This window comes from Pseudoalteromonas holothuriae (genome assembly GCF_945859825.1).
In the GTDB taxonomy this organism is placed as follows: domain Bacteria; phylum Pseudomonadota; class Gammaproteobacteria; order Enterobacterales; family Alteromonadaceae; genus Pseudoalteromonas; species Pseudoalteromonas holothuriae.
Window position 1 is genome coordinate 1 of the sequence record NZ_CAMAPC010000007.1, and the last position, 115343, is coordinate 115343.

Below are 115343 nucleotides of genomic sequence, written 5' to 3' on the forward strand. Positions count from 1 at the left end.
ACATCATATAATTTACTTATTTCAGATACGAGAGGCCGAACAAACTCAGCTTTATCTTCCGAAGCATGACTTATAAAAATTTTAATCATTGTGAAAGTTCAACTCCTTATGAATGCTAACGCCGTTTTAAGCGGCGAGTAATAGCTTGCTAAAATGTGGAACGAAGTGGAACCTAGCAAGCTATTACGAGTCCGACTTGAAAACCCTTGTTAGCTAGCCTTACGCATAGCTATTATTTTTTTCGTTTGTACTATACAACTTTCCATAAACTCATTACGGAATGATTCTACATCAGTTTGCAATAGCTCTAACTCCGAATTTTTGATGATAGCTTTATTAAGGGTGCTTTTGTAAGCAAGCCTTATCTCATCTTCTGTACTTTGATCGATTAACTGTTTATTAAACTTTGCTTTAGTTTTAATTTTGTATATTACATCATTAATTATTTCTTCTTCATTTTTCTTAAAAAGATGCAAATCTATCAAGGCAGTCCACGTCACCATACAACCAAACTCTGCCTCAATTGTAGTGCTACTTTTGGCTTCACTATCACTCTGAACATTGGCGATAGTACTATTATTTATTATCTTGCCTTGCTTATTAAGTAAAGTTGATTGATTTAAACGACATGTTTTATTCCAAGATATGCACGAATTACCACATGGCTGTCCCTTCTTACAAACTTTTGCAATAGCGCTTGTCGAAAGCAGAAGAAAAATAAAAGATACAATAACAATCTTCATAGAACCTACTGGGCTAGCTAACGCTTCACTAAGAGGCAAAAAATTGTTGGCTAAAATTAGCGACGAAGGAGCAAAAAGCCAACTGTTTTTTGTCCTTTTGAGTGACTTGTTAGGCTGATTTTGGCAGCTGATATATGTCCCTTAATAAACCGTCTGGAAACACTTTCCTATCTACTTTTTTACCACCCAGCTTTTCTACCAGAGAGCGTGCAGCAATATTATCGTCATTCATATAAGTTTCAACAGTTCTCCATTTAAACTTAATATAAGCATGCTCTATAGCGGCCTTTGACGCTTCAGTAGCCACACCTTTTCCTCGACCTTCTGGCATAACCCACCAAGTAAGCTCTTTTGACCAATCTTTACCTTTCCAAAAGCCGCAAGTGCCAATAAGACTATCATCAGATTTTTGCTGTATAACCCACACTCCATAACCTAATAAGTACCATGAACCTATATCGGCTTTTAACCTAGTCCAAACTTGTTCAAGACCTATAGGCCCACCATACATTTCTGACGCAATTACATCAGTATAAAATGATTTGTATAGTTCAAAACAATCAAGACTTGGTGGTATTAGTCGAAGTTGCTGTGTCTCAATGCTGGGAATCATATTGTTTCAGCCTAACGCCTTGCTAAGAGGCAAAAAATTGTTGGCTAAAATTAGCGACGAAGGAGCAAAAGCCAACTGTTTTTTGTCCTTTTAAGCAACTTGTTATACGTTTTTACTCAATACTCAGAATCACTTCTTCTCTGGAATTCTCATGAGTTAATACAACGCTACTTTTAATTGATTTATTTAACCATGATAAGAAGTTAAATAAAACAACAAAGTCAGTTTTAGAATTTATATCTTTGGGATCTATATCAAATTCGATTTCATAACTTTTGAAAAAGTGGCAATTAACTAGTAGTTCACCGACCTGAACAGAAAGTAGAGTTGGGGCATCATTTTGTAATTTCCAGATTGAATCAATAGAGTCAGGCAAAGTAGCAATGTTGCCGCCGTGCGTAAAAGCATGAGAATACTCTGCCGATTGTAAGGCAGCAAAGAATAGCTCCCATGAATCTCGTGATTCTGAAGTGACGATGATGTCTCTAAGTGAGTCATCTTGTTCGAAGTGTGATTTTAGATTATTCCATCTATCCATGAGAAACGTATAACGCTAAGCTAACGGGCACAAATGCAGCGGTACTATTGCGAAGCACCGCTGCATTTGTGTCCCAGTGACCGAAGGGAACGTGTTAAGCGCCTTGTTAGAGTTCATAGCTTAATAAGGGCGATCATGTCTTCGCCACCCTCGTCCATGCCGACTTCTTTGAAACCAAAACTAGCATAAAAATCTTTTGCCACTGGGTTTTTGGGGTTGTAACAGATTTCGATTTCTTTGATTGCGGGATACGCCGCAATTTCTTCTAATGCCATCTTTAACGCTTCCCTTCCAATACCCTTTTTCTGGTGGTTTTGGTCCACCATGAAACGCCAGATTGAAATTTTTGATTCAGTTTCTAAAACCCACATCAGAAAGCCAATAGGCTGACCGTTTTCATAAATGGCTTTGCATGTATGCCCTGAGTTGTAATGCGCCTCTACAAGAGACCACATATTGCAGGCGACATATTCTTCTTGCTCTTTTGTGACATCCAAATCACAAACAGCTTCATAATTTGATTTATCAATTTCTTCCAATGAAATTTTCATGTTTCTCCTGAACTCTAACGCCGCACTAAGCGGACTAAAATTGTGGGTTAAAATGTGTAGCGAAGCGAAACGTAACCCACTGTTTTAGTTCCGTTTAAGTGCCTTGTTAGCTTTAATTTTTCGGGTTACTTAAAGGCCCATTTTATTTTTATAAAAACTTTTTCAAAGAAAAGACCCATTAATGAAGCAGGTATTGTAACCAACAGACCGAAAACCAATACCATCCAAAAACCCTCTAAGTACGACTGATAGTCGAGCAATAAAACGACAAAAAAGTAATTCAAAACACCACACAATGCAGAAAGGATGGTTACAAATATTCTTCTGCCACTCGTAGTGACCTGCCAGCCAGACAAACTGATACCTTTTAAGTCGTTGAAAAATGCTTTAGCTGATAGACCTGAAGAGAAGAAAGCTACCATCAAAGTACCTAAAACCAAGTATGTTTCACTTACTTGATTGAGTGAAAATACTAAAGAGATGAATACGACAAAAGCTACTGTAATAAAGAGAAATCTCATACACCTATCTCAAGTTGTGACAAATGAAAGCTAACGCCGTTTTAAGCGGCAAAAAATTGTTGGCTAAAATAAGCGAGGTACGAGCAAAAAGCCAACTGTTTTTTGTCCGACTTGAAAACCCTTGTTAGGCATACATTAACCGTGGTGTCGGCGGATATGCTTTACTAAACCTGATTCGTTAAACTCTAATGAAACAATATTAGTTTTACTATATTCAATGGTTTTATCTAAATGTGCAGGCTTAACTTTACCCATTTCAGTCATTTTTATAAAAACAACATTAGCACCTACCATAATTTCGTTTATCTCAATATTGCTGTTTATAACTTCATCTTTTAGTTTACCAACCATATCTGAACGGAGTTTCGATTTATCAGTATACGTAAACTTGAATTTGACATGTTCATCGATGAAGTTATCAGATAATAGCGATATATAATGATCTATTTCTTTAGTGGTTGTATTTGGTTGTTGGCGAGCATTTTTGGCTGATACAAATGCCTTTGCTTTCTCGATTAATTGATCTGCCGTGAACTTTTCATTTGCAGAACTTGAAAAAGATAAAATAAGGGATATGAATACTAAAGTTAATTTTTTCACTGAACTCTCCTTGTATGCCTAACGCTTTGCTAAGGGGCAATTGACTGTTGGCTATACTTGCGCGAAGCGCCAAGCCAACTGTTAATTGTCCCAGTGAGTTTACGAACGAACTTGAGCAACTTGTTATAAGCCATCTTTAGCACCATGCGTAAACAGTAAAAATTTTGGGGCATACCCCGTAAATACAACATGCCCTGAGATATATGACATACCAAACGTCACGATACCTAAAAGCCAAATAATATGATCATATGGTTCTGTGAACGCAAAAGTAACCGTAGCTAAAAGAGCAAAAAATGAAAGGACAAAGATGAACCCAGCAAGCACTCTAAACGGTGTTCTAACTTTAGCTAATTGCTCCCTCGATATACTCATATCTTCCTTTGGCTTATAACGCTTTGCTAAGCGGCAATAAAATTGTTGGCTAAAATTAGCGAGGAACGAGCAAAAGCCAACTGTTTTTTGTCCGTTTAAGCAACTTGTTATATGCAATTTTTGTAAGCAACTATTTGATATCTAGTAAACTTACCATTTTTATAAACACGACTAAAACAATATTTATTGTTTACTGCCATTTCAGTGTTTACTTGAATCTCTGTAAACTCACCAGATGGCAATTTAAATTTAGCAAGATCATAATGCGGATACTTACCTGCTTTACGAATATTTATGGGTTCGATTGCAAGAGGCGTTTTAAACTCAAATATATCTGTTGAATTATAAAAATCCGATTTAATAAATAACCATAAAAGAAAAAACAGCGCAGAGATAATAACTAGAGTTAACACAGCCAACTTTAGTTTTATCTTAGGTTTAATTCTGACTCGATAGTTTTGATTTCGCATTGCATATAACAGTATATTAGCGTGAAATCGCGTTAATGTTCTACACACTAAGCTGTTCTTTCGCCAATATCATAATTTAATTGGTATAAATATTAGCATGTTAGCGTTGGTTTTGTCCTCAAAAAATTAACAACCCACTCGGATAAAAACGAGAATCTACTTAAACGAGAATAAGCAAATTTACCTAATAAAATTAAACTTCAATATAATCAAGTAAATAGATAAGTTTCTGGGGCTTTAGGCGAACAACAGGAACAAACATTAACGGGGCCGCTAGTTGCAAAATTTGGTGCCTTAAATTATACCTGTACAAAACCACAGTAAATGCATTTACTATGAACAAGTCACCTTTTTTGGAGTCTGTGCGTGTTGAGCTTAGAACTCGTCGCTATAGTTTTAAAACTGTAGGGCAGTCGCTTATAAAAAGGTGCAATGCTCTCCTGCAACGTGTCAGTTGAGCTTTTAAGTCACCTTGTTAATCAACAAAATAGGGGGCAAGCTACACAAGCGCATGTATTATTAAATACGCTTTATTAAACGCGATTGAGTTTGAATTTAAACTTTAATAAAGAGTCACAAGGCTAAAAAAGCCACCTGTATTATCAATTAGGTGGCTTTTCCATAACCAGCTTATTTTGGCTGGCTTACGTCTTCAAGCTTTACATGTGCGCTTGCCGTTGGACTTCGGTACAGGGCTTCTTTAGACGTTGCTTTAACACTAGTTTTTATCTCATTATTTGAATGTGATACTTCTGATGAAATAGCGGGTGCTGCAGTCGGCCCCAAACTATTTTCCGTATTAAGAATGAGTGGTAGGCCATCTTTTCCACCACCAATCACGACAATTTTACTATTGTTTGATTTTGCAAGTTCTATGGTGGCCTCTATGCCTCGCCACCTTAAGTAAGTCTCAGAGATACCGCCACTAACCGTTTTTTGAAATGCAGCGATACCTTTTGCTTCAGTTTCTTTACGCATAGCTTCTTTTTCGGCAACTTCTAAGCGCATATCATACTCTTGCTGTAAGTAATGCTGGTTTACCTTTGAAATAATCGCATTGTGAACTTTCTCTGGCACATCCACTTTACGAATCAAAACATCGTCTAAGTTAACCAATGCATGACCATCCATAATACCACCAGCCTCTTTCAATATGGTTTGCTCTTGGAGCTTTAACTCTGCAAGTACTTTTTCAAGCAATTGCGCTTGCACATCCATACGTTGAGAGCCATAGACTTCTTCGGCTGTGTAATTAGAAATTATCACGCGCACAGCAGAGCTCACCTCGGGGATCACCATTTCATTGACATAATCTTTGCCAACCAGTTGGTGTAAAAATGGTACATGCTTGACAACCGGCCGGTATCGTACGGTAATATCTAATGAGACTCTAAGCCCTTGATTAGTAATAGCATGCACTTCTCTGTGTGCAGTTTGAAAACGACTAGAATAAATAGTCAGTTTATCCCATGGCATCACTAACACAGTCCCTTCGGTAAAAGGCTTATCTAAGTAGGTACCGCCCCCAAGCCGCTTCCATAATACCCCTACTTCACCGGAGTCTATCTTAATAAATACCATGGGCACTAACGCGATAATTAAAAATAGCAAGATCAGTAAGGTTAAACCGGCCCTAAAGCGCCAAGATAAAATACGATTGCGCAACTTAGGGTAATAGCGCTTTAAAACCCGCATTATCAAATTAGAAATGACTATCAATACACATAATGCGGCTAAAATGTATAAGCCTATACCTGGTGGGATTACAATGTTCATGAAGGCATCCCCTCATTTTCAACACTATGATGTTCCATTAACTGTCCCTCTACCATTTTCAAATGTACATCTGCCAAATGGAAGTATGCATCATCGTGAGTTATTGCTATCACCGTATTACCTCGAGCTTTAAGCTTAGGTAATACCTGCTCATAGAATTTTCGCCTAAAAATTGGATCTTGATCTGCTGCCCACTCATCAAATATGTAAACAGGACGATTTTCTAAAATTGTACTAAGTAATGCCAGCCGCTTTCTCTGGCCTGAAGATAAATCGATGGTGCTAAATTGTGCATCCTTAACACTCACTTTGGTGTTCATTTCTAGAAACAATAACCAGTCATCTATTTCTTGTTGTGAACTGGTGCGAATACCGTAGAGTTGTTTAAATAAATGAAAATCAGAAAACACAGCTGTGAATAAGCTTCGATAAGTATCAAGGTCGTTATTGGTTATCGCATTTGAGTTCAGAGATATTTGCCCGCCTTGTAACTCATATAATCCAGTTAGCATACGGATAAATGTGGTCTTGCCGCTGCCATTACCACCGGTAATAAAAGTGATTTGTCCAGGCTTAATACTTAAATCAACAGGCCCGACAAAAAACGGACGATCACCTTTATCTCTATTGTGTTGATAGTATGCGCCTTCTAAGCGTATTTCTTCAAACGCACGGATCTGTGTTTCGCTATGCTTAGTATCTTGGTGTTGTGCCTTCTGGGACGCTAATTTTAGTTCATTTTCCAGTGCCAACACATTATTCGCCGCTTCTGTGGCTGTGGTATAAATAGGGATACCACCAACAATACTGGTAATAGGGCCAATTAAAAATAAAGAGGCGGTTGTTACTTTAATCACCACATCGGTATAAACGTTTGAGAGCATTGGCACAACGAATACCATCGCACCAGTTGCAGCAAAGAATGTGATTTGCGACAACACAAAATCTGTAGCGAATAGGGTTTGTGTTGTGGTTTTAGCCTTTTTAGCACGGTTAGAGTCGCTAATAAATTCATGCTCTAAATCATCCGCACGAGGCACACTCAACTTTACTTCTTTAAAGCCATCTAGCAAATCAGATAACCTTTGAATAAGCATATTTTCACTCTCAAAGGATAACTGCATATTTTTTTGAATTTCATCTGCTCTTAATCGGTGTATGCTTGCTCCAAGCATAATCAATACCGAAATCACTAAAAACGCGACAAACGAATGATAAGCAATATAGAGGGAAGTAAAAAATACTAAGGTAATCGATTGTCCAATAATAACAAACAATTGCGCAGATTGAGAAATGGTTTGTAGCTCTTTACTTAACGTATTAAAGATCCGCTCTTTACCAATTTTTTCTAAGGTAGATAACTCCGTATGACGAACACACTCAAACAACTCTACGCGCAACCCTGCAATGGCTTTTTCAACCGTACGCGCCGCTTTGGTCATCAAGCGTTGCTGTGTTAAACCATAAATCGCAATCGTTAAGCTAAATAAAGCTAAGTAGTAAAGAATATGGTTTTCTTTGCTAATATCAGAAATGTTCTCTGCTACGTTATTGATTAGCGCAAGCACCAGTGCGTTAGCAAGGCCTGAAATACAACCAAGCGCTACAAAGGTCCTTTTTTTTATTTTTATGTTTCGACTTATTAAATCGTATAATACCATTTCATTATCTTTTATTGTTTTAGTACTCACAAACATATGTATATTTGCGAGTTTGACTAAGTTCCATGTAAATGAATGCCGCAGTCAAACAGACGTCCGTGCGATCTTCTACTCTTCTTCCTCTTCAATCGGCTCTCTGCGTTTGGCTAAAAATAAAATAAGTAAACCAGCTAATGGCGTGAACACTAATGAAATCAAAAAGAACCCAACTGGGCCTGCAAACGTGTTTCGGCCCCAATAACCCGATAGCATGCACAAAGCTAAATACAGTATTACCAGCATTTTCTATTCCTTAAGTTAACAACGGTATGATAAATAAACCAGCAGAAATCTGCTGGTTTATCAAGTTACTACTAATTAGCAGCATTCACTTGAGTGTCTGCGTTACTTGTGTCTTTACGATACTTTGCTGCAATGTCAGAAATGTCATCCTTCATACTCGAAAGATCAAGATCTAACAAAGTTCCGTCATGTTCAAAGTGTCGAATAAACGTCGTGCCTACTGCATGACAAGATGCCGCAGATACAACCGGCATAAATGCCAACGAGCTTAAAGTGCCAATAATTGGCACGGCCTTTAGGAAGCTACTCAAGCCAGCGCCGCCTAAAGTTTGTGGAAATGAACCGCCGATAACCGCACTAAGCGTGCCACGTATTTTATTGTCGCTATACGATTGACCATACACCTTAGCGAGTTCACTGATCATTTTTATTTGAATACCTGTCAACGCAACTAAGTCGACCGCAGGAATAGGTATTAACCCACTACCAAACGACCACTTTGTATACTTATCGACAATAAGTTGCGCAACGGCTTCACGATTTTCAACCTCAACAGGGCTAGTGCCTTGCTCAGACTTTGTATCGTTTACCTTCTCTTCCTTCGCTGTTTTTGTCGCAGTCATAATAAGTCCTCTATGATTTAGAATTAAACAGTTGTTAAACATATCAAACTACGTCAAAGCTAATTAAAGCCTAATCTTTAGTTTGCCCTTTTTTCACCTAACACCCACATGTGGTGACAGGTAATTCTGTTACTGTGAAAAGTTGTTCTCACGGTAAAAAACGAAATACAACTGCTCTATTTCCTTTTCTTATTCACTTTTATTGCACTCAAGCGTCGTTTAAAACACTTTGACAACTATCACTTCGATGCGAATCGCTGTAAAAAATAATGTTTCTAATTTCACTTGAAATACAATCTGACTCCGTACCTGTTTTAACGTAATTACTAAAGACCATGACCGATTGGTCTCGCTCAATAAGACGATTGAAGCTGGTCACCCACGAATATGGATAACTTCCAGAGTACTGTAAAAATTTTTCATATTTTCTTAAGTTTGTATCGCTGGGGTTTTGTGGGCAATCAGCAACTTTTCCATATTGATTTGGATCGATATAGGTTACAAACCAGCCATAGCCGTAATATTCACAAGATTGTGAACTATTGGTATTTGAATACGGTGCAAATGCTGCTAGTTTTTGCACTTCATTTAAAATTTGATCAGTATATAAACCTTGATCCCACTTATGCATATCTTCAACAGTGGCATACATATCGCCAGCTGAGTATAAAACTAATGGATTGCTATATGGATTTACTAAAATATCTTCATATGGCGCAGGCCCCCCAACTGCGGGGGGACGCCCATTGGCAAGAGGTAAATATTGGTTCTGATTATAAATATAGCCTGTGGTCATATTTGGATAAATACCAAGCTCGCTAAACGAGCCACTATCGCTCATCCCCAAGGTATTCAAAATTTGATCTTTTAAAATATTTTCAAACCAGAACTCTTCACCAATGTTACCTTGTGTGCCAGCTGCCAGCTGCTCAATAATGTTACCTATTAGGTAATAATTACAATTACTGTACTGATATTTAGAGCCCGGTGTAAAAGATGGCATATCACTTTGTCCCGTACAGGTGCAAAAACGATTACTAAAGTCTTCTGGACCGTTTAGGTTTAAAGCTTGGTCGTACAAAAATGGACGCCAACCATAATTATCGTATACCTGTTCATTGTCACTATAATTATCAATACCAGATGACATAGTCAGTAAATTATGCAAAGACACATCTGCACACTGATTTTCAGGAAACCAAGGTAAGTGATCACCAATCGTTTCTTGCCTTAAATCTTTTCCCTCTAACATTCGCATCAAAATAGCCGCAGCAAATGCTTTGGTATTTGAGCCTATACGGTATTTAGACTCAACCGTATTCTCCACCCCATATTGCATACTTTGTGGACCACAATTAGCCTGATAAACCACACTATCTGATGATGTTATATATATGGTGCCAAAAAAAACTAATTTGTCGCAGTAATCGTTTACTGTGGTTTGGATCATTTCGATTTGACTAGACGTAATTGTGGTGTTTTTAGCGACACTCTTTTTTTGTAAACATGAAGCTAAAATTAAACTAATCAAACACAATACGGTCATTTTAAAACGCGAATGTAAAAGCCATTTCATTGTTGTTTTTCCTTCAATAAATGTCTGTTATTTGCTAACTACACAACGACTAACAAAACTCATTATGCTTGAGCGTATCAAGCGACTATTTACTACTTCATGATGATATTTTTGCCATGCCAACGAGTACTTTTCTAACTCCCGTGTATGCTTGTCGACCATGGGTATAGAGCATATTGTCTAACAGCAAAATATCATTTCTTTGCCAAGTAAAAGAAAATGTTACATCTTGATATACTCTATTTATCACTTGAATATATTCGTCTGGAATAACACTACCATCACCAAAGTAGGCGTTACGGGGCAGTTTATCTTCGCCAATACTTGTACGCATTAAATCAGACATGTTTGCGTCGATACTTGAGGCATGAAAAAGATGCGCTTGGTTAAACCAAATCTTTTCACCTGTTTGTGGATGCTTTGCCACTGCAGGTCGGTATTGACGTGTTTGTAACCGCTCATCGAACCATTCAAACTCTATGTCATTTGCTACACAGTAAGCCTCAACCTCAACTTTGCTGTCAGTCTGAAATACTTCTTGCCAAGGTAAGTCTATATTGCCGTAATTGCGAACGTACATAACACCTTGCTGCTCGAACTTATCTCGAATTTCGACTGGCATGTTTTTGTAAACTAAACGGCTGTCAGCAAGTGGCGTATCTCCCCCAGTTTTTGCTGGCAGCACGCAAAAGAACCCCATTCGCATTGGCCACTTATTTGAATATGCATTTTCATTATGCTGCAATATAACTTGGTCCGAATGATATTCAGTTGTCGTATAGATATTGTTTTTCATCGCCGTGCGAGGCGATGAACGATACATATATTGGCTAAGTGGTTCACCGAATATGGTTTCAAGTATAGTGCTAAACTGATTACTACTGACTATATTTAAACCACGCAGCAAAGCAAAACCGTCATGATTAACCCACCGGTTAATCTCTTCAATGTGGTTTTTAACCCAGGCTAAACCACTTTGTTTTTGTAATGACAGGTCATGGATCCGATGATCGACAACCGCTGCGTTTGTATCCATCTTTACTGTTAATAATTGATCCATTTTATTCCTATCCTTTCACTTGGTAAGGTCTACACTGTAGAACAAAAATTTTACAACCGTTAATTAAGAACGTAATTCTTTTCTAGTAAATTAATAATTTCACCCACATGCTCTTTTTGTAATATGCTCAGATGATTACCAGCGATTTCATACACCGATAACTTGGTACTTAAACTTGCCCATCCCATATCTGAACTAAGTAACTTGTCTTTAAAGTGTGTTGTTTGCTGTGCTTTTATCACTGCAGTAGGGACATTATCTAACCGCATATTAAGGTTGATATGAGCGTTAAGCTGCGCACTAAAAGCAGTTGCAAAGCAACTCAATTGCTTACTTGAAAAACGATACCCTGAGTTACATAAAAATTGGCTCAGCCAACTGTATTGCTGCTCTAAAGAAAGCGCTTTGTAATTGCATATTTGTTCAATGGACAACTGAAGTGCAAAAAACTCCGTTATGTTCTCTAACATAAACTGCGCACACTGCTGCGCGTCAAATATTTCATTTTCATCATGAGGGACTGGCGTATCTAATAAGGTGAGTGTTGATTTTAGCGTCTTATTGACAGTTGCTTGCTTAGCTATTTCATAGGCAATAAAGCTGCCGAATGAGTGGCCAACTAAGTGCACCTGAGCAAGCTCTAGCGTTGTTAACTCGCTCAAATAATGCTGTGCTGTTAGTGTTAAAGAACTAACTACTTCACAACGATTAGCTATTTCATCTGGTTGTAATCCAAAAACTGGAATACGTTCGTCCAATTTTTGTACCAAGCTCTGGAATGCCATTAATAAGCCACCAGCCCCACCAATTAACACGATAGGGGTATAGCCTTGTTGGCCAGATTGCAAACAAACTAGCGTCTTTGTATCTTGAACATGGTGGTCCATAGCATGTATGCGCCTTTGCAATACATCACTTAGTGTGGCAATTGAACGATGTTGAAAAACCAACTCAATGGGTACTTCATAGTTAAGCGCATTACTTAATTCACCGACTAACCGCATCGCTAACAATGAGTGCAGGCCAAGTGTGAAAAAATCATCATGTAAATTAATTGAATTAATATTGAGCAACTGTTTAACTCTGTTTGATAGCTCAACCTGCAGCGGCGTTTTAATCTCTTCATGGTTGATTACTTTATCGCAGCGGTTAATATTACTCGCGATTTCGACGAGTTGTTTTCTATCAACTTTACCATTACCAGTTAGCGGTAACTCAGCCATAAGTTCAATATGACGTGGCACCATGTAATCAGGTAGCTTTTGTGCCAAAACCCGACTTAGTTGAGCTGCGTCTGTATTTGCTGACTTTGCAACAACAAAGGCATGCAATTGCTTGGTGCCGTTAACATCGTCACAAACTACCACAGCACAAGTCACAACATTATCATCAAGCAGTAAGCTGCGTTCTATTTCTCCAAGCTCTATGCGATACCCACGAACCTTTACCTGTTCATCTAAACGGCAAATATATTCCAACTCATTATTGGCGTTTATTCTTACCTTATCTCCTGTTTTATACAGTCTCGCACCGCTATACTCATCTGTAATAAAGGCTTTATTGGTCTTCTCTGTATCCCCTAAATATCCACGTGCTAAACAAGCGCCACTAATATAAAGCTCACCTGATATATAATAAGGCACAGCACGGCGGTATTTGTCTAATATTGACAGCGTAGCCCCCATAACAGGCTTACCAATTGCTAATCGCTCACTTTGGTGATGAGTAACATCACGCAGTGTTGTAGAGATAGTTGCTTCAGTGGGCCCATAGGCGTTAACTAAACGTATTGTAGCACTCTGATTCTTTTGCCAACGACGCAGCGCAGAGGTTTGCATTTGCTCTCCACCAATAGTGATCACTCTAAGCCCAGTGCCAAAGTCCACTTTTTCCATTGCAAGTGTATGCCAATAAGCCGTTGGTAGGCTCATCAAAGTGAGTGTACTTTGAACAGCAACTTTACCAAGCCCCTTGGCCGTTAATAGTTGGTTAGAGTCGGCCAAAACCAAAGTTGCACCATTTAATAATGTGCAAAATAACTCCTCGGCAAATACATCAAAGCTACAGCTGGCAAACTGTAGATAATTATCAGCATAAGAAATGCCATAGCATTTGCTTAAAAATGACACATAATTGAGTACACTCTGCTGCTCTACCATCACTCCTTTAGGTGTGCCTGTCGTACCCGATGTATAGATGACATAGCATAACTTTGATTTTGCATAATCAACGTCAGAGGTATTTATAAATGTACTTGGTAAATCAGCGGGTAGATGCATAACGTCAAATATGGTGCACTTTGGTAAGTCATCCCTCCAGTCACTTTGGCTACTTATAAGTCCAGATATATCCGCGTTTTGAGCCATGAAATTGCGACGAGCAATAGGAAGTTGAGGTGATATTGGTAAATAAGCAGCCCCCATTTTTAAACACGCTAAAATAGCTATTATCAATTCAAAGCCTGCTTTTAAACAAATACCAATGAGTGGCTGATTTGTCTGTTTGGGCAAGTGTTGCTGAATATAATTGGCGTATTGATTTACGTGCTTATCGAGTTGCAGGTAACTCATATTAATTCTTTCACTTGCATGATAGTACTCAAGCGCCCGCTTTTGTGGATGTAATTTTACTATTAGCTCAAAACGTTGAATCAAAGTAGTGTTGGCATCAAATTCAACAAACCCGGTGTCAGGTAAAGACAGCGAAAATGTGTCCAACGGTAACTTGAAGTCTGTACGTGCAACCAACGGCAATTTATACAATTGCTCATTTGGGTGATTAACAAACATATTTAACAAATGCATTAATGTCTCTAAGCTTTGCTCGGCGACATTATGATTAATACATCCTGTGTCGTAACATAAATTAAGTGATACTTGTTCCGCCGCGCCCACAACCAGTGTAAGTGGGTAATGGGTATGGTCTACATAATTTTGGCTAATAACCTCAAATGGCACATCATCCGCATTATCAAGGGGTGCTGTAGGATAGTTTTCAAATACATATAATGCGTCAAATAGCTGTGAACCGTTTTCAATATCGCTCCAGTTGTGTACTTGAGTCAGCGCACTATGACTGTATTTTGAAAGTGCCAAATAATTTTGTTTAACCGTATTAATATAAGCTAGTACGGTACTGTGCGCCGTAATATCTAACTTCACTGCTTGTGTGTTGATATACAAACCCACTTTTTGCTCAACATTGATTAAATCTGTTGGTCTGCCTGAGATCGTTTGACCAAACAAAGCATACTCTTTGTCGCAGCAGATACTAAGCCAATAACCCCAAACTGCCTGAATGACATGATTGAGTGTGAACCCGTTGGTCTTTGCAAAGTACTCAATTTCTGTCTTTAGTTGTACATCTATATTTAACTCTAGTTGCTGCATCTGGCCATTTTCTGGCACACCATCACAGATAATATGGTCACTAATTAATGTTGGTTCGCTAATTCCTGCCAAATAGCTTTGCCAAAATGCTTTCTCCCCTTTTGCGTCTTGTTCTTGTATATATGCAATGTAGTCTTTGTACTTGTCTTCACAGATATTAGGCACTTTGGCATTTAAACGCGCATTGTAATATGACAATAAGTTGGCGAATAAAACAGGCAAAGACCAGCCATCTAAAATGAGGTGATGATAGGTCCAAATAAATCCATATCGATTATTAGAAATAGGTAATAAGCGTAACCGCATACAAGGTGCATGCGACAGGTCAATACCTGTGTGATACTCTTGCTGCGCACAATTATTAATATAATCCTCTTCACACATACCACTGACTGCAAAGCTCTGTAGGGGATCAATAGTAAGTGGTACATCACACTGTTCAAATACAATTTGTAGCGGCTCATTGCTTGCTTTTACAAAAGCTGTACGAAGTATGCTGTGCGTGCGAATTACATGCTGCCATGCATAATCAAAAGCCTCAACATCAAACTCCCCTTCAAACACCATCATGGCTTGCTCCAGATATGGTGTGTATGAGTTTGTTGTCTGTTGGCGCTGGCTTTGCAGCCACATACCTTGTTGTAACATGCTCATTGGATAAATATCAGCAATTGCGCGTTGTGCATAACTGGCAGTTAAGTTTTGCAGCTGTAACCTAGATACATGCTTGAGTAAACTAAAGTCACTAGGAGTATAGTGGCGAGTGTTGTTTTGCACACAATGGCTAACAATAATCTGTAAGCTTTGCTCAAAGTTTTTAGCAAAGTTACTGACATCTTTATCGCTAATACGGTTACTATCATAATCAAATGAGAGTACTAATTGGCCGTTACTTATCGCAGAAGTTACCTGTAAGCCGTAATAAAGATGATTAGATTTGCTATGCAGCTGGCCTGCTGGCTCTTGCGCGTCCATAATTAAGCCATCATTATTTATCGCGCTGTCTAACTGCCCAAGATAATTAAAAAATAATTTATCTTTTGTCTCTATCATTAGCGATTGGCGAATACTCTCTGACGTGTGATTGTAGCGTAAAGCACCATAACTACTAGCAAGTGGCGTGCTTTGCGCTAATTGCTCTTTGACGCTACAGATCACTTCTGATGGTGTTGCTGCATTACTAAATAAATGAAATGGAAACATAGCAGTTAACCAACTAACACAGCGTTCAGCTTTAAGTGCTTGATTTAATGTCTCTCTACCATGCCCTTCAAGCATAATAATTTGCGAATGAGTTTGATAGTAATGCATCGCACACCATTGCAAAGCACTAAGTAATAATGTTTGTACCGATGTGTTATATGGCAAATTAGCGTCTTTTATAAGCGTATTGGTCAATGACTTAGAACACGTATATTGATAAGACGCAGGCAATGACGACTTTGCTGTATCAACTGCCTTTAATTGCAACATACTACTAGTGGTTGCAAGCTTGGCGAGTGATTGCCATCGACTTAAGTGATTTTGTTGCTGTGCTTGTTCAATATAAAACTGACTAACTTCATTAAGCGATACTGTGCGCTTGGGCAATACAATGTGCTGGCCTTTAATGGCACTTTCACACGCCAACTGTAAATCTTCTAAAAGAATACGCCAAGAAACCCCATCAATAATCAAATGATGGGCAACAATTAATAAACGGTGGTGCTGCTCAAATTCTGGTGTTGTAAAATGGCATATTCTTAATAAAGGGGTGCCTGAAAAATGAAAGCTCTCTTGAGCAAGGTTTGCATGCTTATTTAGTTCAGACTGCCAATTGAGGTGATTTGCTAAGTCAATATTCTCTAGTACATGATTGGCTGCTATCTCTTCAACTATTTCAAGCTGTTTTTCATTTACAACGCTGCGCAGCCCTTCATGCAAATTAAGTAAACTGTTTACAACCAATTCCATGTGCTTGGTGCTTAGCGACTTATCAATAGATAACATAAGCGCTTGGTTCCAGTGCGAGGGTACTTTGAAGTTTTGCTCAAAAAACCAATGCTGTATCGGTAGTGCTTGTATAACCCCTGTATATTCTTTAACAGCGGTGTCTGTGTTAGCGATGTTTATCTGATCTTTGACATGCTCAGCAAGCAGATGAACCGTGTTATAGTTAAACACATCAGCAACTGCTATATGTATTCCCAATGTCCGTACACGGCTTGCAATTTGAATACTTAATATAGAGTCTCCCCCTTGAGCAAAAAAATCATCTTCAGCTTTAAACATATTGTTATTTAAAACACTTTGATAAATATGAAGTAGTTTTTCTATTACTGTTTGGGATTCTTGCTGCGTTGCTTTTTTAAGTGAAACGTCGTTAGCAACGTTTTGTAAATTATTGATATGCAGCGTCAGAGCACGGCGGTCAACTTTGCCATGCGCCGTAAGAGGCAGCGCGCTCAATATAATGTAACGATGAGGATGCATATAAGCAGGTAATTTTTTAACTACTTGGCTTTTAATGGCCTCTAATCTACCGTGCTCAGAGTCGATATCTGTATCATACACTATAAATGCAGCAAGCTGTTTTGCGCCACCTGCTAATTCAAAAACCTGTACTGCGCACTCCTCTAATCCATGGCAAGTTAAAATTACCTGCTCAATCTCACCTAATTCAATGCGATACCCTCTTAGCTTTATTTGATCATCGGTACGCGCAATATATGCCAATCTGTCGTTACCCAATTGACGAACTAAGTCACCGGTTTGATAAGCGCGAACGCGCTTTGTATGCACACTGTTAAGTGTCACAAAGCGGGATTGAGTTAAATCATCTCGATTTAAATAACCGCGCGCTAACCCTTGCCCTGCAATGTATAATTCACCAATCATGCCCTTAGGGACTGGCTGCTGATACTTATCAAGAATATAAAGATAGGTATTGTCGATTGGCATACCAACATCAGGGGCTTTCTCACTTGATTGAACTACACCAGAAGTCGCTACGACTGATGCTTCAGTTGGTCCATAATTATTGATAAGTGTAAATGGCATGGAAGACACATCGATGCTATTTAGTTTGTCACCACCTACAAGTAAATAACGCAAATATTGCGGAGTAAATTTGGCATCATTGAGTACCACTTCAGCAATAGGTGTGGCTAAGAAACTGTGTGTTACTTTATTTTGAGTAAGTAATTGAGACAGCTGTTCAGGCGCGTTAAGGACGCTTTTAGAAACGCTCACAACAGTTGCTCCAGCGCACAAGTACGGCCAAAGCTCCCAAGCGGCTGCATCAAATGCAATATTGGCTGTTTGACTTGCTACGCTTTGCTCACTCACTTTAAACGCGTGGTTATGCCATGCACATAAGTTCATTAACCCTTTGTGTGGCACCATCACACCTTTAGGGTTACCTGTTGTGCCTGAGGTATAAATAACATACGCAAGTTGATTGGCATCTAATAACGGCAAGCAACGCTCTTGATGTGCATTATTAATTATGTCTTGCTCTAAATGGTAGTCATCAATACACAACATTTGATGTTGATGCATACCACTGCTGAACTTATCAATGTGCTCACTATGTGTGATAACCCACACCGCGCCACAGTCTTCATTAATAAAGGTAATTCTTTGTTGCGGGTAATCTGGGTCTACAGGAACATAGCAGCCACCCGCTTTCAATATGCCAAGCATAGCAATAACAAGATCTACGCCAAAGCTCATACTCACAACTACGCGCTGCTCTTTTTGCAACCCTTTATGTAATAAGTAATGTGCAAATTCGTTACTTCGGTTGTGTAAAAAGTGATAACTGAAACCTTGCGTGTTGTCTGACTCTATCAGCGCTATATGATGGCTATGGGATTCACAAGCGATTTCCACAAACTCATCTATTACAGTACGCCCATTGACAGCTTCGTTATATCTTCCTCTGATCACTAGCTGCTGCGATTGCTGTTTGGATAGCAAAGGAATTTCAAACACACATCGATGAGGAAACTCTATTAGGTGCCCAACTAAGACTTCAAAAGCACTCGCCATAGAACTGATGGTTTGTTCTGAGAATAGCGCTTGATTGTATATCCAGTTGAAACGCATTTGATTATCATCTTCACAACAGCTCAGCTCAATATCAAATTTAACTGTATGTATCGCTTCATCTATCGCATTGGCATTAATACCACAGAGCTTAAGCTGACTATCCATTTGTGGATTCAAGGAGAATGTTAATTGGAAGACACTTTGGTGACTCAAATCTCTGCGCAATTTAAGTTGCTCAATGATCTGCTCAAAAGGCATGTCTTGATGTGAATGAATATCCTGTAGAATTTGCTTTTGTTGCAACAACAAAGCTTCAAACCCAATTTTTTCACTTACTTTAGTGCGAATGGGTAATGTATTAACAAAAAAGCCAATCAAATGCTCAAGCTGACTATGGTGACGCCCTGAAAACGGAGCTCCAATAACTACATCTTGGCTGTTACTAAAGCGAGCTACCAATAACGAATATGCAGTATGTAACCAAGTAAATGTGGTTACATCTAAACGCTGGCAGTGTGCCCTTATGGCAGCAGATAAATGCGCGCCAAAAGTCTGGCTTAATTGTGCCCCCACTTTAGTAAGCTGTTTGGTCCTTGGCTTATCTAGAGGCAACTGATGAAGTGGCGGTGCTCCCGCTAAATGACTTAACCAAAACTGTGCGTGCTTTTGCAGTTTATCTGCCGTTAGAGTACGTCGCTGCCAGTGAGCATAATCCGCGTATTGAATGAGTAAAGGTGTTCTTAATGACTCTGGCAGTGCATGTGTATGAGCAAAGTTGTGGTAAAACTGAGTAAACTCTTTAACCAGTATGTTAAGCGATTGCCCATCGCTGGCTATATGATGCATATTCACCAAAAACAGATGCTTTTCAGCGCTTTGTTTTAACAAAACCACACGTAACATAAGATCACTATCTAACTGAAACGCAGTTTGTTTATCGTCTCTTAACACCTTTAGCCATAGTCTACTTTGCTGCTCTTCATTCAATGCACTTGCGTCAACATAATGCACAATATCATCGTAATGCTGCATTACCTGTTGGTTAGGTTCACCGCTTTGAGAACTCACAATGTAGGTTCTTAGTATTTCATGACGCGTTACAATCGCACGCCAAGCTTGCGTAAAAGCGTCAATATTAAGCTCACCCACCAGCTCAAATGCAGCGCTCATATGGTATTCAAGGCTGCCTTGTTGAATTTTATCAATACTCCATAAGCGCTGTTGTGCAAATGACAGCGCTATGTGCTCACTACTTTGCGGTGAAATTGGTAAAATATCGAGTTCTTGTTCATCATTTTCGCTGAAGTTTTGCTGTGCCAATTGCGCCAGTGACTTTACCTCTGGACGTTGGAATAAATCTTTTAGCGTAATGTTTAACTTTGTTTTTTCGCGTAATCGAGCGACTACTTGCGTTGCCAACAACGAATGCCCACCTAACCTAAAAAAATGAGCCTCACGGCCTACCTCATTAAGCTCTAATATTTCGGCAAAACAATCCGCTATTTGCTGTTCAAACTGAGTATTTGGCGCACTATATTGCTGTGTATCTTGCTCAAATATATCTATTTCAAGTAGCGTTTTTTTATCTACTTTGCCATTACTGGTAAGCGGCATATTGATCACTGAAACTACGCTACTTGGCAGCATAAACTCAGGCAATGTTTGTCTAAGATATTGCTGTACTTGTGACGTTAAAGAATCAAACTGCGCCGCTTGCTCAAGCACCACAAATGCACATATAACGCTACCGAGCGTATCACTTTGCTTAAGAAGCACACTGACATTTTTGAGCCAAGGGTGGCTGCGTAACTGGTTTTCTATTTCACCTAATTCTATACGATAGCCACGTACTTTAACTTGGTCGTCTATACGGCGGATATATGCGAGCTCCCCATTATTTAGATAGCGAACTAAATCTCCCGTTTTATACAGTTTTTGACCATTATTGTTAAATGGATTGTCGATAAAGCGCTCTATATTGAGTTGCTCTCTTTGCCAATATCCTCGACATACCCCTTCTCCCCCGACATAAAGCTCACCGACTGCGCCCTGAGGAAGTGGTTGCAAATATTTGTCTAATACATAACAGGATGTTGTTGGTATAGGCGAACCTATATTACTGGTGCCTTGTGCAATTTCTACCGTGGTTATATGTTTGTAAGTAACGTGTACTGTGGTTTCTGTAATACCGTACATATTGATTAACTTACAGTGGCTAAACCTTTGTGCCCAAGGTGCTAGTTTGGCGGGCTGTAATGCCTCACCACCAAAAATAACGTAACGAATATGGCTTTGCGCTAAGTCAGTATCATCCAAACGAAATACAGTATCTTGCAACACATAAAATGCGCTGGGTGTTTGGTTTAATACCGTTACTTTTTGCGCTATTAAAAGCTTTGCAAATGCTTGACTATCTTTGCTTTGTGCCTCAGTCACAACAATCAAACGTGCACCAAAGAGTAACGCGCCATACATTTCCCAAACTGAAAAATCAAAACAAAATGAATGGAATAGCGTCCATACGTCTTGTTCGTTAAAATCAAATAATCTGGGTTCAGTAAACAGTAACCTTACAACTTGGCGATGTTCAATTTGAACCCCTTTAGGATGGCCTGTGGTACCTGAGGTATAAATCATATATGCCAAATGTTCAGGTTCAATCGGTATATTGAGATTATCATCGGCGGTAATATTGGCTGTTAGCTCAGGATCACTAATATTAACGACTTGTTTAGCCAGTGTTTTAAAGCGAGCATAATTTACTTGGTCACAAATTAATATATCACTGCCTACATCTTTAATAATGTAGTCTATACGCTCTTGCGGATAGTCAGGGTCTATTGGCACATAAGCGCACCCTGCTTTTAAAGTGGCCAATAATGTAACGACCAATTGCGCATTACGACTGACGCTCACTGGGATCAGCTGCTGTGAATTAACACCCATCGCAATTAACGCTCGCGATAATCGGTTAGCTTTTATGTTAAGTTGCTCATAACTCAGTTCACCATGCTCATCGGTTATGGCTATTCGCTTTGCAAATTTTACGGCCTGTTGCTCAAACAACGCTACTAAATGACTGCTTTTAGGCCAATCCACATGTTCGTTCAAATCGTGCGTTAACAGCTGCTTTTGCTTCTCACTCAATAAAGGAATATGCGCACAAGGGGTGTTTGGAGATGCACCAACATGCTCTAAGAGTAAAGCAAAACTATTAGCCCAATTTGTAATCGTATTTAAATCATATAACGCCCGGTCGAACTTCCAATTTATAGTCGTCCCTTGCTCACTCATTTGTATATTTAGCTCAAGGTCGCACTTAATTGTACAGTGACTATTTTGTGGTGCTCGCTCTTCTTCAATCGTTAAGTTAGGTAAACTGAAAGTGCCTTGTTCATTATGCTCTAGGGTAAATAAAATTTGTACCAATGGATGATGGCTCAAGTCACGTTTACAATTAAGCGCATCTACCAGCTTATCAAAGGGCAAGGTTTGATATTCAAGGGCTTGTAAAATTGCATCTTTTTGATTGTGTAGCCAAGCACTAAACGGTCGCTCGTCTTCAATATCAGCTGGGATCACGATGGTGTTAACAAATAAACCAATGAGGGCATCTAATTTTGGATCATGACGGCCTAATACCGGGGTTCCCACTATCACTTGGTTAGTTTGATTAATACGCCCGATAAATAACATAAAACAGCTAAGCATCCACATAAACGGAGTGACATGATGATGCATGACCTGACTTTGCAGTTTGGTGCATAGTTGAGCATTTAGGTGCTGACGATATACTTGTCCATTGAGTGCTTGTATTGCAGGCCGGGGCCGGTCAGTTGGTAACGACTGAATTGACTCAAAGCCAGATAACTTTTTTTGCCAATGCGCCATTGCATGTCGTAATTTATTGTCACTTAATGCACCTTTTTGCCAAATTGCATAGTCTGCGTACTGTATTGGTAAGGGCGTGGTTAAATCAGGCTTGTTGGCAATTATACCGCGATATAAGCGCTCAATTTCTTTGACTAAACAATGTAAAGATGCGCCATCAGAAATAATATGATGCATATTAAAAGCAAGCCAATGCTCAGCTTCATTAGATATCAGCAATACACGCAGAAGCGGGCCATGGGCAAGGTTGAATGGTTGGTGTTGATGTTCATGCAATCGTTGTTCTATTTCTTTTTCTCGTCGCGTTTTTTCAATACAGCTAGCATCAAAGTACTCAAATGGTGTATCGATGTTTGACGCTATATGCTGATATGGCACGCCTTTACTATCAACAACAAATGTAGTGCGTAATATTTCATGGCGGGCAATGACTTGTTTTATGCTTTGTTTGAATGCAGTAATATTAAGCTCGCCATGTAGCTTAAATTCTACGGGCATATAGTATTGTGCACTGCCTTGTAATTGCTCTACAAACCATAATCCTTCTTGTGCAAAGCTCAAAGGTATAGGCTTATTTCTTGGTGCGGCGCTAAGTTCATTGAAAAGGTTGGCGTTTGCATTGTGCTGACTTTGTTTTTGCTGCAAAAAGTAATCAATTATCTGTGTTTTATGCGCAATAACTCGCGACTTTAATTCATCGGGAAAATCATTATTTTGCTTAAAAGCCAAGCCACCATTTTTCTCATATAATGTTACACCTGCTGCAAGTGCTTCTCCGATTAAGTTCTCTATTAATAATGTTTGTTCGTTCATTATAAAAACATCTCTTCTGAAGTATCACAGGTGTTATCGCTTGGGGTAGCGTCGAGTGCAGCTTGATTAATTGCATACCATTGGGATAGAGCTGCTATGGTTGGTCGCTCGAACAATACTTTAACCGGTATATCAATACCTAGCTGCTCTTTGATGATTGCAACACATTGCGTAGCTAGCAGTGAATGCCCTCCTAAGGCAAAAAAGCCATCGGTTACACCTATTGATGCCACTCCTAATAGAGATGAGAATATATCTACTAAATTACGCTCTAACTCATTGCGTGGAGCTACATTTTTTGTCTTTGTCTGTATTTGATGAGAGATGTTTTGTAGTTTTACCGTATCGACTTTACCATTACTGGTCAGCGGCAACTCTTTCAACGCAATCACCTTATGCGGCAGCATATAATGTGGTAAGTGCGGCGCCAACTGCTGCCGTAAGGTTTCAAGTTGTTCTTGGCTCAAAGAATACGGTTCGTTATCGATTAACTCTGGTGCTTCATTTGATGGCACGATAAAAGCAGCTAAGTTCTCTTGTTCATGATTGAGTAATACATAAGCTTGTTGTACTTGCTCAAGCTTGCTTAAACAATGCTCAATATCACCGAGCTCTATGCGGTAACCCCTGAGCTTAACTTGTAGATCGTATCGCCCATAAAATTGTAACTGATCGGCTATTCCCTGCTCATCAGTGAGCCAACGGACTTTATCGCCTGTTCTATAAAATCGTTCGGCTTTATTGGTGCCTGGCAGTGTTATTAGCACAAATTTCTCAGCACTCATTACAGGCAACCCCAAATAGCCATTTGCCAAGTTATGCCCACCTACATATAGCTCTCCAACAACGCCTGCGGGTACACATTGCTGATGTTCGTCTAGTACTACGAGTTGGGTGTTCTCGATTGGCCTACCGATTGGCACATATTGTTCTGAGGATTTAAATAACTTAGCAATACCGACTTTATCGGTACTGTACATACTAGTACCAACAGTGGCCTCTGTCGGGCCATATTCATTCACCCAGTAACAATTAGGCAAATAATGACTTAGCTGCTCAAGTAATTTAACGCTGAGAGCTTCTCCACCTACCACCAACTTATGAGCATTATCTATTGGTTGCACTGGTAACCTAGTTAACAACCCTTGTAAATGAGCTGGTGTTAACTTAAATAGCACAGAGGCATTGTTATCAAATACTTGCTCAGCTAATTCGTCTAACATAGTGTCGTCATCAGCAATAATATTTATAGCCATGCCCGCAAGTAAGGGGGCCCAAATTGTTGTAACTGAAGCATCAAACGCAAGCGGCGTACTTAAAACCGCAGATTCAATCTCACTAAGATAACTCGATTGCGCGTGCGCGAGATAAAGAGCAACATTACCCTGTGTTATCTCAACGCCCTTTGGTTGCCCTGTTGTACCAGATGTATAAATCACATAGGCCAGCGCCTCAGACGAAGTATCAGGCCAATCAATTAATACCTCCGTGTTTTGCCAAGATTCTTTATTATCAAACCAAACTAATGGCACACCCAGTTCTTCTAAGTTCGCTATGAAAGCCTGCTGTTGAATAGCCTCGCTTGTTACTAAACAACTTGCTTGAGCGTCTTGTAAAATAAACTTAAAACGCTCTGCGGGTAATTTAGGGTCAATCGGTACATATGCACACCCTACATGCCATGCAGCCAACATTGCCACTACCATGTCACTTGAGGCAGGCAAGCAAATGGCAACAAGCCCATTTTCGGCTAGGTTATTTTTGCGCAAATAACTGGCGAGTTGTAACGCTTGTTGCTGTAAGTCAATAAAGCTCATCTGCGTCTTATTCGGTGCAACGACCGCAGTGCGGTTTGGGTCATTGTTAACTACTTGATTAAAACGCTGCAACAAAGAGAGATTAGGTGATGAGTCACTAAAATGTGTATGAGCATTTACCGTCTGTATTTGCTGCTCTTTTGTATTCAATGGTACATGGCTTGTAAGCTGCAAGGGCTGCTTTAGTAATGCATCAATCATGGTAGCAAAAGCACAAGCCATTGCTTTAATAGAGTTGCGTTTAAATAGTGAGGTGGCAAAATTCCATTGCAGCTCAATGCCATGCTCACGCTCTATCGCATTCACTTCGAGGTCAAACTTCATTTGATGTGAATTCTGCGGTAATTGCTCAATTTGTAAATGAGGTAACTTAAACTCTGTCACTTCATTATTTTGCAACGCAAATAAAATTTGAAATAACGGCTGATGCCCTAAATCTCGCTCTGGCTGCAATGTCTCGACTAACTGCTCAAACGGCACCGCTTGATGTTTAAATGCATCTAAGATCACTTGCTTTTGTTGTTGTAAAAAATGCTCGAAACTTTGCTCGCTCTTTCTTTGCGCTCTGATCACCAAGGTATTGACAAAAAAACCAATTAAATTTGAAACTTCTGGTTGCTCTCTACCGGCAATTGGTGAGCCAATTAGCACATCTGAAGTTTGACTAAAACGCATGACGAATAAAGAGAACACACTATGCAACCACATAAACAAGGTGAGGCCATGCTGCTTACAATATTGATGAATTGCTTGTACCGTATTGATTGATAAGTACTGCACCCATGTATCACCCTCTAACTGCTGTAATGTGGGCCTTGGTTTATCAATGGGTAATTGATGCAGTACAGGGTAGTTTTTTAATTGTGTTTGCCAATAGTCTAGCGATTGAGCAAATGATGCTTGGTTTGCTACTTGTCGTTGCCAATAGGCAAAATCAGCGTATTGCACTGTAAACGGTTGCTCAAATTCACTGGCTAATGTGTAACTGGGCTCATTGCTATAATGACGATAAAAAGCAATAAATTCGTTCACTAAAATTGCCATTGACCAGCCATCACTTGCAATATGATGCATATTAAAATGCACTCTATAATGCTGCCCAGAGAACTTAACGACTAATACTCTAATTAATACGTCAGTCGATAGATTGAATGGTGCTTGCTGTGCTTTTTGTTCTAAATCCAGCCATTGCTCAAGCGCATCTTGGGTGTTTAAAGCGGATAAGTCTTCAATTTTCAGTGGCACCGCAAATTGCTCATTAATGAGTTGCTCTGGAGACTCACCCGCACCGCCTGATAAAATAGTACTTCTGAGCACTTCGTGCCGCTCGATAATAGATTTTAGCGCCTCATTAAATGCCCCAAGATGCAATGTGCCTTTAAGCTCAAAACTGGCTGGCATATGGTATTGCAGCGTGCCACTTTGCACTTGCTCAATCAGCCACAATCGTTGCTGGGCATAAGATAATGGCAGGCGTTCTGTGCGAGCGATTGGAGCAATGGCATTGTCACTTTCAATCAATGGACATTGCGCTAACGCCTGCGATAATGACAAAACACTAGGAGTCTTAAATAGCTGCTCTAACGTGATGTCATAATGCTTATCACAGCGGATCTCGCTGATCAAACGGATTGCCAATAATGAGTGACCACCTAACTCAAAAAAGCTCTCATCCAAAGTAATATATTGATTATTCAAAACATCACTAAATAACTGTAATAGATAAGCTTGTAAGGTGTTTAAAGACTTCAGTTCAATTCGCTGTTGTGGCTCATTTATTTGGCTTTGAGTACTAGCCTGCAGTGCTTTTGCATCAATTTTGCCATTACGCGTTAATGGCATCCTTTCTAATTGATTAAATTTGCTTGGCACCATATATGGCAAAAGCTGATTGGATAAATAATCCTTAAGCTGATTCTCATCAATTGAAGCTTTTGGGTTGGTTATATAATGGGCGCATAATAATGCCTGTTCTTTATCCAAAGTAATCGAACATTCACTAATACCTGAAAAACGCAGCATATGATGGCAAATTGCGTTAGTATCCACTCGGTAACCTCGCAGCTTTACCACATCATCACACCGACCAATGTATCGAAGGTAACTCGGAATATTCTCACCATCGGCATGCCAACGAACCACATCACCGGTGCGATAAAAACGCTGTTTAATACGTAAACCTTTGCCATAAGGTACGCGTATATCGATAAACTTTTGCTTATTAAGTTGGACTTGATTTAGATAACCTGGGCTTACCACAGGCCCTGCTATCAACAACTCACCAGGCATATTGACCGCTGCGACCTGATTGAACTTATCAACAACCAGCATGCCAACTTGACTAATTGGCAAGCCTATCGGCACATCAGAATAAGGAAGTTCTTGGTTTTGAGCATCCGGTTCAATAGTAAATGTACTCGACCCTACCGTTGTTTCGGTTGGGCCGTATTCATTTATCCAACGAACCTTAGGCAAACGCGCTTGCAACGCTAAAACCAATTCAGAGGTCAATGCTTCTCCGCCCACAATAATAGTGTGAGCACTTTGTGTAGGTGAAACTTGTTGAGATAGCCCAAGCACCGCTCGTAAATGCGCTGGCGTTAGCTTAAGTAGCAAATTCGTATTTGATTTAAATAGCTTATCAACAAGCAAAGGCAGCTGATTTACACCATCCGTCAAGATATTAACGGTGCCACCGACTAATAACATGGGTATGAGTGAAGTTACAGTCGCATCAAAGGCCAAAGGTGTGCTTACCACCGATTCATTCAGTTGAGGGTCACCAGCAAGGTAGCTTTCGCAAGCATGTTGCAAATACGCATTAACATTTGCATGGCTGATTGTCACCCCTTTTGGCTTACCTGTAGAGCCTGATGTATATATAATGTAACAAAGTTGTTCAATACTCTTTGAACCAATAATATTAGGGTGGGAGGTGGAATATCCGCTAAAGTTTGATTCAAGCTCAAAAATATCATCTAGCAGTAAAAAGTCCGTACCACTTTCTATCAGTTTTTCAGTATTGTCACTTAGCGCCAAAATCATCATCATTTGTGCATCATCAACAATATTGATTATTCCATTACTTGGAGTTTCGATATGAAGCGGCACATAAACGTGGTTTGCTTTTGAAATAGCCAGTATGCTAAGCACCATATGGACGCAGCTTGGTAACAACACTCCAATTGGGCTTTGCGGTGCAAATTCCATTTCCAATAAACTATGAGCAAGCTGATTTGATAAATATTCAAGCTGAGTATAAGTGATTGAATTTTGCCCATCTCGCAACGCTATGTGCTCACCATGAGATTTAACCATTACACTAAAGCGTTGATCCCAACGTTGTTGCTGTTGACTGTGAACTTCCACCAGCTGTGCATAGTTTAATAGCGCAGACTGCTCTGCTTTAGAACAAATAGCCAACTCGCTTAACTTAATATCAGTATCCATTAAGCATTGTTCAAGCAGGTGGCAGTACTGTGCAAAAAAGCGCTCAATACTTGATTGCTGCCATAATGCCGTGTCGTATAACCACTCAACTACAATTTCTGACCCTTTATCGATAACACTTACTTCTAAATCCAGCTTAGCACTGCGCACGTTTGTGTTATAAGCATCAACTTTTAAGCCTTCTAACTGTAAAGCTTCATTAACTTGGTTATTGACCCTAAAAACAATTTGAATTAGCGGATGTATCGATATGTTTCGCTCGTGAGAAAGTTCATCAACAAGTAAATCAAATGGCAGCTGTTGATGCGCTATCGCTTCATTTAATACGTTCTTAGCACTGGCTATTGCTTGATTGAAAGAATCTTGTTCATTAAAATTGCTATATAACACCAATGTATTGATAAAATTACCAATCAAAGTTTCAAACTCTGGTAGCTCTCGGCCTGACACCGCAGTACCCAATGCGACATCCGCTTGTTGCGATGCACGGCTTAACCAAACACTAAATACCGTTTGTAAAATTAAAAATAAAGTATGACCGGATGTTTTCACATATTGGCGTAACAAAGTACTTAAGCTAGATGCGAATGGTCGACAAAATAACGCGCCGCCCTGCACTGGTTGATTGAGTCGCTCATAATCTGTAGGTAATTCATGTATTTTTGGCAAATCACTTAACTTATCACGCCAGTATTCAAGATCAGATAACCAACCTTTCGATTTGCCATTCTCTCGTTGCCAGTAAACGTAATCAATATAGCTATAATCAGGCACCGATAATGCCTCACTATGTATTTGACTATAGTATTGTGATAATGCCTTACAGAGCACCTCAATTGACCAACCATCTGATACAATGTGGTGCATATTTACGATTAATACATGTTTTAAACTTTGTAATTTAATTAGCTGAGCGCGGATCATTAAATCACGAGATAAGTCAAAACTATGCTGATAATCTGAGGAAATGGTTTGATCTACCCTGGCCAACTGTTGCGATTCACACAATGATGTTAAGTCGTGATTTACTAATGCGAACTTTAATAGTGTATTTTCAAACTGCACAGGGTGTGAATTTTCATCCACACGATAGTTAAACCTCAATATACGATGGCTTTGAATCACTGCATCAAAAGCTTGCTCTAACCGCTTACTATCTATCTCACCATGTAAGGTAAAAACACCTTGTAAGTTGTATTGGCTGCTGTGACCTTGCAACTGATTAACAATCCAAAGCCGTTGTTGTGCATAAGATAGCGGGTGTTGCCCACTTCTTTTTTGGCGCGAAATAGTGTGAGCAGAATGCTCAAATGTAGCATTTATTTCCAAATACTGTGCAAGTTCCGCGACTGTAGGATTTGCAAAAATCGCCTTAAGCGTAATCGAAATAGCCAACTCTGTTTGAATTTTATTTAACAACTTCATCGCTAAAAGCGAATGACCACCAATTGCAAAAAAATCATCATGTATACCTACTTTGCCAGCGCCAGTGAGTTGCTCAAATAAACTTGCTAATTGCCGTTCAATCACAGTGTTTGGTAAAACTAAATCGCTAGTGTTAATCACCAAAGGCTTACTTTTTAGTAGGTTTCGGTCTACTTTGCCATTGGCTAATAAAGGTAAAAGGTCACACACAACAATCACACTGGGGATCATAGGTTCGGGTAGGTGCTGCTTTAAATCAGCTTTTATCTTTTGTTGTACTTGAAGACTACTTAAGCCATATTCATGAGTAACAACATGGGCAACCAAAATAGTCTGCTGAGCCTGTTTCTGGCACAGTACGACTGCCTGTTTTACGTTTTTTATCGCATTTAATTTGGCTTCAATATCAAGCGTATCAACCCTAAAACCTCTAACCTTAATTTGATCATCTAATCTGCCAAGAAACTCTAATTGGCCTGATTTGTTTAAACGAACCTGATCACCTGAGCGATAAAAACATTCACCATTGAATTTTACAAAAGCCTGTTCGCTAATACTAGGTGCATTAATATAGCCAAGTGCAACACTGCTGCCCCCAATGTACAACTCACCTGGCATTCCTACTGGCACACCTTGATGGTCCTCATTGAGTATTTTAATCTGCACATGAGAAAATGGCTGGCCAATGCTATAGCTACCCCAATTACAGAGGCTGTCAGCAGTTAACTTATATGCTGTGGCTCCTATGCAGGTTTCAGTCGGTCCATAGTGATTTACAATACTCGCAGCAGGAAAGTGACTTTGAATTGCATCAACTAAAGGCTCAGTTAACGCCTCCCCTCCAAATATCCAATGCTTAACGGAGTTGCTGCATTTTAAGTTGATTATGTGTGGTAATAATTCATGGGCAAATGACGGCGTAACTTTAATCAAGTTTGCTTGTTGCTTCGCAAGTTCATAGGCAATTTTCTGTGGCTCTGGTAGCTGTTGCTCACTGCCCACTAGCAATACAGATCCCCCATTTGCCAAAACCGGATAAAGACCCGTTAAACATAAGTCTGTGGCAAGGCCCGTAACCACGGCCGCTTTCGTTGCAGCTGTAAATTCAATAACTTCACTAACGCCATTTACATAACTTGCCAAAGCTTGGTGGGAGATCATCACCCCCTTTGGCGAGCCGGTTGAGCCAGATGTGAACATTACATAAGCACAATCATCGCCTTGCACAGGTAAAAGCTCAGAGTTAACAATAATTGAATCGTCAATCAGCGACTCAAATTTAACAATACTAACTTGATTATTTACGCACTGAACTTGTTCGCTTGGCTGCAACGCATCGTCACCCATAATGACTAAGTGTTGGCATTGAGCTTGATTTAATATCTCTAAAATGCGTTTAAACGGAGTACCTTGCTCTATCGGTAAATAAGCGCATTTTGCACGCATAACACCAAGCATCGCCACGACACTATTAATTGAGCGCTTAACCAATATTGCAATTGGCTGATGATGAGCCACATTCAAACTGTTTACAATGGCACAAGCTATAGCCGCGCTCTGTTTTTCTAATGCGTCGTAAGTCAACGATTGATCATCACCTTGGCGCAACGCAATTTGATTAGGGTCAACTGTTACTTGATTAAGAATACTATCAACAATACTGATAAATTGCTTTTTTGCCTGTGGTGCTTGTAGTATGTTTGAACTCTCATCAACGCTTGGCAATGGCACAAGATCTATTAAATGATTGCAATCAGCGGTAAAAGTATCTACCAAAACCACAAAATCTTTGCAAAACGCCTCTATCAACTGGCTATCAAACAAACAGCTACAATAGTCTACACTGCCAATCAGATCACCCTCTGATTGGGTCAGGTTAAGTGTTAAATCGTATTTTGCGCTCTGGTTATCAAGCGCAGTAAGATCTGCAGATATGTCTTCATTGGAGAGATTGTCAACGGCCACCGCATTGTAGTTGAATAACACTTGGAACAATGCTGAGTGAGCACTAGATTTTGGTAAATTTAGCGATGTGATTATGTCTTCAAGCGCTACACTTTGATTTGCTAACGCTTGTTTCACTATACACATCACATCTTGTGCAAGCTGTGTAAATGTTGGCGTTTTTTTAAGCTGCAAGCGTATTGGTAGTGTATTGATAAAGCAGCCAATCATGGTTTCAAATTCAGCTTGTGAGCGGTTTAAAACCGGCACTCCTAAAGTAATGTCACGCTTTTGACTGTAACGATAAAGTAAGCAATAAAATATACTTAAATACCCTACAAATTCAGTTACTTTTAGCGTTTGACAGACTCGACTGAAATTGAGGCTCGTTTGATTGTCAATATGAAAATGTGAAACACTACCTTGATAGTTTTTTCCAGCAGAGCGTGGATAACTAGTCGGCAATTCAAATAAGTCAATATCAACCAATTGATCTTGCCAGTACGATAATTGCTCTTTATAGTCATCGCTTAGTCGGTATTGCTGTTCCCAGTGGACATAATCTAAATACTGGAGCTGTTTTTGCGGTGGCTGATTATCAGTAAGTGCCTCTAATAAGGCTTGAATAAATAACCCAACAGACCAACCATCAGCAATAATATGGTGCATCGCAATATAAAGCCACTGTCCATGCTCACAGTGGTTATCAGTAAATAAAGTGCCTCTAACTAATAAATCATTAGCAAGGTCAAAGCAGTGTGTAAGCTCTGCATCTAAATGGCTTACTATCTCTTCTTTAGACACATTACCTTGAGTAATCGCAACATCAACGGCAAACTCATGTTGATCACAAACTTTTTGTATCGCACCTTCTTCACTGCTTATAAAGTTGCTTTTTAACACCTCATTATTTGACAACAGCAGGTTAATTGCTTGGTTTAATCTTTTAGCGTGTATTGGTTGTGAAAACCTAACCAAACCTGACATATTGTAAGCGTAAGAAGACTGTTCATATTGGGAAATAAACCAAATCCGTTGTTGAGCACTTGACAAGCATCCAATTTTTTCATGGTTTTGACTCATATATTCAATGAGTAGATCTTTATTTTTTTTAATTCGACTGAGTAATTCACTTGGTACATTATCTAATTTGGTTCTTAGTTTTAACGCCCCATTTTGCATGTACACGTAGATACCTAGTTTATCTAGCTCGGCCAAAAAGCTTTCTATCGCTAAATTATCCATCATTACAAGTCCATCTCCGTCATTGATTGATCGGCCAATACATCATTGATATCTCTACCACTTACAATGTCACTCACCTGCTGCACTTTCGGTGCTGCGCCAGATGCAGTTTTTGCATGTGTTAAATCCTCAATTCGCTGTGAAAGCGTACTCACACTTGAATAGTCAAATACGTCAGCAACAGTTATTCGTATACCAAACTCTCTATTAATACGAGAGACCAATTGCATTGCTTGGACAGAGTTACCACCACCATCAAAAAAACTTTTTTTAGTGCAAAACTGGTTTACTTGCAAAACATTAAGGTAACAATGTAATAATTTTTGTTCACTTTGCGTACTCGGTAAATTCACTCGCTCAGGTTCAGTATTTTGTGTACTTTGCGCAACAGGTAAAGCGTTTAAATTTAATTTTCCATTCGCTGTCTTTGGCCATTCGGTTAACCAAAACAGCTGTTCAGGTAGCATATAATTTGGTAGGTAACGAGCAAGTATTTGGCGCAACCGAGCTAGTGTCCAAGTTGATGATAAATCTTTTGCATCAATACTATAAACGCATAGCGAGCCTATATTGTGTTGCTCAGATACTATCAGGGCTTTGATATCAGTGGTGTTAAATAAGTTCGCGATATGATATTCAATCTCGCCAAGCTCAATGCGATGACCATTGAGCTTTACTTGCTGGTCCAGTCGGCCTTGTAACTCAATTTGACCATCGGCTAAACGTCTAGCTCGATCGCCTGTTTTGTATAGTCGTTGTTTGAGTTGTTCATTGAATTGATGGTCTACGAAGCGTTGCAGTGTTAAATCTGCACGATTGATATAACCCTTAGCCACTCCCAAACCGCCAATCCAAAGCTCACCCCAAACCCCAATTGGTAATGGCAATGCCTGATTTTGTGCATCTTCATCCATTATATAAAGACTTGTATTAGCGATGCCTTCACCAATGGTTATGCTACGAGCATTATTAATATGACTAACCGATGACCAAATTGTGGTTTCAGTAGGCCCATACATATTCCAAAGCTCGCCTCCACCACTTATTACCTTCTTTGCTAATATACTATCGAGCGGCTCTCCTCCGCACAGTACTTTTAAACCTTTGACACAGTTAGGGTTGGTATTGAGTAATAGTCGCCACAATGTGGGGGTAGCCTGCATAATTGAAATTGAATAAGTAGTCAATTGTTCAATAATTGCATCTGGGTCACTACATATTTGTTCATCTGCAATCACAGTCGTAGCCCCCGCTGTCAGGGGTAGAAATAACTCTAGCATTGCGATATCAAAAGCAATTGTAGTAATTGATAAAAACTTGTCGTCAGCGTTGATCCCTGGTTTATCACGCATGGCTTCTAGCAAGTTGCTAAGGCCACTATGCATGACTTCTACCCCTTTTGGCCGACCAGTAGAGCCTGAGGTATAGATCACATAAGCAACTTGGTCGCTCATTACTTGATTGAACTTTATGTCACAAGGCTGCTTATCAATGTGCTGCGCCTCATTATCGACATCTAGCACATTAAAACTTGCATTTTGTAGTAACTCGCTGTCCGCACTTGTGCTATCGCAGATGAGCAATGAGACTTGTGCATCATCTAAGATATCGATAATACGATCTTTTGGATAAGCCAAGTCTAACGGCAAATACGCGGCACCAATTTTTAGCACTGCTATTAAACTAATCAATAATTCACTACGACGTGATAAAGCAATTGCCACCAAATCACCTTCTTTGACGCCTTTTATCGTCAAATAATGTGCCATTTGGTTAATTCGCACATCTAAATCTGCATAGGTGATCTGCCTTTCATTACATCTTAACGCCACTTTGTGCGGATAATTTCTTACACTGGCCGAAATATCATCTAGAAGTGTTTTTTGCAGGCTTCTCTTTTGATCATTATCTTGAGCGTTTTGTATTGGGTTTAGTAATACCGCTTGATAATCTTGCTGTTCAAGCAAAGAACAGGCTCTAGTATTTAACTTATCCGAGCCACTTAAATTATTAAGTAATGCAATAAATTGGTGTGCATATCTATTAACCAAGTCATCATCAAATTTCGCGCAGTTATAATCAAGTTGCAGTGACCATTGCTCACTAATACAAGCAATATTACAGCTCAACTCAAACTGCCCAAATTGTGCAGAGCTAGTTATATTTTTTGTCATCAATCCATTAAAATCTGGCAGTTTGTGTACTTTGTCTAGATTGAACATAACCGTAGGTAAAGATTTATTTTGATCTGCCAATGCAGAAAATGGAAAATGCTGGTGGTCAAAGGCATTGAGTAATTGCTTTTGTGTTACTTTAATAAGTTCAGCAATGTTTTGACAGCTCGACACATCAACCACGATTGGCAAAATATTAGTACAGTACCCCACTAATTTCGTATCTAATACTTGTGGTTCAAATTGATTATCAAGCAATTGCCTGTCTGATACAGGAATTAACACCGATACAACGTTTTGCCGAGTTAGCTTATTTAGCCACAATATATAAATAGCTAACAAGGTAGCAAACTGGCCACAACCTTGTCCTTTTGATAGCGCGCTTAGATTGTTTATTGCTGGCTGTGATATCACATACATTAAGCTGCGAACCTCATAGCTGGTAGCACTTGGCGCATTAGTTCTAGCAGGCAGTGTAAGTTGAGAAACCGCACTTAATTGCTCAAGCCAATATTGCTCATCTTTTGAATATTTTGATGATTGTCGGTAGCTTGCTAGTGCGTCGATATAGTCACGATAATCAATGAACTGATGAGTATCAGGGACAGAATTTTCATTATAGTACTGCGCAACAGCACTGATTAACTGTGTTATCGCTATACCGTCATACAACAAGTGGTGGGCAACAACCGTCAAGTAATGAGTATTTTCCGCAGTTTTAATAAGTGTAAAACGACACAGCCTGTCGCTTTGAAAATCAAATGACTCATACCTTAACTCAGCAAGTTTATGTGATATGGACCGATCATTTTGGCATATTTCATTGTGCAAAAAATGTGTCTGTTTGGATACACTTCGATGGCATAAATCATCCGGGTCGACCCCAAAACCTAGTACCGGGATTTTTTTATGAAGTGTCTCAATCGCCTTAGATAAACGCTTAACATCCAGCTGCCCGCTCAGCTTTACTGTCCCTTGAAGATGATATGCTAAGGCTCCCTTTCTAGTGCGAAGTCCTAGCGCCAATAACTGCTGCTGCGCTTGGCTCAGTGGATAAGCACATGTATTAAGTTTAGTGATGTTACTGGCTTTATTTGCAACACCAAAATATCCCGCAGATTGTAAGCTGACGACACTGCCTTTTACTGCCGCTATAATGGCTTCAACATCATCATTAGTATGAGCATCACTTAAAAAACAATTTCGCCCTTCCCATATAAACACACCGCGATTGAGCATTTCATAAAAGAATACGTCTAGATTTTGATTGAATCTGAATCGGAATAAAGATGTAAACGATTCCACTTTGATAGGTACATTAGTTTCTTCAAAAAACGTATTAAGAGTGCTTTTTAAGTAAGTGGTTTTATCCGCTATATCTGCTTGGCATTGCGCACCACGTTTTTTTATTTCATTGAGTACGGCTTTGGCACTGGCCATTGCGAGTGGGTGCTTACAAAAAGTACCAGCAAAAAAGGTCGTATCAGCTTTAGGGTAAGACTTATCACCGTACTGCCATGTACCACCATCTATCGCATCTAGGTATTTAGCACTGCCTGCAACAACACCAATTGGCAAGCCTCCCCCGACAACTTTTCCATAGGTAGCCATATCGGCTCTGATACCCAACATAGCTTGAACACCACCTGGGTGAGCACGGAATCCAGTGATCATCTCATCAAAAATCAAGGCGATACCCAGCTCCGTGGTCACTTCTCGAAGAGCGTGTAAAAAGGCCCAGGGCTGAAGTTCAGGGTGGCGACTTTGCACTGGCTCGACAAGCACCGCAGCTATTGAGTTTGCATTGGCCCGAATCACGCTAATTGCTTCATCAGCGCCATAGTCTAATACGATGTTATCTGCAACGGTCCCTTGTCTAATACCTGAACACATTGGCTCCACTTTGCTACCATCTGGTGTTGGGTGAGCTAATGTTCCGTCATAATGACCATGATAAGCCCCATTAAATTGCACTATCTTGTCACGCTTACTAACAGTGCGAGCTAGGCGCACCGCAGTCATAACAGCCTCAGTGCCAGAATTACAAAAAGTAACTCGTGCAAGGCCCGTAAGTTCACTAATAAGCTCTGCCACATCGCAAGCTACAGGGCTTGCTAATCCTAGTTGAAGCCCTGCATCTATTTGCTCATAAAGCGCTTGCGTAATAAATTCACTCTTGTGACCAAATAAATTAACCCCAAAGTCCATAGTAATATCGATATATTCATTATCATCAATATCCCAAATACGCGCGCCTTGACTTCGCTTAGCAAAAACAGGATAAAGCATTTCTTTGCTCGATAACCGAAAACCAGCTGAAGCTCTGCAATCAGAAAGATGCGCTCGATGTTCAGTGACTAACGCCTTAGAGCTGGTGGTTTTTTGGCAATAAGTATTGGCTAAATTCTGTTGGTGTATTTTTACTTGTTCATTATCTTGATGTATTGCCAATTGATTTAATTTAAAACCGGGAAGTACACTGTCTATTTGCGCTGCACCTGTGTTTACGGTTGCATTTTTAGTGACTACAGAGGTATTACTGTGTTCACTTAATTTAGATTGTGAACTGTGGCTAATTTGCATGTTTTGAAGCAGTTGTAATTGTTTAGTGCTTACTGCTTCGACACTTAACCGAGCTTGCTCGCAAGTTACACTGGCAGCTGCTTGCAGTTGCTCTTTGCAAATCGATTCTAATACATGCTCATTCAAACCAAGCGATTTATGCATAACCTCAACAGGAACTTGTACTTCGCTTTCATTCACCACAGCAGCCATATCTTCGGTTTGAATCAGATAGTCACTATGCTTTTCAATATATTCAACTAAACGAGACACAGAACTTAGTTCTTCATAAAACTGTCGCACGCTAAACTCTAATGTAAATTCTTTCTCATACGTTCTCACGGCCTGCATGATCATTAATGAATCTACCCCCATTTCTAGCAACGGTTGTTGTATATCAATATTTTGTGCAGGAATAGATAACAAAGTCGCCAATGTATTGAGCACATACTGCTTAATCACTTGGTGACGATTAATATTTTGAGGAACAGAAGCTATTTTTGAACTTGATTTTGCAACTTGGCTTTGTAAACCAATCCAATAACGGTCTTTAGCAAATGGATACGCTGGTAATGGCTGCCTAACAACCCCTTGTTGAGGGTAAATTGCTTGCCAGTCCAACTGTGCACCTATCTCAAACAAACGAGCAAGTGTACTAAGCAATCTAAGTTTATCATCTCCTTTGGGGTTCAGTACTGAGACAAACTCGCTGTTAGCACGAGGCAAGTTTTCTTGTACCAATGTACTCAGCACTGCTTTTGGACCTATTTCTAATACACAGAAATATTCACTATCTTTAAGTACATTAAGCGCATCAGCAAATTTAACGGGCTGAACAATTTGTTCAACCCAATACTGTGGTTCACACAATGCCTCACGTTCTAGTTGGCCCGTGACTGAGGAGATAAAATCATAGCAAGGTAAGTGAAATGAAATACTCTCAGCCACATTTTTAAATTCCGCTAGCATGGGTATCATTAATGGTGAATGAAATGCTCGAGCAGTATTGAGCTTTTTAAATTTTATCGCTTTTTCGTTTAACTGTGTACATATCGCTGTAATGGCACTATCACTGCCAGAAAATACCACACCACTGTGTCCATGATACGCTGAAATTGCAGCCTCATTTTTGTGCTGTGCAATCAATTGATTTGCTAAAACTGCATCACAACGCGCTGATACCATAGTGCCGGTTGCTTCAAGTTGGTGCATTAAAAGTGCCCTTGAAGATATCAATTTAATCGCATCGGCTAAAGAGAACACACCAGCAATACAAGCTGCAGCATATTCACCCACACTATGCCCTAGTAACTTATCTGGTGTTACACCAAAACTAAGTAGCAGCTTTGCCAGTGCATATTCAACGACAAATATCGCAACCTGAGCCCACTTCGTTTGCTCTATCTCATTCTCAGCACCATCATATAAAACCTCTATAAGCCGTTTTCCTAATGAATTAGCAAGCAATTCGTCACATTCGTCTATCGAACTTTTAAAAACATCATGAGATTCATATAAAGATCTGCCCATTCCAGCGTAATGAACACCTTGACCCGTAAACAAAAACACATTTTGCGGTATTAATGACTGACTACTTGGCTCTGATGTTTGATGGTTCGCTAAGCTATTTAGCAACTGTGTACGTGACAAACCAACTAACGCTGTTTTAACGCCTTTTAAATTTGGTCTATGGGCAGTGGTATGTATTAATGCATCGAATTGAGTTGCATCAAGAGTCTCTAATCTTCTTTTGTAATTTGCGACCAGTGCGCTAAGAGATTCAGAGGTTTTTGCAGTTAAGGGTAAAATATACGCTATGGTACTTGCTTCAAGATCTATAGACTTAAGCTTTAAAGATGGTCTATTTTGACAAATAACATGCGCATTAGTCCCGCCAAAACCAAATGAACTTACCCCAGCAAACGCTTTTCCCCGTTTACACTGAGATATTTGGCTGGTTTTTCCGTTCACAGAAATTGCTATTTTGTGCCAAGGAATGTGTGAATTGAGTGTGTCGGTATAAGGCTGGCCTGGGATCTGACCATGCTCTAAGCAAAGTAACGTTTTAATTAGCCCTGCGATACCAGCCCCTGATTCTAGGTGACCAATATTTGCTTTCGCCGACCCCACTATAAGTGGGTTCATTTTGCGTCTACCAACACCATACACTTTGTTTAATGCCGTAACCTCGATCGGATCACCCAACTTAGTACCAGTGCCATGCGCTTCCACATATTGAATATCAGATGCTGATAATTGCGCGTCATCGAGTGCAGCTTGCAGCACTTTTTGCTGTGCGCCACCACTTGGGGCCGTCAGGCCATTACTACGGCCATCTTGATTAATTGCGCTGCCTTTTAGTATTCCATAAATTGGGTCATTATCAGCAAGTGCTTGTGCCAACGGCTTTATAACTAAACAACCAACCCCCTCGCTACGTACATAGCCGTTAGCGTTATCAGAAAAAGTCTTACAATGTCCATCAGGTGCGAGCATTTGGGCATTTTGACACGCGTCTGTTACTTCATTACTAAGTATTAGGTTTACACCAGCAACCAAACACACTGGCACTTTGCCTGAACGCAATGCTTGCATCGCATGATGTAAGGCTACCAATGAAGATGAACACGCCGTGTCAACCGCAACACTTGGGCCTGTAAAATCATAGGTATAAGACAAACGATTAGCCGCGATACTGAGCGCTGTACCAGTCCCTAAATAAGGGTTTTCAGTTAATTTATTAGTGGATAAAGTAAAGTAATCACTTTGCGAAATACCAACATAAACACCCACTGCCTGACCCGCTAGTTCTGCAGGTTTATAACCCGCCGCTTCAATTGCATGATAACTTGTCTCTAATAGCAACCTATGTTGTGGGTCGATATATGTTGCTTCTGTAGGTGATAATGAAAACATCGCTGGGTCAAAACACTCAACCTCTTGCAAGTAGCCACCCAATCGATTTTCATTTAATTGTGGGCAAAGTTCCTGCCTAGCTTTACCTACCGCTGAAATTGCATCTTGCTTATCTATAAGCAACTGCCAATATTCATCAATATTATCAGCTTGTGGGTATCTGCATGCCATCCCTATTACCGCAATATCACCGTCAAGAGAAGGTGATGATTTGCTGTTTGATTTACTGGCCGAAGGTGTTTGTTTACCTTTATCAAAAACTGATTGTTGTTCGACTCTGGAAAATGCTTGTTTTACTTCATCAAATTCGCACAAATATTGAGTTAGTTGAGCAATACTTGGGTACTCGAACAGCACAGTTGCTTCTAATTCTATATCGTGGATTTCCATCAACTCACCGGAGATCCTTACTGCTTTCATAGAATCTATTCCCAATGATTGGAATGTTGCATCAATGTCTAATGACTGAGTACTTGTGTCTAATTCAAGTGCAACCACGTCTTTTAAAGCTCGCAGTACCGCGCCTTCTAATCCTTGATTGACAGTCACCTTTGGCTTTGATTGCAGCGTTTTAACACTTGTTCTAGATCGCGCTATGACTTCAAAACTATCATTCAAATAATACTGCTTATTTTCTTGGCGCTGTATTTTCCCACTAGATGTTTTTAAAATTCGACCTGGTTTAATCAACAGTAATTCAAAAGGAGTTACACCATGGTTTTGGACTATCGCTTGTGTCACTGCAGAAAAAACAGCATCTGCATCAAGCTTTCTAATTGCTGTACGCTTAACTTGCTGAACAACTACCAATCCCTCTTCACCTTTATCGGTGATCACCGAAAATGCCGCTCCTCCATTATTATCAAGTGCGCTATGTGACTCGGTTACGCTTAATTCTATGTCTTGTGGGTAATAATTTTTTCCTCTAAAAATCAACACATCTTTACACCTACCCGTCACATAGAGTTCGTTTTGGCAAACAAAACCAAGATCACCCGTTCTTAAATAAGGCCCATCTTTTGCATCAATATAGGCGTTAAATGTGGCATCAGTTGCTTGTTCTTGCTGCCAATACCCCCTTGCAACACTCTCTCCTTTCACCCAAATTTCACCAACTTTTGAGTCTTCTAAACGCTGCATGTTTTGAGGATTAACAATAGCAATATTATGATCATGCCATGTCACTCCGCACGAGACGGCATAATAAGATTGCCCTGATTGCTCATCGTTTAGTTCACAAAAAGGCGCGCCTTGGCGATATGGCGTCTTAATTACTGCGTTACCTTTTTTAATTTGCTGCTCATCTAGATGCAGTACCTTAGCACCTTCAAACAGCTTTCCTCCGGTTGCGAACAACGTTGTTTCTGCCATGCCATAGCATGGTGAGAGCGCTTCTCGTTTTAAACCGCACGATTTAAATTTTTGATAAAATCGCTCAAGTGTGCTGGCCCTAACTGGTTCTGCGCCATTTAATGCACGGCGCCAGTTAGATAAGTCTAATGTGGCGAGATCTTTATCTTTGATGGTGTCAACACACAAGTCATAAGCAAAGTTAGGCGCACTTGAGGTAATCCCTTTACTATCACTTAAAAGTTTTAGCCAACGAAATGGCTTTTGGAGAAAGTAAGTCGGATTCATTAATACCGCGGGTGCACCAATATAAATCGGATGTAAAATCCCAAAAATGAGCCCCATATCATGAAAATGTGGTAACCAACTAACGATTGGTGTTGTTTCATTATGACCAAATGCAACCTTCATCATTTGTTCATTGTTTATAATGTTATGGTGATCAACCATCACACCTTTGGGGCTACCTGTAGAGCCAGATGTATACTGTAAAAATGCCAAATCATTTGGCTTTAAATCAATCTCTTTGGACGCTTGCTGATCAGATTGCTCTGTTGAGAATAAATCGGTGATATAAATAGGTAATGACTTTAAACTGGTTTCTGATTCAAATAATGGCCTAGCAATTTCGTTAATTTTAGCCGTTGTTAACGCCCCAGCAGCGCCAGCATCTTCGATGATGCTGCGTAATCTATCAATATTTTGATTTTTTTTAGGGGGATATGCTGGTACAGCTACTACCCCAGCATAAAGACACGCAAAAAACGCTTCTACAAATTCAAACCCTGAATTATAGAGCAGCAGCGCTCGGTCGCCTTTTCTGAAATGCACTTTTAGGTGTGAGGCAATTAACCTAGCATTTTTGTCTAACTGGAAGTATGTAAGGGTTTTACTGGGTTGATCATCATCGAAAAAATATTGATATGCGACATCATTGCCACGTGTTTTAGCTAAATAAACTAAAGACGTTACTATATTTGTATTCATTCCGTGTCCAAAAACGATAAGTACAACGCACAAAGACAATAAAAATTGTATTCATCTGTGGCGTTGAACATTTACGATTCATAATTGACAAAAATCAATTATTGCATTTAAAGTAGTCGTTGCATCATTAGGCATAACTACTTTGTATACTTCTAACGACATCCAGCACTACAACGCTGATTAATTGATCCAAACTAAAATAACCACAGAAAAACTGTTATTACATTAAGTTAGTAGCAAACAGAAATCATAAATCTCGTATAAACGACAACAGAACTACAAATAATTTCTTTAAACTTAACAATCAATATAAATTGTTCAAAAGCCAAGCTATTATTAAATTGTAAACCAAAAAACAAAAACAAAACAACATAAAAACAAAAAATTAACATAAAAATAAATATTTACTGACGTTAAACAGTAAATGATGTTAGCAGGCTTGAATACAAAAGTGCATTACAGGCGGTTACATCTAAACATAGCGCTAAAAGCCCACAAGATTGTTCAAAAATAATACCTTTTATATTTAATAACAATTAAGCCTTGAATTTATAAAAAGCTTAGCCTAACTAATTTATTTTGCTAATTTTTTTACTATTTGTCTTTCAAAAAATAGTGTTTGCATTGAGTGATTTACAATATGTACAAGGCTGTTGGTAGGATAAATAAAAATTAATGCATTTCATTGGCAGTCGCGTTCTATGGGTGTAGGAACAAGTGAAGAGATTATAATATTACTTTTTAAGTTAGTGTGTTATCCCCCGCCAATACTTGTAATAACGTGACTAATTTAGCATCAGTTTTTACCTTTTAAGTGCACCTTTGAAAAATAACAGCTGCGATTTAAAATTATCAAATACCTAAATCTTGAATCACATCTCTTAAGATACTGAGCGTGCATCTAAATAATTTAGATGCCGCATTTAGGGGGGGCTCTTTGAGGTATGAATTTTGTTCTAATCAAAGGCTTTCAATGCTAGGAATTGGCTATGTAAGTAATCTATGTGAATTGCTCATGACAACGTAGTGTGAGCCTGAGGACAGTGCCATTGGGTACTTTTCTACGTTATCACTTGACTTACATAGAATAGCTAGGGGTACAGGCTTTACCTTGCCAATATACCCGAGTGACTGCAACAAAACACACAGCAAAGATCAACACGCCTAATAAGCATATTACCTATTCTATTTTATCGCATATCGGTTTATCTAGCACAACATGGCTGGCATCACACGCAATAAATGATTGCCCATCTACGCCTATAAACTCCCCAGCCCAATCACTTGCATTGGCTTTAATATCAATGGCTAAATAACCAAACTTACCTTGTGTATTAGTAATACTCATTTGTTCATCAACCTTAACAGATACACTTTGGTTTGATTGTTTACTGCTTAAGCTGACACCGCTATTGCCTACAACAATTTGAGGGGGCCTGTGACTATTTTGCTGTGGTGTGATCGACTGGTAAATATGCATATGTCCAGACAGTGATAATGCAACCTTCAATGGCAACATGCCCGCTTTAGTATTTGTAAGCGCTACTTGAAGTTGCTTATTGAGCGTATCCAAAGGCGATACGCTATTTACACCCCATATAGGCCGATGCGTCATAACCCATGTAGGATTAGCAGAATTGCTAGCGAAGGCATTTAGGTGTTCAAATTGCTCGGTGTACTGGGCAGTTAATTGATTACTTGCCAACTCATCACACGCGTTTGCCGAATCATAAACCCAAATGTTTAACCTTTTTAATGGTAAAGCATAGGGCTTTATCATAGCGATATGATTAGCCGCAGTTTTTGGTGGGGTGTTAAAATCACCTTGAAAAGGGCAAGATTGTTGATTAACTGATTGCTTGAATTGCCCGCCAGGGCCAAAAAAATAGAACCAACCGATACCGGCCCTGGAACACAATTCATGATTACCACGAGCAAACACCCAAGGAGCACTGCTCATTAACTTCTTGGCGGGTTTAAAAAAGTCTAATTCCCAGCTTGACCATGTATCAGGCTTAGGGCTATTTTTAGCGTTTTGACTGTAGTAAGTGTCTTCTAACCCACAACTTTTGCCACCATAACCACCGTCACCCGCATCATAAGCATATATATCCCCATTATTAATACTACCCGATGTACCACGGTAGTTATAATCCCCCATGTGCAGTAATAAATCGGTATTATTTTGTGCTGCTATATCAGCTAATGTTTTAAAAGGTTCTGCTGCTTGCTGTTTACATACTTTAGTTTTACAGCCTGTATCACCAAATATCTGAACATTACTAGGGTCTAAAGATGCCTTTGAAAGCTGCAGGTTACTTCCTTTAACTTGGTAGCGAGTCTCTGGCTCTAATATGACTTCACACACAGTAACAGGAAACAGATTTGCCGCTGGCTTCAAACCCCTTAATACCGTTGCTAATACCTTACCATGCTCGCTAACGATTTCAGGACATAACTGTGAACTTGCTAAGTCTCCTTGAACGATTACTCGCCCATATACAAGTATTGTTCCTGTATTAGAAGGCGCCAACATGGAGTACGCAAATAGTAGGTCATTTCGAGTAGTTGCATTACTTTTACTGCTTGGCTTTACACAGCCAAAAAGTAATACAATGATAGTTATAAGGACACAGAAGGTACGCATAAATATATTCCTTTAATAAAGTATTAAGTAGATTCTAATAAACAATAAATTATTCACACGCTTTTTTCATAAAAAACGCCAGCAAAATGCTGGCGTTTTTATCAACTGCGTATACTTATTAAAGGTTCTCTTTAAAAAGCTTATGAATACGTCGGTATTCATCTAACCAACTTGATGGTTGTCTAAAGCTATGAGGCTCAACTGGATAAATTGCAGTTTCAAACCCTGTTTTCTCAAGTTCAATTAATCTCTGTACTAACCTAACAACATCTTGGAAGAATACATTGTCATCAAGCATCGGCGCATTAATTAGCAACTCATTTTTCAACCCCTGTGCAAAGTACATTGGCGAGCTTCTTTCATAAGCTATTGGGTCTATATCTGGATGGTTCAAAATATTTGAAGTATAGCCATGATTGTAATACGCCCAGTCCGTAACAGGTCTAATTGCGGCACCGGCCTTAAACAAGTCGGGTTGCGTAAACAAAGCCATAAATGTCATAAAGCCACCGTAAGAACCACCATAAGTTCCAACTGCTTCTTTATCAACATTGGTGTGTTCGACCATCCACTTAACCCCATCGGCTAAGTCTTCAATTTCTGGCTTACCCATATGACGATAAATAGCTGTACGCCAATCTCTGCCATATCCTTTAGAAGCCCGATAATCCATGTCCATCACAACATAGCCTTCATTTGCTAATAATGAGTGGAACATAAACTCTCTAAAATAGTACGACCAACCCATATGTGCATTTTGCGTATAACCAGCACCGTGATTAAAAATCACTGCTTTACGCTTTTTACCCGTTTCGCCCTCAACATAATCTGCAGGGTAATATACTCTAGAGTAAACTGGCTCATCACCATGGCTTGACGGTATAGCAACAATTTTGGGAGCAATCAGTTTTTTATTCAAAAATTCATCAGATACTGTATTTGTTAAACGTTTTGCAACTGTATTGGGCCGAATATCTATTACATATAATTCTTCTGGCATCATTACTTTTGAATGAGTCAGCAATAGCTTTTGCTCATCAGGACTCAAGCTGTAGTCCGTTACCCCATCAAGATTAGTTAACTGCTCACGTTCCCCTGTTTGTATATCAACGCGATATATTTCATAAATACCAGGATGCTTAACATTTGCTTTAAAATATATATGCTCATCATCTTTTGCTAAGGTTAAGTTTGAAACGACAAATTTACCATCAGTAAGCTGAGTAGCTTTATCATCAAGAGGTTTACTATATACATGACTATAACCACTTTGCTCAGACAAATAATAAAGCGTATTTGAGTTGTTAAACCAACCAAAATCATTGTGGGTATAATTAATCCATGCTTCGTCGTGTAAGCGATGTTGAGATACGAGCTTATTGTTATCAAAGTCAACCGTGGCTAACCACCTATCTTTGTTATCCCACGCTTCGAGCATAAGCGCCACTTCAGTACCAGCACTATTCCATTGAACTGGAACTAGCATCCATGGTGGCATTAAGTTTATATCACGCGGTGTTCTTTGTGATTTATAAGTTTCGCCTTTTCGCTGTGCATTCTCTTTTTTGACCGCAGCCAATACGTCCTCATCAAAACCAGGTAATGTATTGTAAGCAAGTTCAGTTTGCTGCTGTGATGAAATATCAATAAATATCACAGTTGATGAATGACTTTTAGCATCTGCAACCTTACGTCGGGCTGGAACCGATTCAATATGACCATCTTGACTGACATAATTAGGCATGATATCACCGTCACCCCGCCAAGAACGAGTATCACTTATTACTGCAATTAGCTTATCTCCTGTTGGAGACAAACTTGCCTCGATGAGCTGCTTACCTTTTCCTAAATAAAAATGTGTATGAGCAATCGTACTGTTTTGTGATTGCAGGGTCTCTTTTCTCAACTGCGCATCAGCTTTATTTTTGTGCTGTAATGCAACAAACTCAATCAGCTTATGTTGCTCCTTAGCAATATAGCTGCTGGGCTCCTGTAACCCTAATGGCTTATCACTTAAGTGTAGCTTTGCAATTTCATGTGTACGCCCAGTTGATAGGCTCACTTTATAAAAAGTGTTATCTACTCGATACGCCAGTTCACCAGAGTTTAAAAACTGTAAGCTATATTCACTTTCTGAACTATGGGTTAATTGGGTTATGCTGGCTGTTTCTATTTCCTTTATAAAGATATTACCTTCAAAAGTATAAGCTTGATATTTGCCATCTTTTGAGTAAATCGCATTTTCAGCACCTAAGGTGTGAAGCTGACTAAGCATTACTTTCGCTGGTGCTGAAGTTTCACTTACCTTGAAGGTATCACGTAACTCGTTGCCCATTTGTTTTTGATTAAAAACGACAGCTTGGCTATCAGATGCCCAAAATGCGCCCTCTGGTTTGCGACTGATCCAATCTGGGTGAGCCATAGCCTGCTCCATCGTGATTTTTTCACCACCAAAATCAACTGGTGTTTGCACAATGGGTTGAACCAGACTTTGCGTTTCTACTTTATTTTTTTTCAACTGACTGGTTGTTTGACAGCCCGTTAGTATTAGGCTCGATGCCACTGCAATTGAGAGGATGGATTGTTTGATCATAGCGATTCTTATGGGTTGTTGTATTGATAGCATTAAAGCAAATGTAGGCACATATATCGATAATTTTAAGATTAATCACCGAGTTTTAAGATAAAAAAAGGCCAGTAAATAATACTGGCCAAATACTCTCTGCGCTCACATAGTCGCTGATGGACAGCGATTATGAAATGAGGCCTATCCACGCCTCAAAATATAAGACCGTGACAAATTAGAACAGTTCAATATAATTTTAAATTAATTTATCTAAAATAAGTAACAACAATACGCTGCTCACAATAACCCATAATAACGTCGCCATCGCAAAAGGACGCCACCCAGTGTGTTTTATAATTGTCTTTGAGACGCATGCACCTATTAAAAATAAAGTTGCCACAAGAATATGCTTCGCGCCAAAGTAGAGGTTCTGCCAAACAGAATCTAAATGTGGCAAAAAGCTATTACACATAGCTGCTAATAAAAACCCAAATATGAACAAAGGAATACTGGTTCGCTCTTCGCTACGCCAAAATACTCCTGCTGCGGCTGTATATGGAATAATCCACATCGCGCGTGTCAATTTAATCGTAGTGGCAATACCAACCGCAATAGGGCTATATGCCGCAGATGCTGCAACCACACTGCTAGTATCATGGATCGCCAGTGCTGCCCATGTTGCAAATTGTTCGTCACTTAATGCCAACATACGACCAATCACTGGAAATAATACTAAGCCAATCGCATTGAGAGAAAAAACGACAGCCAATGCAACCGCAATTTCATGCTGTTTAGCTTTGATCACAGGTGCCATCGCTGCAATCGCACTACCACCACAAATCGCGGTACCAAAAGAGATAAGCACACCTGTATTTCGGTTTAGACGAAATGCATGAGTAAGTAACTCACCGAGTCCAATTATCGCTGTGATACTGACAATGGTAAGTACAATAGAACTACGGCCTACTTCAATCACATCCATGATATTGACATTGAACCCTAACCCAATCACGGCAACTTTTAATAACCATTTGCTCAATGTGCTACTGTACTGTTGATATGGGTTACCAAAGAACCAAGCAAATAAGATGCCAAAAGCCAGTGCCAATGTCGCGCTTATCAAAGGCGTAAAGCTCACAACAAATAGACTAATAAAGGCAAGTTTAATTTTTTGCTGTGCTACCATTTTTTGCAGTTCCAATGCATAAAAAAACCGAGCTTAGCTCGGTTTTTAGGTTAAGCGTCTTTGAGACTTTGTGCTGTACTTGCAACCCCAGGGTAATCACGTTCACAAAGAAAATGCGTTAATTTCTCTAAACGACTTCCTAACTGTGATAAATCGTTTGCGGAGACATTTATGTGACCCATCTTACGACCAGGCTTCGCAGCTTTAGAATACCAATGAGTTGTCGTGTCACAGATACTGAGTACCTCATTTGGTATTGACGTTTGGCCTAGCACATTAATCATCGCAGTTGGTCTTAGTAATGCGGTTGAACCAAGAGGAAGACCTGCGACGGCACGCATATGATTTTCAAATTGACTAACATGGCAACCTTGTTGCGTCCAATGCCCTGAGTTATGTACCCGTGGTGCAATTTCGTTTACCAGCAACTTACCTTTAACATCAAAAAACTCTATAGCCAGTACACCCACATAGTTAAGTTCATTAGCCAAGGCATTAAATGCATCTTGCGCTTGTTGCTCAATTGCTGGCTTTGCTTTACCGGCGATTGATAATGTTAACACCCCATCGGTATGCTGATTTTCTGTTAATGAATAAGTTTTACATTGACCATTTTTATCACGCACACCAATAATCGACACTTCCCTATCAAACGGGATCATTTGCTCAGCAATGATAGTGTGTGGCAACACATCTGTACCTGATTCTAAAAACTCTGCCATTTCTGACCAAATTTGCTCGATGTCATCTTTGCTTTTTACTCGCCATTGACCTTTGCCATCGTACCCTGCTTGACAAGTTTTAACTACCATAGGCATGCCTAAGCGCTCTATTGCACTTAGAAAGTGGCTTTTCTGTGTAATGAGTTGATAAGGTGCACATGCAACTTTAGCTTTATCTAGCAAGCTTTTTTCAAGCGAACGGTCGCCACCTATTGCTATTGCTTGTGCGCCTGGGTAAAACTTACCACTTTGCGAACACAAAGAAAGTATATCATGTGGAATATGTTCAAACTCAGCCGTAATAGCATGACTTCGCTCAATTGCTTGTTCAAGCGAAAACGGCTCAACGTTAAACGTTACTGGATTGATCACCTGCTTTGAACCCACGTCATATGCAAGCACGTGTAAGTCTAAATGAGTTGCAGATAAGCTCATCATCCGAGCAAGTTGCCCTGCCCCTAAAACTAGAATATTCATATTACTGCGCTGGATTTGGGTTAGCTAATATTGTCTCGGTTTGTTCTTTACGAAACGCTTCAACTTTGGCAAAAATCTCCGGTTGTTGACAACCTAAGATCTGTGCAGCCAATAAACCAGCATTTGCAGCACCTGCATCACCGATTGCCAATGTACCTACAGCAACACCTTTTGGCATTTGGCAAATTGATAACAATGAGTCAACGCCATTAAGTGTTTTTGATTTAACAGGCACACCTAGTACAGGTAAACTTGTGAAGGCAGCCGCCATACCCGGTAAGTGTGCGGCACCGCCAGCACCTGCAATAATGACTTTAATACCACGTTCTGCTGCACTTGATGCGTAATCGGCAAGCAATTGAGGAGTACGGTGCGCAGACACAACTTTTGTTTCATACGCGATGCCAAATCTGTCCAACATCTCTGCTGCGTGTGTCATTGTAGGCCAGTCTGACTTTGAACCCATGATAATGCCAACCGTCATAATAAATCCTCGGTGTTAAAAAACGATACATTAGAAAATCATTGATTTGAGAAATAATAGGGGTAGCCAAATCAACATTAATTTTTGCGCAGTATTATACCTAAAAAGTCGCTTAATACCATTGCTTTCAGGCTCTGCAGGTCTTGAAACCTCACTATGACAGCATTTAATAATACGGCTTAAACTGCTAATCACGCATAAAAACAAAGACCATGCATTATACACAGCCTTTATTTAGTTGCTTTATTTAGCTTGTTCTTGCGTTGCTAAATATTCATCATAGCTACCTCTGAAGTCGATCACCTTACCATCTTTAATCTCCCAAACTCGAGTCGCTAAAGAAGATACAAACTGCCTATCATGAGATACGAAAAACAAGGTGCCTTCATACTGTTCAAGTGCTAGGTTCAATGCTTCAATAGATTCCATATCCATATGGTTCGTTGGCTCATCCATAAGTAAAATATTATGCTTATGCATCATAAGCTTACCAAAAAGCATACGGCCTTGCTCACCGCCTGATAGTACTTTTACTGGTTTTTTAATATCATTTTGAGAGAACAGCATACGACCAAGGAAGCTACGCACAACTTGCTCATCATCACCTTGTTGTTGCCACTGTTCCATCCACTCAAAAACATTAATATCTTTTTCAAACTCATCCGCATGGTCTTGTGCATAATAACCAATATTAACGTTTTCAGACCACTTAAAGTCACCGCTTTTAGGGGCTAAGGAACCAGCAAAAGTGTGCAGTAACGTGGTTTTACCAACCCCGTTTTCACCAATTATGGCAATGCGTTCGCCAACTTCGACTAATCCTTCAAGGCCTGAGAACAATGTACTTTCATACCCTTGGGCAAGTGCATTCATCTCAAGCGCGTTTCTAAATAACTGCTTTGATTGTTCAAAGCGAATAAATGGCGTTTGACGAGATGATGCCTTTACTTCATCTAGTTGAATTTTATCCATTTGTTTAGCACGAGATGTCGCTTGCTTTGCTTTTGATGCATTAGCAGAAAAACGCGAAACAAATTGTTGTAGTTCAGCAATCTGCGCCTTTTTCTTGGCATTTTCACTTAATAGCTTTTCACGCGCTTGGGTCGCAGCGAACATATACTCATCGTAATTACCAGGATAAACTCGAAGCTCACCATAATCTATATCAGCCATATGCGTACATACGGAGTTAAGAAAATGACGGTCATGCGAGATAATTAACATAGTACATTCTCGCTGATTCAAAACATCTTCCAGCCACTTGATGGTATAGATATCCAAGTTGTTAGTAGGCTCATCAAGCAGCATAATATCTGGGTTTGCAAACAAAACCTGTGCTAATAATACACGAAGCTTAAAACCAGGTGCAATTTCTGACATTGGACCATAATGTTGCTCTGTTGGTATACCAACTCCTATAAGCAACTCACCCGCTTTTGAATCAGCAGAGTAGCCATCCATTTCAGCAAACTCGGTTTCTAAGTCAGCGACTTTCATACCATCTTCTTCACTCATCTCAGGCAAAGAATAAATACGGTCACGTTCAGCTTTAACTTCCCACAGTTCTTTATGGCCCATGATAACAGTATCGATTACACTAAATTCTTCGTATGCAAACTGGTCCTGGTTTAGCTTAGCTACACGTGTATTGGGCGAAACACTGACATTTCCAGTGCTTGGCTCAAGCTCACCACTTAAAATTTTCATGAATGTAGATTTGCCACACCCATTTGCACCGATTAGGCCATAGCGATTACCGTCGCCAAATTTAACTGATATATTTTCAAAAAGGGGTTTTGCACCAAACTGCATGGTGACATTAGCTGCGCTTAAAATAATGGGCTCCTAGGAAAGTTCTCTTGAGCATGCTGATATAGGCAGCAAGCCCTAAACCTAAAAACCCAATTTTAAACTAATCTGACTAGTAAAACTATGTTAGTTCGGCAGGTTTATGAGATGTTTGCGTCTGTGTCGCTAACTTCATGTGTTTAAAGAACTCTTTTGGACCCATAATCAACATTAATACACACAGCCCACCGGGTATCAAAGCACATTTCAAAACTTGCCCAAGTATAAAGCTGTAAAAATAGATAAAAGGTAAAAACAATACATATCCTAGTACATTCATAAAAACACTCCATATATCAAAATCACTCAAAATTGAGCGCGCTCATTATTAAATATGAGCACGCTCAATTTCAAGTGTTATGTGTATTTTTTTCCCATTATGCTAGACTCTTTTGCTCTAACTCACTGGTGAGATTATGAATAAAAAATCATCAACAAAACAAAGAATACTTGATGCAAGCTGGCAATTGTTTAATGAGTATGGCTATACCAACACCACTACACGACAAATATCTAAATTAGCCGGCGTTGCTACAGGCACCGTGTTTTCTCACTTCCCTACTAAATTAGATATTTTGAAAATGGCAATGCATGAACAAATAGAGCAAGTGCTAGTTCAAGCAGCCCAAAGTGAAAAATTACATACGCCACGCCTTAGACTTAGGCATTATGCTAAATTTTTATATGAATTTTACTTAAACAATAGAGAATTTAGTAAAGAGTTACTTTCGGGTATTATTTGGCAACAGGCTTATTTTTCCGAACAGTTAGAATCTTTTAAACACACACTCTTTGCAGGCCAACCTTATGATGTGCATAAAGCAGATATTATGATGGATTGCTACTTCATGACCCTGCTTATTGGATTAAACGATGAAACGTCGAATGTAGATTCACTAGTACGATTGCTGAGTAACAAGCTGCAATCCATTCAATAGTATGATGTGTTCTGTTTGTGTTGTTAATGTTACAGAGTTATTGTTTTAACGTATTTATTGTCAAGGTGTTTTATAAAACCCAATTGATCTAGCAATTTTATTGAACGTGCGTTTTGCGGTTGTACCTGTGCAACCAAACGAACACTACTTTTCACATCAATTAGTTGCACTATGTTATTTAAAATACAATTAATTGCTTCGCGCATAAACCCTTGATGCCAATACGCACTTCCCAACTCAAAACCAATAAACACATCACCTAATTTACAGTCAAAGTCATATAAACCAATACTACCTTTCATAGTCCCATTGTGGCTATTTATACTTAACCTTTGCCCTAAGCCAAGATAGCTTTGCTCCAAATCCCATTGGATCAAAGCCCTTACTTCTGATTTTGAGATTTTATAGCCATAATCATTAAATTTAGCCACTAATGGATCATTTAAAATTAAATGTAGTGAGTTCATATCACGGTAGGTTATTGGCTTGAGTAACAATCTAGGTGTGTAAAATCGCATATATGCAGGCTCTCAATTGGCAATTTGCAAAAATAGTATAAACTAGCATGTAAAATTAAGTCTAATCTGGAGTTGAGTATGTCAGACGAGTTTAAAGTTATTCCCCCAACGACGAAAGTACTGTGCCCTGAATTAGGTGAAGGTTGGACTTTAACTGGAATAACGGGCATGCAAGAACAAACATCAGTGATGTTCAGTGGTGTACGACATACCATTGCAGCTAAAAAAATAGTTGAGGAGCTATTGCCCAATTACCTAAAGCAACAGGTAATAGCAGAATAAGCCGTCCAAGGACGGCTAAATCCGTCGTTTTAGCTTTGCAGATTAATACCAAATAAGTCTGTTAAAGCAGCATATATTTGCAGCTTAGCTTGCTCTTCACCAAACGGCGCTACAGCCAGTAAAGGGGCCTCTAGGCGTTTACGCAAGCTATTTAAATTGTCATCAAAATTAGTCATATTTGGGTCTATTTGGTTGGCTACCCAACCAACGCATTTAACACCTTGTACTTTTAAAGTTTGGCTGGTCAATATTGCGTGATTCAAGCAACCTAACTTCATACCAACAACTAAAATCACAGGCAACTGCTCTGTTTTAACCCAATCATATAGGTATTGTGAATCATTAATGGGTAAAGCCCAGCCACCAGCACCTTCAACCAAAGTAAACTCTGCGCCCAATGATGCTAACTGGTGATAGTATTGACTTAATTTCTCTAATGTAATCTCAACACCCGCTTGCTGCGCTGCAATATGTGGCGCAATAGGCGGCTCAAAACAAATTGGGTTGATTTGCTCATATTTTCCATGCACAGAAGACGATTCCATTAATGTTAATGCATCATCATTAACCAACTGCCCAAACGCCTCCTCAGCGCCAGCGGCGATAGGTTTAAAGCCAATCGCTTTGCGTTTATGCTGGGTCAAAAATTTAAGTAACAATGCCGTTACGTAGGTTTTACCAACCTCTGTATCTGTGCCAGTAATAAAAAATGCGCTCATAATTTAATTAGATCCATAATGGCTACTTCATAGCTTACTAACGCTTGGTTATTTTCTAAGGGGTAGCCTGATAATAGCTTTTCATAGCGTTTTTTGCCCATCAAACCAAACTGCTTGTTGTTTTGGTTTTGCATTTGATTAGCACCAATGTTTTTAACCGACTTCAATGCCTGTTGTGGGTTTTCAAAGCTATCTTTTAAGCATGCTTGTTTAGATAGATTAATACCAAACCCTGCATCTTTAGCAAACTGTTCAAGTTCGTGCAAAGCCAAAAAGCTATTTACATGACAACGATTATCTAAACTTCGCCACGCCTGAGATATTTCTTTTAAGGAACCATCAAGCACTGATGAGATAACAACCTGAGCATCAGGCTTACACACTCGAGCTAGCTCTTTGAATAGCTGTGCCGGTGCACTACTCCATTGAATCGCAAAGTTTGAGAATATGCAAGATACACTGGCACTTTGCAGTGGTAGTTTATCCATGTCAGCACACACACGCCAAGTATCACTTTGTCCTTGTTGTAACATGCCATGACTTAAATCGATATGTAACACACTTGCTGCATGTTTTATCAACTGTCCTCGATGCAATAGTGGTCCAGCGCCTAAATCAAGTAAACAGTCCTGTCCATTTTCTAACAATAAAAATAAACGGCTAGCTACTTGCTGTTGAACACGGGCGTGTGTTTTATACTGCTTAGCAGCTTTAGAAAATCGCTCTGCTGTATTTTGCTTTACCATCGAATTTGAGAGGCCGACATTTTTTGCTATTGCATTCATAATTGCACCTCAAGCTGCTGTACTAAATTATGAATATCTTGTGCTTGATGCGCCGCTGTTATAGTGATCCTAAGCCTTGCTGTATTAGCTGGCACTGTTGGGGGGCGAATCGCACTTAACCAAATTCCACTTTGTTGTAATTTACTTTGTACCTGCAATACATTTTCAGCACTTGCCAGTACCACGGGTTGAATTGACGTATTTGATGGCATCACAGCAATATTAGCAGCATCACATAATTGCTTAAACAAAACTATATTTGTGCGCAACTGTGCACGCTGGTCGTGGGCTTTTAACAACCGCTCTAATTGAAAGCTGGCAGCGTTTACCATCAGTGGTGACATCGCTGTTGAGTAAATATAATCACGATTATATTGCAGCATATAATCAATCAGCGTTTTACTACCAAGCACTGCAGCTCCTTGGCTTGCCATTGCTTTACCAAAAGTGACAACTAAAATATCCGGTTTATTTTGATGTAATTGACACGAACCTAAACCATCTTTACCCAACACACCAAACGCATGTGCGTCATCTAACATTAACCAAGCATCGTGTTGTTTTTTAAGGTTGTAAAGCTGCTCAAGTGGCGCTGAATCGCCATCCATTGAAAATACACCCTCACTAATGATTAGTTTATTTACTGCAGCAGACTTTTCCAGCCTTGCGCGCAAATGGCCCATATCATTATGATTGAAACGAATATGTTTAGCGCTACTTTGCAACGCACCATCAATTAAACTGGCATGATTCAGTTTATCTTGAAAGATAGCGCAGCTTTTTGCTGAGCTGGCATCATTAAACAATGCTTTTAAAATACTTGAGTTTGCACTAAATCCCGTACTAAATAACAAAGCAGATTGATAGCCGAGCAAATTACATAAACGCGCTTCAAATTGCCTATGAATAGCCTGATAACCCGTTACTAAAGCTGAACTTGTGCTACCGGTAGCAGCCGATTGCATATCCAACTGGGTATCAGCCAACCCAAGGTAATCATTACTGGCAAAATTTAGATAGGTTTTACCTGCAATTTCAATAAAACGCGCATTGCCATTTTGTACACAAACTCGGTGCCTAAACAATGCTTGTTGCTTGCGCGTATTTAAGCTTTCTTGTAGATACTCAAAAGCCATTAATTTGCTTCGTAAAATAGCTCTGAGGTTGCCTTGTCAGCGATAGCTGATGACAGTGATGCTTCGTAAGCTTCATCAGAGTAATCGTGACGCTCTTCAGGCTTCATACCTAACTTTTTAAGTAAGTTCATATCCGCATCAGCTTCAGGGTTTTCTGTAGTAAGTAACTTGTCACCATAGAAAATTGAGTTGGCACCGGCAAAAAAGCACATAGACTGCATCTGTTCATTCATTGCTGTACGTCCAGCAGATAGTCGAACATAGCTCAATGGCATCATAATTCGTGCCACAGCAATAGTGCGCACAAATTCAAAGTGGTCTAAGTCTTCAACATCTTCAAGTGGTGTGCCCTTGACTTTTACCAACATATTAATTGGCACACTTTCCGGTTGTTGAGGCAAATTTGCTAATTGCATTAACAAACCAAATCTATCAGCTGCCTGCTCACCCATGCCAACAATACCACCGGAACATACTTTCATACCTGCATCGCGCACATTGTCGATAGTATCGAGCCTATCTTGATAGGTTCTTGTGGTAATTATCTGCTGATAGTATTCAGGCGAAGTATCTAAGTTATGATTATAATAATCCAACCCTGCATCTGACAAAGCATGGGCTTTATCATTGTCTAGCATACCCAAAGTCATGCAAGTTTCTAAGCCAAGCTCCTTTACTTCTTTAACCATTTTTGAAATATAAGGCATGTCTCTGTCTTTAGGGTCTGACCACGCAGCACCCATACAAAAACGGGTCGCGCCTTTTTGTTTTGCTAAACGTGCTTGCTCTACCACCTTTTCAACTTCCATTAAACGCTCTCGTTCAAGATCCGTTTTATAATGCCCTGATTGCGGACAATATTTACAATCTTCTGGACAAGCTCCCGTTTTGATGGAGAGCAAAGTTGAAATCTGCACCTCATTGGGTTTAAAGTTCTCACGGTGAATACTGGCCGCCTTAAATAGCAAGTCATTAAACGGCATTTCAAACAATGCTCTTACTTCTTCATGTGTCCAATCGTGACGAACTGTAGCCATATCCTATTTCTCTTTTTTTATGATTCTGCTCAAAAATAATGCAGTTAACTTGACGTTGATTGGCTTAGTCTACTTCCTGATGTAGTATTGTCAACGCCAACCAGTTACCCGGGGTTTACCAGTGACCAAAAATAACACTATTGATAAAAGTTTTGACAAGAAACATATCTGGCATCCATATACCTCTATGCTCAACCCTCTTCCATCATACGGTGTGACTCATACAGATAAAAACAAAATCCACCTTGATACAGGCGAAATATTGATTGATGGTATGGCATCTTGGTGGAGCGCAATTCACGGGTATAATCATCCAACACTTATATCGGCGATTCATCAGCAATCTAATATCATGAGCCATGTCATGTTTGGCGGGATTACCCACGCCCCTGCTGTAGAACTTTGTAAAAAGCTAATTACTATTACACCTGAAACACTAGACAGAGTGTTTCTTGCCGATAGCGGTTCAGTGAGTGTTGAAGTGTCGATAAAAATGGCATTACAGTATTGGATCAGTAAAAACGAGCACGGCAAAAACAAGCTTATGACTGCAAATAAAGGCTACCATGGTGATACCTTTGCCGCGATGAGTGTATGCGATCCTATTAATTCAATGCACAGCATGTACCGAGGATTTTTGCCTGAACATATTTTTGTGGATGCGCCAAAGGCTAAATTTGGAGACACTATTGATCAAGATGAACTCGAAACACTCGAAAGTGCCTTTGCTGCTCATCACCAACAGGTCGCAGCATTTATCATTGAGCCAATAGTCCAAAATGCCGGTGGTATGAATTTTTATAATCCAGCTTATTTATCCAAGCTAAGACAACTGTGCGATAAATATGATGTATTACTCATTCTCGATGAAATCGCAACAGGCTTTGGCCGAACCGGAAAACTATTTGCCTGTGAACATGCCAATATTGTGCCTGATATCATGTGTATTGGTAAAGCATTGACCGGTGGCACGATGACTCTATCGGCAACCTTAACCAATGAAAAAGTTGCCATCGGGCTCAGTGAAGGCGAAGCTGGCGTGCTGATGCATGGCCCCACATTTATGGGTAACCCCCTCGCATGTGCTGTTGCATGCGCAAGCATTGACCTACTTTTTGAAAATGACTGGCAAGCTCAAATTAAACGCATAAACACAGCGATGGGGGCACTTAAGCGTTGTGAAAGCTTAAATGCCGTTAATAATGTGCGAATACTGGGCGCAATTGGCGTTGTTGAAATAAACGCCGCCGTCGATGTAGCAAAAATACAGCGGTTTTTTATCACTAAAGGCGTTTGGATCAGGCCATTCGGTAGGCTCATTTATATTATGCCACCTTACGTTACTTCAAATGACGACATAGAGCTTTTGGCTGATGCAATATATCAAGCGATAGACCAACAAGCATATTAATAGCCTGCTGAGTGAATTTGCTCAGCATTTTATTAATCTTTTATGTCATTGTTGCTAATTCAACTACAAAGGTCGTCATTTTGAAACAAAACCTGTTATAATTTGTCGCTTTTGCAATATTAGTTAGTAAAGTTACGAGGAATTATGCAACAAACCGTTCAGTTACAGCCTGCACAGGCATATCAAGCGCCAAGGTTTACCGTTTATCAACACCGTCAAATCGATAAAATCGAACAACTCGATAAACTTCCTGAGCATTTGCGCTTTGAGATGAAGGTCGTTGCTAATGTTTTTCCATTTCGCGTTAATAACTTTGTTATTGAAGAGCTAATAGATTGGCACAAAGTACCAAATGATCCTGTCTTTCAGCTTACCTTTCCACAACGCGGAATGCTTGACGATGAGTCATATGAGCAAATGGCCACCTTATTAAAAAGTGAGCATACGCCTGAAGAGGTATTTAACTTAGCAACTGAAATTCGCCACAAGCTTAACCCTCATCCTGCCGGTCAAATGGAAAAGAATGTACCCGAGTATGATGGTGAGCGAGTTGAGGGCATTCAGCACAAATACAAAGAGACCGTATTGTTTTTCCCATCTCAAGGGCAATACTGTCACTCTTATTGTACTTTCTGTTTTAGATGGGCACAGTTTGTAGGTAAAGCAACCCGTTTTAACAACAATGATGAAGACCTACTACATAATTACTTAGCTGAGCACAAAGAAGTCACTGACTTGCTGATGACCGGTGGTGACCCGATGGTGATGCGCACAGTTAAGCTGCGTAAGTATTTAGAAACACTAAAAGAGCCGCGTTTTGATCATATTAAAACCATTCGTATCGGTACTAAATCACTCACTTTTTGGCCATTTAGGTACGTCACAGATCCAGATGCTAAGGAGCTCTTAATACTTATTAAAGAACTTGTGGATGCAGGTAAACATGTTTCTATCATGGCACATATTAACCACAAACAAGAGTTACGTACTGATATCACCAAAGAAGCCATTCGCCTTATTCGTAAAACGGGTGCTCAGATCAGAACGCAAGCACCTTTGCTCAATAATATTAATACCGACCCACTTATGTGGAGTGAGATGTGGAAAGAGCAAACGCAAATGGGCATGATCCCTTATTACATGTTTATCGAGCGTGATACAGGCGCTAAACGCTACTTTGAATTACCACTTTATAAAACATGGGAAATTTTCCGCGAAGCCTATAAAAACGTATCAGGTGTTAGCCGAACGGTACGTGGCCCTTCAATGAGCGCAGGCCCAGGTAAAGTTGAGGTTTCAGGTGTAACCGAAATTCATGGCGAAAAGGTATTTGCACTGCGCTTTATTCAAGCACGCAACCCTGACTGGGTTCAACGCCCATTCTTTGCTAAGTTTGATGAAAATGCTATGTGGCTAAATGATTTAAAACCGGCCTTTGGCGAAGAAAAATTTTTCTGGGAAGATGAGTATAACACCATGTAATAAATAGTCACCGTAGCCATTGATACTACTGTGACTATTTAACTTTGATTGGCCAGTTAATAAGGTATTAACTTATACCTGTGCGATTGGCCTTATCACCGTTTTTGAAGCCTGTTGTATTGTTAAAGTTCTATCAAATCCGATAAATAATGCCACCGCATTTTCATCCTTAATTACAATTTAATTATAACAATGGCTTATAACGTTACTTTAAAAAACTTTCTATCAATAGAACAATCACTGAACCTAATTACACAAATTTTTAATTACTCACCAATACCGAATAAATACACAACCAAGTACTAAAAAGGTCAAAAACAGCCATAACTTGATATAGCGCCACTTAGTTTGTGCATTGTGTAAACATTGCTCAGGATTGTGCGGGTCAATGTATATAAAAGTTGCCTTTTTTGCTAAAAATGACTCGTATAAACTCGGCCTAAAAGCAGTTTGACAACAGTGTTTCTCACCTTGATAAGTAAATTCAATCAATATACTTGACTGTGCTAATACTTCGAGTGATCCAACTGTATGCTGCTTAACTCTTGTTATACCTTCAACTTGAACTTGTCGCCATGCACGCTTTTTTATTTTATATCTTAAAAGTACATATGTACTTATTATTAACAGCAGGGCTAAAGTGCCATAAATAATCACTAACAGTTCAGCCTATATACAAGCCCAGCCGATAGTAAATCACTAAGCGCCATGCCAACTGACTTAAATAAAGTAATTTGTTCTTTATCTCTTACGTAGTTTAATTGGTTCATTTCACTGAGTTGCGCGACCACATTGCGCGCATCAAATTCACCCTCAGAAATTGGGATCAGTAACTCTCCTGCTTCGTTTAGCACATTCACTTTACTATCTACGAACACGGTTGAGCGCGTGATTGTGGCACTATCACACTCTCTGCCATCTTTATGGTGATTACCAATTAAATCGATATGTGTGCCCGGTGAAAGCCAAGCTCCGTCAAACAAAGGCGTTGCTGAACCGGTTGCGCAACTCACAATATCTGCGCTTGCTAGTGTTTGTTCATCAGAGACACCCAAGAAAAATTCAACATCTTTGTATTGTGTTGATAAACAGCTGCACAGTTGTTCTGCTTTTTTAGTATTTCTGGCAATAATTGTTACTTTTTCAATCGGCCTAACACTTATATGCGCTTTAATCATATATTCTGCTAAATTGCCTGAACCAAAAAAAACCAAATGTCGCGCATCTGTTCGAGACAAATACTGGCTTGCAAGTGCCGATACAGCTGCGGTGCGCCAAAGCGTTACACTCGAACCATCGATAAGTGCCAAAGGTTCACCAAAGTCGCGTTTAAATAGCATTAGCTTTGAATATAAACTTTGATAGCCTTGTTCAGCATTATTAGGGAAATACGTAAATGCTTTCACTGCAATATATTGCTCGTTCCAAGCGGGCAATACAGCAAAAGCGTCATGAGTTTTAGAGTCAAGTTCATAAACATGCCGTGGGGGCGTGCCTGCTGGCATAGAAAAGCCAAGTTTGAGTGACTCAATAAGTGTTTTGAAGCTTAAGCATCGATGTACTTGCTCTTCGGTTATAACTTGCATTTATTTTCCTTATTACAATAAAAATATGTTGCTGTTTTTAGGTAATACCAATTGAATTAAATAAATGACCAGATGTTGCGACAAATAAATGGCTTAGTGGCCAGACAAAAATTTTGGTATGTAATTATTCTACATAAGTAATTTTTAACGCAGTTTATAAGTCATTTAGCTCGCTAGAATGATTAATATTTTAATAAAATTGATATAACTGCCCTTTTATGCTCTTACTGCATGTGGCGATTCAACAATACAAATAATGAATAACAATTATTCATGCTTAAACTCATAACTAATTTCATGGCATATTTGCACCGTGACTTAGCCGCTTCATATCTTGTGGCTCCAATGCTGATAATTGGGTAATATACAGCCCTAAAGGTTGATTTTCTCAAACTCTATACATAATTTTGCCTTGGTGCGACTCATAGGTTGCTTGTTCATTATATCGGTATTCAGTGGTTAAAAAGTTTCCTGAAACGGTCACTATTAGATAAGCGGGATTACTATAAAAACCGCACAAGTAGCGGATATTATTAACACCTAGAATGATAATGTTTTGAAAGCCACGTTTATTAATGGCTAAATGAAAAGCCTTAAATTTAGAAAGGTAGATAGAGTCCATAGATACGTTATGTTATTGCCTTTTGTATTAGAACAATAACATAACGCAAAACCAAATTGCATACAATATTAAATATTCAAAATCTATTTTTCACCCTGCTCAATTTTAATAAGCAATTGTTTAATATCATCCTTAGCACCCGTAATATGCTTTTTCAAAAACACACAAGCCTGTTCGACTTCTTTACGTTTGCATAGTTCTAGTAATGTCCGATGCTCTTCTGGTGCTGTTTTGATGCCGCCCGCCAATAAAATATGCATTCGAACATAACGCTCTGAATTTTTACTATATACATCAACTAATTCAGCCGTTTGTGGCCGCTGTGCTTTACTGTAAAGCTTGGAATGAAATTGGGCATTAAGCTTGCCTGTTGCTGATTGTGTATCACCTGCTTCGGTTGCTTCTTCAAGGTCAAATAGAATCGCTTCGGCTTCAAGCAAGTCCCTTGGTGTTAAGTTATTAATTGAGTGACTTAAAAGTTCAGCTTCTAACAAGGCTCGCAAATCAAATATTTCATCTATTTGCTCGGCACTCAATTGCGTTGCTGTCGCACCTTTGTGTGCCTCAAAATTCACTAACCCTTCAGACTCTAATTGCAATAAAGCTTCTCTAACAGGGATACGACTCACATTAAGTTCGTCAGCAAGTGCTGCCTGACGCAAAGGCTCGCCTGCCTTTATTTCTCCAGATAGAATTTTTTCTCTTATCGCTTCCGCAACTAATTGCGTGCGCGTTTTATGCTCAATTGCCATAGTGGTCTCTAAAATTGCATTTGGAATACATTATACATACACAGCTGATTTTCGCCATGTTTATCACGATATTGACACTATTACTTTACCCATATTCTCATTATTGTGTAGCATTGCATGTGCTTGTTCAATTTCGCTGAATGCGAAAGACTTATGTATAGGAATACGCATGGTTTCAGTAAAAAGCTGTGTACCAAAACGCGAAATAAAATCAGCCACGAGCTGTCGTTTGTATTCAAGTGCTCTATTTCGCAATGTTGAGCCATGTAAATGAACACGTTTTGAGAGTACTTTTGCCATATCCAGTTCACTGTAACGACCACCGAGCATTGCCAGCACAATGCAATGGCAGTCCATGGCTGCAACTTTAATATTTTTATCAACATATTCGCCTGAAATTGGGTCGATGATTACATTTGCATACAAACCACAGGATTTCATCACTTGTGAAAAACAATGCTCATTGTAGTTAATCACTAAATCTGCACCAAGCTGCTTGGCATATTGACATTTTATTTCGCTACTTTGGGTAGCAATCACATATGCGCCTAATGCTTTGCCTAAACGAATAGCCGCACTACCAACTCCAGACGCTCCGCCATGCACCAAAAGAACGTCATCGGCACACAGTTGACCGGTTCGCACAATGGCATCGAAAGCCGTTAGGTAAACTTCTGCAAAGCTTGCTGCTGCTTCAAAACTCACCTCATCAGGTATTAGCATAAGCTGTTGTGCATCAATACACACATATTCAGCATAAGCGCCGCCTTGCGTTAATCCAAACACCCTTTTATTGAACCACTGACTTTGTAATGGCGCAGCACATTCGACGACAATACCAGCAGCCTCTAAGCCAAGGATCAGGCTGTCATGTTCAGGTGGCGGATATTTACCTTGCTTTTGTAATAAGTCAGCTCGGTTTACACCTAAAGCTGCAACTTTAATAAGCACTTCATGGCTTTTGGGTTGTGGCATAGCTGCTTTTTCGATAGTCAACACGCCATTATCAGCATAATTGATATAGTTCATCAATTTCAATTGCTTACTCTTTCCCATATTTCTGCTTCAACAAGCTTGCCATTTTCATGTAATGTATGATGCCATAATTGACCTTCTATTTTATAGTTAAATGCCATTGTTTTACCCTGTAAAGAAGGAACATTTCCATACGCGAAGGTCTCGTAGAAATATTTATCATCAAGTTTGTAAGGCCCACCCCCAGCATATAAAAACGCACCGTCTTTTTGTGTTATGTAGCTAAAGTGCGTTGGCGAAATTACTTTCACTGAACTTAAACTTGGTGCTTTGGCACTTACATAACCACTCTGGGTTGCATATTTCCCCTCCACAAACTGCCAAGTACCTAGTAATGGATTTGCCTCACTTTGTGTGCAATACAGTAGTATGACTAATAAAATACTTTCTTTTTTCATTGTTTTTCTCATCATGTTTATGTACTTAATTAAAATTGAGTAAATCATAAATAGCCAAACAACTCACTTGAGTTAATTTCAACAATTACAGTCACGTGTGTAATTGTTTTGATTTTTTACGGTCTACTATAAAACACGGCGAACAATGAAGTAGAAATATATGTACATGTACGGTTTACTTGTTTTGATTTTAAGCATAACAATCAAAACCTCTCTTGCATTTGAAGTAACATATGTAAACTTAGAAAAACTAAATACTCCTCAACAGAATAAAGTAAAAAACTGGGTTGCTCATGGCATAAACAGTACTTTTAAAACACTTGGGCCACTGACACAGCAAACTCTGCCAGTTATCTTAAAACCGCGTTATTTTGCTTTTGAGCCAGTGCCATGGGCAAGTGTAAAACGAGGTATTGATGATAATATTTATGATGCTATTGAATTACATTTTCACCGTTATGCCAGCGAAAAAGCATTAATATATGACTGGAGTCTATATCATGAACTTTCGCACCTATACCATCCTTTATTTGCCTATAAAGACTTTTGGTTAAGTGAAGGCCTAGCAACTTACTTGCAAAATATCGTTATGTTAGAAAACGGCATCATTAATCATAATGAATTTAAAGCCCGGCTTAAAGCTGGATTAAAACGAGGTCAGCAACAAACAAATAGAATAAAAGGCCCTTTGAATCAAGTAGCTAACAACATGTGGGCACTAGGGGCGCAACAGCGTGTATATTGGAGTGGTGTGGCTTTTTTTATCCATGCACAGTTAGAACTAAAAAAACACACAGGTAAATACAAAACAATTGCCGATGTAATACGACAATATCAGCAATGCTGTAAACGCAGCACTCATTCAGCAAAACAATTTCTCGCGCAATTAGATAAGCTCTCTAAAAGTGCGGTATTCTCCACACTTTATCACCAGTATTCATATCGTATGGATTTTCCGAATATAAGTACTAAACAACTCAATCAACTGCTATTTTAGTGTGATGATAAACGCCACATTAGTGACCTTTTGTGGGTATAAAGTCTCAGTAAACATGTCGTCCAGAGCTTGTTTCTTTACTTGAATAGTACCAGCTACATTGTGATGTTAGACGCTGAGTCAGTTCAAGACCAAGTCCAAGTCCAAAGCCTAGTTCGTTTGATTCATATATAGGCGCGGCATCAACGTTAGTGATCGTTACCTCATAACCTGACTGATTTATGATGATAAGTCCGTGATTAGTATGTACGAATGCGTTTCTAATAATATTACTCAAAACTATACGGCATACTGTTTCAGGTAATGGATAAATACACTTACCGGTATTAATACGAACTTCGACTTGCTTATCTTTGACCAGATAATCTAGTTCAGATGCAACCTCTTTAACACTTCCCCACTAACTGATGAGTAGAGTATAAATAGTCAGTAGTTAAAGGTAGGTTAAGACTTTCGTCTTGGATAATTTAAAGTTTTCATGATTTATACAATTGCATTAAATAAATGAACAGATATTAGATAGATCAACGGCTTAGTAACCAGAAAAAATTTCGGTATGTCGTTATTCTACATAAGTCATTTTTAACACAGTGAATGAGTCTTTTAGCTCGCTAGATTGGGCAATGTTTAATAGAATTGGTATTACAACAACAACTCTTTACCTTAAGGTAAGAATTGTTGTTGTCAAATAGAGTTACGCCAAGGATGCGTTAATTTCTTGTAAGGTTTGAACTGGGTTACTTGCTTGTGTGATTGGGCGGCCGATGACTAAATAATCACTACCAGCAGCTACAGCTTTTTGTGGTGTCATAATGCGCTTTTGATCGCCAGCATCACTACCTGCAGGGCGAATCCCAGGAGTAACTAACTTAAATGAATCACCTAGTTGAGACTTTAATAACTGAGCTTCTTGTGCGGAACAAACAACACCATCAAGCCCTGCCTCTTTGGCTAGCTTAGCTAAGTAAACAACCTGATCTTGAGGTGTTTTTTCAATGCCTAAGCGCAATAACTGCCCTTGATCCATACTTGTTAGCACCGTAACTGCAATCAATAACGGTGCTTTGTCACCATAGTTATTCAATGCTTGTTTTGCCTTTTGCATCATCTCAAGACCACCGCTTGCATGCACGTTAACCATCCAAACACCAAGCTCAGCTGCAGCAGTAACCGCTTTAGCAACTGTATTTGGTATATCATGAAACTTAAGATCCAAGAACACATCAAACCCAAGTTCGATTAACTCTTTTACAAACTCAGGGCCAAAATAAGTAAACATTTCTTTGCCGACTTTTAAACGACATTCTGAGGGTGAAAGCTGTTTTACAAAATTTATTGCTGCTTGCCTATCATCATAATCTAATGCGATAAGCACTTTTTTTGTATCATTTTGAGACATAGTATTCCTAAGTTTACCGGCAGTTCAGAAATATAGAAGCGCGAACATTTTGCAGTATTATAACGGAAACTTTCTGAATTGACCTGAGAATTTACGTAATTCGCGTTAATAGCCATCTAGTCCTTTACTTGGGCCTATCGTCTCCCAATGTTTACATGATGGGCATAACCAGTACAAAGTATGACTACTGAAGCCACAATGCTGGCATTGATACTCTGGTTTAGTGGCAATATAAGATTTAACTAACTTATCGATTTCTGACAACACTGCTTGAATTTTATTATTATTATTTCCCAATAACTGAAGTAAAAAGCTAAAGCCACGAATAGAAGGTTCCCGTTTTAAGCTATCAGTTAAAAAGTCAATTGCTTGATGTAACTGCCCTTGCTCTAACAATGATTGGCAGTGCTTTATACGTATCAGTACACCGCCCTGTGGAAGCAGTTCTTCAATTAGATCATCAAATTGATTTTTTAAATTTAGTTCAATATAACTTTGCTCTAATTCTTTAATATAAAGTGGTGCTGTATTAGTACAGTTAACAACCAACTTTCGCCAATAATAAATAGCCTTTACATGGTCATTTTTTACAAAAGCATCTTTACCCAATTCATAATACGGTCGAATTATTTTATGCTCAAACGCACACGCCAATTCCATTAACTTGGGTGTGTCATCACTTATTGCCGCCTCACAATAAAAATTAGCGATTGCGGCAAAATGTTGAGGTTTAGTAAACAACTCCCGGTGCGATTCATACATATTTATACCCTTGCGCCATTCGCGCATTTGTGAGTACAAATTGATAATAGGATCTAACGCTTTAACATTGTGATTTTTGACTAAAATAACGAGGTGTTCTTCAGCACTATCTAATAATCCTGCAAGTACATAGTCTTTAGCAAGTTCCAAGCGACATGAAGCCATAACACTGGCACTTAAATTTGGTTGGTTTAGCAATAATTCATGAATTTTTATTGCTCTGTCTAATTCGCCTCTTTTGCGAAACAAAGTAGCTAAGGTGAGATAATGTTCAACAGAGTCTGCAGATACTTCTAAAAGCTGAATAAGATGTTCTAAACCCTGATCTTCTTCGCGATCAAGTAGAAATTTAAGACCTTTGCTATATTGAGAGGTAATTTGACGATTGAGTTCAAGAGCTTGGTTTTTTGCGCTATTTTTTCCCATTACGTAGCCATATGCAGCTGCAACAGGTAGCAATAAGAACAGCAACTCAGTCATAGTCAGCGTTCGGTGTCAGTTATCATTCGACGATTGTTTTTCTTCAGCCGATAGTTCTGCCACTTCAACTTTGAAAATACCGTAACGCTAATTACACAGCCAACTAATACACCAACAACAAAACATACACTCATTAAGGTTGACAAGGGTAAAGTACTACTAGCAATAATATAATTAACATCAACTACTTCTGGATTTTGAGTTCCAATAACAAATGCTAACAAAACTATAGCTAATGCCAATCCTTTTTTAACTACCTTGATCAAGTGTTACTCCATATCTCAGGTTTTATTTAAGACTTTCATTTACGCGATCACGTAACTCTTTACCTGGCTTAAAGTGTGGTACATATTTGCCATCTAGCTCTACTGTATCACCTGTTTTAGGATTACGCCCTGTACGAGGAGAACGATAATGTAAAGAGAAACTACCAAAACCGCGAATTTCAATACGATCAGAGCTTGATAATGAGCCTGCCATTTGTTCAAGAATTTCTTTAACTGAGTTCTCTACATCCTTTACTGGGATATGAGCATGTTGCTCTGCTAGTTGTTCTATCAATTCTGACTTTGTCATAATGTTTCCTTAGATATAAAAAGGAAGGGCTAAAGCGCCCTTCCAGTTAAGACTTGTATATTAGTCTTTTTGAGCGTTTTTGAAAGCTGCAGCCATTGCGTTTTCAAACGCAGGCTCTTCTTTCTTCAACTTCTCAAGAACTTCTTTCTCTTCAGCTTCGAACATAGCTTTAACTGAAAGGCTGATAGTACGGTTCTTACGATCAACACCTAAATATTTAGCTTCAATTTCGTCGCCTACAGAAACAACAGTCGTTGCATCTTCGATACGCTCTTGAGCGATGTCAGCTACACGAATGTAACCTTCAACACCTTCGATAAGCTCAATCGTTGCGCCTTTAGCGTCAACTTCAGTTACCTTACCTTTAACAATAGCACCTTTTTTGTTTGCGTCTAGGTAGTTATTGAAAGGGTCAGCTTCGATTTGCTTAACACCAAGAGAGATACGCTCACGTTCAGGATCTACTTGCAATACAATTGCAGTGATTTCGTCGCCTTTTTTGAACTCACGAACCGCTTCTTCGCCTGGAGTGTTCCAAGAGATGTCAGAAAGGTGAACAAGTCCATCAATACCACCGTCAAGACCGATGAAGATACCGAAGTCAGTGATTGACTTGATCTTACCAGTAACTTGGTCGCCTTTGTTTTGAAGACGAGCAAACTCTTGCCAAGGGTTAGCAATACATTGCTTAAGACCTAGAGAGATACGACGACGTTCTTCGTCAATCTCAAGAACCATTACTTCAACAGTATCGCCAAGGCTAACTACTTTTGAAGGGTGGATGTTCTTATTAGTCCAATCCATTTCAGATACGTGTACTAGACCTTCAACACCTTCTTCGATTTCAACGAAGCAACCGTAGTCAGTTAGGTTAGTTACACGACCAGAAAGCTTAGCACCTTCTGGGTAACGGCCTGCAATTGCAGCCCATGGATCTTCGCCAAGTTGCTTAAGACCTAAAGAAACACGAGTCTTTTCTTTGTCAAACTTAAGTACTTTAACTGCGATTTCGTCGCCAACGTTCACGATTTCTGAAGGGTGCTTAACACGCTTCCACGCCATATCAGTGATATGTAGAAGGCCATCAACACCACCTAAATCAACGAACGCACCGTAGTCTGTAAGGTTCTTAACGATACCTTTAACTTCTTGACCTTCAACAAGGTTTGCAAGAAGTTCTTCACGCTCTTGTGAGTTTTCAGATTCGATAACTGCACGACGTGAAACAACAACGTTGTTACGCTTTTGATCAAGCTTGATTACTTTAAACTCAAGCTCTTTACCTTCAAGGTGTGCTGTGTCACGTACAGGACGAACATCAACAAGTGAACCAGGTAGGAACGCACGAATAGTGTCAACTTCAACGGTGAAACCGCCTTTAACTTTACCGTTGATAACACCAATAACAGTCTCTTGCTCTTCGCACGCTTTTTCAAGACGGATCCAAGCTTCATGACGCTTCGCTTTCTCACGAGAAAGAATAGTTTCACCGAAACCATCTTCGATTGCATCAAGTGCTACGTCTACTTCGTCGCCAACAGCAACTTCTAGTTCACCAGCAGCATTTTTGAATTGCTCCGCAGGGATAGCACTTTCTGATTTCAAACCAGCATCAACAAGAACAATGTTGTTCTCGATTGAAATAACAGTACCTTTAACGATAGAGCCTTGCTCTGCTTCAAAACCCTTTAGGCTTTCTTCAAATAACTGCGCAAAATTTTCTGACATACTAAATACGTCTCATATATTAATATTCCAATTAGCAACCATGCTGCATGGGGTAGTTAAAAAAACACCAGCATCCTGCCAGCGCATAATAAATTTTTAGGCTAAACGTGATCTTTCGAGCTTTCCTGAAACCACTGCATCATCAAGTATTGATACTATTTTAGAAAATACTTGCTGTGCATCCAGTTCAGTCGTGTCGATCACAATTGCATCATCTGCCGGTACAAGCGGCGCAACTTCTCGATTCATATCTCGGTCATCGCGTGCTTTTATATCCTCGAGCAGACCACTTAGTGTAACATCTAGCCCTTTAGCATTCAACTCTAAGTAGCGCCTATTAGCACGTTCTTGAGCACTTGCCGTCAAATACAGTTTGATTTCGGCTTCAGGGAAAATCACAGTTCCCATGTCCCTACCATCGGCGATTAGTCCTTGTTCGCTTCTAAATGCTCTCTGACGGCGTAGCAAGGCTTCTCTAACACGAGGTAAAGCCGCTACTTTTGACGCGGCAGCTCCCACCTTTTCATCTCGAATAGTGTTACTTACATCTTCCCCTTCTAAAATTACTTTACTTTTTTTAGAACTTGGATCGATGAGAAATTGTACATCTAAATTGGCTGCTAACGGCACCAAAGCGTCCTCATTATCAAGAGCAATTTGGTGGTGTAACGCAGCTAAAGACAACACGCGATAGATTGCTCCGCTGTCCAAAACATCCCAATTTAGTTTTTCAGCTAACAAGCGACAAACTGTTCCTTTGCCTGAACCACTTGGGCCGTCTACGGTGATAACTGGCATAGATGCCGGCATTTAAACCTCCTGAAATGCTCACCTGAAATAAATCGCGAGCATTATACGCAAATTAAATGAATTTTACCTTATTATCATGTAACTTTTTGTTAGATAGGTACTAAAATGAAAAGTTTAGAGCTATTTTAGAAACAACTCTAAACCATTACAGCATGACTTCACTAGATGTCACTCAGTACTAATTGAGGTAAGCACATCAAAATATGTTGGGAAAGTTTTGGCTGTGCAGCCAGGGTCGTTAATCGTTACTGTATGACCCGCCACTGCAACCATAGAAAAACACATTGCTATACGATGATCATTGTAGGTATCAATATCAGTTAGATTTATATTTTTCGGCGGTGTTATCTCGATAAAGTCATTGCCTTCTACCACTTCTGCACCAACCTTCCTCAGTTCAGTGGCCATAGCAGCTAATCGATCTGTTTCCTTCACTCGCCAATTGTAAATATTTCTAATCGCCGTAGGTCCTTTAGCAAACAATGCTACTGTCGCCAACGTCATCGCAGCATCAGGAATTGCATTGGCATCTATATCAACGCCTTGAAGCTCTCCTTTACGGACAACTAACTTCTCATCGTACCAATCAATTTGTGCCCCAACTTGCTCCATTACATTAGCAAAGCCAATATCACCTTGAACACTTTTTTTCCCAACACCGTTGATGACAACTTCACCTCCGGCAATTGCAGCTGCTGCAATAAAATAAGAAGCAGACGATGCATCTCCCTCAACCATAATTCTTTTTGGAGAATGATAAACTTGCTCACCTTTAACACTGAAAGTTTGGTAGTTATCATTTACTACATCCACGCCAAATTGCGCCATAACACCAATCGTGATATCAATATAAGGCTTTGATACCAAATCTCCTTTAATTCTAATCTTGGTATCACCAGCAAATAAAGGGGCAGCCATTAGTAATGCGGTTAAAAACTGGCTTGAAATACTACCATCAATTTCAACTTCACCGCCTTGTAAAGCCTTGCCTTTAATCAGCAATGGTGGGTAGTCTTTATTCTTTAAGTATTTAATATCCGCACCTAAAGCTTGCATCGCATCTACTAAGTGCCCGACAGGCCGCTCTTCCATACGCGGCTCACCTATCAACTCAAACTCTCCAACTGTAGCAGCCAATACTGCTGTTAGTGGTCTATATGCAGTACCCGCATTACCCAAAAATAGTGCATCTTTTGGTGAGGTAAGTCGGCCTGCACAGCCATCAACAGTGGCAATCGTTTTATCATCATTGAGCGTAACACTTACGCCCATTTGCTCTAGTGCACCTAACATGTGACGAATATCATCGCTGTCTAACAAGTTATGCACTTCAGTGGTGCCCTGTGCTAATGCAGCAAGGAGCAAGATGCGATTAGATAAACTTTTTGAACCAGGTAAGGTGACAGAACCTGACACCTTAGAAATAGGCCTTAGTGTTAATTGCTCCATCAGCTGTGCTCCTTTGCAAATTTCTCCATAAACGATACTAACGCGTTAATACCTTCAATTGGCATTGCGTTATAAATGCTAGCGCGCATCCCGCCAACCAAACGGTGCCCTTCAAGGGCAACTAAATTATTTTGAGCGGCTTGCGCTAAAAACTCCGCATTTAAATTATCGTCTTTTAACCAAAATGGGACATTCATTAATGAGCGACAATGTTTTGCTACTTTATTAGAATAAAAATCTGACCCATCAATGTAGTCATACAAAATAGCTGCTTTGTTTTTATTATGTACTTCCATAGCTTGCACACCACCGTTCGCTTCTAAGTATTTGAATACTTCAGCTGCTAAGTACCAGGAAAATGTTGGTGGCGTGTTATACATGCTGCCTTGTTTAGCTTCAATTTTATAATCTAGTATTGATGGGCAAGGAAGGCCTTCGCGGGCTAACAGTGTTTTGCGAATTATCACAATACATAAGCCCGACGGACCTATATTCTTTTGTGCTCCAGCATAAATAACATCAAAATCATCCACATTTATCTCACGTGATAAAATCATTGATGACATATCTGCCACAATTGGAGCTGTTTTATGTTTAGGTACATCAAAAATTTCTATACCATCAATGGTTTCATTCGGGCAGTAATGAATAAATGAGGCGTTCTCTGGCAGTAGCCATTGATTGACTGGTTTAATATCAAATTGACCGTTATCATCGTTACGAACATTGATGCCTTCTACTGTTGTAAATCTTGCTCCCTCTTGGGTAGCTCCAGTAGACCAAATACCATTTTCGATATACACACCAGGTGCATTATCCAAGTGTAAATTTAGGGGAACCGCCGCAAACTGACCACGACCACCGCCGTGCATAAATAACACGTCAAATTCATCTGAGATTGCCATCAAACGACGTAAGCTTGCTTCACACTCTTTTACCATGGCCAAAAATGGCGCAGATCGATGGCTCATTTCCATCACTGATACACCTAAATTTTGCCAATTTAAAAATTCTTGCTGTGCTTTATTCATGACCTCAGGGGGCAACATTGCAGGACCTGCACAAAAATTATATACCGTCATTTTTCCTCATTCCTAAACAACTTAGTATTTATTATAAAAAAAGCGGCCGGAGCCGCTTTTTTCACTTATTCACTGGGTGAGTCATCAGTGCTCACTGGTGAGTCCTCCGGTGCAGGTAATTCACTACCTTCACCTTCGGGAAGTTCTTCAACTGCTATTTCCTCGATACGTTGTAAACCAACTACTTGCTCGTCGTCAATAGTTCTAATCAAAATAACCCCTTGGGTATTACGACCAACCGTTGAAACTTCACTAACACGTGTTCGCACAAGCGTACTGCGATTAGATATCAACATGATTTCGTTGTTATCTTCAACTTGTACAGCACCCACAACACTACCGTTACGTTCGCTAACTTTAATAGACACAACACCTTGAGTAGCTCGGCTCTTAGCCGGGTAATCTTCTAGCAAAGTACGTTTACCGTAACCATTTTCAGTTACTGTTAATATAGCGCCATCGTTTTTAGGCACAATCAGCGAAACAACTTTTACATCATCAGGCATCTTAATACCGCGTACACCAGTTGCTGTACGACCCATAGGGCGAAGTGCTAGCTGCTCTTCACCTGTTTCAGGGTCAATTTTTACCTCACCAGTTTCAGAGTCACGTAATTTTTCATTGAAACGCACTACTTTACCATGATCAGTAAATAGCATGATATCGTTACTGCCATTTGTGATATCTGCACCTATCAAGCAATCGCCTTCATTTAAATTAATAGCAATGATGCCGCTTGCGCGTTGACGGCTATATGCCGTAAGCGGTGTTTTCTTAACAGTGCCGTTAGCTGTTGCCATCAATACATACTTGTCTTCTTCGTACTCTCGAACAGGTAAGATTGTGGTAATACGCTCATCAGCTTCAAGTGGTAACAAATTAACGATTGGTTTACCACGTGCTGCACGAGAAGCAAGCGGTAACTGATAGACCTTCAACCAGTACATGCGACCAGCGGTTGAGAAACATAAGATAGTATCATGGGTATTAGCAACTAATAGACGCTCGATAAAGTCTTCATCTTTCATACGCGTAGCAGCTTTACCTTTACCACCACGGCGCTGCGCCTCATAATCAGTAAGAGGCTGGTACTTGACATAACCTTCGTGCGATAAAGTAACTACAACGTCTTCTTCATTGATCAAGTCTTCTAAACTAATGTCATGCGCGGCTGCACTAATTTCAGTGCGACGCTCATCGCCATAAGTCTCTTTAATGACCACAAGCTCATCGCGGATCACTTCCATCAAACGTTCAGGTGTGGAGAGTATGTATAATAATTCTGCGATTAGTTCTAATAACTCTTGGTATTCAGCTAGAATCTTTTCGTGTTCAAGACCCGTTAATTTATGTAAGCGTAAATCTAAAATGGCTTGAGCTTGTTGTTCTGACAAATAATACTCACCGTCACGAATACCCAGTTCTGGCTCTAACCAATCTGGACGTGCAACATTATCTTCACCCGCTTTTTCAAGCATGCCTTTAACTGTACCCAGCGCCCAAGAACGTGCTACTAGTGCAGCTTTTGCCTCAGATGGGCTCGGTGATTTACGAATAAGCTCAATGATAGGGTCTATATTTGCCAGTGCAATCGCCAAACCTTCAAGGGTGTGTGCTCTATCACGTGCTTTACGTAAATCAAATACGGTACGACGCGTTACAACTTCACGGCGATGAATAATGAACGCTTCAAGCATTTCTTTTAAGTTAAAACATTTAGGCTGATTATTGTCTAACGCAACCATATTCATACCAAACACAGTTTGTAACTGAGTTTGTGCATATAGGTTGTTTAAAATCACTTCGCCTACTTCACCACGTTTGACCTCAATTACGATACGCATACCGTCTTTGTCTGATTCGTCACGAAGCGCGCTGATCCCTTCAACTTTTTTCTCTTTAACTAATTCAGCAATTTTTTCTATTAAGCGTGCTTTGTTAACTTGGTAGGGAATTTCATGGACGATAATAGTTTCTTTACTCGTTTTTTCGTCCACTTCAATTTCAGCACGAGCACGGATGTAAACTTTACCACGGCCTGTTTTATAAGCCTGCTCAATGCCCTTTTTACCGTTAATAATTGCTGCTGTTGGAAAATCTGGGCCTGGAATATACTCTATCAAGTCTTCAATGGTTAGATCAGGATTTTGGATTAAAGCCAAACAACCATTGATCACCTCAGTTAAGTTATGAGGAGGTATGTTCGTTGCCATACCAACAGCAATACCTGAGGAGCCATTAACTAATAAAGCAGGTACTCTTGTCGGTAATACATCGGGAATTTGTTCAGTACCATCGTAGTTTGGTACAAAATCGACCGTTTCTTTTTCTAAGTCGGCTAACAATTCGTGAGAAATCTTAGCCATACGTACTTCGGTATAACGCATTGCAGCTGCTGAGTCACCATCTACAGAACCAAAGTTACCTTGGCCATCAACCAGCATGTAGCGTAAAGAAAATGGTTGCGCCATACGTACTATTGTGTCGTACACTGCGCTGTCGCCGTGAGGGTGGTATTTACCAATTACATCACCGACAACACGCGCCGACTTCTTATAAGGCTTATTCCAGTCATTTTTCAATTCGTTCATGGCAAACAAAACACGACGGTGTACTGGCTTTAAGCCATCACGTACGTCAGGTAATGCACGACCAACGATCACACTCATCGCGTAATCTAAGTACGAGTTTTTGAGTTCATCTTCAATATTGACTGGCAGGATTTCATTGGCGAGTTCAGTCATTCGGTTCCACTTTCCTTCAGTGTCTAACCCTTTTATGTCACACTATCGCGTGACAAAGGGATTAAGTTATTATTAATTCTCAAACGCCATGCTAACACACTTTTAAACAGTTTACAGGCGCAAAATTTTAGTGATTTTAATCTGACCCCCTTTATAATGCGCTCAGATTAACGAGGAAGTTTTTTATGACCGAACATCAAAATGTAGACCCACAAGAAATTGCAAAGTTTGAACAAATCGCAGAACGGTGGTGGGATACAGAAGGAGAATTTAAACCGCTGCACGATATCAACCCACTGCGCTTAGATTTTATAAATGATAAATGTCAGGGTTTATTTGCAAAAAAAGTACTAGATGTTGGCTGTGGCGGCGGTATTCTTACAGAGAGTATGGCTAGACTAGGCGCAAAGGCTCATGGCATTGATATGGGTCAAGAGCCATTAAATGTCGCTAAGTTACATAGCTTAGAGTCTGGCGTAAAAGTTGATTATCAAAAAATACCTGCTGAGGACTTTGCCACCCAGCACCCTGAAGAATTTGATGTAATAACATGCATGGAAATGTTAGAACATGTTCCAGAGCCCGCTTCTATTATCTCAGCAGTGGCTCAACTTGCAAAACCTGGTGCCAGTGTCTTTTTCTCTACACTCAACAAAACAACAAAAGCTTATTTAATGGCAATTGTTGGCGCAGAGAAAATCCTTAAAATTGTGCCTGAAGGTACACACCAACATGACAAGTTTATTCGCCCTTCAACACTAATTAACTGGGCTGAACAAGTCGGTCTAAAAGTGCGCGCTAGTGCTGGTATTAGCTATAATCCGATTAGCAAAACATTCACACTAACTGATGATGTCAGTGTTAATTATCTTTTACATTTTGAGAAGCTAGCATGACCCAAGCTGTTATTTTTGACTTAGATGGGACCCTACTAGACACTTGTGATGATCTGGGTGCCGCGCTTAACTACACTTTACAGTTATATGGCCTACCTGAGGTATCAAAAGCAGATTATAGCCCCGCAATATCAAATGGCGTTAAAGCGTTATTACAAGTTGGCTTTAAAGATAAGCTAACTGATTATGACGAACCCATACTAAAACAAAGTGTGCTTGATTATTATGAAAAAAACATCGCGGTTCATAGCCATTGTTTTAACGGGATCGCCCCTTTATTAGACATGCTTCGTAGTAACGGAATAAAAATTGGTATAATGACCAACAAACCGACCTTCCTAACTTTACCCTTGTTAAAGTTAATAGATGAATTAAAAGATATCGAAGTCGTCGTTTGCGGGGATACGCTAGATGAAGCAAAGCCTTCACCAAAACCACTCTTGCATGTTGCTCAACAATTAGCAGTTAAACCTAGCGAATGTTTTTATGTAGGCGATGCAGAAAGAGACATCGCAGCCGCAAAAGCGGCCAATATGCGATCCGTTGCTGCGTTGTGGGGCTATATCCCCAGCAAAGCAATTGCACTCAGCTGGCAAGCAGATCTAAATTTAACTAACCCTGAATCGTTATTTTCGCATATCTAGTATTTTTGATTTCGACAAGGCACTATATCTTGTGCCTTGTAGCTAAAAGAAAGCCAGATTGCGTATAAAAAAATCAGTTAGAATTTTTTTTGAATTTGATAAAAAAACCAGACTTCTTGGTTGATTTTTTTTAGGCTTCTTTACCAGTGATTCCTCAAAGGTTAATGGATACTAACACTTGAAGATTATCCCTAAGTTATCCACAATTGTAGCCAAGTTGTTCTATTGCAAATTATGCTAATCCACACTATCTTGTGATCCACGGTAAGCCTATCACCATATATAGTGGTGAATAGATAATCAAAGTGTGAACCGTGCGTTTACCACAAAAATACAATTCCGAAGGAATACAGGCGCAACTATGAACCAACAGCTATCTGTCAGCAAACGAAATGGCCGTAAAGAGCCGCTTGATCTTGATAAGATCCATCGCGTGATCACTTGGGCCGCAGAAGGTCTAAATAATGTTTCTGTATCACAGGTCGAATTAAAGTCTCATATTCAGTTTTACGATGGTATTCGTACTGAAGATATACATGAAACTATTATTAAAGCCGCTGCTGATTTAATAGATAAAGACTCTCCTGATTACCAATATTTAGCTGCGCGCCTTGCAGTGTTCCATTTACGTAAAAAAGCTTATGGCCAATTTGAGCCGCCGCATTTATATGACCATGTAACTAAAATGGTTGAAGACAAACGTTATGACCCTCACCTTCTTGTTGATTATACCGAGCAAGAACTTGATGAACTTAATGACTACGTTGATCACAGCCGTGATATGAATTTTAGTTATGCCGCTGTAAAACAGCTCGAAGGTAAATATTTAGTTCAAAACCGTGTGACGGGCGAAATCTATGAGAGTGCCCAATTTTTGTATATTTTGGTCGCTGCAAGCTTATTTTCGGATTACCAAAAAGATACACGCCTAGACTACGTCAAACGTTTTTATGATGCGATCTCACTTTTTAAAATATCACTACCTACCCCGATTATGGCGGGTGTACGCACACCAACTCGTCAATTTAGTTCCTGCGTATTGATTGAGTGCGGTGATAGTTTAGACTCTATCAATGCGACTTCATCTGCTATCGTAAAATATGTAAGTCAACGCGCTGGGATTGGAATAAACGCTGGCCGTATTCGTGCATTAGGTAGCCCTATTCGCAATGGTGAAGCTTATCACACTGGTTGCATTCCTTTTTACAAACACTTTCAGACTGCTGTTAAAAGCTGCTCGCAAGGTGGTGTTCGCGGTGGCGCTGCCACTTTGTTTTACCCGCTTTGGCATTTAGAAGTAGAAAACTTGCTTGTTCTAAAAAATAACCGAGGCGTTGAAGAAAACCGTGTCCGCCACTTAGATTATGGTGTGCAATTTAATAAAACTATGTACACACGTTTGATCAAAGATGGTTACATCACATTATTTAGCCCATCGGATGTACCAGGGCTGTATGATGCTTTTTTTGAAGACCAAGAAAAGTTTGAAACTCTGTACGTGCAATACGAACAAGATGAATCAATTCGTAAAAAGCGTATTAAAGCCATTGAGCTATTTTCTATGTTTGCACAAGAACGTGCAAGTACCGGTCGAATTTACCTGCAAAATGTTGACCACTGTAATACACATAGCCCATTTGACTCAAAGGTTGCCCCAATTCGACAGTCAAACTTGTGCCTTGAAATTGCGCTACCAACTAAGCCTTTAAACAATGTGAGCGACCCTGATGGTGAGATTGCACTATGTACCTTATCAGCATTCAACTTAGGTGCGCTCGAATCATTAGACGAGCTAGAGGAATTAGCTGAACTTGCCGTAAGGGCACTTGATAACCTATTAGATTTTCAAGACTACCCCGTACCTGCTGCACAAAATGCAACTATGGGACGTCGTACTCTCGGTATTGGCGTTATTAACTATGCTTATTACCTCGCCAAAAATGGCGTTAAGTATTCTGATGGCAGCGCGAATGGTTTAACACACCGTACTTTTGAAGCAATTCAGTTTTACTTAATGAAAGCATCAAATGAGCTAGCTAAAGAGCGTGGTGCTTGTCCATTGTTTAATGAGACTACGTACTCCCAAGGCATTATGCCAATTGATACATACAAGCGTGATTTAGATAAAATTTGTGATGAACCCCTCCATTTAGATTGGAACGGTCTTCGCGAGCGTATACAAGAACATGGTATGCGCAACTCAACGCTATCAGCATTAATGCCATCAGAGACATCATCACAAATATCAAATGCCACAAATGGTATTGAACCACCTCGTGGTCATATCAGCGTAAAAGCCAGTAAAGATGGTATATTAAAACAAGTTGTTCCTGAGTATGAGCGTTTAAAAGACAGCTATGAATTACTGTGGGATATCCCTTCAAATGATGGTTACTTAAGCTTGGTTGGAATTATGCAGAAGTTTGTCGATCAAACTATCTCTGCAAATACAAACTACGACCCAAATAAGTTTGAAGGTGGCAAAGTTCCAATGCAGCTGCTGCTTAAAGATTTATTAACTGCATATAAGTTAGGTGTAAAAACACTTTATTATCACAACACCCGAGATGGCGCTTCTGACTCACATGATGAGCTTAAAGTACAAGCGGAAGATGATGATTGTGCAGGCGGCGCTTGTAAAATATAAGTATTAGCGGGTCATAAGATCCGCTGTTTTTGGTATCGAGTATATAAAATATGTCTTATTCTACTTTTAGCAGAACTCATAATGATCAGTTAAAAGAGCCAATGTTTTTTGGCCAAACCGTCAACGTTTCTCGTTTTGACCAACAAAAATACCCTATTTTTGAAAAGTTAATTGAAAAGCAGCTATCTTTCTTCTGGCGCCCTGAAGAGGTAGACGTAAGTAAAGATAGATTAGATTTTCAAGGCTTACCTGAGCATGAAAAGCACATTTTCTTAAGTAATTTAAAGTATCAAACACTATTAGACAGCGTACAAGGCCGCTCTCCTAACGTCGCGTTGCTCCCTATCGTATCTTTACCTGAACTTGAAACATGGATCGAAACTTGGGCATTTAGTGAAACTATTCACAGTCGCTCATACACACACATAATTCGTAATGTGACGCAATCACCAGAGTTAATTTTTGATGACATTGTAACTAATGATCGTATTAATCAACGTGCTGATGCTGTAACTCGTTATTATGATGAACTTATCGAGAAGGTTTCTCTTTATAACCTATATGGTGAAGGTAAGCATGAAATAAATGGCAAAACGGTAGTAATAAATCAGTTTGAATTGAAGAAACTGCTGTACCTTTGCATCATGTCAGTAAACATTTTAGAAGCTATTCGCTTTTATGTGAGCTTTGCCTGTTCATTTGCATTTGCAGAACGTGAGCTAATGGAAGGTAACGCAAAAATCATCAAGCTGATTGCGCGTGATGAAGCATTACATCTATCTGGCACACAGCATATGCTAAACATCATGCAAGATGGCAAAGATGACCCAGAAATGGCAATTGTTGCTGCTCAATGCCAAGAGCAAGCTATTGCAATGTTTGTTGAAGCAGCAGAACAAGAAAAAGACTGGGCTGAATACTTATTTAAAGATGGCTCAATGATTGGCTTAAATAAAGATATTTTATGCCAATATGTTGAATATATTACAAATGTTCGCATGACAGCTGTCGGTCTACCTACACAGTTTGAGAACAAGAGTAATCCTATTCCATGGATAAATGCTTGGTTAGTGTCTGATAACGTTCAAGTTGCCCCACAAGAAGCAGAGATAAGTTCATACCTTGTTGGTCAAATTGACTCTGAGGTTGATGCTGCAGAATTTGGTGATTTCGACTTGTAATGAGCGATAAGCACTGCCATAAGGTTACTCTTAATAGCCAATCTGAGCCGCTAGATTTTGCGGCTCAATCACCTTCTCTTCTTGATACTCTAGAGCAAGCTAATATTGAAGTCGCTTATCAATGCCGTGAAGGGTTTTGCGGTGCATGTCGTGCCAAACTAGTGCAAGGAGAGGTTTGTTATAACCAAGAACCTTTAGCATTTGTCCGTGATGGTGAAATACTTCTATGCTGTACCAAACCTTTAACTAATATAAAGCTCACCCTACTGTGAACATACTTTGCATTTTTATAATACACTCTATTTAATTAACCACAGCTCTGGATAGGCAAATTAGTTCAATAATCTATTTTTTGATTCAGGGCGTTGGTTTCACTCACAATAACCAAAATATCATCATTCGTTTGCAAGTATTGAGAGTTTACAAAGTATTATCCCTTCAACCCCCTTATAAAACATCAGGAAAAGGATTCTAAAGTAGCTTTAATACATTGGTTTCGTAATATTCAGTTTTATCGCTCACACTAATTTGGTTTTGCTCTATAACAATATCCCAATGCAAACTCCGGCTCAATGCTTCACTTAAGGAATCTAAAAAATCCTCTTCCAACGCAAAAATACTGATATTTTCTACGTAGCTTAATCGCTCTTTAACAGAGTCAAACCACTCGCTATCTTCTTTGATAAGTAACACAAGTTTTTTATACTGCTTAGCTATGCGAATAATATCGCCTAACTCCATAACGCCCGCAAACAATGCAACGGTTATATGACCTTGTTTATCTTCTAGCCAGACGTCTGGTTTTTGCTTTTCAGATAAATTATTGAGACAAGCAGCTTGTTCATAAGATAACGCACAATACCCTAACATTTTTAATACGAAGTGCTCTAATGTCTCTGCTTTTTGCAATGCAGTGGTAAACACTTCTTGGTGGTTGGCATGATGAAATAGGTCTGCCACATTCAATCGTGCCTTGAAAACAAAAGGTTTACTCATAAGAATTACCCAAAATATAACATTCTCTGTAACTATAGGAGTTATGATCACATTATCAACAAAATTAAGAGTTACAATATAACATTGTTGAATCATTAAAAATGCGGTGTTATATTATAACAACACTAACACACATACTCTGAACAAGTTAAAAATTATGATCAAGCAGTCCTTAATTAGCAGTGCCATTGTTTCCGCTTTATTTTCATCTTATGCATTTGCAGGTGATGTGAAAGGTAAAGTAGTTGATCACAATAACCAACCTGTAAGTGGTGCTAAACTTCATTTGCATGGTAAGTCACAATCTGTCAGCACTGACAAAAATGGCCTTTTTACTATTTCGGTTGATGCAGACTCGCAACTTCATGTGTCAAAAAACAACTACATTGATGAACGAATTAATGTAACTGAAAACAATGGTTTCGTAACAGTAAAACTCAACCCAAGTGCAGTTGAAAGCATTGTTGTGTTTGCATCGGCTCTGCATAAAAACAATGTTGAAATGGCAGCACCGGTATCAGTGTTAGGCGGTGATGAGCTAAAAAATGCAGCGAAACCTACTCTCGGTGAAACATTAAAAGGCATCCCTGGTATCAATTCGAGTTATTTTGGCCCAGTTTCTTCAAGCCCTATAATCCGAGGTTTAGATGGTCCGCGCGTAAAAATCATGCAAAATGGTTTAGATAGCAGTGATGCATCTCGGGTTGGACCTGACCATGCTAATACAAATGACAGTTTATCAGCACAGCAAATTGAAGTGTTACGTGGCCCTGCAACCTTGCTGTATGGCTCAGGTGCCATTGGTGGTGTCGTGAATGTGGTTGATAACCGCATTCCTAGAGATGTAATAGAAACCTTAAGTGGTGCTGCTGAATATAGCCATGACAGCGTATCTAATACCAACACTTATGCTGCCCTGCTAGAAACAGGTAACGACGGGTTCAACTTTCACTTTGATGGTGTAAGTCGTAAAGGTGGCAACTATGAAACCCCGACTTTCAAATTACCTGAAGATGAGCACCATGATGAGCATGACGCTCACGACGACCATCATGAAGAAGAGCACCACGATGAAGAACACATGGATGAGCATGAAGAACATGCTGAATTTGCCAATCAGGTAGATAATACTTTTATTGACTCTCAGCAATTCAATATTGGCTCAAGCTATGTCAATGAGCATATGACCATTGGCTTATCTTTTGGTCGGATTGATACTGACTACGGAATTCCCGCACATAGCCACGCGCACCATGAACATGACGAACACGACGAACATGACGAACATGACGAACATGACGAACATGACGAACATGACGAACATGACGAACATGACGAACATGACGAACATGATGACAATGTATTCGCCCGTGTAAAACAAGACCGTTGGCAAGCATTATTTAATTATGCATTGCATAATCAATGGATTGAATCGGTAAGTGTACGCGCAGGCTATACCGATTATAAACACAGTGAGATTGAAGGCGAGCAGATTGGCACAACTTTCACTAACAAGTCATCTGAATTACGTGCCAGTTTAGAGCACAAGTTAGGTAACTGGCACGGCATCCTTGGCTACCATTTCAGTGATAGTGATTATGCTGCACAAGGTGAAGAAGCGTTTACACCAGCCACACAAACTAAAATTCACTCTCTTTACTTACTCGAAGAGCGCAACTTTGGTGACTTTACTTTAGAGCTGGGTGCTCGAGTCGAAGATTACCAACTTAGCAGTAGAATTAGTACTCACGAAGAGCATGAACATGAACATGAACATGAACATGAACATGAAGAACATACTGAAGGCGATGTCGATTATCAACTTGATATGACCAATATCAGTGCGTCTATCGGGGGGGTTTACGAGTTTATCGACGGCCACAACGTTGCACTTAACCTCTCTCGCTCTGAGCGTGCCCCCTTAACAGCAGAGCTATTATCAAATGGTTCACACATCGCGACTAACACTTATGAATTAGGTTTAGGATATCACCTTGAAGACGGCGAAGCCCACTTTGAACCAGAAGATATAAAACAAGAAACCGCAACCAATATTGATTTGAGTGTTCGTCGCTTCATTGGTGATTTTGGTTATACCATTAACGTGTTTTATAACGATATCAACAACTTTTACTATCAAAAGAATACCGGCTTGATGTATAGCCACGCACACGGTATTGAAGAGGCAGATCATTTTCATGAAGGGTCTCAGCCTGTTTTTCAATTTACCAGTCAAGATGCTGAACTTTACGGAATAGAATTGGACGCGCATTATCGTATTAATGATAAGAACCGTTTCAAGGTGTTTGCTGATTCGCTGAGCGCCAAACTTAAAAATGGTAATGCGTTACCGCGTATTCCTAGCAACAAGTTAGGCGTGAAGTACGAATATGCTTATGAGGGTTTTCAAGCCAACATGACCGTGACACGCTACGCTAAGCAAGATGATATTACCACCTATGAAACCAACACAATGGGCTACACCCTTGTTGATGCAAGTGTTCAATATGACTTTAGTCAAAGCGGTATTGATTTTGTTGCATATATGAATTTAGACAACCTCACTGACGAACTAGGCTTTGTACATAGCTCATTCATCAAAGAGCAAGCCCCGCTTCCTGGGCGCAACATTAAGCTTGGTGTTCGCGCCTACTTCTAACGCTCCAATGCAATGTTAGCGCTCAGCAAATGCTGCCTAACATTGCATTTTCTCTTAACTTGTAATGCCTTGTAATAGCAAACACAACAATAAGTAACTATTATTTTACATTTACTGTTGCAAGGAATATCAATGAGCAAGTTATATTTAGCCACCACACTCGGTATTATTGGCCTTTTTGCCATCGTAGGCTGTAGTACAAATCGTCATACTGCCCCTTCAGAACCAATTTCAATTACACCTGAAAAAGGAAAAGTACCAAAACGTACATGGCTTGACCAAGGTTGGAGTAAAGAAATAAGCGAAAATTTTTGGTTTACAAACCAAGGCTCACAAATAATACCTTACAACTGGTTCGTTTGGCTTGAGCAAGCTGATAGCACCCAACTGTTCCGTCATACCGAGCATATGGAGTCTTTACGTTATTTACCAAGCGAAGCCAGCAAAAAAAACCCGGGCGGGTTACCAATTGGCTTTGCTCTGCACAGCAACCAAACAACGGGTGAAAATTGGGTTGGTATGACCTGTGCTGCTTGTCATACTAACCAAGTAGACTACCAAGGTACAAAAATACTCGTTGATGGCGCGCCCACTTTAGGTAACTTTGTACTCTTTTTTGACCGACTGGTTACTGCACTTAACACCACACTTAATGATAATGCTAAATTCGATCGTTTTGCGCGTAATGTTCTTGCTTCAAAATACAGCTCAAGTAATAAAAACAACCTTAAAAAGCGCTTGCAAAGTATTGCATTACAAACAGCAGATCGCCAACAGGTAAATGCATTACCCGAAGACTTTCCAAAAGACTTTACCAGTTATGCGCGACTAGATGCTTTTGGCAACATACAAAATGCAGGTACCGCTTTTGCACTTAATGATTTAACAAACAAAAATGCGCCTACAGGCCCAGTTTCATACCCCTTTTTATGGGGAACACATCAATCTGACGTGGTTCAATGGAATGCATCGGCGCCAAATACACCTATTGTTGGTCCACTCGTACGCAATATTGGCGAAGTGGTGGGAGTATTTGGTGAGCTTGCAATCAAAGAAGCACCGTTTTGGCAACGCCTTTGGGGCAAACATGTTCGCTATAGTTCAACCGTTGATATGATAGGCCTTGGCAACTTAGAGTCTTGGGTAAAAACATTAAAATCACCCCAATGGCCTTTAGAGCACTTCCCTGCTGTTGATACAGAAAAAGCTGCCAAAGGTGAGCTGTTATATAAACAACAATGCGCGAGTTGCCATAAAATTGTTCCCCGCGGCAAAGAACATGAAGATTATACCGCCAATCAAACTTTAATTAGTGAATTGGGTACTGATCCTGTTACCGCTAATAATGCATCTTGCCATATGGCTAACACACTGATATTAGAAGGCACCAAAGAGCACATTTTAATTGGCTCTAAGTTTCAGGCTGAAGACAATGCCATCGATATACCCGTCAATGGGGTAGTTGGTTTAGTGCTAAAAGACCTACCTCTGGCACTTAAAGCTGGTAATATTCCTGAGCGCACAGGCGTTGACGGTGAGAGAATTAGCGCCATAAAAGAGCTTGAAAACTTAGTTGTTCATCATCTGAAAAAACGTGGTAAAAGGGCCGATGAAGTTGAAGCTGATTGTGCCGATGGCGTTTACGATGGTGGTGTTTATAAAGGCAGGCCACTTAATGGTATTTGGGCAACGGCTCCTTACCTACACAATGGGTCAGTACCTAACCTATATGAATTAATGCAAAAACCAGAGCAACGCGTAACACAGTTTTGGGTAGGTAATCGAGAGTTTGACCCAGTGAACGTTGGCTATGTTACAACCGCGGGCTTAAATATGTTTAAGGTTAACAAACCCAATGGCGAAATCATGCCAGGAAACTCAAATAGAGGTCACAGCTACGGCACCGATCTAAATGATGAGCAAAAATGGCAAATTATTGAATATATGAAAACACTTTAACTACTTAGTTATACCAATTGCATTAAATAGATGACCAGATAAATGGCTTAGTAATAAGGTGAAATTTCGGTATGTAGTTATTCTACATGAGTGATTTTTAACTCAGGTACTAGGTCATTTAGCACACTTGAGCGATCAATATTTTAATAAAATTGATGTTGTTATAGGGCCTCGCAGGGCCCTTTTCATATTACTCTGATATATAAACTCTCCTAAAGCGCCGCTGTTTAAAAGCCAATAATACAAACGTTCACCTAATTTACTAAGTACGTAAAAAATACTATTCAAACACACGTATTACCTGTGCCTAACCTGAACGTAATGCGAGTATTTTAGATATATCATCAGTTTCACTGAACAAAGAAAGAGCTTTGTTCTGCGTTTCTATAGCCACAATAGACATTCTGTCTGCCAATTCATTACCTTCAATGCCCACATGTCCATTTACATGATATATGTGAATTTTTTCAGCAACTTCTTGGTAAAGCATATAAGCAGACTTAATTATATCGAGATTTTTGATTTCGCCACCAGCTTTAGTCCAGCCTTTTTTCTCCCAACCGGCGGCCCATTTTGTAACACAATCAATGGAATACCTTGAATCACAGAAGATCACCACAGAAAAATTAGAAGCAAGGTACTCTTTTGCAAGTAACAAAGCTTGAGCTAAACCACGAAGTTCGGCTGTATTATTAGTGCCAATAGCTTGATACAAACCATACCAAAGTTCACTTAATTCATTTTGTTTATAAACAGCTAACCCTGTACCAGCCTTTCCCGGATTAGGGTCACATGCACCGTCTGTATATATTTTTATGTCAAATGGCATAGCATCAATTTCTTTTTGGCATAGCGACGTTATATTTGATTTATTGGTTTTTGCTCTTTGCTTTGCTTTTAAGGGTGTTAAACTTAATTTACCGCTAAATGCTGACTGAGCTTCTTCTAGTGAGGAGTATGATTTATATTTAGCTCCAGCAAAACCATCAACTAATGATTTACACTTATCCCACGTCGTAAAAATACCCGTTTCACGGCCTGTCCAGATTACGTAATACTTTTTAGCCACACGGCCTCCAAGTTAAAATTAACAATTTATATCGTATTATACTCTTATTAAAAGCCTACTATCATCGCTATTATCACTGCAAGGAAACAGAGTTATCTGCCTAATACAAATATAGATAACACTAAGTTGTAATGTGTGATGCTTTTGGTGGATAATCAGAATCCCCCTCAAGCTTGCTTGGGTCGATACTATAATTTGTAATGACGATACATTTCATAAACCTTCTCTACTTGGTGTATTTAAAAGGTATTTCTACTTTATATATTTTGTCGGTAACTATGCAGCACACACCTGTTGTTGAATGTGTCTTAATTGCTTACGTAATTCATTCAATGATAATGCTCCTGATATAACCCACTCCTCATTTATCACTAAAGATGGTGTTGACTGGATCTCAAATTTTCGAGCCAACTTTCTATCTCGTTGAATTTCCTGCACACGATCTGAAGATGCATAATCTTTCAAAAAGCGTTGTTTATCTAATCCAACTTCAACGGCAATATCTGCAAGTGTCTCTAAATCAGCGATGTTGCGGTTTTCACTCATATGTGCGTGTGTAACTGCGTCAAAATAATCCCAATACTCTTCTTTTCCACCTTGTTTTTGTGCTACTTTGCAAGCAATTAATCCAGTAGTAGATGTAGGATATTCAAATGACTTTTTTCGCATCCCTTCAACGTTGACACGGTTTTGGTCGTCGGCCAGAGCGCAGTGTTCCCAATGGCCTAATATGATTTTCTTTGCTTGTTTCATTGAACCAAACTTTCTTATCATCTCGCTCTTATCTGCTGACAATGCAAAGGCATGGTGATGCACCTCTAAGTTCATTTCTTTTGCAAGATGACGTAGTCGTGGTGATAGTACATAACACCAACCACATATAACATCGTGGAAAAAATCAACTCTAAGTTTCTGCTTCATAATGACTCTCTAAAATTTTGTTTGAATATTTATTTGTACTCAGGTTTACCAAGATATTTCAGGACCTACAGGGATAATACGGTATGGATTAATATGCTTGTGAGAAAAGTAGTAATGCTCTTTCATATACTCTAAATCAATTGTCTCTCTTACCTTGGGGATCGCAATTAAATCCAGCATGTATCGATATAGATGCTTAAACGATTTGAGTTGTTTCTTATTTGCCTTAAAGTGGACTTCATAGACAGCTTCAAAACGTACTAAAGAGGGTAGTAAAAACAAGTCAGATAAAGTCAGTTCATCACCGTGTAAATAGTGAGAATTACCTAATCTGTCATTTAATTGCTCAAGTGCATCAAATAGCACTTCGCTAGCCGCATCGTAAAGTGCTTGCCCTGTTGCAAATCCCACATGATATACTTTTCGATTCACATTGATGTGTAACCAATCATTTAGTAACGCTATTTTTTCTTTTAGATTTTCAGGAACAAGTTCAATGGGGTTTTTTGCCAAAGGTAACCAGGTTGTCGCGAATTCCATAGCCATTGAAGATGAGTCACCCCCTACGATATTGTTTTGATGTTTATCCCAAAGAACGGGCACTGTAACTCTTCCAGAGTAATTTGGGTTTGCTCGTTGGTATAACTCAACCAAACTGTCAGTATTATTCACTACATCTGGGTTTTCACTATCAAATAACCAACCGTCATCATAACGTTTTGCAGCAACAGAAGATGTGCTAATAACATGATCTAACCCCAGCAAATTAATGACCAAATAAGGACGATGGGCAAAAGGACATGCGTAAGACATGTATAAATGATATCTACCAGCTTCCGCAATTTCAGGCAGATGAAAACTATCTTCTTTTGCTAATGCAGAAACATCTTTGTTTGGAAACCATTTTCCATTTTCTAATACTGCCATAGGTAGCTCCTATTGAAATTATTAGGTCCAGAAATAAAAGCGCTAACCCTTAAATATATCAGCGCATTCCATAGTTAACGCATTGAACGTAGCATCCAAGCAGTCTTTTCATGTATTCGCATACGGTCTGACACTAAAGATACTGAAGATTCATCATCACCATCCTGTGCTAACGCTAGGACTTCGCGGCATGTTTTTATTACTTGTTCATGGCTACGCGTTAATATTGAGACCATCTCATTTGCTGCTGGCACTCCATCAATTTCATCAATTGAACTTAGTGACGAAAATGCCTTATAGGTGCCAGGAGCTGCCTCACCGAGTGTTATGATACGCTCGGCAATATCATCTACTGCAAAGGCCAGTTCATCGTATTGCTCTTCAAACATTAAATGTAGCTCTCTAAATTGAAGGCCTGTTACATTCCAGTGAAAGTTATGAGTTTGTAGATAAAGCGTATATGAATCAGCCAATAAACGCTTTAACGCTTCGCTAATATTCACTCTGTCTTGCTCTTTAATACCAATATCAATAGTCATTTTATTTCTCCTATAATGTTGCTTCAAATGCACTGACCGTAGCTGTTAATTCTTTATCTGTTTCTGGGGTAAACTTTCCATTGAGAAATTTTTCATGATAACTACCTAGGCTATAAGTTCCTTTAACATCGCCTCCCCACCAAGGCATTAACTCCTTCATTGCCTTAATGTTGGTGGCACCACCTGCTTCACCTGGCGATGTACTTACTAGTAATACTGGTTTCTTAGTCTCCCCAAAAAAGGGTTGACCTGGCTCAGTAGCGCGACTTAGCCAGTCAATAATATTTTTCAAAAATGCAGGCATGGAACCATTGTGCTCAGGTGATGCAATGATTAACGCGTCATGCTCTATCAGAACTTGTCTTAATTTTTTTACTTCTTCAGGGAGTCCTTGTACTTCAATATCAATGCTGTAAATAGGCAGAGGGAAATTATTCAAGTCAATAACGGTTACCTCATGTTTAGTTACTTTGCTAGCAGTAATATCTATCAAGTTTTGGTGAATCGATTGGCTATGGTTGCTGCCAGAAAATGCGAGTATCTTTTTCATGAGTATTCCTTAATATTTTGAGGCGCCATATTCTGTAGAGCCTCGTCATGTTGATGACAGTAAAGGTAGCTCACAACATTCTGTAGATAAACATTACTTTGGTGGTATCATAGTTCACCTATAGTGAACAATTATAGGATGATGCAAGAGGATGGATAAGTTAAGAGCTATTACAGTATTTAGACGTGTTATTGAATTAGGTAGCTTCAAGGCTGCAGCTGAAGATATGGCATTGTCAAAGGCAGCTATTAGTAAAAACATCAATGAACTTGAAGATTACCTTGAAACGCCGCTAATTAATCGTACAACCAGAAAAATGCATATAACGGAAAGCGGTCAGCTTTATTATGAGCATATTCGTACAATTTTGGATGATCTGTCAAACGCTGACTTATCTATAATAGAGTCTTCAAACCACCTTAGAGGAACAATAAAAGTAAGTATTCCTATGACCTTCGGTGTATTGCAAATCAACCCTGCAATTTGTGAGTTTATGCGGTTAAACCCCGAAATATCAATCGAAATTATAATGGTTGATGAGTATCTCGATTTAGTTAAAAACGGTTTAGATGTTGCCTTACGTGGTGGTGGTAACTTAAAGAACTCAACTATTAAATCTCGAAAATTATTAGATTTACCACGTATATTATGTGCATCGCCCGATTATCTTGAACATGCAGGGAAACTAGATAGCCCAAGTGATCTGCATGATCATAATTGCCTTGTTTACAGCCTATCTTCATCACCTAGGCATTGGGTGTTTCGCAAAGACGGTAAAGTTCAAGTAGTCGACTTATCACCAGGCACTTATGTGGTTAATAACGGATTAGCTTTAAAGCAAGCAGCACTCGCAGGCTTAGGGGTAATGCTAACACCTGAATTATTTGTTCGACGTGAAATTAAAGTGGGGGAGCTTATCAACCTATCACCAGATTGGCAAGCGGAGAGCCATTCACTGTACGCAGTTTACCCGTATCATAAGGAGCAATCGCAGAAGGTTCGTATTTTTATTGATTTTCTTGTGGAATATTTTAAAAAATAGAAAGTCTATACAGCCTGAATGTAATTAGCTGTAAGCTAAATGCCAGAATTAATATTCATCATGGTAAACAATAATACGTGCAAATATTTCAAATTGTTTGTTTCCGATTTCCTCATTAACCAAGAGATGAAGCCGTTTAGCTCCTTCGATATTGATCCCACCACTTGGGTAAACAATTGAAATATTGCCATTCCATATAAGTCCTATATCACCATGTGCATTAAACTTCATAAAATACCATCGGCAATAGGTACGTTGAGTGACGCACTTACATAATAACATTGATTCTCAATCATCATGAAAGATTGCGCCACTTAATGATCAATTTTCATTTAGTGATTGCTTTTGGCATGTATTTAAGTTTTTTTGTCCTATTTGATCACGTTGTAAAACTTGCTTTAAATCTTCACTACGTTGCTTAACAGCAACACCATAACTTTTATCATCACCCCACTTATCAGCAAGCAGTGTCATCGACTCCATATCATGGTCAGTAAACAGTTTGCCTGCTCGTATCGCATGCTCTTTTTCGTTACCAAGTAACTTTAGCGCTTCAACGCCTAAATTAATGGCTGAGTCAAAGGTTTCTCGCTTAAAGCTTGTTACACCAAGTTTCATTAGCTCGTAAGCATGGCGTCGGTCTATTGCTCGTGCAAGAATTTTTAGGTTTGGATAATGCTTATGAGCTAGCTCAATAATATCTAGTGTTTTATCGCGTTCATCAACAGCAACAACAAGCAATTGTGCTTCTTTAGCTCCTGCGGCTTCAAGTAGGCTTTGCCTAGCTGCATCACCATAAAAAACGGTATGACCGTAGCGCCTGAGCAAGTCAACTTGGCTGGGGCTATGATCAAGAATTGATAAATGATAGCCCTGTGCAGTCAATAGCCGTCCGATTATTTGACCAAAGCGTCCGTAACCAGCAACAATAACATTTTTAGTTGGTTCTAGATCTTTAACTGAATCAAATTCTGGTGGTGCAGCCGTTAGTCTAGTTAATGATTTTTCATACATCATTAAGAGCAACGGCGCGCACAGCATGGAAATGGCGACAATTAAGGTAATTAATTTGGTCTGTTCAGGCGAGGTAATTACTAAGCTACCTGTCAGTGAAAGCAAGACAAAGGCGAATTCACCACCTTGGGCCAAAGCCAAAGTAAATAATAATTTTTGACCGCCTTTCATCTTAAACAAATGTGCTAACACGAAAAGCACTAATGCTTTGATAGCAATAAGCCCTATAACAGACGTGGTAACAATGGTAATTTTATCAAAGAGTAATGGGAAATCTATTGAAGCTCCGACCGTGATAAAGAACAGTCCAAGCAGTAAACCTTTGAATGGCTCAATATCCACTTCAAGCTCATGCCTAAATTCACTTTCAGCTAAAACAACACCAGCTAAAAATGTACCTAGCGCAGGTGATAGCCCTATCTTTTCCATAATCAGAGCAATGGCAATGACCAATAATAAAGCGGTAATGGTAAATATTTCTCGTAGTCGTGTTTCTGCAATGTAACGAAATAATGGCGATGATATATATTTGCCCGCAAGTATAATGACTGCAATTACAGCGAGAGAAATGAGTACCTGACCATAGACAGGAAAATGCGCGATAAGATTATGACTTGAAGCTTTTGTTGAGGTTAATCCTTGAAATGCAAGTAGTGGTAGCACAGCAAGAATAGGGATAACGGCAATATCTTGAAAAAGCAGAACAGAGAAAGCATTTTGCCCCGCATCTTGCTTGATCCAGCCCTTTTCAGTTAACGTCTGTAAAACAATAGCCGTTGAAGATAGTGCTAGCATTAGCCCAACCGCCAAAGCTGTTTGCCAAGGCAAATCGAATAAGAAAAAACAAACCGCAAAAATAATAGCGCTTGTCGCTAAAACTTGTAAACCACCCAAACCAAGAATTGAGTGTCTTAACTTCCATAATCTCGCGGGTTGTAATTCCAAACCAACAAGAAACAGCATCATAACAACACCAAATTCAGCAAAATGCATGACACTTGTTTGATCGCCAACTAACCCTAATAAATTAGGACTAATCAATATCCCCGCCAACAAATAACCTAAAACAGAGCCTAAGCCCAACCTTTTTGCTACAGGTACAGCAACAATGGCTGCAACTAAGTAAATAACCGCTGTTTCTAACATGATGATAAAACTCTCCCTTTGGATAATTGGTCACTACACATTTAACGCGTGGCCAATTTCGATTCTCGTAAATTTTGGCTCTGTTTAACTTCCTAATAGCTCGACATCTAATCCAATAGCAGCAGCAATACCTTTACCATAAGCCTTATCCGCTTGATAACAATGTCTTGCATGACGTAATTGAATTTCCTGCGGTACACCATGGATAGATCTGGCCGTATTGCTAAATAAGGCTTGCTGCTGCTCTTCACTCATCAACCTAAACAGATCACTAGGTTGTGTGAAGTGATCATTGTCTGGATGTTGATGCTTATCCGCATAACCTTCCAGCTTCAACGGAGGCTCTGCAAAGTCAGGTTGCTCTGTCCATTTATTTTGGTCACTTGGGCTATACCCTAGGGTCGCACCATGATTTCCATCAGTTCTAATCATGCCATCACGGTGAAAGCTATTTACTGGACATCTTGGGGCATTCACAGGGATTGCATTGTGATTTACACCTAAACGGTAACGTTGCGCATCACCGTATGAAAACAGACGGCCTTGCAGCATTTTGTCAGGTGAAAAGCTTATACCCGGTACTACATTGGCGGGATTAAATGCTGACTGCTCGACCTCTGCAAAAAAATTTTCAGGATTTTTATTGAGTTCCATAACACCTACTTCAATTAATGGATAATCTTTGTGAGGCCATACTTTTGTTAAATCAAAAGGATCGTAAGACACTTTTGCAGCACCTGATTCAGGCATTATTTGAACTTTCAATGTCCATTTAGGAAAACCACCGCTTTCAATGCTTGCAAATAAATCTCGTTGATGGCTCTCTCTGCCTTTACCTACAACTTGTTGAGCTTCGTTGTCGGTGAGATTTTTAATGCCTTGCTGTGATTTGCAATGAAATTTAACCCAAAACCGCTCATTTTTGGCGTTAATAAAACTGAAAGTATGGCTGCCAAATCCGTGCATATGCCTATACGTAGCAGGCAAACCTCTATCACTCATCACAATAGTAATTTGATGTAGTGCCTCTGGTAGTGACGTCCAAAAATCCCAATTATTTTTAGCTCTGCGCATGTTGGTTTTTGGATCACGCTTAACCGCATGATTCAAATCTGGAAACTTGATAGGGTCTCTTAGAAAAAAAACTGGGGTATTGTTACCAACTAAATCCCAGTTCCCTTGTTCTGTATAGAACTTTAACGCAAAACCTCTAATATCTCTCTGCATCGGCGGCTCCGCGCTCTCCTGCAACGGTGGTAAAACGCGCAAACAGCTCTGTTGTTTTACCAACTTCTGAGAATAGTTTTGCTTTGGTATATTCAGTAATATCATGAGTGACGGTGAAGGTTCCGTATGCACCGGGGCCTTTCGCGTGCATTCTGCATTCAGGTATTACCTCCCTGTCAAAATGGGCTAATTTCTCCAAATACCAAACATCTTGTAATAATTGAGGCCCATTTTGTCCTGCCGTCATTACGTTTTCATTATTTGATACTGGACAGCCTGACGCCGTTGTTAGTTTCTTCTTATCCATCTGATTTTCCTAATATTAACGTATTTAGTATGCTTCTAGTCAAATTCTCTTAAGCGATACCTTATCCAATAGCATAAGTTACAATTTTCGGTTGCATGACGCTCTCCAAACTTAATCTGTAGCAGCCATCATATGGTTTTTAATCGCATTGCTTTGGGCTTGAAATTGCAATACGATTGTTGCTGTCAACGACAACAACATGCCAGGAACTACAATATAAGGTATGCTTTTCCCTTCTATAAAAAACATTAGAAAAGCAACAAATACAGGGCTTAAATAGATATAAGCCATGACCTTTTTAGGGCCTAGTATTACCGTTGTTTTTTGAATGATTAACGTTGATGCTAGCGTTGCAAACAATGCTAAATATCCCATATGTAACCATAGATTTGATTGCAATAAATGCCACTGAAGAGGCTGATTAAAAATAAGTAGTGCGAGTAACATCCACAGAGCGCCACCTACTAATGTACAAAAGACAATAACAAACATTTGATCTCCTCTATAAAGCAGTTTCATAGAAATTGAGAAGCACACCATAGCAATACAGCCTGCTAAAAATAGCGCATCACCACTATTGAGAGAAAAGGCTAACAACGCCTTGATATCTCCACCAAAGATAACCCAGCAGGTTCCTGCGGAACCGATGAGGTAAACAAGCAGCATTTTTTTAGTGATTCTTTCTTTGAAAACAAAAATGCTAAATAGGGCTGTGAGAAATGGTACTAGGGTGTATAAAGTTCCCGTATTTAATGGCGTCGTTGTTTTTAACGCTTCAAACATACAGATGAAGAAAATAGCAAAGAATAAACTCATTATTAAACTTCTGGGTAGCGCTTTAATAATTTCTTTTCTGTACTGAACTTTAATCAATACAAAAGGTAATAATGCCGCAGCTGCTATAACAAACCTTAGTAACGTTAGTGAAAATGGATTAATAACACCAGATAACTTTTCTGACGAAATAAACGAACCTGCGACGAATAGCGTAACCAACACCGCTAATAAATGGTACTTTAAATAGTTCATATAAACCTGCTTTATAAGTAGTAAACGTGCTCACACAAGCGGCTTTGAATTCATATATTGCTAGAGACGTATAATGAAATAATCATTAGCGTAGTTGTGTTTAAAAAATTGATAAACACCATATTGGTGAATTGATAATTTACTTTCAGTAAACTTTGTAGTTAGTAAATAGTCATAAACACATGAGTATGAATAAACAGCTTTCACTGGATTTACATCCAAACATCTTTACTATTGCAAATAATACAAAGCTTTCTCTTCATTATTAATTGTTTACTCACGGTGAACTGTAATTCCACTAGCTCATTGTTTTTCTACTAAGCTGCATGACATAAACTTAATTTCGAAATTAAAGCTCATTGTTTTGACAGTCACAACTAGGAGACAAATGTCATGAGAAATTTAGCAAGTTTGGCACTTTCCGCAGTGCTCATAATCCTACCTTCAGCGCAAAGTTTTGCGAATACACCGGCAACTAAAGGGCTGCTTACGTTATCATATAGTGACGGTAGACCTGATTCTAACGGGTTAAAAGATGTAAATGCCGCTTTGATGACAGTGGGTGTAAGAGTAAGTACCCTACCTTTACCAAAAGCCGCCACACCAATTCTTGAAGCGTCGAAAACAAGAGCCATAACAAAAGAAGAAAGTACAAAGCTAATTTCTCTTTTCTCTTTACACAGAGGGCAATTATTAGAGCAGATAGAAAAAGCTGGCCGTAAACCGGAAGCACACAGAGGTGGATTTTTATCTACTTCTGAAGTAGGCGTTGCTCCTTACCCAAAAGTTTACGACATGAAAGCGATGACACCTGAAGTCGTTACTTACCTTCAAGAAAAATTTGGGAAATTACATGTCAACAGCGCTGAGAATGGTATGGGGATTGATGAAGTCATGACCATTGTATCTGGTGGTCACTGGACTTGGTTTTTCGTATTACCTAACAATGTGATTGGAAAATTAACGTTAGGCCATGTAGATATTGGTGGTCAGGCATGGCGTATCAGTTATCCAGGCTTAGTGCCTCATGGCGGCTTCCTTGATTCAGATTATGGCTTAGTTGTGGCATACGCTCACGGCCCGAAGAACTTTGTGATGCGCTATGAAGAGCCTAGTGTAAAAGGTGCTGAAACACTTGGAACAAACTCTTGGATAGACCTTTCAGGTGAAAAACCAAAACTACTGAAGTAATTTAGAATCTTATCTAGGCGCTGCCATTACAGTGCCTCATATCATATTCATAACTAAATTTATCACTTTACAAAGCTTACTCACTGGAAATACGCAAGATAGCTTCTTAATGGTTTTAAACGTTACTTGGTTTCCTTGAGCAGGAGGGCACTGGCCTTTTTTAAGATCTCTTTTTCCATCCTGAGTTCTTTACTCTCCTTGCGTAGCCTTAACAACTCAACTCGCTCATCCGCATTCAAGCAGACTCCAGACTCCAGACTCCAGACTGCTCAGTTTCAAACTTAGCTTGCCAGTTGTAAAGTAACTTATCTGTAATGCCTAAAGACGCGGCTGCTGTGGGTACGCTGTAACCTTACTCGGTTACTAATGCCACAGCTTCTTGCTTAAACTCTGCTGTGTAATTTCTGGTTGGTCGTTTTGTCATTTAACACCTCAACAATTGGATTATATTCCATTATTAAAGTGTCCGGTTTAATTAAAGAAGTTCGCAACTCTTTGATAAAAATTACAAAAAACAAGCCATTGTAGGTTTCTGTCTAAAAGTAAAATTTAGTTTGCTGCAATTTTATCATGCTCAGCCGTCAATATAGCTTGCTCCATTGCATGTATCAACTCATCAATATGAGTCTGAATATCATTCTCGCGACCGTGCTCTTTAAGTAATCCATCTAAGCAAGTTGCTATGCTTTGTATTTCATTACATTCAAACATTCCCGCGGTCCCTTTAATAGCGTGAATTGACTTACCTAAGCCTTCCATATCATGGTATTTCATTTGATTTTGGATTTGAACTTTTTGCTCATATAAACCAGATATATATTGACTCTTGAGTTGTTCAAATTCGTCATTAGGAATATCAATATCATCCTCTACTAAGATATGTAGGTAATGACTAATCTTTTTACTAAATTCATTTCTATCAATTGGTTTTGCTAAATGATCGGTAAAGCCAAGCTTTAAGTATCTATCAACTTCATGTTGCATAGTATTTGCGGTCAAAGCCAAAATGGGAGCTGTACACCCCGTTGCTTGAATAAAGTTAAGCGCTTGCTCTCCATCCATAACAGGCATCTGTATATCCATTAGAATCAAATCAAATTCATCTTCAAGCACCGCTTGAACAGCTAACTGCCCGTTCTCAACGGCAGTAACATTGAGCCCCATTCTCTCCAAAATACGCTGAATTAATTTACTATTATCACTATGGTCTTCAGCAAGTAATACGTCACCTTTAAGCTGTTCACTCGTATTCTGGGCAATAGTATCATCTGTACTTTTGCTCACTGATACATCATCAAAACTGTTAATCCACCTCGTTTTATCCGTTGTAAACAGCCCTAAAGTTAAAGTAAATATAGTGCCTGAACCAACCTCACTTGCGACAGATATGTCACCATTTAGTTTGTTTGCCAAATTTTTTGATATATTTAACCCAAGACCAGTTCCCCCATATTTACGTGATGTGGAAGAATCGGCCTGATAAAATGCATTAAATAACTCTTTTTGCTCCGTTGATGTCATGCCTATACCCGTATCAGTAACAGAGATTTTTAGCACATCTTCTGAACAAGATACAGCAATAGATATTTTACCAACTGAAGTAAATTTCAATGCATTTGAAGTCAAGTTTAAGAGAATTTGCCTCAATCGAGTTGGATCAATAATAATGTAATCTGGCAATGGGAAATGATAATTTAGATCAAATTCAAGCCCCTTATCTCTAATTTGTTTCCCTAGTAAAGATTCAACATGTGCAATAGATTTAAACAAATCGGATTCCATCAATTCAATTTCAAGTCTATTTGCTTCTATTTTCGACATATCTAAAATATCATTTATCAGACCTAAAACATGTCTTGAGTTTTGTAAAATAACACTGATTGCATGATTTCTTTCTTGAGGTTTAATATCACCCAAAATTATGCCATCTGCATAACCAATAATAGAAGTCATTGGGGTTCTTATCTCATGACTCATATTCGCTAAAAATCGACTTTTCGATTCACTTGCATCCCTTAGTTGTGATGCTAATTGTTCAAGCTCATAAGTGCGTTTTAACACTTTTGTTTCAAGGTTTTTATTAAGCTCAATATTTTCTTCACTGGTTAAGCGAAATTTATCAGCCACAGCGAATGCCAATAGCATTGCATCTAATGCAGTACCGACAAGACCAAGTAGATAGAGGTTTAAAGTTGATGGAGGTAAGATACCTAAATTAGTCAAATTACCAATCATGTTAGGTACCATCATTGCGATATATGCCAACACAAAATATCTTGCAGGTTTAAAACCTTCTAGCATTCTCAAAAAGCCAACATACATACCTAAGCACAATGCACTACCAGTCATAACCGTAGCCCAAAGAAAGCCGAATCCAGGAAATAAAATGCAAAATGGTAAACCCAAAGCAGAAATAATACCAAGCCAAATAGAGGTAACTGAAAGGCCTGGATGTTCTTCTTTGAGTTTGAGTAAACTGTTATAAAAAAGAATGTTAGTTATTGGCGCTAAAGAAAATCCCAGCCAATGAAGGTGCGCAGAATAAAACCCAAATAATTGATCCGATATGTGGAAAAAATGACTCCAGCTAAATACCCATACTGCAGCAAATAGTGCAAAGTATAAATGTGTAGCATCTTTTGAACCAATATAAATCAATAAGTTATATAAGCCTAGTATAATGCCGACACTAAAACAAAGCGTCATTAATAAGTTTTCTTTAATAACTAGTTGGTTAAAGTCTTTAACTGGTTTGATCACCAACTTGGTAGGTGTATAAAAGAATTCACTCTCAAAAGCGGTAACCAAATAGTATGTTTGATTGGGTTTAAGCTCGACGATATTCCCATAATGAAAAGCAAACTCATTAGGGTTTTTTCCTCCAGAGAAATAACGTTGCACTGCGCCATTCTCACTGTAAATTCTAGTTTCAATACTATCTAGAACAGTGTTATACGGGTACAAAACCAGCTCTTCAAGACTAGATTTATTGGTTATTTGAGTTACGAGCCAATAACGACCAGAAAATAGTGCCCTTGCGGACAATGGTTTCATATTATCGGCCCAACTACTGACTGACTGAAAATTATCAGGAAATCTTTCGTTTTCGGTCGAAATTAATAACCGAGCATGATCGTGTAAATTAACACCTTGTTTGTCCAGTGAATACTCAAAAACATCAGCAAAGCTGTAGTTTGAAAACACAAACACAGAAAGTATGATAATTTGTCGTATCATTGAACACATATAATACCTTGATTTTAATATGCTTAAATTAAAAGCACAGCTACACTTTTATCCGTTTCTCTTTTATCATTAGAATCGATAACGAATATCGAGACCAACTCTTCGGCCTTCTCCTTTGAAGTCTTGCAGCATACCTAAAAAATTTCTTAAATCGAACTTCAAGTTACTATATTCTTTATCAAATAAATTTTTTGCCCAAATATTGGCTTGCCATTGCCCCATATCAAGCAGTGAATTAAAACGCCACAATGCATAACCGTCTTGCTTCGCATAATCATTTTGCAACTGATCAAAGTAATACTCTGATTGATAATCTACACCTAACGTTGTAGTAAGCGTTCCAAATTCGATGTACTGAGCGAAAGAAACCTGAGCATTAACGTTAAATTTTGACGTAAATGGTAAGCGGTTATCAGTCAGCGACACGCCAACTGGGTCTACAAACTCTTCAAATTCAGCGTGAGGAATATAGCCAAGGCCAACCTGTACGTCGATGTGTTTGTTGATATCATAATATAAGTCTGATTCAGCACCATATATTTTAGATGCACCAACATTCTCCAATAACTGTAAAGGCACGACTCCAGGAGTTTCTGATGGCTGGTTCATAAAGACCTGCTGATCCTGATAATCATAATAAAATAACGCAGAGTTTAACCTTACCCTACTATCTGAGAAGGTTAGTTTTGCGCCAATTTCATGGGCGTTTAAACTTTCGGTTCCATAATCTGCTTGTTTAGCCTGCTCGGCGCTCGATAATAGACCACCATTGTAGCCGCCACTTTTAGTACCATTAGCAAAACTATAATAAAGTAATTTATTTTTATCTAATTGATGATTAAGCGCAAAACGACCTGACCAACCACTATCATCATTATCACCATCTAGGTCATAAAAAGGTAACATAGCACCATTCAAGTCACTAGGGTCTACGACGGCATTAATACGAGCAACAGAGTCATAATCTACTGACTCATCACTATATCTTAAACCAAATGTGACGGTTGTATCAGTGCGCCATTGCCATTCATATTGTGCAAATATGGCCAGTACTTTGTTTCGTATTATATTGTCATAAAAAAAAGTCACCGAATTTGCACCGTTGACCGTACCTCGAAGATCCCTAAGAATATCATTATAATTATCCTGATAGAGTCGTTCTTCTAACTGAAATATGCCAGATGTTAAGTAACCATTTGCGTATTCACTTTGATAACGAACTTCGTTATTTAACAGCTCAGCTTTAAGGCCTAAGTTTCCCTCACATGTATTAACCGGAGAGCCATCGCAATTAAATGCATGTTCTCTGTCCAATCGACTAAAGGCGTTTATCCACACAAGCTGTGCCTTGTCATTAAGTTGATACTCTACCTCTGCCGTCCAGCCTTTGCCAATACTATGATGGGGTGAATCATTATTAACATTTACAGCCCAAAAATCGTCACTGCCATCATTAAAACCAAAGTTATCTACACAGCGACCAGTCATAGCTTCGTTTGGGGTACATACAGCCCCCGTATTTGGGTTTTTAACACCAATATTACCAACAGGTTGAACAATACCACTCCAGTGGCTGTAATTTGCTTTTAAGTAAACACTTAGCTCATCCCACTGCGCAAAATAACTTAATCTAAGGTCTGATTGCTCCATATGCGCTTCGGGAGCTGTAGGGTGCAGATTATATGAAGTGTAATCGTATTTCACATGATTAACTGCAAACCGTAAAGCCGATTCATTATTAATACTGGCATTATAAAAACCTTGCACTTTTTGCCTATCATCACTACCAATCCCAACTTTTACTTCGCCATATGTACCTGCATCAGGACGTTTACTTCTTATTAACACCGCACCACCGGTGCTATTTCGACCAAATAGCGTACCTTGAGGGCCCTTTAGTATTTCTACTTGCTCAATATCGAAAAAATTCACTAATTGATTATTGGCCGAACCAACGGAAGCACCATCAACATACATTGCCACCGGTGAAGTATTGGCAGTGTTGTAATCAAGTAACCCAACGCCTCGGATATTTATTGCAGGTGGAGTACCTTCTGCCGCATTTTGGCTTATCTTCATATTAGTGACAAAGGCACCCAACTCAGTGGTATCTTTAACAGCAGAGCGGCTTATATTCGCCCCACTAATTGGTGTGACTGCAATGCTTACTTCATCAAGTGACTGGGCTCTTTTTTGCGCATAGACTTCTATTATTTCAATGGCTTGATCATCTGATGCAATAACAGGCTGAGACAAAGCCCCGAATACTGCAATATATACAAGGGTTAGTGAGAGGGTCTGTTTCATATCCTTACTCTTTTATTACATTTCATTAAGTTAGTGAAAAAAGTATAGCTCATTAGCAGATCCTCCACCAAAATTCTAAGGGGTACAAACTTAATTCTCTATGCACCATCTGGCTCAAAACCATCTTCACCACTGATACTTGCAGGAATACCACATATTGCACGAGAAGTTTGCATTCCAGCCATAACTGCCGCTTCAACACACCCTGCGTTAACACCTGTTTGAATCCAGTCACCGGTCAAATATAAATTGGTAAATATACTGCCACCCGTTGATAATCTATACTGACTACTACCAGTAACAGACAGTACATAACGCTCACTCGGGTCTACGTTTACACGCCAATATTGACTATCAAAACGCTGTTCATCCATATTATTTCCTGGTGCAAATAACACTGACCAATCAAACTGTTGTTGATCATAAGCACTTGGCCATAACGATTGCATTTCGGTCTGCAGTTTATTTAGAGCATTAGCTTTAACTTGCGCTTTTTGCTCAATCGGAAAGTTATGATCAGTACGAGGGGGATAATCAGCGCAACCAAATGCACTGCAAAAATAAGCAATGTTTTTTGGTCCATTACTCGGCCAATCTTCAACATGAATCAAATTTGACATCGCTGCCCAAGTATCAAACGGCTGTGAGAACCCACTTAAAATAGGTCGCTCTTCACTTGGCGGAGAATAGTTAAACCCAAGCTGCTCGTCAGTTTTATTTAACCATACCTGAAACGCTTGAGTTGCTACGGTTTTTACTTTTTTAGCTTGATCGTTGAGTTTATTATCAAGCTGCAAGAGTTCAGGGCATAGATGAACTAATGAGGCCACAGAAATACCAAATATTACCTTGTCAAAGTCAACGCCTCTTTGTAATGACTTTGTAGGTAAAGGCTGACCGAAGGTATTTTGATACACGCTTGGCCAATCAGACCAAAATGACTCTAGATTAATATTATGCTGCTTAATTTCATTCGCTTGCTCAGGTACGACTTGATCTAATAATGGACTACTTGGCCAACATGGTAACCCTTTAACAAATACAAATGGTTGGTACGATCCATCTTTTAACGTTACCTGCTGAGTAATGTTGATTTGTTCCACAACATGCTTACCATTTTGGTCAACACTAGGGAGCAAAGAATCAACTTCGCTAAAAAACTCAAATTTAACTCCCCTGCTTTTTAACAACTCATATATAGGTGCAAAAATCACATCTCCCATGCCAGCTTGCATTTTCCACATGACGCCGCCACGATAGCAAAGCATTAAACGAAGCATCGCGAGTGTTGCAACTCCAGCCTCTACATCACCTTCTTCAAAATTACCGTCGACGAAGCCAAAAACTAGATCATAAAAACCTCTAACAGGGGCTGACTCAACAGTGTACTCTTTATTAGCACCATTTTTTTTAAGCCATGCTTTAAAGTCTATGTTATTAATTGAACCAAAACCTTTAGCAAATACTCTGTCTTTTATCAGACCTATCAATACAGCTATACCAAGATCTGCACAGATATATGCACGGCGAATATTGGGATTATCATCTAATAACTCGACAGCTTCGCTATTTAGCCAGCGCTTCAATTTACGCACTAAATACCATACAACTAAACGGTCTTTTGCATTACTTAAATCTTTATCGGCTGATCTTAAGTTAACGAGCCTTTGTAACTGTTGGCTAAGTATTGAAGGCGTAGACCAAATCTCCCTCAGCTCATCATGTGTGCTTTGAAAAAAATCTTCCACTTCATCTTCAACATCATCAAAAGCTTGACTTACCTGTGATGCTAAATGTTGAAGTAAACTTCTATCTCTTCGTTTTGTTGTCTGAAGCTTGGTTATTTTATTATGTTTAGAAACTTCTTCTTCTAAAGTTCCAATAAACTTTCTAAGCCAAGCAACAGCCATTTCAATTAGCTGCCAAAAGTGTAAATCTAACGTTGCATCGGCTGGGTTTCCATCAAGCACAGGGAAATCTATTGGCCAAGTTTCCCATGCATTATCTATATATTCTTGAAGCACCACAAAGCTGTGAGGTTTAAACGCATCTTCCCATGAACTAAGTGGCATATTACTTGGCCGATTTAAATTATTATACACATTTTCAATGGCACGAAATGAGTTTACATAAGAACCAAACCAAACATGTAGCCCATGCTCTTCAATTCGCTCACCTATTTGTGAATTTCTACCGCTGGCTCCTTTACCACCCAATCGCCAGCCTAATTGATAAATAGTAATATCGTATTTTTGCTGCCAATTCTGTTGATCTGTTAAATAAACAGCAGCAGTCATTGCAGATACACCACCACCAAGTATCGCTATTTTTTCTTGACTCATAACCCAATTCCTTGTAGTTAAGCTCACGCACCACTTACAATTTCGTAGGCACCGTCTTGATCAAAGTTCATGCAAACATAGTAAGGGAGTTTTGCTATATGCTCACCAATATCAATCCCAAACATATCATTAAGCGGAAAAGCGTCTAAACGATTTATAATCACCTTAAATTCATCCTTCATAAAGCCCATTTTATGTATCTGCTTTATTTCTGATGGTGAATGAACAACCGCTTTGTAAACCGCATTTTCAGCAAAACCATCTGGAAATTGTTTAAACAAAATTTGATCCATTTGAGGGTGGGTAAAGCCAGATAAAAATTGTTTTAATAACTCAGCACTAATATTAATTTCATCACAACTAGAGTGAAGAAGATCAGCAACTTCATGTCCTATTTCAAACAGTTCTTCAAACCAGTTATCACCATCTGAAAACCTATCTATTGTTAACAGATCATGCCACGCCATTTTTGTATCTGGGGAAAATGGATTAAAAGTCTCTAAGCTCACCGAAAAATGATCAGCTTGCTTGTATGAACTAGGCATTTCATAGCGGCACTGGTACTTGTTGTAACCCCATGTCTCTCGGCCATTTACGAGCGCGTTAATATTATTTACTGTAATAAAAGCTGGATACCAATAAAGGTGCGTCATTTTCAGTGTTGTATTATCAATTTGAGCAATCGGTAACCAAATAATAATATCCGTTTCTTGCATCCAGCCATAACTTCTAAAAGGCTCAACCTTCGATGCTATATTTTCGATATCTGTAAAAGTAAGTAAGCAATACGATGACAGAGCTTTAAAACTAAACTCACTATTTGAAACACTATTGAGTGTCTGATCAACATAACTTTGAATACAAACATATGTGCCTTTGATAAAAAATCCATACATCATTGCGTTAATCATTCTACAAGGGGGTTTTGCTATTGGGTTACCAAAAAAGTGTTGGTACTTCCCATATTGCTCTTCGCTCATCGTATCTTCCTTAGTGTTTACAGTTAATCCACTTCAATCTGCTCCTGATCAAGCGTCTGTTGAAGTGTCACAATTTGTTGCTCACAAAAATGAGTATAGTGAAGGTATGCATATTTGTTGAACTGATTCGACAAAGCATTCATAAACCCATGGTTATATCTAGTACGGGTACAATTAACCCAGGACATTTTCTTGAGTGTATTAATAACGGGTGTTAATTCAAAATGTGATTCTTGATGAGGAAATAACAAATCAACGAAGCATTTGGGTTGTACATGAAGGTAGTTTCTTATTTGACCGGGGTAAAAACCAATTAGCTTGTTAGGTAACGTATGCGGCATGTTTGCAATAGCGCGCCATGCAGCGACAGCGCCGGCACTAAAAGCAATGATCAAATCTGGTTGGTGGGTGCCAATCGCTTTTTCAACTTTAGCCATGTAGCCATCATGGCCGATTGTATTTTTAAATTGCTCATAAATCTCACCTTCAGTTTTTTGCCTAACTGATTGCTTAACTCGATAAGGAGAGCAAATCACAACCTCATCACTGAGTTCATTCGCAAAGGCGTCTAAATTGGCCGTATGTCCAAAAATATCACTGATAATTAGCGTTACCATAATTTCCATCCTTTTTATAAGTGGTAGTGCTCATACTATGTAGGCCAACCCTTTATTATATCAATTGGTTACTATGCAGTATATCAACTGTTACATACCTAACCGTAGTGCATTTCCATTGGCAATGAGGTTTGTAGGCTGAACCTGCTTATGGGGTTGACTGTTTAAATCTAGCAGGCGGACTTAATTTGTAAAATATAAAAGAGTGATTATTTACATTCTAACAAGCTCTAATTTTTATGAGTTTGCTACACTTAGACCTAAGTGAACAGTCAGGTAAACTAATGCTGCGAATTTGTATTCCCTTTATTCTCCTATGGTCCAGTGGTATCAGCGCAAAAACTATCACGTGGATTTATATCGACTTTGCACCGTATTATATATTAGAAGGTGCAAAAAAAGGTTTAGGTAGAGATGAGCGCGTAATTAGCCTACTAAAAAGAGTCATGCCTACCTACAAGTTTGAGTTTGTAACCTTGCCAGCAAGCAGAGCGATTCATGAGCTTTCAAGCCCTAACAATGCTTACTGTATGGTATCGCTATTTAAGACGGCAAAAAGAGCAAAACACATTAGCTACACTCTTGAAAGCTCGACTATTGGATTATCACCTTCAATTGCAGTGAGGCGCCACACGTTAAAAAGGCTAGGTTTGGAACCGGGGCAACAGGTCTCAATTCGTGACTTAATGAGTCGCCACCAACTTATGCTTGGCGTATCTGCCAACCGCTCTTTTGGAACTACACTTGATAATATTATCAATTCAGTCTCTTCAGACCTACTCGTCTCTCGCCCGGGCAAAGATCCACTCATTGGGTTAACGGGTATGTTATTAAAAAATCGCGTTGATTTAGTCTTGGGTTACCCTAGCGAGCATTATCACTTGAAGCAGTTGTTAGACGATAACTATCGCTTAACCCAATTAACCATCAAAGAAACACAGGGTATTTCAAGGGGGTATGTTGGTTGTACCAAAACCCCCAAAACAAAGCTGGCAATTGCAGATTTGAACATCGCTTTAAAAGCCATAAAATCTCAACGCCGATTTAGCGATACCATGTTATATTGGCTACCCACTGAATTGCAGCCTACATTAACAAGCAAACTCACGCATATTGATTTAACAGCCCCTGAGGGATAAACTAATTACTATAAAAGTAACTTTGCTTCTCTAGAGAAATACCTGCATCCTCAAGAGCGCTAACTACAAATGTCACCTGCTGCACTTTCTTAGCAAGTTTTGCACTTTCTATTGTCACTGTTATTGGGATCAATAACATTTCACCACCATCAATTTTAATGTCTGTGGGCGTAGTAACGACAGCACCATCAAGTCCTTTAAAACTAATGGCATAATGCAGTTGCTGCTGTGTTTTGTTGATTACACTTAATGTATACGGGTTTTCCACGACGCCTTCATAATTGACACGATATAGTGCGTTTCTATCTCTTATTACCGATACCTCAAGCGGCATTCGGTTCATCAACCAAGTCGCCATAATAGCCAAAATCAAAGCAGTTAAAGTCGCGTAACCTACTAACTTAATTCTAATCTTCTTTGCTTGTTCTCCAGCTTGCTGCCGCTCACTTTGATAACTTATTAAACCACGTTCATATCCAAATTTATCCATTGTGTCATTACAAGCGTCTATACATAAACCACAATTTATACACTCATATTGCAAACCATTGCGTATATCAATACCAGCCGGACACACATCTACACACAAATTACAGTCAACACAATCCCCTAACCCAAGCTCGCGAGGACTATCTTTACGCTTCCTACGCCCTCGCTGTTCACCACGCTCTGCATCGTAGCTCACAAGCAAGGTATCTTTATCAAACATCACCGACTGAAAACGAGAATATGGACAAGCAACTGTGCACATTTTCTCTCTCAAAAATCCAGCATTACCATAAGTACATAAAGCAAATAGAAATACCCAAAAGCTCACCAGGCCAGACCATTGAAAACTGAGCATTTGCGTATATAACGTATGAACTGGTACAAAATAAGCCATAAAAGAAGTTGCCGTAAATAACGACATGAATAGCCAAATGGTATGCTTGGTTATCTTTTTTTGAATTTTAGTAAAGTCCCAAGGCGCTTTGTCCTGTTTAATTCGTTGATTACGAGTGCCTTCTATTCGATGTTCAACCCATGTAAACATCAGCATCCATATGGTTTGCGGACACATAAAACCACACCAAACACGACCCAACCAGTTAGTAACAAAAAACAGTGCAAACGCACCTGCCATGAAAACACCAGCTAAAACCATAAAATCTTGTGGTAAAAATGTGATTCCGAATATTCGAAATTGCTGGCGCGCCACATCAAATAATATTGCTTGGCTACCTTGATAACTTACCCAAGGTAATCCAATAAACATCGTCATTAGCAGCCAACTCAAATAACGTCTGATCTGTTGAAAATACCCTTTTTGTTCTCGAATATAAATTGGCCCGTCTTGCTTAAAGGGCTTAATAATTAAATCTTCTTCTTTAAAGTCAAACTTCATAATGTGTCTACTTGCATTTTCGTCAATAAGATGCAAGTAAGTTTGCAACTTTCAGACCATTCTGAAAGTTAATTTAACTCTATGATATTTAATGATTTTTAAAAAATACAACTAACAAGGTCGTGATATTTCGCGCATCAACGTTAAATATCACGAATCTTTTTTAATTCCTAATTTTTTCATCTTTGAGCGCAGGGTGCTTTCGTTCAAACCAAGTTTAGTGGCAGCCCCTCCCTCTCCTGCAATCTGCCAATGACATTGTGATAGCACTAACAAAATGTGTTTTCGCAATGCGTTATCTAACGTTAAATCTTGCTCATCAATAACTTGACTGCTCACCTCAATAGCAGATAAAGGAGCTGAAAGCTGCAATAAACGTGCATTACTTAAAATAGCCTCTCGCTCAAGTATGTTTTGCAATTCTCGAATATTTCCAGGCCAATCATACCTCTTAAATTGCGCTAACGCCGTATTGGAAACTCCTTCAAACTGTTTACCTAAACGCTTGTTAAGTTGTTTAATTATATTTGCACTGAGCAAGGGGATATCTTCTTTGCGCTCTTTCAGAGCTGGTACTCTAATAGGAAATACGTTCAGTCTATAATACAGGTCCATACGAAAACCACCTTGCTTAACCATCTGCCAAAGCTCTCTATTAGTGGCAGCAATAATACGAATATCGACTGAAATAGTTTGGCTTCCACCTACTCGCTCAAATTCTTGTTCTTGCAGCACTCTCAGTAACTTACTTTGTGCCTCTAATGGTAACTCACCTATTTCATCTAAAAACAAAGTACCTTTGTTTGCCAATTCAAAGCGACCTTTGCGCCGCTCATTCGCCCCCGTAAAAGCGCCCTTCTCGTGACCAAAAAGTTCAGACTCTAATAAACTGGCTGTAAATGCAGCGCAATTTACTTTTACAAAGGGTTGTTTGTTCCTACCACTCAGTCGGTGTAAATTCCTTGCTACTAGCTCTTTTCCCGTGCCATTTTCCCCCAAAATTAAGACGGTACTGATGGTTTGACTAACGAGTTCAAGTTGCGACAACATGGTCTTAAATATATGACTACTTCCCACCAGCCCTGAATCTTGCCAGTCTTCATTAAGCTCCGACAGAAGATAAGCATTTTCATCTTGTAACTGCTCACTCAATGATTGCACTTTATCCAAAGCTAGTCGTAATGCTTTTTCTGTCTCTTGCTGTTTGGAGATATCTCTAAACACCGCAACTGCACCAATTAGTAAACCATCTCGATAAACTGGTGTAGAGGTATATTCAACAGCAAAACTACTACCATCTTTACGCCAAAACACCTCGTTCTTTACATGGCGCTGTTTACCATCAAACATGGTACAGTAAATTTGGCATTGATCAGCGGGGTAAGGAGTGCCATCAGCATGACTATGGTGGTGGTACTGATGAATTTTTTTACCAAGTAACTCATCTGCATGCCACCCTGTCATCCGTTCAGCCGCAGGGTTCACAAACACCGCATTCCCTGATAAATCAAACCCGTATATTCCTTCACCTACAGCATTAAGTAACAGCTCAGTATCACCTAAAAAATGATTAACTCTATTTGCCATTGTGCACCTCGTGAAATATCACGAGCACTATAGCACAAAAGTTTCCCATATAAATAAGCCCTAACTAAAGTGCTGGCGATACGCAATAATTGTTTTGCCATATTGCGCTTTGAATACTCGCTTAAACGATCCAACATCTTGATAACCGACCTGCCAAGCAACTTCATTAACGCTCATTCTAGTAGTGCGTAGTAAGCGTTTTGCATATTCAAGTCGAGCTAATCTTACATATTGTGTTGGTGATAAGCCCACTTGCTTTTGAAATCGCCTTATCAAAGTACGCTCACTGAGATTAATCTGCTGAGCGAGCGTGTCTAAAGTCAATGCATCTGACAAGTTCTTTTTGATGTAATTTTGTAGTGATAGCAATCTTTCATCTCGGTGCATTTCAAATGCACCTATTTGCATATATGACTGTTGAGACGTCAATAATTGTGGAATGGCTAACCACGAAGATAACTCGTCGGCAAGTGCTGCCCCACATGTTTGTTCAACAAAGTACACCATCATCGAAAAGTAACATTGTGCAGCGCCAGAAGTTAATACTTTACCATCTCGTAAGAATATCTTTTCTTGGCTAACGTTTAATTGGGCAAAGTAACGTTGATAAAATGACTTAAGCCACCAGCTGCTAGTCACTTTATAGTCATCTAAAAATCCACTGGTAGCCAAATAACTCACAGCAGTGCAAGTTGCAATTACATGCTCACTTTGCTCACTAAGTTGTACTATGTGTGCTTTAAAAGGTTTATAAGCCTGACATGATTGCCACAGGCTCTGTGGCCCTTGAAACTGGCTACCTACCCACAACATAACATCGACCCTATCAAGTTCAGCTAATATTTTATCACATGGAAGAACTAACCCCTGGCTGGTGAATACTTTACGCTCCTCTATACCAACTAGTTGCCAACTAAATATCTGTTTCCCTGCCAAGGTATTTGCAACATTCAGTATATCGATAACACCTGTAATGCCGGTCGCAAGTGCGTTATTAGGACAAATTATCGCCACGTCATACATATGTCAGTTTTACCTTTAATAATGTCATTTATGACACGTTAATGTTTACCAGATCTAAGGTAAAGTAATTTTAAATACTAACTTAAATAGAGGTACTGCATTATGTGGATTCACTATCCAATCATCTTTTTAATTACACAGATGTGTTTATTATGGCTATTAACCATGGGACTAAGAATTGCTGCATTTAAACAAAAAAAAGTATCTGTTAGTGATATTCAATTTATTGAAAAATCTCACTTTCCTAAGACGGCGATGCTGGTAGGTAACAGCTACGACAATCAATTCCAGCAGTCAACTTTATTCATAGTGCTGCTTTGTTTGCTAAGCCAGCAAAATATTGAAGGCCACTTTTGGTATGTCATTAGCACTTTTTTTGTGCTCGCAAGATATTGGCATTGCATTGAGCATATCTTGTGCAAAAACCTACTTCTTAGAACTCTTTCATTTGCACTTGCGTCTGCCTGCTTTTTTATTGCTTGGTTTGGTTATTTGTACACATGTTTAAATGACATATTGCTCTTTTAAAGATAAATACTTGAACAAGATGGCGATAACTACTTTTAAAAGGGCTTTTAGACCAACATTAAACAATGATAAAATTAAAGTCTTGCTCCGTATTATGTCTAGGCCCCCTTTTGAACACAGCAACATATATCCCAGAGTCATTTTTAGATGATGTAAAAAGCTATATTCCCAGTCACTTATCGATTAATGACTTTGTTGATGCGT

At 39.3% G+C, this 115343-nt stretch carries 78 protein-coding genes and 1 pseudogene (1 of these 79 running past the window's edge); 17 read left to right on the top strand and 62 right to left on the bottom strand.

Features of this window, described 5'->3' with window-relative positions:
- Positions 1-209 precede the first annotated feature (209 nt).
- The 24 genes from OCI93_RS10720 to OCI93_RS10835 all read right to left on the bottom strand — a co-directional run bounded on the left by OCI93_RS10720 (position 210) and on the right by OCI93_RS10835 (position 53594).
- The gene (locus OCI93_RS10720; protein ID WP_261626386.1) at positions 210-743 is read right to left on the bottom strand and encodes a hypothetical protein; all 534 of its coding nucleotides are present in this window, start codon (positions 741-743) and stop codon (positions 210-212) included.
- A 109-nt stretch (positions 744-852) separates the two neighbouring features.
- Complete coding sequence (locus tag OCI93_RS10725; RefSeq protein ID WP_210798800.1) at positions 853-1356, bottom strand: GNAT family N-acetyltransferase; 504 nt, start codon at positions 1354-1356, stop codon at positions 853-855.
- A 112-nt stretch (positions 1357-1468) separates the two neighbouring features.
- Positions 1469-1894 (bottom strand): hypothetical protein, encoded by a 426-nt coding sequence (locus OCI93_RS10730; RefSeq protein WP_261626387.1) that lies wholly within the window; start codon positions 1892-1894, stop codon positions 1469-1471.
- A 113-nt stretch (positions 1895-2007) separates the two neighbouring features.
- A complete protein-coding gene (locus OCI93_RS10735) occupies positions 2008-2445 on the bottom strand; it encodes a GNAT family N-acetyltransferase (RefSeq protein WP_261626388.1) in 438 nt (145 codons plus the stop codon).
- A gap of 125 nt (positions 2446-2570) precedes the next feature.
- Entirely contained in the window at positions 2571-2966 is a 396-nt protein-coding gene (locus tag OCI93_RS10740; RefSeq protein ID WP_261626389.1) for a hypothetical protein, read from the bottom strand.
- A 135-nt stretch (positions 2967-3101) separates the two neighbouring features.
- On the bottom strand, positions 3102-3566 hold the full coding sequence (locus OCI93_RS10745; RefSeq protein ID WP_261626390.1) for a nuclear transport factor 2 family protein: 465 nt from the start codon (positions 3564-3566) through the stop codon (positions 3102-3104).
- Positions 3567-3689: 123 nt separating this feature from the next.
- Positions 3690-3941: a hypothetical protein gene (locus OCI93_RS10750; protein ID WP_261626391.1), complete on the bottom strand. Its 252-nt coding sequence runs from the start codon at positions 3939-3941 to the stop codon at positions 3690-3692.
- A gap of 107 nt (positions 3942-4048) precedes the next feature.
- Positions 4049-4411 carry a hypothetical protein gene (locus OCI93_RS10755; protein ID WP_261626392.1) on the bottom strand — a complete coding sequence of 121 codons (363 nt, stop codon included), beginning with the start codon at positions 4409-4411 and terminating at the stop codon, positions 4049-4051.
- A gap of 630 nt (positions 4412-5041) precedes the next feature.
- The gene (locus OCI93_RS10760; RefSeq protein WP_261626393.1) at positions 5042-6187 is read right to left on the bottom strand and encodes a prohibitin family protein; all 1146 of its coding nucleotides are present in this window, start codon (positions 6185-6187) and stop codon (positions 5042-5044) included.
- Positions 6184-7848 carry a cyclic peptide export ABC transporter gene (locus tag OCI93_RS10765; RefSeq protein ID WP_261626394.1) on the bottom strand — a complete coding sequence of 555 codons (1665 nt, stop codon included), beginning with the start codon at positions 7846-7848 and terminating at the stop codon, positions 6184-6186. Before OCI93_RS10765 ends, OCI93_RS10760 begins: the two co-directional genes overlap by 4 nt.
- 108 nt (positions 7849-7956) lie before the next feature.
- On the bottom strand, positions 7957-8130 hold the full coding sequence (locus OCI93_RS10770; RefSeq protein ID WP_261593034.1) for a hypothetical protein: 174 nt from the start codon (positions 8128-8130) through the stop codon (positions 7957-7959).
- A gap of 71 nt (positions 8131-8201) precedes the next feature.
- A complete protein-coding gene (locus OCI93_RS10775; protein ID WP_261593032.1) occupies positions 8202-8753 on the bottom strand; it encodes a YcjF family protein in 552 nt (183 codons plus the stop codon).
- A gap of 208 nt (positions 8754-8961) precedes the next feature.
- Positions 8962-10329, bottom strand: a complete 1368-nt coding sequence (locus OCI93_RS10780; RefSeq protein WP_261593031.1) for a serine hydrolase domain-containing protein — start codon at positions 10327-10329, stop codon at positions 8962-8964.
- Positions 10330-10426: 97 nt separating this feature from the next.
- Positions 10427-11389: a TauD/TfdA family dioxygenase gene (locus OCI93_RS10785; protein ID WP_261593030.1), complete on the bottom strand. Its 963-nt coding sequence runs from the start codon at positions 11387-11389 to the stop codon at positions 10427-10429.
- A gap of 59 nt (positions 11390-11448) precedes the next feature.
- Positions 11449-23514 carry a non-ribosomal peptide synthetase gene (locus tag OCI93_RS10790; RefSeq protein WP_261626395.1) on the bottom strand — a complete coding sequence of 4022 codons (12066 nt, stop codon included), beginning with the start codon at positions 23512-23514 and terminating at the stop codon, positions 11449-11451.
- The gene (locus OCI93_RS10795; RefSeq protein WP_261626396.1) at positions 23514-33398 is read right to left on the bottom strand and encodes a non-ribosomal peptide synthetase; all 9885 of its coding nucleotides are present in this window, start codon (positions 33396-33398) and stop codon (positions 23514-23516) included. The genes OCI93_RS10790 and OCI93_RS10795 overlap by 1 nt, the downstream gene beginning before the upstream one ends.
- Entirely contained in the window at positions 33398-43384 is a 9987-nt protein-coding gene (locus OCI93_RS10800; protein WP_261626397.1) for a non-ribosomal peptide synthetase/type I polyketide synthase, read from the bottom strand. Before OCI93_RS10800 ends, OCI93_RS10795 begins: the two co-directional genes overlap by 1 nt.
- A gap of 1180 nt (positions 43385-44564) precedes the next feature.
- Positions 44565-46031, bottom strand: a complete 1467-nt coding sequence (locus OCI93_RS10805; RefSeq protein WP_261593025.1) for a metallophosphoesterase — start codon at positions 46029-46031, stop codon at positions 44565-44567.
- Positions 46032-46149: 118 nt separating this feature from the next.
- Complete coding sequence (locus OCI93_RS10810) at positions 46150-48624, bottom strand: S9 family peptidase (RefSeq protein WP_261593024.1); 2475 nt, start codon at positions 48622-48624, stop codon at positions 46150-46152.
- 229 nt (positions 48625-48853) lie between these two features.
- A complete protein-coding gene (locus OCI93_RS10815; protein WP_261593022.1) occupies positions 48854-49783 on the bottom strand; it encodes a YeiH family protein in 930 nt (309 codons plus the stop codon).
- Positions 49784-49833: 50 nt separating this feature from the next.
- Entirely contained in the window at positions 49834-50982 is a 1149-nt protein-coding gene (locus OCI93_RS10820; protein ID WP_261626398.1) for a 5-(carboxyamino)imidazole ribonucleotide synthase, read from the bottom strand.
- A 1-nt stretch (position 50983) separates the two neighbouring features.
- Positions 50984-51466, bottom strand: coding sequence for a 5-(carboxyamino)imidazole ribonucleotide mutase (gene purE, locus OCI93_RS10825; protein ID WP_261593020.1), 483 nt, complete (start codon positions 51464-51466; stop codon positions 50984-50986).
- A 243-nt stretch (positions 51467-51709) separates the two neighbouring features.
- Complete coding sequence (locus tag OCI93_RS10830; RefSeq protein WP_261593055.1) at positions 51710-53302, bottom strand: ABC-F family ATPase; 1593 nt, start codon at positions 53300-53302, stop codon at positions 51710-51712.
- 94 nt (positions 53303-53396) lie between these two features.
- Positions 53397-53594 (bottom strand): hypothetical protein, encoded by a 198-nt coding sequence (locus OCI93_RS10835; RefSeq protein ID WP_261626399.1) that lies wholly within the window; start codon positions 53592-53594, stop codon positions 53397-53399.
- A gap of 136 nt (positions 53595-53730) precedes the next feature.
- Here OCI93_RS10835 and OCI93_RS10840 point away from each other — a divergent pair, with 136 nt between their 5' ends.
- On the top strand, positions 53731-54252 hold the full coding sequence (locus OCI93_RS10840; protein ID WP_261593018.1) for a TetR/AcrR family transcriptional regulator: 522 nt from the start codon (positions 53731-53733) through the stop codon (positions 54250-54252).
- Positions 54253-54281: 29 nt separating this feature from the next.
- Here OCI93_RS10840 and OCI93_RS10845 read toward each other — a convergent pair whose 3' ends face one another.
- Positions 54282-54770 (bottom strand): GNAT family N-acetyltransferase, encoded by a 489-nt coding sequence (locus tag OCI93_RS10845; RefSeq protein ID WP_261593017.1) that lies wholly within the window; start codon positions 54768-54770, stop codon positions 54282-54284.
- 78 nt (positions 54771-54848) lie between these two features.
- Here OCI93_RS10845 and OCI93_RS10850 point away from each other — a divergent pair, with 78 nt between their 5' ends.
- Positions 54849-55052, top strand: coding sequence for a hypothetical protein (locus OCI93_RS10850; protein ID WP_261593016.1), 204 nt, complete (start codon positions 54849-54851; stop codon positions 55050-55052).
- A 29-nt stretch (positions 55053-55081) separates the two neighbouring features.
- On the opposite strand, the gene bioD is transcribed toward OCI93_RS10850, so the two are convergent.
- The 4 genes from bioD to bioB are packed head-to-tail and all read right to left on the bottom strand — an operon-like array spanning position 55082 to position 58729.
- Positions 55082-55771: a dethiobiotin synthase gene (gene bioD / locus OCI93_RS10855; protein WP_261593015.1), complete on the bottom strand. Its 690-nt coding sequence runs from the start codon at positions 55769-55771 to the stop codon at positions 55082-55084.
- The gene (locus OCI93_RS10860) at positions 55768-56556 is read right to left on the bottom strand and encodes a methyltransferase domain-containing protein (protein WP_261593014.1); all 789 of its coding nucleotides are present in this window, start codon (positions 56554-56556) and stop codon (positions 55768-55770) included. Before OCI93_RS10860 ends, bioD begins: the two co-directional genes overlap by 4 nt.
- The gene (locus OCI93_RS10865; RefSeq protein ID WP_261626400.1) at positions 56553-57692 is read right to left on the bottom strand and encodes an aminotransferase class I/II-fold pyridoxal phosphate-dependent enzyme; all 1140 of its coding nucleotides are present in this window, start codon (positions 57690-57692) and stop codon (positions 56553-56555) included. Before OCI93_RS10865 ends, OCI93_RS10860 begins: the two co-directional genes overlap by 4 nt.
- On the bottom strand, positions 57692-58729 hold the full coding sequence (bioB, locus tag OCI93_RS10870) for a biotin synthase BioB (RefSeq protein WP_261593012.1): 1038 nt from the start codon (positions 58727-58729) through the stop codon (positions 57692-57694). The genes OCI93_RS10865 and bioB overlap by 1 nt, the downstream gene beginning before the upstream one ends.
- 121 nt (positions 58730-58850) lie before the next feature.
- On the opposite strand from bioB, the gene bioA reads away from it, so the two are divergent.
- Together bioA and OCI93_RS10880 are read left to right on the top strand one after the other, a co-directional pair.
- Complete coding sequence (gene bioA / locus OCI93_RS10875) at positions 58851-60140, top strand: adenosylmethionine--8-amino-7-oxononanoate transaminase (protein WP_261593010.1); 1290 nt, start codon at positions 58851-58853, stop codon at positions 60138-60140.
- A 144-nt stretch (positions 60141-60284) separates the two neighbouring features.
- Positions 60285-61622, top strand: a complete 1338-nt coding sequence (locus OCI93_RS10880) for a KamA family radical SAM protein (protein ID WP_261626401.1) — start codon at positions 60285-60287, stop codon at positions 61620-61622.
- A gap of 656 nt (positions 61623-62278) precedes the next feature.
- Here OCI93_RS10880 and lhpI read toward each other — a convergent pair.
- The 5 genes from lhpI to OCI93_RS10900 all read right to left on the bottom strand — a co-directional run bounded on the left by lhpI (position 62279) and on the right by OCI93_RS10900 (position 66015).
- Positions 62279-63208, bottom strand: coding sequence for a bifunctional Delta(1)-pyrroline-2-carboxylate/Delta(1)-piperideine-2-carboxylate reductase (gene lhpI, locus OCI93_RS10885; protein ID WP_261626402.1), 930 nt, complete (start codon positions 63206-63208; stop codon positions 62279-62281).
- A gap of 388 nt (positions 63209-63596) precedes the next feature.
- Positions 63597-63830 carry an aminopeptidase P family N-terminal domain-containing protein gene (locus OCI93_RS21095; RefSeq protein WP_410007629.1) on the bottom strand — a complete coding sequence of 78 codons (234 nt, stop codon included), beginning with the start codon at positions 63828-63830 and terminating at the stop codon, positions 63597-63599.
- An 83-nt stretch (positions 63831-63913) separates the two neighbouring features.
- Positions 63914-64582: a GntR family transcriptional regulator gene (locus OCI93_RS10890; RefSeq protein ID WP_261593006.1), complete on the bottom strand. Its 669-nt coding sequence runs from the start codon at positions 64580-64582 to the stop codon at positions 63914-63916.
- Positions 64583-64645: 63 nt separating this feature from the next.
- Positions 64646-65638, bottom strand: a complete 993-nt coding sequence (locus tag OCI93_RS10895) for an NAD(P)H-quinone oxidoreductase (protein ID WP_261626403.1) — start codon at positions 65636-65638, stop codon at positions 64646-64648.
- Positions 65617-66015, bottom strand: a complete 399-nt coding sequence (locus tag OCI93_RS10900; RefSeq protein ID WP_261626404.1) for a hypothetical protein — start codon at positions 66013-66015, stop codon at positions 65617-65619. The genes OCI93_RS10895 and OCI93_RS10900 overlap by 22 nt, the downstream gene beginning before the upstream one ends.
- Before the next feature lie 160 nt (positions 66016-66175).
- Here OCI93_RS10900 and OCI93_RS10905 point away from each other — a divergent pair, with 160 nt between their 5' ends.
- Positions 66176-67012 (top strand): M61 family metallopeptidase, encoded by an 837-nt coding sequence (locus OCI93_RS10905; RefSeq protein WP_315942816.1) that lies wholly within the window; start codon positions 66176-66178, stop codon positions 67010-67012.
- 46 nt (positions 67013-67058) lie between these two features.
- Here OCI93_RS10905 and OCI93_RS10910 read toward each other — a convergent pair whose 3' ends face one another.
- From OCI93_RS10910 to gyrA, 10 genes are all read right to left on the bottom strand, one after another.
- Positions 67059-67289 carry a hypothetical protein gene (locus OCI93_RS10910; protein WP_261626405.1) on the bottom strand — a complete coding sequence of 77 codons (231 nt, stop codon included), beginning with the start codon at positions 67287-67289 and terminating at the stop codon, positions 67059-67061.
- 417 nt (positions 67290-67706) lie between these two features.
- Entirely contained in the window at positions 67707-68411 is a 705-nt protein-coding gene (gene pyrF / locus OCI93_RS10915) for an orotidine-5'-phosphate decarboxylase (protein ID WP_261593001.1), read from the bottom strand.
- Positions 68412-68516: 105 nt separating this feature from the next.
- Positions 68517-69653 carry a lipopolysaccharide assembly protein LapB gene (locus OCI93_RS10920; RefSeq protein WP_261626406.1) on the bottom strand — a complete coding sequence of 379 codons (1137 nt, stop codon included), beginning with the start codon at positions 69651-69653 and terminating at the stop codon, positions 68517-68519.
- A gap of 2 nt (positions 69654-69655) precedes the next feature.
- Positions 69656-69919: a LapA family protein gene (locus OCI93_RS10925; protein WP_261592998.1), complete on the bottom strand. Its 264-nt coding sequence runs from the start codon at positions 69917-69919 to the stop codon at positions 69656-69658.
- Between the two features lie 22 nt (positions 69920-69941).
- Positions 69942-70229 carry an integration host factor subunit beta gene (gene ihfB, locus OCI93_RS10930; protein WP_261592997.1) on the bottom strand — a complete coding sequence of 96 codons (288 nt, stop codon included), beginning with the start codon at positions 70227-70229 and terminating at the stop codon, positions 69942-69944.
- A 60-nt stretch (positions 70230-70289) separates the two neighbouring features.
- Positions 70290-71957: a 30S ribosomal protein S1 gene (gene rpsA, locus OCI93_RS10935; RefSeq protein ID WP_261592995.1), complete on the bottom strand. Its 1668-nt coding sequence runs from the start codon at positions 71955-71957 to the stop codon at positions 70290-70292.
- Positions 71958-72053: 96 nt separating this feature from the next.
- Entirely contained in the window at positions 72054-72767 is a 714-nt protein-coding gene (gene cmk, locus OCI93_RS10940) for a (d)CMP kinase (protein WP_261592994.1), read from the bottom strand.
- 168 nt (positions 72768-72935) lie between these two features.
- Positions 72936-74216, bottom strand: coding sequence for a 3-phosphoshikimate 1-carboxyvinyltransferase (gene aroA, locus OCI93_RS10945; protein ID WP_261626407.1), 1281 nt, complete (start codon positions 74214-74216; stop codon positions 72936-72938).
- On the bottom strand, positions 74216-75298 hold the full coding sequence (serC, locus tag OCI93_RS10950; RefSeq protein ID WP_261626408.1) for a 3-phosphoserine/phosphohydroxythreonine transaminase: 1083 nt from the start codon (positions 75296-75298) through the stop codon (positions 74216-74218). The genes aroA and serC overlap by 1 nt, the downstream gene beginning before the upstream one ends.
- Positions 75299-75363: 65 nt before the next feature.
- Positions 75364-78042: a DNA topoisomerase (ATP-hydrolyzing) subunit A gene (gyrA, locus tag OCI93_RS10955; protein WP_261626409.1), complete on the bottom strand. Its 2679-nt coding sequence runs from the start codon at positions 78040-78042 to the stop codon at positions 75364-75366.
- 185 nt (positions 78043-78227) lie between these two features.
- On the opposite strand from gyrA, the gene ubiG reads away from it, so the two are divergent.
- The 5 genes from ubiG (at position 78228) to yfaE (ending at position 83682) form a co-directional block, all read left to right on the top strand.
- A complete protein-coding gene (gene ubiG / locus OCI93_RS10960) occupies positions 78228-78938 on the top strand; it encodes a bifunctional 2-polyprenyl-6-hydroxyphenol methylase/3-demethylubiquinol 3-O-methyltransferase UbiG (RefSeq protein ID WP_261592990.1) in 711 nt (236 codons plus the stop codon).
- Complete coding sequence (locus OCI93_RS10965; protein ID WP_261592989.1) at positions 78935-79582, top strand: HAD family hydrolase; 648 nt, start codon at positions 78935-78937, stop codon at positions 79580-79582. Before ubiG ends, OCI93_RS10965 begins: the two co-directional genes overlap by 4 nt.
- A 361-nt stretch (positions 79583-79943) precedes the next feature.
- The gene (gene nrdA, locus OCI93_RS10970) at positions 79944-82229 is read left to right on the top strand and encodes a class 1a ribonucleoside-diphosphate reductase subunit alpha (protein ID WP_261592988.1); all 2286 of its coding nucleotides are present in this window, start codon (positions 79944-79946) and stop codon (positions 82227-82229) included.
- Positions 82230-82279: 50 nt separating this feature from the next.
- Positions 82280-83410 carry a class Ia ribonucleoside-diphosphate reductase subunit beta gene (gene nrdB / locus OCI93_RS10975; RefSeq protein WP_261592987.1) on the top strand — a complete coding sequence of 377 codons (1131 nt, stop codon included), beginning with the start codon at positions 82280-82282 and terminating at the stop codon, positions 83408-83410.
- On the top strand, positions 83410-83682 hold the full coding sequence (yfaE, locus tag OCI93_RS10980) for a class I ribonucleotide reductase maintenance protein YfaE (protein ID WP_261592986.1): 273 nt from the start codon (positions 83410-83412) through the stop codon (positions 83680-83682). The genes nrdB and yfaE overlap by 1 nt, the downstream gene beginning before the upstream one ends.
- A gap of 199 nt (positions 83683-83881) precedes the next feature.
- On the opposite strand, the gene OCI93_RS10985 is transcribed toward yfaE, so the two are convergent.
- The gene (locus tag OCI93_RS10985) at positions 83882-84406 is read right to left on the bottom strand and encodes a YaeQ family protein (protein ID WP_261592985.1); all 525 of its coding nucleotides are present in this window, start codon (positions 84404-84406) and stop codon (positions 83882-83884) included.
- A 157-nt stretch (positions 84407-84563) separates the two neighbouring features.
- Between OCI93_RS10985 and OCI93_RS10990 the strand changes: the two genes are divergently transcribed.
- Both OCI93_RS10990 and OCI93_RS10995 read left to right on the top strand, forming a co-directional pair.
- Positions 84564-87065 carry a TonB-dependent receptor gene (locus OCI93_RS10990; protein WP_261626410.1) on the top strand — a complete coding sequence of 834 codons (2502 nt, stop codon included), beginning with the start codon at positions 84564-84566 and terminating at the stop codon, positions 87063-87065.
- Positions 87066-87197: 132 nt separating this feature from the next.
- Positions 87198-89024, top strand: coding sequence for a di-heme-cytochrome C peroxidase (locus OCI93_RS10995; RefSeq protein ID WP_261626411.1), 1827 nt, complete (start codon positions 87198-87200; stop codon positions 89022-89024).
- Between the two features lie 307 nt (positions 89025-89331).
- On the opposite strand, the gene OCI93_RS11000 is transcribed toward OCI93_RS10995, so the two are convergent.
- The 5 genes from OCI93_RS11000 to OCI93_RS11020 form a co-directional block, all read right to left on the bottom strand.
- The gene (locus tag OCI93_RS11000; protein ID WP_261626412.1) at positions 89332-90093 is read right to left on the bottom strand and encodes a ribonuclease H family protein; all 762 of its coding nucleotides are present in this window, start codon (positions 90091-90093) and stop codon (positions 89332-89334) included.
- Positions 90094-90369: 276 nt separating this feature from the next.
- Positions 90370-91014, bottom strand: a complete 645-nt coding sequence (locus OCI93_RS11005; RefSeq protein WP_261626413.1) for a DsbA family oxidoreductase — start codon at positions 91012-91014, stop codon at positions 90370-90372.
- 45 nt (positions 91015-91059) lie between these two features.
- Positions 91060-91941: a glutathione S-transferase C-terminal domain-containing protein gene (locus OCI93_RS11010; RefSeq protein ID WP_261592980.1), complete on the bottom strand. Its 882-nt coding sequence runs from the start codon at positions 91939-91941 to the stop codon at positions 91060-91062.
- A 74-nt stretch (positions 91942-92015) separates the two neighbouring features.
- Positions 92016-92480 (bottom strand): Dps family protein, encoded by a 465-nt coding sequence (locus OCI93_RS11015; protein ID WP_261592979.1) that lies wholly within the window; start codon positions 92478-92480, stop codon positions 92016-92018.
- A 10-nt stretch (positions 92481-92490) separates the two neighbouring features.
- Positions 92491-93030 carry an NADPH-dependent FMN reductase gene (locus OCI93_RS11020; RefSeq protein WP_261626414.1) on the bottom strand — a complete coding sequence of 180 codons (540 nt, stop codon included), beginning with the start codon at positions 93028-93030 and terminating at the stop codon, positions 92491-92493.
- A gap of 151 nt (positions 93031-93181) precedes the next feature.
- Between OCI93_RS11020 and OCI93_RS11025 the strand changes: the two genes are divergently transcribed.
- Positions 93182-94072: a LysR family transcriptional regulator gene (locus OCI93_RS11025; protein WP_261592977.1), complete on the top strand. Its 891-nt coding sequence runs from the start codon at positions 93182-93184 to the stop codon at positions 94070-94072.
- A gap of 48 nt (positions 94073-94120) precedes the next feature.
- Here OCI93_RS11025 and OCI93_RS11030 read toward each other — a convergent pair whose 3' ends face one another.
- The 4 genes and pseudogenes from OCI93_RS11030 to OCI93_RS11045 form a co-directional block, all read right to left on the bottom strand.
- Positions 94121-94303: a hypothetical protein gene (locus tag OCI93_RS11030; protein ID WP_261626415.1), complete on the bottom strand. Its 183-nt coding sequence runs from the start codon at positions 94301-94303 to the stop codon at positions 94121-94123.
- A 90-nt stretch (positions 94304-94393) separates the two neighbouring features.
- A complete protein-coding gene (locus OCI93_RS11035; protein ID WP_261626416.1) occupies positions 94394-96232 on the bottom strand; it encodes a monovalent cation:proton antiporter-2 (CPA2) family protein in 1839 nt (612 codons plus the stop codon).
- An 84-nt stretch (positions 96233-96316) separates the two neighbouring features.
- A pseudogene (locus tag OCI93_RS11040) lies at positions 96317-97766 on the bottom strand (catalase).
- A gap of 111 nt (positions 97767-97877) precedes the next feature.
- Positions 97878-98795 carry a DMT family transporter gene (locus tag OCI93_RS11045; protein WP_261626417.1) on the bottom strand — a complete coding sequence of 306 codons (918 nt, stop codon included), beginning with the start codon at positions 98793-98795 and terminating at the stop codon, positions 97878-97880.
- A gap of 393 nt (positions 98796-99188) precedes the next feature.
- Here OCI93_RS11045 and OCI93_RS11050 point away from each other — a divergent pair, with 393 nt between their 5' ends.
- Positions 99189-99986 (top strand): hypothetical protein, encoded by a 798-nt coding sequence (locus tag OCI93_RS11050; protein WP_261626418.1) that lies wholly within the window; start codon positions 99189-99191, stop codon positions 99984-99986.
- A 549-nt stretch (positions 99987-100535) separates the two neighbouring features.
- Here OCI93_RS11050 and OCI93_RS11055 read toward each other — a convergent pair.
- The 5 genes from OCI93_RS11055 to OCI93_RS11075 form a co-directional block, all read right to left on the bottom strand.
- A complete protein-coding gene (locus OCI93_RS11055; protein ID WP_410007630.1) occupies positions 100536-103232 on the bottom strand; it encodes an ATP-binding protein in 2697 nt (898 codons plus the stop codon).
- A 69-nt stretch (positions 103233-103301) separates the two neighbouring features.
- A complete protein-coding gene (locus OCI93_RS11060; protein ID WP_261592972.1) occupies positions 103302-105539 on the bottom strand; it encodes a TonB-dependent receptor in 2238 nt (745 codons plus the stop codon).
- Positions 105540-105637: 98 nt separating this feature from the next.
- Positions 105638-107881, bottom strand: coding sequence for an NAD(P)-binding protein (locus OCI93_RS11065; protein ID WP_261626419.1), 2244 nt, complete (start codon positions 107879-107881; stop codon positions 105638-105640).
- A 23-nt stretch (positions 107882-107904) separates the two neighbouring features.
- Positions 107905-108861, bottom strand: coding sequence for an acetoacetate decarboxylase (locus tag OCI93_RS11070; RefSeq protein WP_261592970.1), 957 nt, complete (start codon positions 108859-108861; stop codon positions 107905-107907).
- Positions 108862-108884: 23 nt separating this feature from the next.
- Positions 108885-109478 carry a hypothetical protein gene (locus OCI93_RS11075; RefSeq protein ID WP_261592969.1) on the bottom strand — a complete coding sequence of 198 codons (594 nt, stop codon included), beginning with the start codon at positions 109476-109478 and terminating at the stop codon, positions 108885-108887.
- Between the two features lie 239 nt (positions 109479-109717).
- On the opposite strand from OCI93_RS11075, the gene OCI93_RS11080 reads away from it, so the two are divergent.
- Positions 109718-110617: a hypothetical protein gene (locus OCI93_RS11080; RefSeq protein ID WP_261592968.1), complete on the top strand. Its 900-nt coding sequence runs from the start codon at positions 109718-109720 to the stop codon at positions 110615-110617.
- A 1-nt stretch (position 110618) separates the two neighbouring features.
- On the opposite strand, the gene ccoG is transcribed toward OCI93_RS11080, so the two are convergent.
- From ccoG to OCI93_RS11095, 3 genes are all read right to left on the bottom strand, one after another.
- Positions 110619-112001 (bottom strand): cytochrome c oxidase accessory protein CcoG, encoded by a 1383-nt coding sequence (gene ccoG / locus OCI93_RS11085; RefSeq protein ID WP_261592967.1) that lies wholly within the window; start codon positions 111999-112001, stop codon positions 110619-110621.
- Positions 112002-112151: 150 nt separating this feature from the next.
- The gene (locus OCI93_RS11090) at positions 112152-113588 is read right to left on the bottom strand and encodes a sigma-54 interaction domain-containing protein (RefSeq protein ID WP_261592966.1); all 1437 of its coding nucleotides are present in this window, start codon (positions 113586-113588) and stop codon (positions 112152-112154) included.
- A 60-nt stretch (positions 113589-113648) separates the two neighbouring features.
- Complete coding sequence (locus OCI93_RS11095) at positions 113649-114611, bottom strand: GlxA family transcriptional regulator (protein ID WP_261626420.1); 963 nt, start codon at positions 114609-114611, stop codon at positions 113649-113651.
- A 102-nt stretch (positions 114612-114713) separates the two neighbouring features.
- Here OCI93_RS11095 and OCI93_RS11100 point away from each other — a divergent pair, with 102 nt between their 5' ends.
- On the top strand, positions 114714-115139 hold the full coding sequence (locus OCI93_RS11100) for an MAPEG family protein (protein ID WP_261592964.1): 426 nt from the start codon (positions 114714-114716) through the stop codon (positions 115137-115139).
- Positions 115140-115249: 110 nt separating this feature from the next.
- Positions 115250-115343, top strand: partial view of a 16S rRNA (cytosine(1407)-C(5))-methyltransferase RsmF gene (gene rsmF, locus OCI93_RS11105; RefSeq protein WP_261626421.1) — the 5' end (the start) only. 1346 nt of this gene lie beyond the right edge of the window; the window shows 94 of its 1440 coding nt (coding positions 1-94); it begins with the start codon at positions 115250-115252; the stop codon falls past the right edge of the window.

Excerpts from the sequence above, each read along its gene's own strand:
- OCI93_RS10820 (WP_261626398.1), bottom strand. The coding sequence starts at position 50,982 with ATGAATATTCTAGTTTTAGGGGCAGGGCAACTTGCTCGGATGATGAGC.
- OCI93_RS11020 (WP_261626414.1), bottom strand. The coding sequence starts at position 93,030 with ATGAAAAAGATACTCGCATTTTCTGGCAGCAACCATAGCCAATCGATT.
- OCI93_RS11070 (WP_261592970.1), bottom strand. The coding sequence starts at position 108,861 with ATGAGCGAAGAGCAATATGGGAAGTACCAACACTTTTTTGGTAACCCA.
- OCI93_RS10720 (WP_261626386.1), bottom strand. The coding sequence starts at position 743 with ATGAAGATTGTTATTGTATCTTTTATTTTTCTTCTGCTTTCGACAAGC.
- OCI93_RS10995 (WP_261626411.1), top strand. The coding sequence starts at position 87,198 with ATGAGCAAGTTATATTTAGCCACCACACTCGGTATTATTGGCCTTTTT.
- ccoG (WP_261592967.1), bottom strand. The coding sequence starts at position 112,001 with ATGAAGTTTGACTTTAAAGAAGAAGATTTAATTATTAAGCCCTTTAAG.
- ihfB (WP_261592997.1), bottom strand. The coding sequence starts at position 70,229 with ATGACAAAGTCAGAATTGATAGAACAACTAGCAGAGCAACATGCTCAT.
- OCI93_RS10740 (WP_261626389.1), bottom strand. The coding sequence starts at position 2,966 with ATGAGATTTCTCTTTATTACAGTAGCTTTTGTCGTATTCATCTCTTTA.
- OCI93_RS10840 (WP_261593018.1), top strand. The coding sequence starts at position 53,731 with ATGAATAAAAAATCATCAACAAAACAAAGAATACTTGATGCAAGCTGG.
- cmk (WP_261592994.1), bottom strand. The coding sequence starts at position 72,767 with ATGCCGGCATCTATGCCAGTTATCACCGTAGACGGCCCAAGTGGTTCA.
- OCI93_RS21095 (WP_410007629.1), bottom strand. The coding sequence starts at position 63,830 with ATGGACTCTATCTACCTTTCTAAATTTAAGGCTTTTCATTTAGCCATT.
- OCI93_RS10725 (WP_210798800.1), bottom strand. The coding sequence starts at position 1,356 with ATGATTCCCAGCATTGAGACACAGCAACTTCGACTAATACCACCAAGT.
- OCI93_RS10920 (WP_261626406.1), bottom strand. The coding sequence starts at position 69,653 with ATGACTGAGTTGCTGTTCTTATTGCTACCTGTTGCAGCTGCATATGGC.
- lhpI (WP_261626402.1), bottom strand. The coding sequence starts at position 63,208 with ATGCAAGTTATAACCGAAGAGCAAGTACATCGATGCTTAAGCTTCAAA.
- OCI93_RS11100 (WP_261592964.1), top strand. The coding sequence starts at position 114,714 with ATGTGGATTCACTATCCAATCATCTTTTTAATTACACAGATGTGTTTA.
- OCI93_RS10780 (WP_261593031.1), bottom strand. The coding sequence starts at position 10,329 with ATGAAATGGCTTTTACATTCGCGTTTTAAAATGACCGTATTGTGTTTG.
- OCI93_RS10815 (WP_261593022.1), bottom strand. The coding sequence starts at position 49,783 with ATGGTAGCACAGCAAAAAATTAAACTTGCCTTTATTAGTCTATTTGTT.
- nrdB (WP_261592987.1), top strand. The coding sequence starts at position 82,280 with ATGTCTTATTCTACTTTTAGCAGAACTCATAATGATCAGTTAAAAGAG.
- OCI93_RS10895 (WP_261626403.1), bottom strand. The coding sequence starts at position 65,638 with ATGGGAAAGAGTAAGCAATTGAAATTGATGAACTATATCAATTATGCT.
- OCI93_RS10985 (WP_261592985.1), bottom strand. The coding sequence starts at position 84,406 with ATGAGTAAACCTTTTGTTTTCAAGGCACGATTGAATGTGGCAGACCTA.
- OCI93_RS10760 (WP_261626393.1), bottom strand. The coding sequence starts at position 6,187 with ATGAACATTGTAATCCCACCAGGTATAGGCTTATACATTTTAGCCGCA.
- OCI93_RS10785 (WP_261593030.1), bottom strand. The coding sequence starts at position 11,389 with ATGGATCAATTATTAACAGTAAAGATGGATACAAACGCAGCGGTTGTC.
- OCI93_RS10860 (WP_261593014.1), bottom strand. The coding sequence starts at position 56,556 with ATGAATGCAATAGCAAAAAATGTCGGCCTCTCAAATTCGATGGTAAAG.
- OCI93_RS10905 (WP_315942816.1), top strand. The coding sequence starts at position 66,176 with ATGTACATGTACGGTTTACTTGTTTTGATTTTAAGCATAACAATCAAA.
- aroA (WP_261626407.1), bottom strand. The coding sequence starts at position 74,216 with ATGGAGCAATTAACACTAAGGCCTATTTCTAAGGTGTCAGGTTCTGTC.
- OCI93_RS10850 (WP_261593016.1), top strand. The coding sequence starts at position 54,849 with ATGTCAGACGAGTTTAAAGTTATTCCCCCAACGACGAAAGTACTGTGC.
- OCI93_RS11015 (WP_261592979.1), bottom strand. The coding sequence starts at position 92,480 with ATGACTATTGATATTGGTATTAAAGAGCAAGACAGAGTGAATATTAGC.
- yfaE (WP_261592986.1), top strand. The coding sequence starts at position 83,410 with ATGAGCGATAAGCACTGCCATAAGGTTACTCTTAATAGCCAATCTGAG.
- OCI93_RS11030 (WP_261626415.1), bottom strand. The coding sequence starts at position 94,303 with ATGAAGTTTAATGCACATGGTGATATAGGACTTATATGGAATGGCAAT.
- gyrA (WP_261626409.1), bottom strand. The coding sequence starts at position 78,042 with ATGACTGAACTCGCCAATGAAATCCTGCCAGTCAATATTGAAGATGAA.
- OCI93_RS11055 (WP_410007630.1), bottom strand. The coding sequence starts at position 103,232 with ATGTGTTCAATGATACGACAAATTATCATACTTTCTGTGTTTGTGTTT.
- OCI93_RS10965 (WP_261592989.1), top strand. The coding sequence starts at position 78,935 with ATGACCCAAGCTGTTATTTTTGACTTAGATGGGACCCTACTAGACACT.
- OCI93_RS10800 (WP_261626397.1), bottom strand. The coding sequence starts at position 43,384 with ATGAATACAAATATAGTAACGTCTTTAGTTTATTTAGCTAAAACACGT.
- OCI93_RS11045 (WP_261626417.1), bottom strand. The coding sequence starts at position 98,795 with ATGAACTATTTAAAGTACCATTTATTAGCGGTGTTGGTTACGCTATTC.
- OCI93_RS10730 (WP_261626387.1), bottom strand. The coding sequence starts at position 1,894 with ATGGATAGATGGAATAATCTAAAATCACACTTCGAACAAGATGACTCA.
- OCI93_RS10735 (WP_261626388.1), bottom strand. The coding sequence starts at position 2,445 with ATGAAAATTTCATTGGAAGAAATTGATAAATCAAATTATGAAGCTGTT.
- OCI93_RS11050 (WP_261626418.1), top strand. The coding sequence starts at position 99,189 with ATGAGAAATTTAGCAAGTTTGGCACTTTCCGCAGTGCTCATAATCCTA.
- OCI93_RS10795 (WP_261626396.1), bottom strand. The coding sequence starts at position 33,398 with ATGATGGATAATTTAGCGATAGAAAGCTTTTTGGCCGAGCTAGATAAA.
- OCI93_RS10900 (WP_261626404.1), bottom strand. The coding sequence starts at position 66,015 with ATGAAAAAAGAAAGTATTTTATTAGTCATACTACTGTATTGCACACAA.
- OCI93_RS10835 (WP_261626399.1), bottom strand. The coding sequence starts at position 53,594 with ATGAATGTACTAGGATATGTATTGTTTTTACCTTTTATCTATTTTTAC.
- serC (WP_261626408.1), bottom strand. The coding sequence starts at position 75,298 with ATGACGGTATATAATTTTTGTGCAGGTCCTGCAATGTTGCCCCCTGAG.
- OCI93_RS10810 (WP_261593024.1), bottom strand. The coding sequence starts at position 48,624 with ATGATCAAACAATCCATCCTCTCAATTGCAGTGGCATCGAGCCTAATA.
- OCI93_RS10805 (WP_261593025.1), bottom strand. The coding sequence starts at position 46,031 with ATGCGTACCTTCTGTGTCCTTATAACTATCATTGTATTACTTTTTGGC.
- rpsA (WP_261592995.1), bottom strand. The coding sequence starts at position 71,957 with ATGTCAGAAAATTTTGCGCAGTTATTTGAAGAAAGCCTAAAGGGTTTT.
- OCI93_RS11010 (WP_261592980.1), bottom strand. The coding sequence starts at position 91,941 with ATGGCAGTATTAGAAAATGGAAAATGGTTTCCAAACAAAGATGTTTCT.
- OCI93_RS11060 (WP_261592972.1), bottom strand. The coding sequence starts at position 105,539 with ATGAAACAGACCCTCTCACTAACCCTTGTATATATTGCAGTATTCGGG.
- OCI93_RS11095 (WP_261626420.1), bottom strand. The coding sequence starts at position 114,611 with ATGTATGACGTGGCGATAATTTGTCCTAATAACGCACTTGCGACCGGC.
- OCI93_RS11065 (WP_261626419.1), bottom strand. The coding sequence starts at position 107,881 with ATGAGTCAAGAAAAAATAGCGATACTTGGTGGTGGTGTATCTGCAATG.
- OCI93_RS10755 (WP_261626392.1), bottom strand. The coding sequence starts at position 4,411 with ATGCGAAATCAAAACTATCGAGTCAGAATTAAACCTAAGATAAAACTA.
- OCI93_RS10770 (WP_261593034.1), bottom strand. The coding sequence starts at position 8,130 with ATGCTGGTAATACTGTATTTAGCTTTGTGCATGCTATCGGGTTATTGG.
- bioB (WP_261593012.1), bottom strand. The coding sequence starts at position 58,729 with ATGGCTACAGTTCGTCACGATTGGACACATGAAGAAGTAAGAGCATTG.
- OCI93_RS11090 (WP_261592966.1), bottom strand. The coding sequence starts at position 113,588 with ATGGCAAATAGAGTTAATCATTTTTTAGGTGATACTGAGCTGTTACTT.
- pyrF (WP_261593001.1), bottom strand. The coding sequence starts at position 68,411 with ATGTCTCAAAATGATACAAAAAAAGTGCTTATCGCATTAGATTATGAT.
- OCI93_RS11075 (WP_261592969.1), bottom strand. The coding sequence starts at position 109,478 with ATGGTAACGCTAATTATCAGTGATATTTTTGGACATACGGCCAATTTA.
- OCI93_RS11025 (WP_261592977.1), top strand. The coding sequence starts at position 93,182 with ATGGATAAGTTAAGAGCTATTACAGTATTTAGACGTGTTATTGAATTA.
- purE (WP_261593020.1), bottom strand. The coding sequence starts at position 51,466 with ATGACGGTTGGCATTATCATGGGTTCAAAGTCAGACTGGCCTACAATG.
- bioD (WP_261593015.1), bottom strand. The coding sequence starts at position 55,771 with ATGAGCGCATTTTTTATTACTGGCACAGATACAGAGGTTGGTAAAACC.
- OCI93_RS10880 (WP_261626401.1), top strand. The coding sequence starts at position 60,285 with ATGCAACAAACCGTTCAGTTACAGCCTGCACAGGCATATCAAGCGCCA.
- OCI93_RS10990 (WP_261626410.1), top strand. The coding sequence starts at position 84,564 with ATGATCAAGCAGTCCTTAATTAGCAGTGCCATTGTTTCCGCTTTATTT.
- OCI93_RS11035 (WP_261626416.1), bottom strand. The coding sequence starts at position 96,232 with ATGTTAGAAACAGCGGTTATTTACTTAGTTGCAGCCATTGTTGCTGTA.
- OCI93_RS10845 (WP_261593017.1), bottom strand. The coding sequence starts at position 54,770 with ATGCGATTTTACACACCTAGATTGTTACTCAAGCCAATAACCTACCGT.
- OCI93_RS10890 (WP_261593006.1), bottom strand. The coding sequence starts at position 64,582 with ATGGCAATTGAGCATAAAACGCGCACGCAATTAGTTGCGGAAGCGATA.
- OCI93_RS10775 (WP_261593032.1), bottom strand. The coding sequence starts at position 8,753 with ATGACTGCGACAAAAACAGCGAAGGAAGAGAAGGTAAACGATACAAAG.
- OCI93_RS10790 (WP_261626395.1), bottom strand. The coding sequence starts at position 23,514 with ATGAACGAACAAACATTATTAATAGAGAACTTAATCGGAGAAGCACTT.
- nrdA (WP_261592988.1), top strand. The coding sequence starts at position 79,944 with ATGAACCAACAGCTATCTGTCAGCAAACGAAATGGCCGTAAAGAGCCG.
- OCI93_RS10765 (WP_261626394.1), bottom strand. The coding sequence starts at position 7,848 with ATGGTATTATACGATTTAATAAGTCGAAACATAAAAATAAAAAAAAGG.
- OCI93_RS11005 (WP_261626413.1), bottom strand. The coding sequence starts at position 91,014 with ATGAAGCAGAAACTTAGAGTTGATTTTTTCCACGATGTTATATGTGGT.
- OCI93_RS10865 (WP_261626400.1), bottom strand. The coding sequence starts at position 57,692 with ATGGCTTTTGAGTATCTACAAGAAAGCTTAAATACGCGCAAGCAACAA.
- OCI93_RS10750 (WP_261626391.1), bottom strand. The coding sequence starts at position 3,941 with ATGAGTATATCGAGGGAGCAATTAGCTAAAGTTAGAACACCGTTTAGA.
- OCI93_RS11080 (WP_261592968.1), top strand. The coding sequence starts at position 109,718 with ATGAGTTTGCTACACTTAGACCTAAGTGAACAGTCAGGTAAACTAATG.
- ubiG (WP_261592990.1), top strand. The coding sequence starts at position 78,228 with ATGACCGAACATCAAAATGTAGACCCACAAGAAATTGCAAAGTTTGAA.